The organism is Streptomyces sp. NBC_00354, assembly GCF_036106915.1.
Lineage (GTDB): Bacteria > Actinomycetota > Actinomycetes > Streptomycetales > Streptomycetaceae > Streptomyces.
The window spans coordinates 4401180-4514180 of record NZ_CP107983.1 but is presented as its reverse complement, the minus strand read 5'-3'; the positions used below and the strand labels follow the sequence as shown (position 1 = coordinate 4514180).

Sequence of the window (113001 nt, the reverse complement as noted above, 5' to 3'; positions counted from 1 at the left end):
TCCCACGAATGGGCTCATTCCGCTCTGTCGCTGGAGATATATGTCGACATGGCGCTACAGCGCGTTGCCGACATGTGACATTCTGCTTGAACCGCGTTTGCCGCAGCCCCGCCTCCGGTATTCAGGTGGAGGCTGCGTTCCTCCGACGGGCGCGCCGTACGCGACCGTCCGCGACCTCAAGGGGGTGGCATGTCCGTAGACCAGGGCAGCTCCAAGGTGCTCACGCTCGACAAGAGCCCGGCGCCGGCAGCACCTGCAGCGCCTGTCCGCTCGGAAGCCATCGACACCCGCACCCTCTCCCGCTCCCTCTTCCAGCGACTGGCCGCCCTGGACGCGGACAGCCCCGAACGGGCGTACGTACGCGACACCCTGATCGAGCTGAACCTGCCCCTGGTGCGGTACGCCGCCGCTCGCTTCCGCAGCCGGAACGAGCCAATGGAGGACATCGTCCAGGTCGGCACGATCGGCCTGATCAAGGCGATCGACCGGTTCGACTGCGAACGCGGCGTGGAGTTCCCGACGTTCGCGATGCCGACCGTCGTGGGCGAGATCAAACGATTCTTTAGGGACACCTCCTGGTCCGTGCGCGTCCCGCGCCGGCTCCAGGAGCTGCGCCTCGCCCTCACCAAGGCCAGCGACGAGCTCGCCCAGAAGCTCGACCGCTCGCCGACCGTGCCGGAACTGGCCGCGGTGCTCGGGGTGTCGGAGGAGGACGTCGTCGACGGCCTCGCCGTGGGCAACGCGTACACCGCCTCCTCGCTCGACTCGCCCTCACCCGAGGACGAGGGCGGCGAGGGCTCGCTCGCGGACCGCCTCGGCTACGAGGACACCGCGCTCGAGGGCGTCGAATACCGCGAGTCGCTGAAGCCGCTGCTCGCCAAACTCCCGCCCCGGGAGCGGCAGATCATCATGCTGCGGTTCTTCGCGAACATGACGCAGTCGCAGATCGGCGAGGAGGTCGGCATCTCCCAGATGCACGTCTCCCGGCTGCTCACGCGCACGCTGGCGCAGCTCCGGGTGGGCCTGATCGGCGAGTGATCGCCGGAGGCGGGCTTCCCATCTGACGCACAGTCAGTCAGACTGCCGCGATGCTGCGAAGGGAACGCCAAGCCCTCACCCTGCTCACGCTGCCCGTACTGGCCGCCGCATGCCTGACCGGGTGCGGCGGCCCGGCACGTGACGGCTACGCCGCGGCGGGCGCCGTCGCCCCGGGCCCGGAGCGCCGCGCGGGCGACAACGTCGCGCCCCGGGCGCCGGTGGAGTTCCAGCAGCTGGCCGGATCCCCTTCCTCCACCACGAGTACGTCGGCCAGTGCCCCGGGTTCGCAGAGTCCTGCCGCCTCCGCCCGGAGCGGAGCCACGACCACCCCGCCCGGGACCACCCCGCCCGGGACCGCCCCGCCGCCCCAGCCCCCACCCAGGGCGAGCCCGTCCGTCCCCGCCCCGGGAACCCCGACGCCCAAGCCGGGGACGACGCCTCCGACCACCCCGGCGAGGCTGACCCTGAGCCCGCCGACCCGCACCCCGGCGGCGGACCGCTGGTGCGAGAACGTCACGATGGGGTTCACCAACACCGGGACGACACCGACCCGTTCGGGCACGGTGTCATTCGCGACGCACATCATCGGCGCCCTCGGCATCGACTGGGCCACGATCACCACGACCCAGCCCCTGCCGACCCCCATCCCCGGCGGCACGACAAAGACGCAGACCTACACGGTCTGCGTCGAATCCTGGCGAGTCCCGCTGGGCATGCACATAGAAACCCGGGCAACAACAGCCACCTGGACCTGACACCCCGCCGGCGTTGAGGCACGGGCCCGGGCGGAGCCCTGGAAGCGGTGAAAGGGCGGGGCCGCGAGAGGGCGGGGCAGGGAGAGGGCGGGGCAGGGCGGGGCGGGGCAGGGCGGGGCGGGGAGAGAAAGCCCGCGCAGCGGGCCCGCCCAACCCTCCCCGGCGACTACAGCGCCAGCCAGGCCACCACCCCGATCAGCACCAGTGCGACGACCCCCACCCCCAGCCACAGCCCGGTCTTCGACCCCGAGCCCTGCGCGGCCTGCCGCCGCCGAGCCCCCTGCACTGCAGGCCCCTGCCCCTGCCCGGCCGGCGCGGCCTCCTCGACGAACGCCCGGAACATCTGAGTGCTGCCCGCGGGGTCGTAGTTGCCCTCGGGGCCCTGTGAGTTGTGGTTCGCAGCCATGCCTCAGGACCCTAGCGGGTTTTCCGATTCCTTTACCGCCCCACCCCCTCCATTCATTTGCCTGTAGCAACCAATCGGTTCTATGGTTGCCCTAAGCAACAACATGAGGAGAGGAGGGGCGATGACCACCCACGCGCCGCAGGCACCCCCCGCACCACAAACGCCACCCGCACCACACCCGCCGCAGCCACCCCGCCCCACCCGCTACGAGGAACTGGCCCGCCAGCTCACCGGCATCGGCGCGGTCAAGCGCGACCTCGCCCGTATGCTCCCCGCGGAGTGCCCGCCGGGCTCCGCTGCCGTCCTCACCCTGCTCGACCGCCACGGCGAAATGCGGCTCGGCCGCCTCGCCGACCTCATGGCCATCGACATCTCGGTGACCAGCCGCCACGTCGCCCACGTCGCCGACCGCGGGTGGATCACCCGCGACATCGACCCCGGCGACGGCCGCTGCCGCATCCTGCGGCTCACCCCGGCCGGCCACGCGCTCCTCGCAGAGCTCGGCGCCCGCTACACCGGCGCGCTGGAAAAAGCCCTCGCCGACTGGTCCGCCCACGACATCGACGTACTGAACACCCTGCTGACCCGGCTCCGATCGAGCTTCTAGACAAAGGACCCACATGGCGACGACCGCGCCCACCGGCGTGCAGGAAGGCAGCCGGTCGCAGACCACGCCCGACCCCGCACCCGCCCCCATGACCCACCCGCAGATCATGAAGGCGCTGTCCGGGCTGATGCTCGGCATGTTCGTGGCGATCCTGTCGTCCACGATCGTCTCCAACGCCCTGCCGCAGATCATCAGCGACCTCGGCGGCACCCAGTCCTCCTACACCTGGGTCGTCACCGCCGCCCTGCTGTCGATGACGGCGGCGACCCCGCTCTGGGGCAAGCTGTCCGACCTCTTCAGCAAGAAGCTGCTGGTCCAGATATCCCTGGTGATCTACGTCCTCGGCTCCGTGGTCGCGGGCCTGTCCCAGAACACCGGCATGCTCATCGCCTGCCGCGTGGTCCAGGGCATCGGCGTCGGCGGCTTGTCGGCCCTCGCCCAGATCGTGATGGCCGCGATGATCTCCCCGCGCGAGCGCGGCCGGTACAGCGGCTACCTCGGCGCGGTCTTCGCCGTCGCCACCGTCGGCGGCCCGCTGCTCGGCGGCGTCATCACCGACACCTCGTGGCTCGGCTGGCGCTGGTGCTTCTACGTCGGCGTGCCGTTCGCGGTCATCGCCCTGATCGTCCTCCAGCGGACCCTGCACCTCCCGGTCGTCCGCCGCGACGTCAAGGTCGACTGGCTCGGCGCGTTCCTGATCAGCGGGGCCGTGTCCCTGCTCCTGATCTGGGTCACGCAGGCCGGCGACTCGTACGACTGGATCTCCTGGACCACCGCGGCGATGACCGGCGGCGCCGTCGTACTCGGCCTGCTCTTCCTCCTCGTCGAGTCCAAGGCGAGCGACCCGATCATCCCGCTGCGCCTGTTCCGCAACAAGACCATCACCCTCGCCTCCGCCGCCTCGCTGTTCGTCGGCATCGCGATGTTCTCGGGCACGGTGTTTTTCAGCCAGTTCTTCCAGTTGGCCCGCAACGAGTCCCCCACGATGTCCGGAATCCTCACGATTCCGATGATCGGCGGTCTCTTCGTCTCCTCCACGGTTTCCGGTCAGGTGATCACCAAGACCGGCAAATGGAAGGCCTGGCTCGTCTCCGGCGGCGTCCTGCTGACGGCCGGCCTCGGACTGCTGGGCACCTTGCGGTACGACACCCCGTACTGGCACATCGCGATCTACATGGCGCTGACCGGACTCGGTCTCGGCATGATGATGCAGAACCTCGTCCTCGCCACCCAGAACCAGGTGGCCCCCGAGGACCTGGGCGCGGCCAGCTCGGTCGTCACCTTCTTCCGCTCGCTCGGCGGCGCCATGGGCGTCTCGGCGCTCGGCGCGGTCATGGCCAACCGGGTCACCCACTACGTCAAGGACGGGCTGGCCGCGCTCGGCCCGAAGGCGGCGGCGATGGGCCACGGCGGCACCGCCGGGGGCGGGATCCCCGACCTCGACAAGCTGCCCGCGCCGTTCCGCACGGTCATCGAGTCGGCGTACGGGCACGGCGTCGGCGACGTCTTCCTCTACGCCGCGCCCACCGCGCTGCTCGCGCTCGTCCTGGTGCTGTTCATCAAGGAGGTCGCGCTGAAGTCCAAGCCGGCGGCCCACGCCCCGGCGGCGTCGGCATCCGCGGCGACGGCCTCGGCGGAGTAGCGACACCGAGCCGCACCCGCAGACCCCCGTCGGGCTGCCTCTCCCCTGTTGAACAGAGGAGAGGCAGCCGGCGGGGGTTTTCTACTCCCCCGGCCGGGCGGCGGCCTTCGCCTCGATGCCCGCGATGAGCACGTCGAGCGCGAGGACGAAGTCCCCGTCGGGCACCCGCCGGGCGGCGCCCCCGCAGCCGTGCAGGAACTGCGAGACGGCCAGGTGCGCGCCGGTCCGGCAGGCGCCGGCCAGGCCGGTGGCGTCGAGCAGCCGCTGCAGGGCGGAGTCGAAGGCCCGGGCGTGCGGGCCGATGTTCGGGTACGCGGCGGTCAGCGGAGCCACCCAGGGGTGCTGCGCCAGCAGCCGCCGGTAGCCGCAGGCCAGCGACCGCAGCCGGCCGGGCCAGCCGTCCCGGACCGGTGCGACCGGCTCGGCCGGTGCGGTCCGGGGCAGCGGGAGCTCGCCCAGGGCGCGGTCCAGGGCGAGTTCGAGCAGATCGTGCTTGGTGTCGACGTACCAGTACAGGGACATCGCGGTGACCCCGAGCCCGGCCGCGAGCCGCCGCATCGAGAACCGGGCCAGCCCCTCGGCGTCGAGCAGCCGCACGGTGGCGCCGGTGATCCGCTCCCGGTCGAGGCCGGAGGGCGCCTCGGTGCGGCGTCGGGCGGGTGCGGTGTGCCCGCCGGCCAGCCACACGCTGGTCCGGGCCTTGCCGGAATCGGCCGCGGTCACCATGGAGGCACCCTCCTCACGACAGCTGGATCAGCCCGGAATGCCCGGTCCGCCCACTTGATGCTAGAGGGTGCCCCTTGCGTTTCGGCAGGATCAGGACGGGGCGGACGTGCCGTTCAGGGGGGCGGTCAGGTCGTAGAACGTGGCTCCGCCGACCGTCGTGGACCTGAAGTTGGCCTTGACCCAGGTCGAGATGGTGCTGCTGGTGCCGCCGCCCGGGCCGCCGCCGCGCATGGCCTGCCCCTCGCCGCCGGCGCTGTCGTTGTCGCCGATGAAGTAGTGGACCTTCCCGGTGCGCACGTACTCCTGGAACTTGGCGAGCGTCGGGGAGGGGTCGCTGCCGTTGAACCCGCCGATCGGCATCACCGGCTCGCCGGAGGCCAGCTGGTAGCTCGCCGCGTTCTGCGCACCGATGGCGGCTGCCGCCCAGGTGTACTTCTCCGCGTCCTTGCGCAGGGCAGCCGTGGCCTCCTTGCCGGCCTTGGTGCCGTTCAGCAGGCCGCCGGGACCGCCGCCGGCGTTCTGCGGGCCGCGCGCACCGCGCCCGCCGGCGGCCTGGCCGCCCTGGCCGCCCTGGCCGCCCTGGCCGCCCTGGCCGCCCTGGCCGCCGGGGAACTGTCGGGGCCCGCCCTGGGAGTTGCCCTGAGGACCGCCGCCCTGCATTCCGCCCTGCTGGCCCTGCTGCGGCATGCCGCCCTGCGGGGCCGCGCCGGGCGGGAGTTCACCGGCGCCGAAGAACCGCATGCCCATGCCGCCCCGGCCGCCCGAGACCGCGGGCCCGGCGGTCACGATCGACCCGCCGCGCGTGGAGTCCACCGTGGTCAGGCAGTACGCGAGGGGGCCGGCCAGCGCCGCGCCCAGCCCGAGCGCCGCCGCGCCCAGCGCGAACCGCCGGCCGAGCCGGGCGCCGAGGAGCAGCCCGGCGGCCGCCGCCAGGCCGGCCACGAGGACCGTCCAGCGCAGCCACGGCAGGTATCCGGTCGAGCGGCCGAGGAGGACGTACGACCACCACGCGGTCAGTGCGAGGGTGCCGGACAGGGTGAGCGCGGCGGCCTTGCCGCCCCGCTCCTCCCACAGCATGGCCACGCCCATGCCCACCAGCGCGGCCACGAACGGCGCCAGCGCCACGGTGTAGTACTCGTGGAAGATGCCCTGCATGTAGCTGAAGACGAGCGCCGTGATCAGCAGGGCGCCGCCCCACACCAGGAAGGCCGCGCGGGCCATGCTCTCCAGGGAGTCGGTGGCCCGCCGGGCCCGCCAGGTGATCACCAGTCCGGTGACGAGCATGACGAGGGCCGCCGGGAGCAGCCAGGAGATCTGCCCGCCGATGTTGGCAGAGAAGAGCCGGTCGATGCCGGTCTCTCCCCAGCCCCCGCCCCCGCCCCCGCCGCCACCAGCGCCGCCGGCGCGGGCGCCGCCGCCCACGCTGCCGGTCTCGTTGCCGTTGATCCGGCCTAGGCCGTTGTAGCCGAGGGTCAGCTCCAGGAAGGAGTTGGTCTGCGAGCCGCCGATGTACGGGCGGGAGGACGCGGGCCAGAGCTCCACGATCGCCACCCACCAGCCGCCGGCCACCACCATGGCGGCTCCGGCGAGCAGCAGCTGGCCCAGCCGGCGACGCAGCCGGGTCGGCGCGCAGACGGCGTACACGAGGGCGAGCGGCGGCAGGATGACGAAGGCCTGCAGGGTCTTGGTCAGGAACGCGAAGCCGACCGCGACGCCGGCCCAGACGAGCCACTTGGTGTGGGCGCCGTCGAGGGCGCGCAGGACGCAGTAGGCGGTGACGGTCAGCAGCAGGGTCAGCAGCGCGTCGGGGTTGTTGAAGCGGAACATCAGCGCGGCGACCGGGGTGAGTGCGAAGACCGTGCCGCTGAGCAGTGCGGCCGCGGGCCCGAAGTGGCGGCGTACGGCGGCGTAGAGCACGGCGGTGGTGCCGACGCCCATCAGGGCTTGCGGGACGAGGATCTGCCAGCCGCCGAGCCCGAACAGCCGGACGGACAGCGCCATCGGCCACAGAGCGGCCGGGGGCTTGTCGACGGTGATGGAGTTCCCGGCGTCGGAGGAGCCGAAGAAGAAGGCCTTCCAGCTCTCGCTGCCCGCCTGGACGGCCGCGGAGTAGAAGGAGTTGGCGTAGCCGGAGGCTCCCAGGTTCCACAGCAGCAGGACGGCGGTGGCCAGCAGGAGTACCGCGTACGCCGGGCCCTCCCAGCGGGGGCGCCGCGCGGCCGCGGCACCGGCCGTGGCGCTCGGCGCGGTCGAGGAGGTCGGCGCGGTCGAGGAGGTCGGCGCGGTCGAGGAGGTCGGGGCCCGTTCGGGGAACGGGGAGTCCATGGGTGGTACGGCCGTGGTCATCGGGTGTCGTCCTTCGCGGGAGTGGCGCGCCGCTCGGGGAAGACCCAGGCGCGGAAGAGCAGGAACCTCAGCACGGTCGCGGCGAGGTTGGCCGTGATCAGCACGGCCAGTTCGGTGCTGTGGGAGGGATCGGCCGTGGCGGCGCCGAGGGCGGCGAGCGACCCGCTGGTCAGGGCCAGTCCGACGCCGAACACGACGAGGCCCTGGGCCTGGTGCCGGACGGCCCGGTCGCGGCCGCGGACGCCGAAGGTGAGCCGGCGGTTGGCGGCGGTGTTGGCGACGGCGGAGACCAGCAGGGCGCCGGCGTTGGCGAGCTGCGGTCCGGTGCCGAGCCGGAAGAGGGAGTACAGGGCGAGGTAGGCGAGCGTGGACAGCACCCCGATGACGCAGAAGCCGAGGAGCTGGCGGGCCAGCCCGCGCGGTACACCGGGCAGGGCGCTGCGGTCGCGCGGATCGTCGCCGAAGGGGCGGGCGAGCCGGTCGAGCGGCAGCGTGCCGACGGCCAGGGCCCGGCCCACCCGCCACATCCCCTTGAGGTCCTCGGTCGCGGTGCTCACGATGTGCACGGTGGAGTCCGGGTCGTCCACCCAGTCCACCGGCACCTCGTGGATCCGCAGCCCGGCCCGCTCGGCGAGCACCAGCATCTCGGTGTCGAAGAACCAGCCCGAGTCCTCCACCAGAGGCAGCAGCCGCTCCGCGACCTCCCGCCGGATGGCCTTGAACCCGCACTGGGCGTCGCTGAAGCGGGCGGCGAGGGAGGAGCGCAGGAGCAGGTTGTAGGCGCGGGAGACGAACTCCCGCTTGGCGCCGCGCACCACGCGCGAGGAGCGGGCGAGGCGGGTGCCGATGGCGAGGTCGGAGTGCCCGGAGATGAGCGGGGCGACGAGCGGCAGCAGCGCGTTGAGGTCGGTGGACAGGTCCACGTCCATGTACGCGAGGACGGGTGCCTCGGAGTGGGACCAGACGGTGCGCAGGGCCCGGCCGCGGCCCTTCTCCTCCAGCCGGGTGCTGCGTACGCCGTCGACGGTGGCGGCGAGGCCGGCCGCGACCTCGGGGGTGCGGTCGGTGCTCGCGTTGTCGGCGATCGTGATGCGGAAGGGGTATGGGAACGTGCGGGTGAGGTGGTCGTGGAGCCGGCGCACACACGGGCCGAGGTCCTGCTCCTCGTTGAAGACCGGGATCACCACGTCGAGTACGGGCTCGCCGGGCACGGGCGCGAGGTGCGCCCGTGCCGGGAGGGCGCCGGAGGAGGTGTCGGTTGGCATGCACCGACCTTCGCCGGGCGGGCTGTCACGGCTGTGTGGTGAGCCTGTGACCCGTCTGTGAGTCCGTCGTCCTCTTCGTCGTCGCCCTGTGCATCGTCGTCTGGTCCGGGGCGAGGGGGAGCAGGACCTCGAAGCGGGTACGCCCGGGCTCGCTCCGTACGTCGACCTGTCCACCGTGGGCCGTCACGACGGCCTGGACGATGGCGAGCCCGAGGCCGGTGGAGCCCGCGGCCCGGGAGCGCGAGGCGTCGCCGCGGGCGAACCGTTCGAAGACATGGGGGAGCAGGGCGGGCGGGATACCGGGCCCGTTGTCCTCGATCCGCAGACGGACGGCGGATGTTTCACGTGAAACATGGGCGGTGACGGTGGTGCCGGGTGGGGTGTGCGTACGGGCGTTGGCGAGCAGGTTGACCAGGACCTGCTGGATCCGGGCCGGGTCGGCGAGGATCGGCGCGGGCTCGTCGGGGAGCTCGAGGCGCCAGTGGTGCTCGGGGCCGGCGGCCCGGGCGTCGCTGACGGCGTCGACGACGAGCGGGGCGAGGTCGGTGTCGGTCGAGGAGAGCGGGCGGCCGGCGTCGAGCCGGGCGAGGAGCAGCAGGTCCTCGACGAGGCCGGTCATCCGGGTCGCCTCGGATTCGATGCGGCCCAGGGCGTGCCGGGTATCGGGACCGGGCTCTTCCCGTCCCCGGCGCGTGAGTTCGGCGTACCCGCGGATGGAGGCCAGCGGCGTCCGCAGTTCGTGGCTGGCGTCCGCGACGAACTGCCGCACCCGGGTCTCGCTCTGCTGGCGGGCCGTGAGCGCGGAGGAGACGTGCCCCAGCATCCGGTTGAGGGCGGCGCCGACCTGGCCCACCTCGGTACGGGGGTCGGCCTCGGCGTCCGGGACCCGCTCGTGGAGGGCGGGTTCGCCACTGTGTAGAGGGAGTTCGGAGACTCGGGTGGCGGTGGCGGCCACCCGGCGCAGCGGCCGCAGGGCGACCCCGACCAGGGCCTGCCCGGCGAGGGAGGCCGCGATCAGCCCGGCCACGGTGACGAAGACCTCCACGGCGATGAGCGTGCTGACGGTGGAGTCGACCTCGGCGAGCGGGAAGCCGAGGACCAGGCTCCCGTCGGGCGCGGTCAGCACCCGGTACGCACCGAGGCCCGGCAGGTCCAGGTTCGTGGCATCCGGCCGGCCCTGTTCGGCGGCCTTGCGGGCGGCTCGGGCCAGGGCCTCGGTCTGGCCGGCCGTCAGGTGCTGGATGTGGTCGTACCCGGGTCCGCCGACGGCGGCGCTGCGGGCCGTGCTGGCGACCATGCCGTCGGCGAGGAGGCGGATCCCGGCTGCGCCCAGCGGGGACCCGGGAGCCAGGACGAACTTGTCGTCCTTGTCCCGGAGCGCCTTCTCCCCGATGGGCTTCCGGGTGCCCATCTCGACGGAGACCCTCAGCTGGTCGTCGAGCTTGTCGACCAGGTACGAGCGCAGCGCGAGGGTGGTGACGGTCCCGATGGCCGCGCCCACCACGGCGATCAGCGCCACCGCCGAAACGACGAGCCGGGCCCGCAGGGACCAGGCACGGACGGGTCGGAGCCGGAGCCGGAACCGCGTGCGCCCGGGCCGGCGGACGGCACGGGGGCGGGCGGGCCGGGAGGGGACGGCGCGAGAGCGCCGCGGCAGGCGGAGTGCCACTACTCCGCCGGCTTGATCAGGTAGCCGGCGCCGCGCCGGGTGTGGATCATCGGCGGGTAGCCCGGGCCGCTCTCGAGCTTCCGCCGCAGGTAGGAGATGTACAGCTCGACCACGTTGGCCTGGCCGCCGAAGTCGTACGACCAGACCCGGTCCAGGATCTGCGCCTTGCTCAGCACCCGCCGGGGGTTGCGCATCAGGTAGCGCAGCAGCTCGAACTCGGTTGCGGTCAAGTGGATCTCCCGGCCGCCGCGGGACACCTCGTGGCTGTCCTCGTCGAGCTGCAGATCGCCGACGGTCAGGACGGAGCCCCCGCGCGCGGCCTGCGCCGCGCCCGAGCGGCGGACCAGGCCGCGGAGCCGGGCCACGACCTCCTCGAGGCTGAACGGCTTGGTGACGTAGTCGTCGCCGCCCGCCGTCAGGCCCGCGATCCGGTCCTCGACGGAGTCCTTGGCGGTCAGGAACAGCACCGGGAGCTGCGGGATCTCCCGGCGCAGCTGTCCGAGGACGGCGAGTCCGTCCATGTCGGGCAGCATGATGTCGAGGACCACGACGTCCGGCCGGAACTCCCGCGCGGCCCGCACCGCGCCGGCCCCGTCGCCCGCGCTGCGGACCTCGCAGCCCTCGTAGCGCAGGGCCATGGAGAGCAGCTCGGAGAGCGAGGCCTCGTCGTCGACGACGAGCACCCGGCAGGGGCCGCCGTCGGGCCGGACCAGGGCCGTGGGGTTACTGGTGGACGTGGACGCGTGGGAGGTGGTCGTCGCAGTCATGCGACCACGCTGACCGCGGCCTCTGAGAGCGTTCTTGTCCTTACCTGTGAATTTCCTGAGAAACCCTCGGAGGCCGCTCAGACCAGGTGGAACAGCCGGGCGCCGTTGTCGTGGCAGACCGCGCGCAGCCAGTCGTCGCCGAGGCCGAGCCGTTCCAGGGCCTCGAGCTGGTGCTCGTACGGGTAGGGGATGTTCGGGAAGTCCGTGCCGAGCAGGATCCGGTCGCCGAGGTCCGCGAGCCGCCCGAGCTCTCCCTGCGGGAACCCGTGCAACCGCTCGGAGAAGTCGGTGAAGGCCATCGTGGTGTCCAGGCGCACCGCGGCGTACCGGTTGGCGAGGTCCAGGAAGTCGGCGTACTCGGGCATGCCCATGTGCGCGATGATCAGCGGCAGCCGGGGGTGCCGGGCCAGCAGCCGGGAGATCGGCTCGGGTCCGGTGTACTTGGCCGGGACGGGCCCCGACCCGCAGTGGATCACGGTCGGGATGTCCGCCTCGGCGAGCAGCCCCCAGACCGGGTCGAGCCGGTCGTCGTTCGGGTCGTACCCGCCGACCTGGAGGTGCGCCTTGAAGACGCGGGTCCCGGCCTCGACGGCCTGCCGCACGTACGCCTCGGCCCCCTCCTCCGGGAAGAAGGTCGCGGTGTGCAGGCAGTCGGGGGTCCGCGCGGCGAAGTCCGCGGACCAGGAGTTGAGCCATGCGGCCATCGCCGGCTTGTGCGGGTAGAGCATGGACGTGAACGCCCGGACCCCGAACTCCCGCAGCAGCGCGACCCGCTGCTCCTCCTCGTGCCGGTAGGTGATGGGCCATTCGACACCGGTCAGCGGTCCGACCGCGTCGAAGTAGTCCCACACCTTGTCCAGGACCCGTTCGGGCATGAAGTGCGTATGGACGTCGACCAGTCCGGGCAGCCCGAGCCGCTCCCGGAAGGCGCGGACCGCGTCAGCTGTTGCGGGCAAAGCCGTGGCTCCGCTCGACGGTCGCGACGTGCAGGGTGTAGCTCTCGTACCAGTCGGCGCGGCCCTTCTTCATGGCCGCCTGGTGCTCCAGGTCCTGCCGCCACTCGGTGAGGGACTCGTGGTCGCGGAAGTAGGCGACGGTGATGCCGAGGCCGCCGGGGGTGCGGGCGGACTCGTAGCCGAGGAAGCCCGGGTTCGCGGCCACGATCTCGTTCATCCGCTGGTTGGTTTCCGGGTAGCCGGTCTCATCAGGGGTGCGGATATTGCTGAAAACCGCCATCACGTACGGCGGTTCGAAGGCGGGTACGGGCTGGATGCTCATGCCCACCACCCCTCTGCGGCGGCCCCTGGCATGTCCACCGGAAAGGGGCCCGGCAGCCCAAAGGGATCCAAGTTTTGACCTTGGACGCCACACCGGCGTCCGGGACGGGCCCGCTGGTCAGAACAGCCCGTCCTGTTCGACGGGGGCGGCGAGCGGCGGCAGCTCGGCAACCGGCACCGCAGTCGCGCCGCCTTCGGCCGGGGCGCCTTCGGCCGGGGCGACGAGCTCCCAGCCGGCGAGCAACCGGGTGTCCACCACGAGCCCGTCCGCGAGGTGCAGATCGGGACCGGCCGCGCCGACGAGCCGGCCCACGACGGCCCCGCCGGGGACCATCCCGGTGATCACCCGTGCGGGGGCGGGAAGCCCGTCCAGCCCGAACGGCCCGGAGTGGTCGACGGTTTCGCACACCAGCCGCTCGAGCGACTCCGGCCAGCCCGGCAGAGCCGCGGCCCGGGCGTGCAGCTCGGCGACCTCCCGGGCCCGGTCGGCCGCCGCCGGCAGGTTGCCCCGTACGGCGCGCTTGCGGGCGTACGCGATCCGGTCCGGCACCCCGAGAGCGGCCCGCAGCAGCTCCTCGGTGCGGCGGGTGGCCATCAGCGGCCCCCGCCCCAGCCAGGTCCAGGTCACCGCCCCCTGCTCCAGCAGCCGGGCCGGGCCGCGCTCCTCGGCGGTGATGCCGACCTTGACCAGGCCGGGCCCGAACCAGGCCAGGTAGACGCGATAGGTGCGCGGATCGGCGGCATTGGTGTCGGCGGCCACCGAGAACGACCGGTCCAGGCGGGCGCATTCGGGGCACTGGGCGTTCCCGGCCCGGCCGGGCACCGTGGCGGCCGTGGGGCACGGGGTCCGCTTCCCGGCCCGCCGTACGCCGAGGCAGTGCCGCTCCCCGCGGGCCGCGAAGGCCAGGCGCTGCCCGTACGTGAGCGGGCTGCTGCGCTCGCCGCGTCCCTCTGCGCACCACCCGATGGCGGGGCCGCCGTCGTTCCACCGGATCCCGGTGCACCGCCAGGTCACAGCGGGAGGGGCCGCTCGAAGAAGGTCTCGAGCACGACGGTCGCGTGCGTACCGCTGACGCCGTCGATGGCGTAGAGGCGGCGCAGGACGTCCTGCAGCTGCTCGGTCGTGGCCGTGCGCACCTTCACCAGGACCGAGGCGCTCCCCGCGATGATGTGCGCCTCCTGGATCTCGGCGATCGCCTCGAAGGCCGCCTTCGAGTCCCCCATCCAGGCGTTGGAGTCGACCATCACGTAGGCGAGCACCCCGCTCCCGACGGCCGCGGGGTCCACCTCGACCGTCGTGCGCCGGATGACCCCGCGCTCGCGCAGCTTGCGTACGCGCTCGTGGGTGGCCCCGGCCGAGAGCCCGACGGCGGCGCCGAGGGCGGCGTACGACTGGCCCGCGTCCTGCTGCAAGCGCAGGACGAGCGCCCGGTCGATGTCGTCCACGCGATCTTCCTCCCATCCCCTGAATCCCTTGCGCCGACGGTACAGGATCCTGCAATCTCAACACGAGGCCGAACCTGGTTCGGCGATGAACTCACCTGGGGGAAGAATGTCATCCATAGCCGACCTCGATCTGTACGAGATCCTGGACGAACGATTCCGCACCGGCCGCTGCGCCAACGGCGACGCGCGACTCGAGCGGCTCTACGACGACTGCCGCTGGGCGGAGGGCCCGCTGTACCTGCCGGCCTGGCGCCAGCTCGTGTGGAGCGACATCCCCAACGACCGGATGCTGCGCTGGGACGAGGCGACCGGCGCGGTCTCCGTCTTCCGCTCCCCGGCCGGCCACCCGAACGGCAACACCCTGGACCGCGAGGGCCGCCTGATCACCTGCGAGCAGGGCAACCGGCGCGTCACCCGCACCGAACCGGACGGCACCCTCACGGTCATCGCCGACCGCTTCGACGGCAAGCGGCTCAACAGCCCGAACGACGCCGTGGTGCACTCGGACGGCTCGATCTGGTTCTCCGACCCGGACTTCGGCATCACCAGCGACTACGAGGGGCGCCGCGCACCGGCCGAGATCGGCGCGTGCAACCTCTACCGCGCCGACCCGGCGACCGGCGAGGTACGCCTCGCCGCGGACGGGTTCCTCGGCCCGAACGGCCTGGTCTTCTCACCGGACGAGAGCGAGCTGTACGCGGCGGACACCCGGGCGGGCCACATCCGCGCGTTCAAGGTCGGCGCGGACGGCAGGCTGACGGACGACCGCGTCTTCGCCGAGTGCCGCCCGGTCGACAACATCCGCTTCGACGACGAAGGCCGGCTGTGGGTGGCCGCCATGGAGAACGGCGTGCACTGCTACGCGCCGGACGGCACCCTGATCGGCCGCATCCGCGTCCCCGAACCGGTCTCGAACATCGCCTTCGGCGGCCCGAAGAACAACCGCCTCTTCATCACCGCCACCACGTCGCTCTACTCGCTGGTCCTCTCGGTGACGGGCCTCCCCCGCGTCCTCTAGCGCCCGGCATGCCCGGCCCGGCGGGGCGGGGCGGGGCTAGCGTGCGACGAACTGCGTCAGGATCGCCTGCACCTCGTAGATGTCCACACCCTTGGTGAACGTCTTCTCGATCGGCGCCGCGCTGCCGGAGAGCCAGATCTTGAGCTCGGCGTCGAGGTCGAAGTGGCCGGCGGTCTCCACGGAGAAGTGCGTGATGCTCCGGTACGGGATGGAGTGGTACTCCACCTTCTTTCCGGTGAGCCCCTGCTTGTCGACGAGCACGAGCCGCCGGTCGGTGAACAGGATCGTGTCCCGGATCAACAGGTACGCGGCGTGCACCTGCTCCCCCTGCCCGAGCAGCCGCGCGTAGTCCCGCTGCGCCGACGTCGGATCGACCGTGTGCGCGTTCCCGAACAGCCCCATGGGAGTCCCCCTCTTCCGGTTCCGAACCCTTCCGAACCTCTCCGAGGACCGTATCCAGGCCCCGCCCGCCGGTCGTCCCCCACGGGACCGATCCCCGACCCGGAGAACCCCCGGGTCCACCTCCCCACCAAGGAGGACCCCCGCACCTGACACCGGACAACGCAAGAGGCCCCCCGGCGAACCGGGGGGCCTCTTGGGCTGTGCACTCGGCAGGATTCGAACCTGCAACCTTCTGATCCGTAGTCAGATGCTCTATCCGTTAAGCTACGAGTGCTTGGGCTTCTCGGGGTTTTGCGCCCCGTTGGCCTTGCGAGAACAACAATACATGGACCTCGGCGGGACGCGAAATCCGTTAACCAAACCACCCCTGACCTGCGAAAACGCTCCAGATGGAGATCATCCGGAAAGGTTCGCGCAGATGTCGGGGCGGGGTTGGGGGCGCCGGCGGTCCTGGCCGGAAGCCTCCGACGCAAGCCCCCGGACACACCCAACCCGAACGCACCGAAGCCCCGGTCCATCAGGACCGGGGCTTCGGCAGGTGCGGAGGCGGAGGGATTTGAACCCTCGATGGGCTTTAAGACCCAAACCGCATTAGCAGTGCGGCGCCATAGACCGGACTAGGCGACGCCTCCAGCACACCCCCGCGTACGAGGGTGCGTGCAGATGATGACACAGCCACAGGGCCGCTCACCAATCCGCTCCCACGGTACAAGGACAGCCGCCACCAGAGCAAAGCCTTAAGCACCCGGCACGCGCCGCCCGCACGGATGCACGCATCCACGCACCACCGCCCGTACGCAACGTCGGCGTCCGTACGTCGTTGGTGAGGCGTACGACGTACGGACGACCTGGAGTGCCCCATGCTGCGTCTCGCCGCCTTCGCCGTCACCTCCGCCCTGGCCGCCACGGCGGCCACGGCCGCCGGGGGGCCGCTGCCCCCGCTGCCGACGCTGGGCCGGCTGCTCGCCACGCCCGACCGCCTCACCATCGCCGTGTTCGCCACCGGCAACCCCCGGGCGGACGGCGAGTACCTGCTCGAGTGCAACCCCGTCGGCGGGAACCACCCCGAGGCGGAGCGGGCCTGCGCCCGCCTCGACGACCTCGCGAACCAGGGCAAAGATCCCTTCGCGCCTCAGGCCAAGCGGCAGATCTGCACCATGCAGGACGGCGGTCCGGCCACCGGGCACGTCACCGGAACATGGCAAGGCCACAAGGTGGACGCCACGTTCCGGCGGACCAACGGATGCGAGATCGCCCGGTGGAACGACCTGGAACCTGTGCTTCCGGGTGGGCGCTCCTGACCTGGGAAGATGCGAAGGATGCACGGTATCCACCGAACATCCGCCACCTCAGGCCGGGGCCGTGCCCTTAGACTCCTCCCGTGACATGCCGGTAGTTGTGGTCAGGGAGGAAGCTCGTCGTGAGCAGCAGGCCATCCCGAGGCGCTGCTCGCCTCGCAGCAATACTCGACGCACTTCCCGACGCGCTGTTGCTCGTCAACGCCAACGGCACGGTCGTCAACGCGAATTCGATCGCCCTCGAGGTCATGGAGAGTCCCGGCACCGGGCTCGTCGGCCGCGGCGTGCTGGACCTCCTCCCCGAGTTCGACTCCAAGCTGATCCCCGGCTCCATGCGCCGGCCCGGCGAGGACGAGGGCGGCCGGGCCAGGCCCAAGCGGATGGTCGCGCGCCGTACCGACGGCACCGAGTTCCCCGTCGAGGTCACCGCAGCCCACCTCGACGGCCGCGACGCCTACCGCGAGCCGCAGCCCTACACGGGTGACGAGCTGCTGATGCTCGTCGTACGCGACCTCTCCGAGACCGTGGACACCGAGGCCGAGCTGGCCCGCTCGCAGCGGCAGACCGAGATGATCCTGCGGGCCGCCGCCGAGGGCGTCGTCGGCACGGACACCGACGGGCGCGTCGTCCTCGTCAACCCGGCCGCCGCGCAGATCCTCGGGTACCGCGCCACCGATCTCGGCAACCGCGAGCTGCACGGGCTGATCCAGCACTCGCGCGCCGACGGCACGCCGTTCCCCTTCGAGGAGTCCCCGCTCGCCGACACCCTGCGCAGCGGGCGCAAGCACCGGGTGCGCGGCCAGGTGCTGTGGAACAAGGCCGGGCAGCCGGTCTCCGTCGACCTGACGACCTCGCCCGTACGGGACGGGGAGCTGCTCGTCGGCGCCGTCATGACGTTCACGGACCGGCGGCCCTACGACGCCCTGGCCGCGCGGCACGCACAGCTGCTGGCGGTCCTCGGCGAGTCCCTGCGCGGGCCGCTGGAGGAGCTGCGCGGGGAGCTGGCCACGCTGGCCGCCGACGACGCGGGGCAGCTGTGGCCGGAGGCCAACCAGCTGCTGCACCACCTGGCCGCCGGGTACTCCCGGATGACCGCGCTGGTGGACAACGTGCTCGGCTTCCAGCGCCTCGACGCGGGCACCGAAAAGCTCAAGAAGAAGAAGGTCCTGATCGACGGGGTCGTCGCGGCCGGCATCGACGGCGCGGTCGAGCTGATCGGCCCCGGCCGCGTGCAGTTCGCCGTGCACGCCCCGACCATCGAGGCCGAGGTGGACGCCGAGCGGATCGCCGGCGCCCTCGCGCACCTGGTCGCGGACGTCGCCGGGGTCGACGCCACCGGCAAGACCCGCCAGGGCAGCGGGTACAGCGACTCGACGATCGTGGTGGCCGCCGCTCAGCGGGGCGAGGTCGTACGGATCGAGGTGCGCGGGCCGTACGAGGGCGGGAACCCGGTGCACGAGCCGATCGTGCGGGGCATCGTCACCGCGCACGGGGGCGTGCTGCAGACGGTGGAGGTGCCGGGCGCGCCCGGCGGTGCGTACGTGCTGGAACTGCCACTGGGCGCGGGAGCCGGCACGGTGACGCTGCCGGATCCGGAACCGGAACCCGCGAAGGAGCCGTCGGCCGAAGCCGCGGGCAAGGGCCCCGCCGGGCGGCGGGCCCGGCGCGGGGTGGACGCGTTCCTGGAGGACGCGGCCGACGAGGCGAAGGCGAACGGCGCCGCCGAGGGCGGGAGTGCGCTGGCACTGCCGTCCGGGCGGCGGCGTGCGGGCGAGGCCGGTGCCGTCGACGCCGCGAGCCCCGAGCTCGCGCAGTCCCCGGTGAACCCGGCGGGTCTGGGCACCGGGCGGCGGCGTGGCCGGGACGGCGACGGAAGCGGAACCGGCGGCGAGGGCGTTCAGGGCGGCCCCGGCCGGCCCGTTCCCCCGCAGGGCACCGCCATGCCCGCGCTCCCGCCCGTGCCTCAGGTGTCTCCCGGCCCCGGTGTTCTCCCGATGCCGCTGGGCGCGCCGGTACCGCAGGGCTTGGCCTCGCCCGTGCCCCCGGGTTCGGGTTCGCCGGTGGCGCCCGTACCGCCGGTGCCTGCCGTGCCACCGGTTCCGGTGACCGAGCATCCCGCCGCGCGCCGGCGGGCGCTGGGTCCCGCGGCCGCGCCGCAGCCCGGCGGTCCCGTGCCCGCGACGGGGCTCGGGCCGGCTCAGGCCGCCCCACAGGCCCCCGCGCGGCCCATCGCCCCGGAGGGCGGCTTCGCGCTGCCCGCCGGACCGACCCCGCCGCCGGCTCCCGCGCCGGCTCAGGGCACGGTCCCGGCTCCCGCCGCCGCGCAGGCCCCCGCCATGGCCGGTCCGGCCCCTGCTCCCGGCGAGGCCGAGGGCGACTCCCCGGCCGGGCGGCGCGGGCGCCGGGTACTGGGCGCGCCCGGTGCCGAGCCCGCGGCAGCCCCCGCCGCGCAGCCTGCCCCCGCCGCGGAGGAACCCGTACCCCCGACCGGGCGGCGGCGTGCGCTGCCCGCCACTCCGGCCTGGCCGGTTCCGGCGACCCGTACCGCTCCCGAGGACGACGCGGCTGCGGGCCAGGCTGCCGTGCCCGGCGCCCGGCAGCCTCAGGACTCCCCGGCGGAGGCCGCACAACCGATCAGCGTGCGCGCCCTCGGCACCCTCGGCCAGGGCATCTCGATCGACTCCGGAAGCACCAACGGCGCAGGCGGCACGAGCGGCTCCGGCCGCCGGCGCCGGCTCGCCGAGCCCGCGCCCCAGGGCCGGGCGTTCGCGATAGGAGCCCCCGAGGCGGGTGCCGACGAGGGCCCCGAGCCGCTGGACGGGCCCGGCGGCGCCGTCGAGGTGGTCAACCGGCCCGTGCCGCTGCCGGTGGACGACGAGCTGCCTCCGGAGCCCCTGGACAATCCGCGCCGCCTCCTGGTGTGGCCTGCGCCCGATGTGCAGACCCAGCAGGCGCTCAGCGACCGCGGATACCGCCCGGTGATCGTGCACTCCCGCGAGGAGGTGGACGCGCAGATCGCCGCGTTCCCCGCCGCGCTGTTCGTGGACCCGCTGACCGGGCCGATCACGCGTACCGCCCTGCAGTCCCTGCGCCAGGCCGCGGTGGCCGCGGAGGTGCCCGTACTGGTCACGGCCGGGCTGGGGCACGCCACGCGCGAGGCGGCGTACGGGGCCGACCCGGCCGTCCTCCTCAAGGCGCTCGCGCCGCGCGACAGCGAGCAGCACCCCTCCCGGGTGCTGCTGATCGAGGAGCACGACGAGATCGCGACCGCGCTGACGGCCGCCCTGGAACGGCGCGGCATGCAGGTCGCACGGGCGGGCGCGGACACCGACGCGGTGGAGCTGGCGACGCGGATGCGGCCCAACCTGGTGGTCATGGACCTGATGCAGGTCCGGCGCCGGCGGGCCGGGATCGTGGACTGGCTGCGTGCCAACGGGCAGCTCAACCGAACGCCGCTGGTCGTCTACACGGCCACGGGGATCGACCCGGCCGAACTGCCTAAGCTGGCCTCCGGGGAGAGCGTGCTCTTCCTCGCCGAGCGGTCCACCACGGCGGACGTCCAGGGCCGCATCGTGGACCTGCTGGCCAAGATCGGTACGAACTAGCCATCCTGGCCCGATGGCCATCATCGACACGAGCGAGCACACCGTCCCCGCCGACAACGGGGAGGTGAACCTCCTCATCGCCCGGCAGGTGGAGCCGGGCCACGAGGAGACGTTCGAGGCCTGGGCCCACGGCATCCTGGAGACGGCTGCGACCTTCCAGGGGCACCTGGGGTACGGGTTGTTCCGTCCGGCGGCGGACGGCGGGCCGTGGTTCCTGGTCCACCGCTTCCGGGACCAGGCGGCCTTCCAGCGGTGGCAGGACTCCGCCGAGCGGGCCCAGTGGTTCTCCAACTGCCTGGGTCACCACCACACCGAGATAGCCCGGCGTGAACTGCACGGCATGGAGACCTGGTTCGCGAAGCCGGGTACGACCCGGCCCGCGCCGCCGCGATGGAAGATGGCGATCAGCTCGGGGCTGGCCATCTTCCCGATCTCACTCGCCGGCAACGCGGTGCTCGGGCCGTACCTGGTGAACCTGCACTTCGTCCTGCGGACGGCCGCCTTCGCCGTCGTCTTCAGCACGCTGATGACCTACCTGGCGATGCCCGCCGTCAGCAGGCTGCTGCGGCCCTGGCTGACGAAGGCCGGCCAGGGCTGAGCAGGTACCGCGCGTCGTTTCAGTCGAGCTTGGTGACGTCCAGCTCGCCGTCCGCGTACTGCTTGCGTATGACCTTCTTGTCGAACTTGCCGACGCTGGTCTTCGGTACGGCCGCGACGATGGCCCAGCGCTCGGGCAGCTGCCACTTGGCGATGGACTGGCCGAGGAAGACGCGCAGCCCCGTGTAGTCCACGCTCGCGCCCTCCTTGAGGACGACGGTGGCCAGCGGGCGCTCGCCCCACTTGTCGTCCGGAACGGCGACGACCGCCGCCTCGGCGATCTCGGGGTGCGCCATCAGCGCGTTCTCGAGCTCGACGCTGGAGATCCACTCGCCGCCGGACTTGATGACGTCCTTGGCGCGGTCGGTCAGCGTGAGGTACCCGTCGGGGCTGATCACGCCGACGTCGCCGGTCTTGAGCCAGCCGTCCGCGCTGAACTTGTCCTCGGGGCGCAGCGGTTCGCCGGAGGCGCCGCCGTAGTAGGCGCCCGCGATCCAGGTGCCGCGCACCTCGAGCTCGCCCGCCGACTCGCCGTCCCAGGGCAGGATGTCGCCCCCGGGGCCCACCAGGCGCGGCTCGACGCCCGCCGGGAAGCGGCCCTGGGTGACCCGGTACGGCCACTCCTCCTCGGCGCTCAGGCCGGCCGGCGGGTGCGCCATGGTGCCGAGCGGGGAGGTCTCGGTCATGCCCCAGGCATGGCAGAGGCGGACGCCGAGCTTGTCGTAGGCCTCCATCAGGGAGGGCGGACAGGCCGCGCCGCCGATGGTGACCTGCTTCATGGAGGTGAGGTCGCGCGGGTTGGCGGTGACCTCGGCGAGCAGGCCCTGCCAGATGGTGGGGACGGCCGCGGCGTGCGAGGGCTTCTCCCGCTCGATCATCTCGGCGAGCGGGGCGGGCTGCAGGAACCGGTCCGGCATCAGCATGTTGATGCCGGTCATGAAGGTGGCGTGGGGCAGGCCCCAGGCGTTCACGTGGAACTGCGGGACGACGACGAGGCTGGTGTCCTTGTCGGTCAGGCCCATCGACTCGGCCATGTTGACCTGCATGGAGTGCAGGTAGATCGAGCGGTGGGAGTAGATGACGCCCTTGGGGTCGCCGGTGGTGCCGGAGGTGTAGCACATGGCGGCGGCCTGGCGCTCGTCCAGCTCCGGCCAGTCGTAGCTGTCGGGGCGGTCCGCGAGGAGCTCCTCGTACTCGTGGACGCGTACGTCCAGCCCGTCGAGCGCGGAGCGGTCACCGATGCCGGAGACCACCACGTGCTCGATGGTGGGCAGGTGCGGCAGCAGCGGTGCGAGCAGCGGCAGCAGGGTCCCGTTGACCAGGACGACCCGGTCGGCGGCGTGGTTGACGATGAAGACCAGCTGCTCGGGAGGCAGTCGCAGGTTGAGGGTGTGGAGCACGGCGCCCATGGAGGGGATCGCGAAGTACGCCTCGACGTGCTCCGCGTTGTTCCACATCAGGGTGGCCACCCGGTCGTCCTGCTGGACGCCCAGCTCGTCACGCAGGGCGTTGGCGAGGCGGGTGGCGCGGGTACCGATCTCGGCGAAGCTGCGGCGGTGCGGCTCGGCCTCCCCGGTCCAGGTCGTGACCTGGGATTTACCGTGGATCGTCATCCCGTGCTGGAGTATGCGGGTGACGAGGAGCGGTACGTCCTGCATGGTGCTCAGCAAAGCGTCCTCCCGGTGGGCGCTGCGGCGCTGCGGCGGCTACGGATGCCGTCGATTCTGCGCACGTACCGGTCGGCATGTCACTACCCGGGGGTACAAACGCGGCAAGTAATCGCTGTTCGGGTCCTTGCGTTGGCATCGTGCACAGGCTGGGGGCGGGCTCGCGGTGCATCGCGCACAGGGCCGCGGCGCCGTGACTGTTTCACGTGAAACATCCCGGGCTGTTTCACGTGAAACACCGGGGCTGTTTCACCGGGGGCACCTCCCAGCGGTGGCTGGGGGAGAAACGTGGGCCGGTTCAGCGGACCGGGGTGAGCTCCGGGTCGTCGCGGAGCTTGACCAGCGCGCGCGAGACGGCGCTCTTGACCGTGCCGATCGAGACCCCGAGCAGCTCTGCGGTCTGTGCCTCGCTCAGGTCCTCGTAGTAGCGCAGGACGACCATCGCGCGCTGCCGGTCGGGCAGCCGGGTCACGGCGCGCCACATCGCGTCGCGCAGCGCCTGCGCCTCGGCGGGGTCGGATGCCGGCGTGTCCTCGGTCTCCGGGAGCTCGTCGCAGGCGAACTCGTCGACCTTGCGCTTGCGCCACTGGGAGGTACGGGTGTTGACCAGGGCCCGCCGGACGTATCCGTCGAGGGCGCGGTGGTCCTCGATGCGGTCCCAGGCGACGTACGTCTTGGCGAGGGCCGTCTGCAGCAGGTCCTCGGCATCGCACGGGTTGGCGGTGAGCGAGCGCGCGGTGCGCATCAGGACCGTGCCGCGGGTCCGGACGTACGCCGAGAACGACGGGTACGGCGTCGGGGTCGAGGCGAGCGTGCACACAGGCGTGGTCATGGCTCCACGCTAGAAGCGCGGCCCCCGCCTGGGATCGGCCGCAAGTGCCGAAGCTGGATCCATCTCAGGTTGTAGGGGTGGGGCTCACCCCACCTCCTGAAGGTGGAGGAGGCGGGGTGCGCCGCAGGCGGCCCGGGGCCGGGCCAAGGGCCGCGCAGGGGACGGGGCGGGGGCCGGACCTCAGCCGTCGGCGCCGAGGATCAGTCCGGAGGTCGGGACCCCGGTACCGGCCGTGACCAGGGCACGGGCGGCTCCCGCCACCTGGTTGACGGAGGTGCCGCGTATCTGGCGGACGGCCTCGGCGATGCCGTTCATACCGTGCAGGTACGCCTCCCCGAGCTGTCCGCCGTGGGTGTTGAGCGGCAGCGTGTCCGCGGCCACGAAGTCGGCGGCCTCGCCGGGCTTGCAGAACCCGAACTCCTCCAGCTGCATCAGGACGAAGGGGGTGAAGTGGTCGTAGAGGATGCCGACGTCGATGTCCGAGGGCCGCAGTCCGCTGGTCCGCCACAGCTGCCGGGCGACCACGTCCATCTCCGGCAGCCCGGTGAGGTCGTCGCGGTAGAAGGAGGTCATGCCCTCCTGCCGGCGGCCGGCGCCCTGCGCGGCCGCCGTGATCACGGCGGGGGCATGGCGCAGATCCCGGGCCCGCTCGGTGCTGGTGACGATCACCGCCTGGCCGCCGTCGGTCTCCTGGCAGCAGTCCAGCAGCCGCAGCGGTTCGACGATCCAGCGCGAGGCGGCGTGGTCGGCGAGGGTGATGGGCTTGCCGTGGAAGTACGCGGCGGGGTTGTTCGCGGCGTGCCGGCGGTCGGTGACCGCGACATGGCCGAAGGCCTCGGGGGTCAAGTTGAAGGTGTGCAGGTAGCGCTGGGCGGTCATGGCCACCCAGGAGGCCGGGGTGAGCAGCCCCCAGGGCAGCGACCAGCCGAGCGCCGCACCCTCCGCCGAAGGCTCGCGCTGCTGTACGCCGGAGCCGAAGCGCCGGCCGGAGCGCTCGTTGAAGGCGCGGTAGCAGACCACGACCTCCGCGACCCCGGTGGCGACCGCGAGGGCGGCCTGCTGGACGGTGGCGCAGGCCGCGCCGCCGCCGTAGTGGATGCGGGAGAAGAAGGAGAGGTCCCCGATGCCGGCGGCCTGGGCCACGGTGATCTCGGGGCTGGTGTCCATGGTGAAGGTGACCATGCCGTCGACGTCGGCGGGGGTCAGCCCGGCGTCGTCGAGGGCGGCGTGCACGGCCTCCACGGCGAGCCGCAGCTCGCTGCGGCCGGAGTCCTTGGAGAACTCGGTCGCGCCGATGGCGGCGATGGCGGCGCGTCCGCCGAGTGTGTCGCGGTGCCGGACGCTCATGCCGCCACCTCCGCGGTGACCGTGCCGGTGACGTGGTGGCCGATGCCGTTGGCGCCGACGACCCGGATCTCCACGCTGTTCCCGTCGACGGCGGCCACGGTGCCGGTCAGGACCATGGTGTCGCCGGGGTAGTTGGGGGCGCCGAGGCGGATGGCCACCTTGCGCAGGACGGCCCCCGGCCCGAGGCGGTCGGTGACGTACCGGCCGACCAGGCCGTTGGTGGTCAGGATGTTCATGAAAATGTCCGGGGAGCCCTTCTCGCGCGCGAGCGAGGCGTCGTGGTGCACGTCCTGGTAGTCGCGGGAGGCGATCGCGCCCGCGACGATCAGCGTGCGCGTCACCGGGATCTCCAGCGGCGCCAGTGTGTCGCCGACGTTCATGCGTGGTCCCCCTCGGGTGCGGCGTGGTCGGACAGGAGCGCGCCCAGTTCGGCCAGCAGCTCGCTGCCGCAGCCCAGGTACGCGTCCAGCTGGCGCCCCCAGAGGAAGTGCCGGTGGACGGGGTGGTCCAGGTCGGCGCCCATCCCGCCGTGCAGGTGCTGGCCCGCGTGCACGACCCGCTTGCCCGCCTCCGAGGCCCACCAGGCCGCGGTCAGGGCGTGCTCGCGCGCCGGAAGTCCCTCGTCGATCCGCCAGGCGGCCTCGTACGCGGTGACCCGGATCGCCTCCGTGTCCATGTACGCGTCGGCCGCGCGCAGCATCACCCCCTGGTTCGTGGAGAGCGGCCGGCCGAACTGCTCGCGGGTGGAGGTGTACTCGACCGCGCGGGCCAGGGAGCCTGCGCACACCCCCGCCTGCAGCCCGGCGAAGGCGGTGCGGGCAGTGGCCAGTACCTCCTCGTAGGCTCCGCCGTCCCCCAGCCGTTCCGCCTCGGCCCCGGCCAGGGTGAGCTGCCCCGCCGACCAGGGGGCGGTGGTCTCCACGTCGGCCGTCCCCGCGCCGGGCGCGTCCGTCCGTACGAGCCACAGCGCCCGGTCGGCGTCCGGGACGAGCACGTGCGTGGCATCGCGCAGCCAGGGCACGACGGGGGCCGTCCCGGTCAGCCGGCCGTCCGGCGAAGCGGTGATGCGGCCGCGGGCCGGGAAGGCGCCGGTGGCGACCGCTTCGCCCGAGCCCAGGGCGGGCAGGAGCCGGGCGCGCCGCTCGGCGCTGCCGTGCGCGGCGACGGGCAGGATCCCGTACACGCAGGTGGCGGCGTACGGGACCTGCGCGGTGGTGCGGCCCTGCTCCTCCAGCAGCAGCACCAGGCCGAGCAGGCCGACGTCCTCCACGGCGGCGGTCAGCCCGGCGGCGGTGAGCGCCTTCCACAGTTCGGCGTCGCTGCCGGTGCCGGCGGCGGCGAGGCGTTCGTGGGTGGCAAGGTCGCGGAAGATCCGGGCGGCGAGTCCGGCCGCCGCTTCCTGCTCCTCGGTGGGGTGGAAGTCCATCAGCCCTCGCTCCCTCGGAAGACCGGCAGTTCCAGGTCCTCGTCGACACGCAGGAACTCCAGTTGCACGGGCAGCCCGATGCGCACCTTGTCGTACGGGACGCCGGTGATGTTGCTGACCATCCGGACGCCCTCGGCCAGTTCTACGAGGGCGACCGCGTACGGACCCGCCGCGGCAGCGGCATGTTCATGCGCGGTGAAGGCCGGGAAGGGCGGGTGGTGCATGACGACGTAGCTGAACACCGTGCCGGCGCCGGAGGCCTCGACGGTGTCCCAGTCCAGGCTCGCGCAGGAGTTGCAGCCGGGCAGCCAGGGGAAGCGGAGGGTCGCGCAGGAGGTGCAGCGCTGGATCAGCAGCTTGTGGTCCGCGACGCCGTCCCAGAACCCCTGGTTGTCGCGGTTGACCACCGGGCGGGGGCGCCGGGCCGCGGGCTTCGTCTCGCGCCGGGCGGCGGGCGTGTACTTGAGGATCCGGAAGCGGTGGGTCCCGGCGAGTTCGCCGTCCGCGCGGACGTCCATGCGGGTGGTCACGAAGTGGCCGGTGCCCAGCTTGGTCGTCTTGCGCGGGGACACGGACTCGATGACGGCGTCGTAGGTGATCGTGTTGCCGGGGCGCAGCGGACGCAGGTACTCCTGCTCGCAGTCGGTGGCGACCACGGAGGTGCAGCCCGCGTCGTCGAGCAGCCCGAGGAGCTCGTCGTAGGCGGAGGAGCGGTCGCCGTGGCCGGAGAGCCCGCCCATCGTCCAGGCCTGGAGCATGGTGGGCGGGGCAATGGCGTCCGGGCCGGTGTAGGCGGGGTCCGTGTCGCCCATCGCCTCGCACCAGTGCCGGATCATGGGCACGTTGACCGGGTCCTTGCCCTGGCCCGCGGTGGCTGCGGGCTGCCCCTCGAAGGCCTTGAGCAGCGTGTGGAACCGGGCGGCCTCCTCGGCGCCCGCGTCCGCTGCCTGATCCGCCGTGGCGGTCATCGCTTCCTCCCCTTCATGCCGAGCCGCATCATGGCGACGATCTCCCGCTGGACCTCGCTGACCCCGCCGCCGAAGGTGTTGATCTGGGCGGCCCGGTTCATCCGTTCCAGCTCGCCGCCGGCGAAGGCCGCAGGCCCCCGTACGAGGGCCTCCTCGCCCACCACCTCCTGGCACATCCGGTACACCTCGACGGTGGACTCGGTGCCGAGGAACTTCACGCCGCTGGCGTCGCCGGGGGCCAGTGCTCCGCTGCCGACGTCCTGGACGAGGCGCCAGTTGAGGAGGCGTACGGCGGCCAGCCGGGCATGTGCCTCGGCGAGCCGGGACTGCACCCAGGGCAGGTCGGCGGGGCGGTCGCCGGTGACCGGATCGGGGGTGCGGGCGTGGCGGAGCGCGCCCGCATAGAAGTCCTCCGCCTGCATGCCGATGGCAGCGAGGGCCACGCGCTCGTGGTTGAGCTGGTTGGTGATCAGCCCCCAGCCGCCGTGTTCGGGGCCGACGAGGTTGCCGGCGGGCACGCGGAGGGAGTCGTAGTACGTCGACGTGGTCGTGAGGCCGCCGACCGTGTCGATCGGGGTCCACGCGAAGCCCGGGGCGTCGGTGGGCACCAGGATGATCGAGATGCCCTTGTGCTTGGGGGCGTCGGGATCGGTGCGGCAGGCGAGCCAGATCCAGTCCGCGTTCTGGGCGTTGGAGGTGAAGATCTTCTGCCCGTCGACGACCCAGTCGGCTCCGTCGCGTACGGCGCGGGTGCGCAGCGAGGCGAGGTCCGTGCCGGCCTCGGGCTCCGAGTAGCCGATGGCGAAGACGGTCTCACCGCGCAGGATCCGGGGCAGGAAGTAGTCCTTCTGCTCCGGGGTCCCGTACTTCATCAGGGTCGGGCCGACGGTGTTGAGGGTGACCATGGAGACGGGGGCGCCGGCCCGGTAGGCCTCGTCGAAGAACACGAACTGCTCGTCGGGGCCGCGCCCTTGGCCGCCGTACTCGACGGGCCAGCCGAGGCCGAGCAGTCCGTCGGCGCCGATGCGGCGCAGCAGTTCACGCTGGGCGGCGGGGTCCTCGGGAGGCCCGTCCGGCAGCAGATCGTGAAAGTACTCCCGCAGTTCGGCGCGCAGCCGCAACTGGCCTTCGGTCGGGGCGAGGTGCACGGCGCTGGCCTCCCGGCATCACATCATCGAGTGAACCTGACTGTCCGTCAGATTCACTGTGGATGTCAAGGTCGGGGGAGTCCGGGAGGGGCTGCGCAGGGGCGCGCGAGGGCGCCTGCCCCACCGGACCCCAGCCGGTCCGGTGGAACAGGCGCCCTCAAGACTCAGAGGACTCGGGGAGCGCCTACCACCAGGGGTGGAAGTTGGCCGCGACGTTGCCCTGCTGGATCGCCGTGAAGGCCGAACCGTTGACCTGCGCGGTGTTGTTCTGGTTGGACGCACCGGAGCCGGTGGCGACCTGCTGGGAAGTCGACGAGTTGCCGCTGTTGTTCCCGCCGACACCGCTGCCGATGATGCTGGCGACGCTCGCATTCGATCCGTCGTTCGCGAAGGAGCCGTTGTCGGCCGATGCCACACCGCCGAAGAAGGCGACGGCGAGGGGGAGAGCGGCGACAGCGGCGAAGACGCGGGCGGTACGGATGCTTGCCATGTCTGAATCCTCCAGAAAACCGAAGTGGAAGTTACTCCAAGGCAGTTGGCCGACCGCCTCGGTCGTTCTGTGTGGTGACGACGTCGCGAGACCAGAGTTGCCCACCGAATCCCCGGCGAACCACCCCGGAGTCCATGATTCCCCCGCAAGTATGAGCAACATCGGATAAACCCCATTCGCATCCCGACGTCCCAGGTCAACGCCTCGGAGGGGGGGTTGAAACCGCCCCCGTGCATGAGCTGAAACGTTCCCTCAAACTCATGTGCGCCGGACATGCCGAAAAGGGCCGCGCCGTCCGGGAACCCCACCGTCTCCCGGGCCTGCGGCCCTGCAATGCCAAGCTGCACGCCCCCTGCGCGCCCCCGGCGCCCGCCGGGGCCATCCCACCGTGCCCCGCTCCGGGGGCACATCTCCGGCGCGATCCGCGGTCGCGACCTGCCGACCGGGCTCCAGCGCCTGCTGGTGTTGTTGTTGCTGCCGTTGCTGCTGTCGACTACTGCTGTCGACTCCGTGCTGCTCACTGCGCACTGCATGTGCGTATGACGTATTTGCGTATCACTGGTCAGGTACGGGTACTGCCTGCTGCGTGCGTGCGAGGTGCGCGGTGCGTCTCCGTACGGGCGCTACGCGACCAGCCCGAGCTCTTCGCGACCGGCTGCGGAGGTCCCTCCGGCCAGCGACGCGGCGGTGGTCGAGCGGCGGACCGACGGAGCCTTGCCGTGCGCCTCGGCGCGGATGCGCTGCTTGATGGTCGGCGGGAGCGATCCGCCCCGCATCATCGCCCGCCAGGTCCGGCGCCCCATCGGCCGGACCGGCCGGCGTACGGCGGCGGCCGCACGGCGGGAGGGAGCAGGGGCGGGGGCAGCCGATCCGCCGGAGGCGGCGGCCGGGGCGGCCTTGGCGCCGAACCCGAGCGAGGCGAGGAGCGCCACGAGAGCGACGACCACTGCGGTCCAGATCGACGTGACGGTGATGCGGTGAGCCATGACGGGGTCCTTCGTTTCGCGATGTTCCGACGGGCGGATCTGCATACATTCGTCATGATGTGTTCGCAACCGCAGCGCCCCCACAACGCGCGCCGATCTTCCGACAAACACCACTCGAAGGGCGCAACGCCACTGGCCGACCGCCGCTGACGCCGCCAGGAGCGAAAGGGCTCCCGGTCTGCTCGAGGCGCTCGACGCAGTCCCGGGGACCTTCAGGTGAACGCGTCAGGCGGCCGCGTCAGGCGAGCTTGGCGGCCAGAATGTCGACCGGGAGAATCTCGGGGGCCTCGGCCGGCAGCTTCGGGGCGTTCTCCATGAGGGCCGCGGCGATCCTCCCCTGGAGATGGGCGGTGCGGTCCTCGTCGCTGCCGAAGGCGTCGAAGACGCCGAACGTGGTCGGGCCGAGCCGCAGGGCAAACCAGACCGTGGTGCCGGTTTCTTCCCGGGCCAGGGCGAGGGCGCCGGTGAGCAGGCCCTCCACGTCGGCGGCATGCTCCGGCTTGGCCTCGATCCGGTCCCATCCCCCGCCGTACTGGGAGCTGACCCGGGTCAGCGGCTCCGGCGCCGTACGCACCGCCTCCGGGCACGTGATCGAGGCCGTCGCCGTCGAGGACGCGCCCCGGCCCGATCTCCTCGTCGTGCCCGGCGCCGGCCCCAAGCAGCCCGAACCGCTGCTGGACTGGGTGGCTTCGGCGGAGCGCGGGCCGGAACGCAAGGCCCTGCGGCAGGCCCGGGCCGACGGCATCCCCCTGGCCGCGGCCTGCACGAGCACGTTCCTCCTCGCCGAGGCGGGGGTCCTGGACGGGCTCAGTGCCACCACCAGTTGGTGGCTGGCCCCGGCCTTCCGGCAGGCCTACCCGCACGTGGCACTGGACGAGAGCAACATGCTGGCCCACGCCGACGGGGTGATCACCGCCGGTGCCGCCATGGCCCACCCCGACCTCGCGCTCGCCCTCGTCCGACAGGCGAGCCCCGTACTGGCGGAGCTCACGGCCCGCTACCCGACGGGATGGGAGCCAGGGGCAGTCGTGGGTACAAGTAGGAGCCAGGTGGCCGATGACAGCGCCCACACAGACCCGTCCCGCTCCGTACCTCCACTGCGTGTCAGTGCAGAGCCCCCTGCGGAGACATCATTCCGGCGCGAGCTCCCACCACCAACCAGCCGCTTTTCGCCGCTGACCCCACAGCTCGGCCGAGGTGTCCAGCTTGCGTTCCAATCCGCCACGCAACCTGCGGTTTGCTCCTGCGAGAAACGAGAGCCCCATGCGCAGGTCCTCCTCATGCAATGCGGAATAGTCACGAGCTAGCACGACCGCTTGGTCTACCCGCCCAGCCAGCCTGCGGTGAAGTGATTGCTTGGTCACCCCGTAGAAGCCAGCCAGCGCGTCCCATGACACCCCGCCCTGTCGCAAGACAGCGCAGGTCTGCGCCTCAAGAACCGCCATCTCATTCCTGAGCTCGGCGCAGGCAGCGGGAGAGTTCGCGATCTCCGAAGTGGGATCAGCGAGCCCCGCGAGGGAGCTGGCGACCCCGAGTGCCGTACTGGATCTCAGGACCAGCAGCTCGCGCATATTTGCTTCAAAGGAGTTGCCCATAGCAGCCAGCATGACGGAGAAGCGTCAGCTTTTTGCTGACATCCGCAAGGTGGCCGACCGGGGAACCTAGTAGTGCAACCAAGTACCGCCCGCCCTACTGAGGTTGGCCCTGACGCGGCGCCGACGGTAGGACGCCTGTTAGGAGGCATCGGTGTGAGTCTCGTTTTCAGCTCCCGCAGTCCTGTCAAGCAAGCACGCGCCCCATTGGGCAGTCGCCTGCGGGTCGCTGGAGTCGTATCGGTTCACCGGAGGGCTTCGTACGGGTGATCGATATGGGGCGGGAGCAAGACCTCCCGTCATCCACAGGTTTCTTTCACATCCACAGCGGTGGAAAACGTCATCCCAGGCCAGCGGCCATGAGGAAACCGGCGGTCCACATGTCTCACACTTCCGTCCACCGCTTCGTGCACAGAAAAGGGCCAATTACCCACAGCGAAGCAGCAGTTATGCACATGGCCTGTGGAATCCGCGCTTTGAGGTGACTCCTTCCCGTGCAACGATCAGTGCAGCGCTACAGACGGTGACGACGTCCGTAGGTCTGATCCATCGTGCGCACCAGGAGAGAACTGAAAACACAGAAGCCCACCCCTTCCGCCGTAGCTTGCCGGCCTGACGGTAGGGGTGGGCGTGAACCTTAGGAGGCTCAACCATGAGTTTCACCCCTACCCACCGGGGCATGTCAAACGGCCGTCGCTGGCCGTGGGCGGTCGGAGTGATCGTCATCGTCATCGTGATCGCATCCGGCCACGCCTCGGACGTCTTGACCATCGGCGCCGACCTCATGGCGCTGATGGCGGCTGTGCTCGCCTACCGGGTCCAGCAGCGCACTGCCGCCGAGACGGAACCCTTGACCCTCCAATACCGTCCGCCCGGGATTGCGTAGCTGAGGTCACGAGCAGATCGGGCGCTGTACAGCAGCGGGGTACCGCAACCACAGCAACCGGCAGTGGACCGTAGGGCCTCCCAGGGGGCTTCCCGTATCCGGAATGACCGTCGCTGACCGATCTGGCTAGAGCTACGGATCAGAGTGTGGCCGTGCCCTCCCCGTGCCCGTTCGGTGGGGAAACAGCGGGGAACAGCGGTCGCCAGCAGACAGCACCACACGAACGACCCCTGACCGTTCTTGCTGGTCAGGGGTCGCTCATCTGCGGTGGGTGTGGGATTTGAACCCACGGTGACTTGCGCCACGACGGTTTTCAAGACCGATCGCGTGGCGCAACTCCCCCATGCCCCCACCTGGGCCTTTGGCCCTCACGTCCGCTCTTTGACAGTCGTGTTGGCCAGAGGTTGGCCGCAGCCATGATCATTCGGCATGTCCTTCACCAGGCATGGGGTTGCCCCCAACGCGCCTCCCAAGCCTGTTGGCGCAGGTGCGCAGTGCCTAAGGAAGCTTTCCGCCCCAGGCCCGCTCCGTCAGCTCGCCGGGAGTACGAGGGGCCACCGTCCGAGGGTCCACAGCCTCGCTGGGGGCGATCGCGCTGTAGACCCCCTTCGGGTGCTCGGATCGGTCGTGGTCCTTCACCCAGAACACGCGACGCGAGAACATGCCTGGAGCATTGTGGTTGCTCGGGGCATCCTCCCTGAGAACGGTGTAGCCGACTCGACGCCCTGCCGGCGGTGAGATGGGCCGACGCCGGTTGCGAGCCGTCCTTACTAGGGTCTCGCGGACGTAGTCGAATGAACTGACATCCTCAGTCCATACGATCCTGTCTTCATGCTCGATCTCCTCAGGCTTAACGCTCACGCTGCCCCTCCCAGAGCTTGGTAGAGGCAGAGCTTCCCCAGGGCGAACGTCTCCTACTCCACCCTCCTGACGCGCACGGCATGGGTGAATCGCCTACGCGTTCCCGATGGGAGCCTTCCCGACCGCAAGAAGGTGAGAGCTGGCAGCAAGGAGTTCGGGGTACGGCTCCGCCATCCGGGCGGCCGTCAGGACCGAGGCGAACAGCTCCTCTGAGGGTGCGGAGCCGGTCTGCTGCTCCACAGCCTTGAGGAGGGACCACGCGGGGCCCTCGACGCCGAACACCTCAACGTCGGTGAAGCCCGCCGCGCGCATCTCCTCAGCGAGCTCCTCCGCACGGTGGAAGTACGCCAGCGTGAAGCCGCGCTTTCCGTCATGGATGGCGGTGCGGAGGATCGTGGAGATGGACGCTTGCATCCGCTCGGTGTGCAGGTGCGCGTACGTGACGTGCTCGAAGATCGATGCGTATCGGTTGATCGCGGCGGCCGCTACGAACCCTCCGGGACGCACCACGCGAAGGGCCTCGGTGAGAGCCGCGTGCCGGTCCTGAGGATCCGGCAGGTGGTAGAGCGGGCCAAGCACCTGGACGACGTCATAGGACGCATCTGCGGCGGTCAGATGGCGTGCGTCCCCAAGGGCCGCGTTGCATACCTTCGCGGCCTGCTCCACGTGCCGCTCGACGGGGTCGATCAGATCCACCTGATAGCCATCGTCCACCAGCCACTGGGCATGCACGCCCGCACCGCCGCCCACGTCCAGAATCCGCGCCGGCGCGGCCGGCAGGAACCGGCGAAGGATCTCCTGCGTGCGGAGTAGCTCAAGGCGTCCGTCCGCCGACATGGTCAGCCGGGCGCTCTCGTCCACGACCTGCGAGTAGAAGTGCTCGACCTCAGGCGCTAGCTCTGGTTTCAGCATGAGAGCAGTATCCTGTGTACCGGTGGACCAGTCCAGCAAAGCTTTGAAAGGGGAGTCATGGCACTGCTGAAGTACGAAGAGATCGCGGAATCCCTGCGATCCCGGATCGCGGCGGGAGAGTTCGCGCCAGGCGACACCCTTCCGTCTGGGCGGGACCTTGCCGAACAGTGGGCCGTTTCTCGGGCCACGACCGTCAAGGCCATGGACGTCCTGCGGAACGATGGCGTGGTTGAAGCCCGACAGGGGACTGGATTCATCGTTACGGAGACCCCCGTAGCGCGGCCGGCGGGTGGGCGGGCGGCCGGATCGGCGCGCGTGTCAGGGGGCCTGCCGTTCCTACGGGTAGGGGCACCTGACTGGGCCGTGCCTCCGGTGCACGTGGCTGAGGCACTGCGAATGGACGCTGGCCGCGAGACCCTCCGCCGAATTCGCGTCTTGCAGCTGCCTGACGGCAGCCCGCACAGCTACGTCACCGCCTGGTTCGCTCCTGATGTGGCGGAGTCCTCACCGCGGCTGGCGCAGACCGCGCCGATCGCTGAGGGGACGACGCGGTACGTCCGTCGACAGACCGGCCGGTTCCCTGTGGAGGGAACTGACACCACGTCGGTGCGTCTGGCCTCGGACACCGAGGCCGAGCATCTCGCCCTGTCGGGACCAACGGCGGTTGCCGTTCTGCTGCACACTGCGTTCGACAACGAGGGCCGCCCTCTGGTCTGTGAAGAGGGAGTCACACCTGGTTCGCTCTATGAGCGAGTGGACACCTACGCGATGTAGTCCACAAGGCGCCAACGAGGAAGCTGGACCGGTCCGCCGGTCCAGCTTTTTTTGCATTTCCGAACCGCCCCACCTGCGGATACGTGACTAGCCGCAGTGACGCGCACACGAAGCGCTTGACTGGACCGGTCCACCGGTCCAGTCTATGGATGTGGCCGCACGGTCGCCCAACTCCACCGGGGTTCGGGCGACTTGGTCATGTGCCTCCTTGGTGTTCGGCGTGTCCCGTGATCACGGGAGTCCTTCGGGGCTACCACACCCGCCGGAGAGCCACCGGCATTCCCTTGAGAACTCAACAGTGGAAACGAAGTTGAGGCCGCCGCCTCCTCAGTAAGGCGGCCGGCGCGGCCAAGGTCCGCGCACTCGACCTCCGCAGCCTTGTGCTGCGGCCGGTTGCCTCCTCCGCCCGTCCGGCCTGTTGGTCGTACGGGCGGAGCCGAGGGGAGCCGGAGTTCTTCCCGCTTCACCTCCAACGAAGTGCAGCCCCCGGCGCTCGAACGCCGGGGGCTGCTGAGTCCCGTTCCTCCTCAGAAGGAGCAAGACCCATGAAGTCCATCGCTGCACTTCAGAACCTCGTTACCTCGTGGTCCGACGGCTTGGAGCCGCCGGACGCGGAGCTGGAAGCGATCGAGGAGGAGTTGCCGCTGATCCTGGCGGAACGCGACCTGCTCGACGCGCAGATCATGACGCTGGACCGGACCCCGACCGAGGTCGACGCCCGACGGATCCGCCGGGCCCGCAACCGGGTCCTGGTGGCCCGGCGGGACCTGGCCAACCGCACCGCCGGCTCGACGGTCTCGGGGGATGCGGCATGAGCAAGCAGATCTTCGGAGCGCAGTTGTCCCTGCGCTGCTGTGGCACCACTGCCCCGGAGCGGACGGCCGGCCCGTGCTGGCAGTTGTACGTGGCCATGACCGGTCTGGTCAGCGAGTGGCCCACCTTCACCTGGCCGGCATCCACCGTGATCCCGAACCTCTACCAGCGCCAGGCGGCTCTGGCGTACCTCGGGTTCGTCCTCGCCGAGGACGCCGAGTGGGAGTGGACGGAGCACACCGGCCCGGACTACCACCCGCACCCGGCGCGGGTGCTCCTTCTGGGCGCGGTGAAGGTCCGGCCGCTGGAAAGCGGTGCGGTATGAGCATCCTGCGGAAGCTCTTCAGGCTGCCCCGGCCCGCCTCACCGCCCGCGCCGCCGCCGGTCGCTCCGCCCGCCGAGTACGAGGTGGACGACTGGATGGGCGAGTCATGGATCTGGGAGCCGGGCGACCTCGACAAGGAGGCCGACCGGTGAACCGCAACGCCAAAACCCTCCTCGTGCTCGCCCTGGTGGCCGTGGTCGGCATGGCATTCCGGGTCTCCTGGAACGCGCTGCGGGACGTGGCTCGGGCGATCGGCGCGGACGCGACCGCGGCGACGCTGTATCCGTTCGTAGTCGACGGCCTGATGGCCCTGGCGCTGGTCGCCGCCCTCGTGCTGACCGGCGAAGCCCGCAAGTTCGCCCTGCGGGTCCTCGCCGCGTACACACTCGCCTCGCTCGTCCTGAACTACGTCCACGGACTCCTGCCCGAGCTGCACGCGCAGTCAGTCGACTGGACTCGACTGGCGGACTGGGATCCGGCGAACTGGGTGCTGGTGCTGCTGGCAACATCTCTGCCGGTCGGGTCGATCTACTTCGGCTCCGACCTCGTTGCCAAGGTCCTCCACCACCGACCGGCGATCGAGCCGGACGTGCAGGAATCGGATCAGATCATCGTAAACCGGTCTATGTCCGACCAGGGAGAACCGCTGGTCGAGGCGACGGCCCCAGGCGGGGAGGTGGACTCTTTCCCCGTCCCGGTGGTCGAGCAGATCGAGGCCCGGCCGCAGCTCCCCGTGGCGGCCGAGTCGACTCGTCCGCGCCGGGCGACCGGTCGGGTACCGGCTGCTGCTCGATCGAGTCGACCGACCCGCACGGACGCCGAGTTGCTCGCCCAGGCGCGCAGCCTGACGGAGTCGTGGCCGGTCGAGAAGCTGACCGGTGAAGGGATCCGTAAGGCCCTGCGAACGTCCCCGGCCAAGGCTCGGATCGTGCGGGAGACGTTGAAGGCTGAGCGCGAGCGTGACGCGGCTGCCGTGGTGGTGGCCGGATGAGCCTGAGGTTCGCCGACTGCTTCGACCCGGCTGGAAGAGTCCACGGCCTGCCCACCTTCCCGTGGCGCCTCGCCCCGGAAGGACTGGCCACCCGCCGCCAGTTACGGGCCCTGGGCCTGCGGCCCGGTGGCCAGGACATCGCCGGACAGATACTGCGCCCCCGCTACCGACGCGATCCGCTGACCGCGTTCCTCTACCGCGTCGACCAAGCGAAGCCGGTCCGGCCGATGACCCCGGCCAAGGCCGCCGCACTCGCCAAGGCCAACACGGCCCGCCGCACCTGCCCCGCCTGCCGCACCGACGCCGGATACGTCATCCCGGCCTCGCTCGGCATGTGCGTCCCCTGCGCCTACCCCGAAGCCTCCTGAAGGGAGATGACCGTGAACCACCTGCCCGAACCCGTCCGACCGTCCGTCGTGCAACTCCCGGACGGGACCCACGTCTACGCCGAGAACCTGCCCGCCACGTACGCCGGGCCGCAGGTTGTCCATCAGCACATCCACCAGGCACCGCCCGACCGCACCGTCCAGCGCATCGCGCTTGGCTCCGGGGTCGGCGCCGGAGCCGTCGCGGCCGGGGTCTACTTCGGCCCGCTGCTTGTGGCCGCCCTGGCCTCCATGGCCGCGAGCCTCGCGTTCCTGGCCTTCCTCGCCCTGATGCTCGGCTGGAGCGTCCACACGGTCGTGAAGTCGGTCGGCAGCCCCGAGGGCGCTGCGGCCGCGAAGAACGTGCGCAAGGCCCGCCGCCGGCGTGCCTGACGGCTGCCCGATCCACCCGCCCTGTGCGGGTGGTGAGGAGAGCCGGACAGACCGGCCGCGGAAGGAGCCCAGTGATGGCGAAGGACCCGAAGTTCACCGCCGGTGAGGTGGCCAAGATTGCGTGGCTGACCACCCGGATGGCTAAGCGCGGCATCGCCGGGGAGACCGTTCACCTCGGCGACCTGGAGCGCAAGGTCGAGCGGATCATCGACGGCGCCCGCGAACGCGAGGAGCGCCAGGCCGCCGACGCGGCAGAGGCCGAGAAGGCCGCCCGCAAGGCCAGGACCAAGAACCGCAAGTAGCTGTGCCCCGGGGCGGCCGCCCTCTCGCCAAAGAACGCCGGCCGCCCCGGGCCCTACCCACCCACTTGTCAGCGAGAGCAGGAGTTCTCAGCATGACCGACAACGTCGTCCCCCTGTTCAAAGACCCCCAGACTTCCACCGACACGATCCCCGCGCCTGACCCCGCACCGGCCGCACCCGACACCGCACGTCCGATCGGCGTGTGGCGCCAGCGCCGGCGGGGCCTGCGCATGGCGGTCACCAGCGAACGGTCCCGCACCGCCGTCCGGCTGGTGGCCCGCCACGGCATGTACGTCATCGGCGGGACCCGGATCACGGCCAAGCGGACGTGGGACGGGCGGACCGCGTCCCGGTACGAACGAATGATCCGCGCCGCCGAAGCGGGCGGGAACCTCGAGGAGGCCAAGGAGTGGGAAGACCGGCTCCAGCGCTTCCGCACCGGCCGCCACCACCGGCGCATGGACCTGCTCCGCTCCGCCCCCGACCTCGCCAAAAGCGCCCTTTACGGGACCGGCCTCACGGTCGGTGGCCTGCTCCTGCTCGGGATCGTGCTGGCCATAGCCAACAAGGACATCACCTGGGTCATCGGCCCCATCGGCGCCGTGATCGAGGCAATCCGCTGGGCCGTCATGGTCGCCACTGTGGTGTGGGGGCCCGCGCTCACGGTCGGGCCGTGGCTGGCCTTACTGGCGCTGTGGGGAGTTGGCCGCCGCCAGCAGACCGCGCCGCAGTGGACACTCCCCGCCCAGCAGCGCGACGATACGGGCGCCCCGATCACCCCGTCGATCGTGGTCACCGCCCTGCGCGACCTCGGCATCGCAACCCTGCGCAAGGCCATCAACGAGATGGGAGACGCGGGCGCGGCGATGCTGGGGCCGATCCGGATCGCCGGATGCGGAGTCGAGGTCGATGTCACCCTGCCCTCGGGGGTGTCGACGGAAGAGGTTCAGGGACGCCGGCGCAAGCTCGCCGAGAACCTTGCCCGGCACGAACACGAGGTGTTCATCACCCTCCCGGCCGCCGCGCGCACGGTCAGGTTGTGGATCGCCGATTCCGGCGCGCTCGACGAGCCGATCGGACCCTCTCCGCTGGTCACCGACGAGACCGCGACGGCGAACTACAAGACCGGCAAGGCCCCGTGGGGCCAGGACCTGCGCGGCGACGCTGCCGCTCTGAGCCTGTACCAGCGCCACGTCCTTGCCACCGGCCTGTCGAACCAGGGCAAGACCGCCGCCCTGCGCGCACTCGCCCTTTGGGCGGCCCTCGATAAGACGGTCGAGTTCCGCATCGCCGACCTCAAGGGCGTCGGTGACTGGGACATGTTCGATGGCGGCCTGGCCACCACCCTGATCCAGGGCCCGACCGACGAGCACGTGATCAAGGCAACCGAGATGGTCGAGGGCCTGGTCGCGGAGATGGAACGCCGGATCCAGTCCCCTCCCGGCACCACGTTCACGCCGCTCATCGGCATCGTGGATGAGGCGCAGGTCGCGTTCATGTGCCCGGCCATCGACAAGGAGAAGCGCCCGTACGGCGGCTCCAAGGCTACGTCCCGGTACTTCATGGCCGTCCGGAAGATCCACAACCAGGGGCGGGCTGTGGACGTGCTGCTGTGGGAGGGCACGCAGGACCCCACCGACCAGAACCTGCCCAAGCTCGTCCGCGAAGGCGCCCACACCCGCATCTCCCTCGTCCTCGGCACTGAGTCGCAGGCCCGCATGGCTCTGGGAGACAAGGCCGTCGACGGCGGCGCCGCCCCGCACCTGCTCCGCCAGGACCTCGACAAGGGCACGGTCGTGGTCGCCTCCGGCGGCATCACCATCCCGGCCGGGCAGACCTCCATCACGGTCCGGACCCACTACATCGACGACGACCAGGCCGCCGAGGTCGCCGAGCGGGCCAAGGCCCTGCGCAATGGCGTTGTCACCAACGCGCGCACCATCGAGCCGGAAGACGAGCACGACCCGCTCGCGGACATCCTCACCGTGCTCGGTACGGAGTCCCGTGTCCTGACGCAGGAGGTCCTCAAGCGGCTGGCCGCGCTCAACGACAAGGCGTACGGGCGGTGGTCGTTCATCGACCTCAAGCGCGTCCTCGACGGCACCGGCGCCGAACCGTACAAGTCCGACGGCCGCATGACCCTGGCCCGGGAACGCGTCGCCCGCGTCGTCGCCAACCGCCCCGATGAAGGTTCCACTTCTGCCGCCGAGTAGAGGGAGCCGACCCCCGCACGGTCAGGGAGGCAGGGAGAACTCCCTGACCACCTCCCTGGCCCACCTCCCTGGCTCTGACCTGCGGAAATGATCTGCCAGGGAGGCAGGGAGGCGCCGCAGGTCAGACCCCCGAAACCCCCTCCACACGCATCCCCACAGGGGGTGCCCAAGCCTCCCTGCCCCACCTGCGGCAGGGATTCCGCATCACCCGCCCGACATGCCAAGAGCGGCCCCCACTCACGCCAATGACTGGGGCCGCTCTCGTCCAGAACACCAAGAACTGGAGAGACCAGCATGACCCACCCGACCGACATCCGGCGAGACCACGAGCGTCCGGCGTTACTGGATCTGTTCTGCTGCGCCGGCGGCGCTGGCATGGGCTACCACCGGGCCGGGTTCGACGTGACCGGCGTCGACATCCGCCCGCGCCCGAGCTACCCCTTCACTTTCATCCAGGGCGATGCCCTCAGCGTCCTCGCCGACCTGATCGCCTCCGGCGAGATCCGCCGGTTCACGGCGGCCCACGCCTCTCCGCCCTGCCAGGGCAAGTGCTCCTTGACCGTCGGCACCAACCGGGCCATGGGCTGGGGCGGCGCCCACGTCGACCTCGTTGCCCCCACCCGGGAACTCCTCGACGCGTCCGGTCTCCCGTACGTGATCGAGCAGCCCGACGGGAAGGCCGACGTCCGCAAGGACATCACGCTGTGCGGGGAACAGTTCGGCCTCGGGGTACTCCGCCACCGGAACTTCGAACTGGGCGGCTGGACCGCGGTCCAGCCCAAGCACGTCCGGCACCGGGGCTACGTGCGCGGCTGGCGCCACGGCGCCTACCGCGACGGGCCGTACGTCGCCGCGTACGGCGCTGGCGGGGGCAAGGCCACCATCGCCGAGATGCAGACGGCGATGGGCATCGACTGGACTGACGTACGCGAGGAACTGACCGAGGCGATCCCCCCGGCCTACTCGGAGTGGCTCGGCCGCGCCTTCCTCGCCCGCACCCTGTCCGGGGCGGTGGCCGCATGAGGACCGCGTCTGGGCACCTGCGCACCGCGCTCTGGCTCGCCGTACTGAGTCTGCCTGTACTGCCGCTGCGGGAGGGCAAGCTCCCGTTCGGGAACTGCTCGGCGTGCGCGGGCTCGGCGTGCGGCGACCGGCCGCACATGAAGGCTGCCGGGCCCTGCCAGTGCCCGGCCCCCTGCCACGCTTGGGCCGCCGCCACGACCGATCCGGCCGTCCTTACCTCCCCGGCGTGGGCCCGGGCCTGGCAGCAGGCCGGAGCGGTCGCCTACCACCCCGGCGGGGGCGGCTTCACGGTCGTAGACCTCGACAACGCCGCCGCCGTCACCTGGGCCCGCCAGACGCTTCCCACGACCAAGACCGTGCCGACGACCCGCGGGGAACACTGGATCTACCGGGGCGCCATGCAGTCCGCCAATGGGGTCCGGCCGGACATCGACATCAAGTCCTGCATGGTCTACGCCCGCTGGTACGGGCCCGGCACCGGAACGATCGAGCCCCTGCCGGATGCCGTCCGCGCGCTGGTCGTGAAGGAAGAGACCACCCGGCCCCTTCGCGGGGAGGTGGACTCTTCGTCTTCCGCCCGCGCCACCTGGGACCGATCCGTCGCCACCGGCTGCCGCCACAGCGACACCTTCGTCCAGACCGGCCTGAACCGTGGCCTCGCCAAGGTGGCTGCCTGCCGTGAGCAGGGCGCGGGCAGCAGGGCATACGGCGTGGCCCGCTTCCTCGCCAACCAGCACACGGCCTGCCCCGGGCCATGCGGCCTGGAGACCCTCGGGCGCCAGATCATCGACACGGCCGTTTCCGTCGGAGTGCCCGAGGCATACGCCGCTCGCGCGGTCGCCAACGGCTTCAACGCGGTGGCGGTGAGGGCATCGTGACCACCGGCCCCCGCTCCGCCGAACCGGCCCCCACCACAGATGCCAGTAGCGCGCCGATGGGCGCCGCCGAAGGCGTCGTCTCTGCTCTTCGCCCTGAGCCTCAGGGCGGCGACGGGCGGCGCACCGTCGGGTGGCACGTCATGCGGGCCCTCAATGCCAGGACGACGCCCACCGTCCGCTCCTGGTGCGTGTGCGGCAGGAACCTCGGCGCGGTCGGATACACCGCCGGCGGGCAGCTGATCGACGACCACGAAGACCACCGCGCCAACTGCCCCGAGCAGGCATCACAGGAAGACAGGAGGGCGGCATGAGCGACATCGAGGAGCTTCCGGCTCCCTCCCATCCGATGGCGGTGGCCCGCAGGGTCCTGCCCGACTGGCAGGACGGCGAGCAGCGACTGCTGTACCGGCGGTGGCGTGGATCCTGGATGCAGTGGACCGGAACCTGTTGGCGGGAGCTGGACGAGCAGCAGATCCGCGCCGCCCTCTACACGCGGCTCGAGCACGCCACCTACACCGCCGGCCTCGACAAGGATGGCAACCCCGAAATCCGGGACTGGGCCCCCACCCGCACGAAGATCAGCAACCTGCTCGACGCCCTCGGAGCAATCACCCTGCTGCCCAACGACGTGGACGCCCCGTCCTGGATCGACCGCGAAGAGCAGGACGCCAGCGTCATCGTCGCCTGCCGCAACGGGCTGCTACGCATCCGGGACCGGCAGCTCCTCACGCACGGTCCCGGCTTCTTCAACATCGTCTCCATCCCCTTCGACTACGACCCCGCCGCCACCGCCCCGGAGTGGGAGGCGTTCCTCCACAAGCTGTGGCCCGACGACCCCGCGCCCATCGCAGCCCTGCAGGAATGGTTCGGCTACGTCCTCTCCGGACGGACCGACCAGCAGAAGATCATGATGCTGAAAGGCCCGACCCGCTGCGGGAAGGGCACCATCGCCCGGGTCATGAAGAAGCTCGTCGGCGAGAAGAACCTCGCCGGGCCAGCGCTCTCCGCGCTGGGCACGAACTTCGGTCTCGCCTCGCTGATCGGCAAGCCGCTCGCCGTCATCTCCGACGCACGCCTGTCGGGCAACGACAGTGGCGTGGTCGAGCGGCTGCTGACCATTTCCGGCGAGGACACCATCGACATCGACCGCAAGTACCGCGACGCCTGGACCGGAAAGCTCCCCACCCGGCTCATGATCCTCACCAACGAACTCCCCAGCTTCGGGGACGCTTCCGGTGTCATCGCACGCCGGTTCATCGTGCTGAACATGACGGCCTCCTGGCTCGGCAAGGAAGACACCGAACTCGACGACAAGCTCGCCGCCGAGGTGCCCGGGATCCTGAACTGGGCCCTGGAAGGCCTGGCACGTCTGGAGCGAACCCGCCGGATCACGCAGCCGGATTCCTCCCGGGAATCCATCACGATCATGCAAGACACCGCCTCGCCCACCAGCGCGTTCGTCCGCGAACGCTGCACCACAGGCCGGGACTGCACGATCCCCGTGGACACCCTCTGGGCCGTGTGGCGCGAGTGGGCAGAGGACAACGGCGTCCGTGCCGTCGGAACCAAACAGCTCTTCGGCCGCAACCTCCAGTCCGTAGTACCGCAGCTCCACCGAGCCCGCCCCCGCGACGCCTATGGCCGCCAGGTCCCCACGTACACCGGAATCACCCTCGCCCAGTCCGACCCACATCGCTGAGAGACGCGACTCAAGCGACTCAAGCCCCTCACACCCCAGGGTGCTGAGTCGTGCTGAGTCGCTTGAGTCGCGACATACGCAAATGTGGGCGCACCTCAGCCGGGAAGCCGCCGACCTATTCGAGGAGAGAACGATGGCCCGCCCCAAGATGCTCAGACTTCCCGAGGTTCTGGACGAGATCGGGATGAGCCGAGCCGCCTTCTACCGCATGCGCGCCCGGGGCCAGGCCCCCCGGTTGCAGAAGCTGCCCAACGGACAGATCCGCGTTCGGCGCGCGGACCTCGACACCTGGTGGGAGACCTGCGCCAGCGCTGCCTAACCCGTCATACGACCGCGAAGGGGCCCACACGTCAGTGGGCCCCTTCAGTCATCCAGGAGAGCTCCATGCAGACCTATGACGTGCGCGTCTGGAACATCCGGCGCCGTGCCAGCAAGAGCGCGCCCTTTCAACTTCGTTGGACCGTGGACGGCAAGGTCCACCAGGAACCATTCCTGACCAAGACGCTCGCGGACGCTCGCAGGGCCCAGCTCGTGACGGCCGCCGGCCGGGGCGAGGCGTTCGACACTGAGACCGGACTGCCGGTCTCAGAGCTTCGCCAGCTCAACCGGACGTCCTGGTACACCCATGCTCGGGATCACGCCGCGATGAAGTGGCCCCAGGCTGCTGCAAAGCATCGCGCGAGCATCGCCGAGAGCCTGAGCATCGCCACGATGACGCTCTGCCCGAACAGCAAAGGACGGCCGGACGACGAGCTGCTGCGGCGTGCGCTCTACCAGTGGGCGTTCAACGCCGGCCGACGCGGGCAGAACCCGCCGGACGAAGAGGCTCGGGCACTGGCCTGGGTCGAGAAGAACTCTCCCGCGATGGTGGATCTCGACAGCGCGAGCAAGATGCGCGCGGTTCTGGATGGCCTGGCGAGGCGGAAGGACGGGAAGTCGGCAGCGCCGAACACCATCCGACGACGCCGAGCCGTGCTGAGCAACTGTCTCCGCCTGGCCGTAGAGAAGGAGCTCCTCCCCAGCAATCCTCTGCACCGCGTGCACTGGGAGACCCCGAAGGCCGTCGAAGAGCTGGACGAGCGAAGCGTCGCCACTCCGGCACAGGCCAGGCTGCTGCTGGACGGCGTACGCGGGCAGGGGACCCGGGGCAAGCACCTGGTGGCGTTCTTCGGATGCATGTACTACGCGGCGATGCGGCCCGAAGAGGTCTCGGTGCTCAGCCTGGATCAGTGCATCCTCCCCGAGAGCGGATGGGGGCGGGTAGACCTCTCCGGGGCGCGTCCACAGGTCGGTTCCGGGTGGACTGATGACGGGATGCCGTACGAGGAGCGGGGGCTCAAGCACCGTGCCCGGCGAACTGTTCGTCGGGTGCCGATTCCACCCGCGCTGGTTGTCCTGCTGCGCGAGCACATCGACCTGTTCGGTGCTGGCGCCGACGGCCGGCTGTTCCAGGCTGTCCGCGGAGGGCCGATCCGGTCCCAGGAGTACGGAGCGGTATGGAAGGAGGCTCGGCGTCAGGCCCTCACCCCGGCGCAGGCGGCATCCCCACTCGCGTTCATCCCATACGACCTCCGCCACGCCTGCGTGTCCTTCTGGCTGCGTTCCGGGGTCAGCTTGGCCGAGACAGCCCGTAGGGCAGGGCAGAGCATCGCCGTGCTTCAGCGCTACTACGCCAAGGTGCTGGACGGCGAGGAGGAGCGCATGAACGAGCTGATCGACCAGGGGTTCGCGGATCAGGCGAAGGGTGATCCGCCGACGCTCTGATGCCGCGGGAACCCGTCATCGGGCCCTGTCTCACCATGATCCGCTCGTGTTCCATTCTGGATCATGGTGTGTGGGCCAGGCGTGGACCACGGTCCCTGAGCCGCAAGCCGCTGAACTGCACTTACGCATAGATGGGAACATCCCGAGGCTTGTCGGATCTGAGTGATCAGATGGTCGCTGGTCGCTCGGCGACCTCGAGTCGTGCCGCCTCCACCAATGCGTTATGGAGGTGGCCAAGCTGCTCGCGGAGTCGCTCCTCATCTGCTTGCTCAGAGGCCACCCTCTGGACGTCCATGGCCAGGAAGGCGTCCATCCAGCGGTCCAGGCACTCCTTGTGGTCTTCCACGTGGAGCCGCAGATTTCGGGCGGGCTGAAGGACGTCCTCGGAGACCAACAGCCGGACTTGGAAGTAGGCATTCCTGATATCGGAGACCCCTTGCCCGATGGCTAGTCCCATCTCACGTGAAGCTTGGGTCTCACCCTCCAACGCTCGGCTGATGTTTGACGCAGCTATCGCGTACTTGTCGTACGCGGCGAGTAAGGCACGGCAAGACTCCAGGCGTTGCCCGCGGAGCCAATGCTCGTGGTTGATTGTTCCTTGATCATGCACTTGCCTGGCGGTAGCCCGTGCCGTCGTCTCCGCCCCGAGGCGTGCGCCCCTCACGGCGGCCCTGCCACCGATGGCCGCACCACTGAGTCCACCCACGAGCCCCACACCTGCGGTGATGAGTGCTACAAGTCCTTCGTCCATGAACGCAGAATGCAGGCAAGCAGCCCTGGACGGGTCCCGCTTCGGAAAACAGAGAGGGGCGCCCTGCATGGGGCACCCCTTGGCCGCCGCGGGAACCTGGCCACAGGTTGGCCGTACGCACTGGTCAACAGTGGGATACGGGCGAGACAGGGTGAGACAGGCCGAACGCCGAAGGGGTGCCCCTCTGTGAGGGGCACCCCTTCTGATCAGGATGTTCTCTGACCTGGTGGCGGTGGGTGTGGGATTTGAACCCACGGTGACTCGCGCCACGACGGTTTTCAAGACCGTTCCCTTAGGCCGCTCGGGCAACCCACCTGGCCGGTACAGAGTACCGGCAGGTGGGGGGCGGCCGGGTCAGGAATTCTGGGCCTTGTCGTAGGCCGCCTTCGCTTCGTTGCCGAAGTACGGGCCGAACATGCGGTTGGGCAGGAAGGTGTAGCCGAAGCTGTTCACCGAGACCTGGGTGCCCAGGCCAGTGGACTCGTTGAAGTCCTGGAACCAGGGGCCGCCGCTGGAGCCGCCGGTCATGTTGCAGCCCAGGCCGTGGTCCTTGGTCAGCAGGAAGTCCTTGCCGGAGTTCCCGCTGCAGTAGACCAGCTTGGTGCCGTCGTAGGGCGCGGCCGCCGGGAAGCCGAAGGAGTACATCTTCTTGTTGTAGCCGCCGTTGAACAGGATCCCCTGGGCACCGACGACCTGGCTCAGCTTCTGGCCGTTCAGCGGGGCGACGACGGCGAGGCCGACGTCCATGTTCATGTCCTCGCTGGCGGCCCACTGGTCGGTGGCGAAGGTCTTGGTGGCCGGCCACTGGCCGTAGGGCGCGGTCCCGTTGTCGTACGCGGGGACGAAGATCCAGTTGGTGTGCCAGGTGCCCTGGTACTTCACGCAGTGGCCGGCGGTGATGACCGTGCTGCCGTTGGCGCTGGTGATGGAGTCGCCGGAGCAGGACGCGGTCCGGTCTCCGAAGGTGAAGAAGACCCGGCCCGAGGTCTTGACCACCGCGCCGCCGCCCGTCCACGCGCCGCCCGCCTGCGGAAACGCCGTCGGGGAGGCCGCCGCGGAGGGCGCCACGGAGCTCGCCGCCGTCGGGGCGACCGTCGTGGGCCGGTCCGAGGCAGCGACCCGCGCACGCCCGGCGCCGGGTGCTGCCGTGACGTCCAGCGGGGTGGCGCCGCGCATCCGCTCGGTGGTCCAGAAACCCTGGCTGTGCTGCTGCTTGAACGAGGCCGGGGCGTCGGCGGCGGCGGCCGAGGGGGTGGCCGCCGTCAGCGCGCCCGTGATCAGGGCGCCCGCCGCCATGAGGACCGATAAGGCCGTGCGATGACGATTCACGCAGGACTCCTTCTGCCGTGCCCGGTCCCGTCGGAGCGGGCAGGGTGGGGGTGAAGAGCTGTCGGTGCGGATCGGCCGCAGAGTCGCACGCGCGGCACGAGAAGTCAGGAGACGGTCGGAACGTTCGGTCGGTTCCGGCCAGGAATTGGCCAACTCCCGTCGGTGGAAAATGTCCTGCGGGTCACATCGTCAGCAGCACTCCCGCGTACGAGACCCCGGCCACCACGATCCAGGCTCCGAGCCCCAGTACCGCGGCCCGTCCGCCGGTCCTGGCCAGCCGGGGGAGGTCCACCGCACTGCCGAGCCCGAACAGGGCGGCGGCCAGCAGCAGTTCCTGCGCGGTGTGCGCCCACTCCAGTGCCGTGTCCGGCAGCACCCCGGTGGCGCGCAGCGCGGCCGCGGCCAGGAACCCGGCCACGAACAGCGGCACCGGCGCCGGGCGGCGGCCCGAGGGCGTGCGCACACCCTGCCGGCGTGCCCGTACGGAGAAGGCCACGGCGGCCACCAGCGGGGCCAGCAGGGCCACCCGCATCAGCTTGACCAGGACGGCCTCGCCGAGCGCACCCGGGCTCGCCGTCTGGGCGGTGGCGACCACCTGGCCGACGTCGTGGACGCTCGCGCCGACCCAGCGCCCGAAGGCCGGGTCCGAGAGCCCCAACGGGCCCTGGAGGAGGGGGAGGACCGCGATGGCCAGCGTCCCGCACAGGGTCACCAGCGCCACCGAGGCGGCGACGTCCTCCTCGTCGCTGCCGGACACCTGGCTCACCGCGCCGATCGCCGAGGCCCCGCAGATCGAGTACCCGGTGGCGATCAGCAGCGGCTGGTCGCCGGGGAGCCCGAGCTTGCGACCCAGCCAGAGCGTGCCGAAGAAGGTGGCGGCGACCACCGCGGCCACCATCGCCACCGTGGCCCAGCCCAGCCGGAGCACCTGGTCCAGGCCGAGGCCGAGGCCCAGCAGGACGATGCCGATCCGCATCAGCCGCCGCCCGGCCAGCGAAAGCCCTGGCCGGGCGGCTCCGCGTACGACCTCGCGTATGCCCGGGAGATGGGCCACCGCGATGCCGAGCACCACCGCCGCGGTCAGCATGGGCACGTCGGGCACCAGCCGGTGCACGCACCACGCCACCAGTACACCTACGGCCGCCAGCCCCAGCCCCGGCCAGGACGAGGATGTTTCACGTGAAACACGCCCTGCGCGCTCCGTCTCCGCCCCGCGTACCGGGCGGTTCAGCAGGGCCATCAGTCGGTGGGGAGCGTATAGACGCGGCGGACGCTGCTGCCCAGGCGGATGACGTCGGCTCCGTAGACGTGAAGGGATATCGCCGTGGTGCCACAGGAGTTGCGGACCTTGTGGATATCGCCGGGCGGAGCGAATCCGCAGACGTCGCCCGGGCCGTTGACCACCTGCTCGGTCGCCACCAGCCGGGCGCAGGACTCTCCCGCGGCGGGGGCCAGCCGGTAGCGGAGCTCGCTCTCCTCGCCCTCGTGCACCCCGGCCACGCACCAGGAGACGTGGTCGTGGATGGCGGTCTCCTGGCCGGGCAGCCACACCAGGGCGACCACCGAGAAGCTGCCGTCCGGCTCCGCGTGCAGGACGTGCTGCCGGTACCGGTCGGGGTGCCCCTCACGCTGCTCGGGGGTGAGCAGGTCGGCCGTGCCCAGATGCGGGGCGACGCGCTCGCCGACGAGGTAGGCGGTCAGGTCCGGGGCCAGCCCCCGGTCCACGACCGTACGGATCTCACTGACGAGGGCGGCCATCCTCGCGGTCGTACGGGCCGGCGTAGTGGTGGTCATAAGGGCAGCGTCGAGCAGCTGTCCCATCACGTCCAACGACAGTTCTCACCTGAAATCCCAAGCAGCGCTTATGGGTTAGGGGGAGAAGCCCCGGGCCGGTCAGCAGCCGACGCGGTTGGAAGCCGCCTGCTTCAGCGCGTTGAGGACCACGGCCGTCGCCGGGATCCGCAGATGGTCGCGGTAGACGTGCGCGGCGATGTGCCGGCGCGCGGCGGGCTGCAGCGGCCGCCCGCACACCTTGCTCAGGGAGAGGGAAGGCAGCACCAGCGCGGGCATCATCGCCACGCCGAGCCCCTGCCCGACCATGCTCTGCACCACCAGGTTGTCGTCCGTGGCGAACCGGATGTCGGGCACGAAGCCCAGCTCGGCGCACTCGTGCAGCAGGTTCGCCCGGCAGCGCGGACAGCCGGCGATCCACCGCTCCTCCGCGAGGTCGGCCAGGTGCACGGCCCGCCGCCGGGCCAGTGGGTGCCCGGTCGGGAGCAGCACCGTCAGCTGGTCCTCCATGAGTCTGACCTCGGCGACCTCCTCCGGAATCTCCTCGTGGAGCCCGGGATAGGTGAAGGCGAGGGTGATGTCGCACTCCCCGCGCTCCAGCCGGCGCAGCGACTCGGGGGGCTCCCCCTCGAGCAGCTCGACCTGGATGCCCGGGTGCTCCTTGGCCAGGCCGCTCAGGGCCTCCGGGACCAAGGTGACGTTGGCGCTGGGGAAGCCGCACAGCCGTACCCGCCCGGTGCGCAGGCGTGCGTACGCCTTGAGCTGGGCCTCTGCGGCGGAGAGACTGCCGAGGATGGACTCGGCGTGCCGGGCCATGGACTCCCCGGCCTCGGTGAGCTGCATCTTGCGGCCGACCCGGGTGAACAGCGGGGTGCCGACGGCGCGTTCGAGCGCCTTCATCTGCTGGGTGACAGCAGGCTGGGTGTAGCCGAGGACGCGAGCGGCCGCCGAGTAGGACCCGTTGGTGACCACTTCGTGGAAAGTGCGTATGTGCCGCGAATCGAACACGTGGGAAGCATAAGCGGACATTGGGAGGGGCCGTAGGCGTATTCGCGCCCACGGCCCCTCGCCATCAGGCCAGCGGTCCCGGCCGGCCCCCGCCGCGGGGACCGGCCGTGGAGCCGTGGTTACTTGTCGCCGACCCGCGAGCCGAGTGTGATGTCTACGGTGTTCGGCTTGCCGTCGCGCAGGTAGGTCAGCTTCACGACGTCGCCGGGCTTGTGCGTCCAGATCTCACTGATGAGGGTCGGGCCGCTGTCGATCGGCTTGTCGCCGAACTGGGTGATGACGTCGCCGGGCTTGAGGCCCGCCTTGCCGGCCGGACCGTTGGGGTCGACCAGCTCGTTGGCGGGGGCGCCCTGCTCGGAGATCTTGGCTCCGTCGGTCTTGGCCTGGAGGTCCACGGAGACGGAGATGATCGGGTAGACCGGCTTGCCCGTCTTGATCAGCGACTCGGCGACGTTCTTCGCCTGGTTGATCGGGATGGCGAAGCCGAGGCCGATCGAACCGGCCTGGCCGCCGCCGAAGCCGCCGTTGCCGGCCGACTGGATGGCGGAGTTGATGCCGATGACCGCGCCGCGCCCGTCGAGCAGCGGTCCGCCGGAGTTGCCGGGGTTGATCGAGGCGTCCGTCTGGAGTGCGCTCATGTACGAGCTCTTGCTGCCGGAGCCGTCGCCGGAGGCCACCGGTCGGTTCTTGGCACTGACGATGCCGGTGGTGACCGTGTTCGACAGGCCGAAGGGGGCGCCGATCGCGATGGTCGAGTCGCCGACCGCGACCTTGTCGGAGTCGCCGAGCGGCAGCGGCTTGAGCCCGGCCGGCGGGTTCTTCAGCTTGAGCACGGCCACGTCGTAGCCCTGGGCCCGGCCGACGACCTCGGCGTCGTACTTCTTGCCGTCGGAGAAGGTCGCGGAGAGCTTGCCTCCGTTCGCGGCGGAGGCCACCACGTGGTTGTTGGTGAGGATGTGGCCCTGCTGGTCGTAGACGAAGCCGGTGCCGGTGCCGCCCTCGCCGTCGCCGGCCGAGGCCTCGATGGTGACGACGCTGGGCAGCGCGCCCGCGGCCAGACCCGCGATGGAACCGGCCTCCCGCTTGAGGTCCTTGGGGGTGTTGCCCGCGGTGATCGTGGTCGAGCCGTAGCCGTTGTCGTTGCGCTCGGCGGCCCAGTAGCCGATGCCGCCGCCGACGCCGCCCGCGAGGAGGGCGGCCACGAGCACGGCGGCGACCAGGCCGCCCTTGCCCTTCGGCTTGGCGGGCGGCATGCCGCCGGCGGTCGGGGGCGCGCCCCAGGCACCGCCGCCGTGGCCGCCGGAGCCGTACGCCGGGACGCTGGGCGGCGGGGGCGGCCAGCCCTCGGCGCCGTGCGCGGCCGGGGCATGCGGGGCGGGGGCCTGGGCGTAGGCCGGTGCCGGAGCAGGGGTGGGCGGGAGCTGCTGGGTCGGCTCCGCGCCCGGCGCGGGCGTCGGCGGGAGCTGCTGGGTGACCGGCTCTGCGGCGGGCCCGGCCGGCGCGGGGGCATGCGTAGCGGCGGCCTGCCCGGCCGTCGGGGCAGGTGCCGTCGGGGCAGGTGCCGTCGGGGCAGGTGCCGGGGCGCCCGCGGGGGCCTCCGCAGCCGGTACGGGCGCAGACGTCTCGGGGGCGGGAGCGGCCACCGGGGGTGCCGACGGGGCCGCGGGGGGCTTCGGGGCCGCGGTGCCCTCGTTCTCGGTGCTCACAGCGCTCTTCTCCTCGTCACACACGGCTTCAGACAAACTGGCGGTTCGGCTCGACTGAACGTTCGACGCGCCGCACAAGTTCCTGGGAAAAGCCTTCCCTATGACCCGTCAGAGCACTGTAAGCCGGACCTGTGTATCTCCCCCATCCTTTATCTCCGGCATTTCGGTCGCATCCGGAGGGCGGATCCTGACACCGGGCGCCTTCTCGGTGGCACCATGACTCGGTGACCCACGCAATGCCGCCCATCCAGGTCGTCGCCCACCGCGGCGCCTCGGAGGATGCCCCCGAGCACACCCTGGCCGCCTACCGCAAGGCCATCGAGGACGGCGCCGACGCCCTCGAATGCGATGTCCGGCTCACCGCCGACGGCCACCTGGTCCTGGTCCACGACCGCCGGGTCAACCGCACTTCCAACGGCCGCGGCGCCGTCTCCGCCCTCGAGCTGGCCGACCTCGCCGCCCTCGACTTCGGCTCCTGGAAGGACCGCGAGGAGTCCCCCGACTGGGACGCCGACCCCGAGCGCACCTCCGTGCTCACCCTGGAGCGGCTGCTGGAGCTGGTCTCCGACGCCGGCCGGCCGGTACAGCTCGCCATCGAGACGAAGCACCCGACCCGCTGGGCCGGACAGGTGGAGGAGCGCCTCCTCTTCCTCCTCAAGCGGTTCGGGCTGGACGCACCGCCCGCCGAGGGCCCGCACCCGGTCCGCGTCATGAGCTTCTCCGCACGCTCCCTGCACCGGGTGCGGGCGGCCGCGCCGACGATCCCGACCGTGTACCTGATGCAGTTCATCTCGCCCCGGATGCGCGACGGGCGGCTGCCGGCCGGGGTGCGGATCGCAGGTCCGGGGATGCGCATCGTGCGCAGCCATCCCGGGTTCATCCGCAAACTCCAGAGCGCGGGCCACTCCGTACACGTATGGACCGTAAACGAACCGGAAGACGTTCAGCTCTGCGCTGATCTCGGTGTAGAAGCGATCATTACGAACAGGCCGCGACAAGTTCTGTCACAGCTCGGACGCTGACGTCCCCTTTTGCCCACCCGCCCCGCACGTCGCGCAGGTGACAGGGTGTGCCCCGGCGCATCCGCTCCGCAATCGCTGGTCATGAATGCGTCAGAGGGCTCCGCTTGACCGGTTTCCGGTCCAGGCCATTGGGGCATCCAGACCATGGCGTGGGGCTAAGGAGGTTCCGGGGGTGGCGTTGGTGGTGGCACAGGAAGTGCCCACGTCGTCGTGCATGGACGTATGCCATGGTCCTGCGGGCGTGGGCGAGGCGAGACGCCACATGCGAGAGCAATTGCGCATGAGCGGGGTGTCCGAATCGGTCGTTGACGACGCCGTACTGATCCTTTCCGAACTGCTCAGCAACGCCTGCCGGCACGGCAGACCACTGGGCGCCGGGGAGATCGGGGACGGGGAGATACGCGCCGCATGGCGCATCGACAAGGCGGGGCGGCTGACAGTCGAGGTCACGGACGGGGGCGGTCCCACCCGCCCGGTTCCGGCCACGCCCTCGGTCACCGCGCGCGGCGGCCGGGGGCTGAACATCATCAGCGCCCTCGCCCAGGACTGGGGTGTCCGGGACGGAGCGGCGGGCGAGGTCACCGTATGGGTGACCGTTGCATGCGGGCCCCGGCACGACGATTTCGCTACGCGCGTTGCGCCCCCGGCGATCGACTTCAGCACGGCCTTCGACGATCTGAATCCGTGACCGGATCCCGACCCGGACCCTACTCGGATCCCGGCGCGGATCCCCGACCCGGACCCGACCCGGATCCCCGACAGCAGCACCCGCACCACCGGCCATCCGAACGAGCGGCCGCCGGGAGCGCACGCCGACCGTGCTCCCGGCCGCATCCTCCCGGTTGCAGCGGTACGAACGGCTAGGCTCGCGCCCAGACACAACGCCGTACCGCCGCAACCGGGAGACACCCACGATGGCCAAGAAGCGCCCCGCAGCCAAGACTGCAAAGCCGCAGCTCAAGAACGGGGAGATCCCGGTGGTGGGCGCACGCGAGCCCTGCCCCTGCGGATCCGGGCGCCGCTACAAGGCCTGCCACGGAGCAGCCGCCGCGCACGCCGTCACCGAGCACGTGGCACGCCCCTTCGAGGGCCTGCCCGGCGAGTGCGACTGGGTCGCGCTGCGCGAGCTCGTGCCCGCGGCGACCATCCCGCTCACGCTCAAGGGCGGCCTGCCCGAGGGCGTCCCCTCCGTCACGCTGGTGACCGTACTGCCCATGGCCTGGCCGGCGCTGCGCCGCGAGGACGGGTCCGTCCTGCTCGGCCTGCAGAACGACTCGACCACGGGGGACCTCTCCCGGGACATGGCCGACACGCTGGAGCGCGCGCTCGTCGCGGAACCGGGCACCCCGGTTCCGGCCCGCCGTGTTCCCGCCGAGGGTCCGCGACTTCAGGATCTCTTGGACACGGACGGCGTTTTCGAGCCGGTTGTGCACAGCGGCTTCGAATTCTGGATTCCGGATGCGGAGAGCGCCCAGAGCGCCTCCCCGGAGATCGCCGCCTCCCTCGAGCGCGCCAACGCCGCCGCCATCCCGACGGTCAAGCTGGCCGGCGTGGACGCGTCCTACTGGTGCGAGACCCCGGACAAGAACCACCTGCGCTGGGTCATGCCGTACCCCGAGGAGAAGCTGCTCGACGCCCTCGCGCGGCTGCACGCCGCGGGCACCTCCTCGCTCGGCGAAGGCACCCGACTGGTCGGTTCCTTCCGGGCGCACGGCCTGATGGTCCCCGTCTGGGACCTGCCCACCGGAGTGACCGCCGACGACGTGGAGAAGCCTGCGGCGGAGTTCGCGGAGCGGCTGGCCACGGCCCTGGCCGTGGACGCCCCGCTGACCGCGGAGGAGCGCCGGGCGCGCGGCGGACTCACCAACCGCCAGGTCACCCTCAGCTGACCACCGAGCCCCTGCAGGACCGGTGACTGGGGTCACAACTCCCGCTAATCGCCTGCAAATCGGTGTCTGAATATCAGAGATCGAATTTGCGAACAGGCGATCTCTTGTTACCGTTCTTGTAGCCCGGTCGCTGGTGCATCCCCCGTCGCCAGCGACCGGGCCCTTCCATTTCCGCCGTCGCTCAACCGTCGGCCGGTGCCGGTGAGTTGCTCCCGGACCGCAGCAGCAGCCGTCCTTCATCATCCGGAACTGCAAACTCCGCAACGGCCGAGTAGGCGTCCGGCGCCCCCGCCGAGTCCTCCCTCGGCGTCTCGCACAGTCCCGGCTCGTCGCCCGCCCCGACCGCGCACCGGATCTGCACCGTGCGCCCCGCGGGCCCCATCACCGTCAGGACGGCGTCCAGTGCGCGCCCGCTGGTATTGCGGTAGTAGCTCCGGCCCCAGGTCCGCCCCTCGCCCACCAGGATGCAGGTCTGTGCCTCCACTCCCTGCGGGGAGGAGAGTTCGGGGCCGCACCGGGAATCCGTACGGGGCTGCGCGGACGGACCCGGCTGCCGCGGCTCGGCCTGCGGCGGCCCGGCGTGCTGCGCGGGCGGGGCGCCGGGCGCCGGCGTACGGGATCCGCCCGCCGGCTCGGCGAGCCCGAGCGAGGAGAGCAACCCGCCGCCTTTTCCGTCGTCCTGACCGGCGAAATCCGGTCCCGCGATCGCTCCTGCCAGCGGGAGCGACAAGATGATCAGCACACCCGCGCTGATACCGATCAAGCGGAGATTCATTCGGCGAACATAGCGATGCCGGAATGGGGCGCGGAGATCCCCGCGCCCAATTCCCTTGGAAACTCGTCGCGCTGACACCCGTACGAGTGATCGGCGAGCGCCCCGCGCGTCGGTACGGCCGCTCGCGCGCGGGCCGTACGTCTACCGCACGGGGGCCGTACGTCTACCGTGCGCGGGCCTCACCCGCCCACCGTGCGCAATCAGTACGCGAGCCGGCTGCCGCCGCCAGAGGCCCCGCTGCTCGCCTCGACCAGTGCGTCCACGACGGCCTCGATCTCCGGCAGCCACAGGCCCCCGGCATCCGCGGGCTCGCGCTCCCACCGCACCTGCCCGCCGCCGGACGCGGGGGAGGGCGGGAGCAACAGGTAGCCGCCCTCGCCGTGGAAGCGCAGCGCGGAGGGCACGTGGTCCTTGGCGTACAGGAGTTCGCCGAGCCGCTCCAGCGAGTACGGCGCGACCAGGAGCGACCACCGGGTGGGGGTGGCCACGATCGGGCCCAGCCGCATCCCCTGCGCGTCCAGCCGTACGACGGCCCGCGCGGCCGCGGCGGCCGGCAGGCTCACGGCGCACGGCGCGGGTCCGCCGGTGGCCAGCAGCACGGGAGCGGTGGGCCGGTTGGTCCACCACCAGGCCACCATCCGGGGGTCGGTGGTGGCCGCCAGCAGGCCGGGGTCGAAGGGGTGGGCGCCGGGGACGACGCAGTCGGGGTCGGGGCAGGCGCACCGGGTGCTGTCGGCGCCGGAGCGGCCGACGCCGGGCAGCACCGGCCACTGCCAGGCGGTGGCGCAGGTGAGCGCCGCATCGAGGAGGGCCTGGTCACCGCTCTGCCCGGGGGCGGGGCGAAGGGATTTCAGGCGATTGCGGAGCCGCTGGAGACGCCTTCCGAGGATCTCGCGCATGAGCGCTCGTTCCTTTCCGTTGAACGCCGAGGGCCACATCACACCATGTAACCGGTGCCTCACCACACGTACACGTTTCGCGTCACTGTCCGCCAGAAGCAGGTTCACACGGTTCGTGCAGTTTTCTTACGGGTCCATGAAACGTCCGGCGGGGGCGGAACGCGACCCGCGCCGGTGCCGAGACCGGCTGCCGCCGCTAAGGACGACCGCCCGCGCCGGGCGGTTCCCGGCGACCACCGGGCTGCGCCAACTCTCCCCGGGCACCACCGACTAGGTACCCGGAGCCACTCCGGTGCCCGACCAGTCGATCGCAAAAACCGTCCGCTTCCCGCTTTTTCCGGCCAAGTTCTAGCCTTGGCTGGACAGTGAGTTGCAGCCCCACGGACACCAGGATTCCCACCTGGGCAATGCTGGACATCGATCCTCGTGTGCGTGTAGATGTGGATTCATTGATGGCGGCGCAGCACGATCTGGGGGTTTGCGATGCTATATGGCGAATCGCACCAGGTGGAAAGGCGGACGCCATGAGCGCCCCGCATCTGCCGAAAGTGGCTGGAATCGATCCAGCAGTTACCGCGGTCCCGCACACTGCGGCGCCCACGCCCGCCCGAACAGCCCCCGCACCGGCCCCGGCACCGGTTCCCGGACCGAGCACTCTGATCCAGGACCGCCTGGCGGGGATGGTCTCCGATCTGACCACCCTCCACGAGCTCACCGAACGCCTCGCCCGCGCCCGTGACCTCGACTCCTCCCTCCAGGAGTTCCTGCGCGCCGGAGCCGCACTCGTCGGCGCCCGCCGCGGCCTGATCGTCCTGGAGCCCTCCGACGGGCTCGGCCCGACGACCACGATCGGCCTCGGCCTCGGCCGCGCGGACCTCGGGCACATCGAGACCGTCCCGCGCGCCGCGACCTCTTACGGCCGGATCCTCGACGGGCTCCCCGACGCCCACGGCGGCGCCGAGGTGCTTCCCGAACCCGACGCCGCCCCCGGCTCGGGCGGGTACGGCACCCCCGTCGACCCCCGCCACCGCGAGGTCGCCGCCCGGCTCGGCTACGCCGCGAGCTACGCCGTGCCGCTCACCGCCGAGGCCACCGGCCGGCTCGGCGCGGCCGTCTGGCTCTACGACGAGCAGGCCGAGCCGAGCGACCGCCAGCGCGATCTCGCCGGGCTCTACGTCCGGCACGCCGCCGAACACCTGGCCCGGATGCTCGAGGTGGAACGATCCCGCAGCCGGCTGGCCACGGTCGCCGCGGAGCTGCTGCCCAGCCGGCTCCCCCGGATCCCCGGCGTGCAGCTCGCCGCCCGCCACCACACGGGACCGCGCGGCGGCGGCGACTGGTACGACGCGCTGCCACTGCCGGAGGGCGCCCTGGGGCTGGCCGTCGGCTCCGTCACCGGAGCGGGGCCCAGCGCGGTCGCCGCGATGGGGCGGCTGCGCGCGTCGCTGCGCGCATACGCCGTCATGGAGGGGGAGGACCCCGTCGCGGTGCTGTCCGATCTGGAGCTGCTGCTGCGCCTGACCGAGCCCGCGCGCTGCGCGACCGCGCTCTTCGCGTACTGCGAGCCGGCCCAGCGGAAGATCATCCTGGCCGGGGCGGGGCATGCCCCGCCGCTGCTCGTCGGCGAGCGCCGCACGGAGTACGTGGAGACCTCGCTCTCCGCGCCGCTCGGGATGCTGTCGTGCTGGGAAGCGCCGAGCGTGGAGATCGAACCTGCGCCCGGAGAAACGGTGCTGCTGTACACCGACGGGCTGCTGCGGCGGACCGGCGACCCGATGGACCGGGCCTACGCACGGCTGCACGCCGCGGCCGCGGGAGTGCCCCGGGGCATCCGGGACGACCCGGCGGCCGTGTGCGACCACATCCTGCGGACGGTGCTGCCCGAGGACGACCCGGCGCTCGCGCCCGCCGGATCCGCGGCCGCCGCGGCCGCTACCGGGACCACCGCCGCCATGGCCGCCACGGAGGACGGGGTGGAGGACATCGTCCTGCTTGCTGCCCGTTTTGACTGATTTATCACACTCGCCGCCGGGCGTCTTCCCCTCGCACATACGATGGATGCGGCCCATACCCGGTCCTGTCGTAGCTGAGGAGAAGACGTGGCTGACGAGCTCACCCCGGAGACCCCGGAAGAAGAGCAGCCCCAGAAGAAGCACAAGCAGCGCAAGAACGGGCTGTACCCGGGCGTCAGCGACGAACTCGCGGAGAACATGCGCACGGGCTGGGCCGACACCGAGCTGCACGGGCTGGAGCCGATCGCCCAGGCCGCGCACACCGCCTCCCGCCGCGCCGCGCTGTCCGCGCGCTTCCCCGGCGAGCGCCTGGTCGTGGCCGCCGGTCGCCTCAAGACCCGCTCGAACGACACCGAGTACCCCTTCCGCGCCTCGACCGAGTACGCGTACCTGACCGGCGACCAGACCGAGAACGGCGTCCTGGTCCTCGAGCCCGCGGGCGAGACCGGCCACACCGCCGCCGTCTACCTGCTGCCCCGCTCGGACCGCGAGAACGGCGAGTTCTGGCTCTCCGGCCAAGGCGAGCTGTGGGTCGGCCGCCGCCACTCCCTGGCCGAGGCCGAGCAGCTGCTGGGCATCCCCGCGAAGGACGTCCGCAAGCTCGCCGACGAGCTGGCCGAGGCCGAGGGCCCGGTCCGGAACGTCCGCGGCCACGACTCCGTCATCGAGACCGCTCTGACCGACAAGGTCACCAAGGAGCGCGACGAGGAGCTGCGCGTCTACCTCTCCGAGGCCCGCGCAGTGAAGGACGACTTCGAGATCGGCGAGCTGCAGAAGGCCGTCGACTCCACCGTCCGCGGCTTCGAGGACGTCGTGAAGGTCCTGGACAAGGCCGAAGCCACGTCCGAGCGCTACATCGAGGGCACGTTCTTCCTGCGCGCCCGCGTCGAGGGCAACGACGTCGGCTACGGCTCCATCTGCGCCGCCGGCCCGCACGCCTGCACCCTGCACTGGGTCCGCAACGACGGCGACGTCCGCTCCGGCGACCTGCTGCTGCTCGACGCCGGCGTGGAGACCCACTCCCTCTACACCGCCGACGTCACCCGCACGCTGCCGATCAACGGCACGTACACCGACATCCAGCGCAAGATCTACGACGCGGTGTACGAGTCCCAGGAAGCCGGCATCGCGGCCGTCAAGCCGGGTGCCAAGTTCCGCGACTTCCACGACGCCTCGCAGCACGTCCTCGCCGAGAAGCTCGTCGAGTGGGGCCTGCTCGAGGGCCCGGTCGAGCGCGTCCTGGAGCTCGGCCTGCAGCGCCGCTGGACCCTGCACGGCACCGGCCACATGCTCGGCATGGACGTCCACGACTGCGCCGCCGCGCGCACCGAGGCGTACGTCGACGGCACGCTGGAGCCGGGCATGTGCCTCACCGTCGAGCCCGGTCTGTACTTCCAGGCCGACGACCTGACCGTGCCCGAGGAGTACCGCGGGATCGGCGTCCGGATCGAGGACGACATCCTGGTCACCGAGGACGGCAACCGGAACCTGTCGGCCGGGCTGCCCCGTACCTCGGCCGATGTCGAGACCTGGATGGCGCGCCTCAAGGGCTGACTCCGGCAGGCCGCGACGGCCGGTCTGTGAAGGCTGACGTCAGACGGCTGACGTCAGACGGCTGACTTCGGACGGCTGACCTCCGATGGGCGGGATCTCGTACGCGAGTCCCGTCCATCGGCGTATCCGGGAGGACTTGCGCGGCTACGACGCCTTCAGCAGCGCTCCCTCACGCCATTTCAGGATCTTGTCGAAGCTGACCACGGCGCCCCGGCCCGGCCGGTTGCGGAGCCTGACGTGGTCGGCGAGCTCCGCGATCAGCCACAGGCCCCGGCCGTGCTCGCTCTCCGACGGCTCGGAGGGGCCGGCCGGCGGGGGTCTGCGCCCCGCGACCGTCGCCGCCGGGAATCCCGGGCCCGAATCGGTCACTTCGATGCGGCAGCAGTCCCCGTCCAGGTACGCCGTGACGCGGTACGCCGCGCACGCCTCCGGGTCCGGTTCCGCGCCGACACCGGCTTCGGCCGCCGGGCCGCCGTGCTCCACCGCGTTCGCGCACGCCTCGCTCAATGCCACCGACAGATCGAAGGAGATGTCCGGGTCCACCCCCGCGGTCTCCATCGTCCCCAGCAGCAACCGCCTGGCGAGCGGCACGCTCGCGGCTTCGCGCCTCAAGTGGAGAGACCACCAGATGCTCATACGGGTACCTATTGCCGCCCGCGGGGGTGCGTAAGCGCCCGGCGGCCGCCACAGCCCTCATTCGGCCGATGCGGCACTCCCGGGCAGCGGTGTATGCGGCGGCTCACGGGCCTCCGCCCCGGCGGGGACACCCGAGGTGAAGCCCTCGTACAGGGGCACTCACGACCTTCCGGACCTGCCGTATGGACGGCGTGAGCTCAGTGCGATGATGGCCCGGCCATGACTGTCCCCCACGCGACGCCCGCCGGAGCCGGCCTCCGGCTGATCCGGGCCGCGGTGTTCACCGCGGTCTGCGTCGTGCTGTCCGCGGCCGGGCACGCACTGGCATCCTGCGCCACCGTGCCCTGGTGGGCCCTCGTCATCGCCTTCCTCGCCGTGTTCGCGGTCGCCGCCCCGCTCGCGGGACGCCGGCGCTCGCTGCCCGGCATCGCCGCCGGACTCGCCTTCGGGCAGCTCGGACTGCACGCCGTGTTCGGCCTCGCCCAGCACGGCGACGCCGCGCCCCAGGCACCCGCCGGCACGGACACCTCGCTCGCGGCGCTCGCCGCCCGGCTGGTCTGCGGGGGCAACTCCGTCCCGCTCAGCCCGGCCGACGCCCGGCAGATCCTGGAGACCGCCGGACTGGACCCGGCCACCATGACGGCCCAGGCCGCAGGGCAGGCCGCGGCGCAGGCACATGCCGGCCACGCGCACATGGTGCAGGCCTACGCGGCGCCCGCCACCGGTCTGTTCAGCACCGGCATGCTCGTCGGCCACCTGCTGGCCGCGCTGGCCGCGGGCTGGCTGCTGGGGCGCGGCGACGCCGCCCTGTTCCGGCTCGTCGAGCTGTCCCGCGCCTCCGCCGAAGCCGATCCGGTACGCCCGCTGCGCGCCGCGCTGGCCTTCGTACGCACACTCCGCGCCGGGCTCCCGGGCGCGCCTGCCGGTACCCGGCAGGCCGCCCGGAGCGCCGCCGAACCTGCCGCCCACACCGGCCGGGAGGCACTCCAGCACACGGTGATCAGGCGCGGGCCGCCCTGCACGGCGCTCGCCCTCGCAGCCTGACGCGGCACCCCCTCCCCGGAGCACCCGGCGGAAGCACCGGTGCCGCGAACTCCGCGCGCGCCCGTGCGCGGAACCACCGTCACCACTGCCCCTGTGGAGTGTTTCTGCCATGAAGACCTCTCGCGTCTCCTTCACCGCCGCCCTTGCCGCCGGCGCCGTCCTCGTCCTGTCCGGCACCGCCTTCGCGCACGTCGGCGTGCAGCCCGGCGAGGCCACCAAGGGCGGCTACGCGACGATCAACTTCAAGGTTCCGAACGAGCGCGACAACGCCTCGACCACGCAGCTGGAAGTCAACTTCCCCGTGGACCAGCCGCTGACGTCCGTCATGCCGCAGGACATCCCCGGCTGGACCGTCACGGTCGAGAAGAGCAAGCTCGACAAGCCGCTCACCGTCCACGGCAAGCAGGTCAACGAAGCCGTCACCAAGGTGACCTGGAGCGGCGGCAAGATCGAGCCCGGCAAGTTCCAGCAGTTCCCGGTCTCCGTCGGCAAGCTGCCCGACAACGCCGACCAGATGGTCTTCAAGGCGATCCAGACGTACGACAACAACGAGATCGTCCGCTGGATCGAGGAGCCCAAGGAAGGCGCGGCGGAGCCGCAGAACCCGGCGCCCGTCCTGAAGCTGACCGCGGCCAAGGCGGCCGACGGCCACCACGACGACAAGAACGCCACCGCCGCGAAGGACGACAAGGGCCACGACGAGGCCGCTGCGGACGCCTCCGACACGACCGCGCGGGTCCTCGGCGTCGCAGGCATCGTCATCGGCCTCGGCGGTGTCGCCTTCGGTGTCGCCGCGCGTCGCCGCGCCTCCTGACCCGACGCGGCCGCAGGCCGTATCCCCGTATCCAGAACGTGCGCGCAGCCGGCCGCCCTCGTGGCCGGCCCGCCCGCACCGCACACCCGATCCCAGGGACATCTCTCCATGCGCACCACACGTGTGACGGTCGCCGCCCTCGCGGCAGTGGCCGCGCTCACCCTCACCGCCTGTGGCGGTGAGCCCGTCAAGCCCGACGCGGTCACGCAGATCACCGGTCAGTCCAAGGCCGGTACCGCCACGGTCCTCGACCGCCCCTTCGACAAGCCGGAGCTGGTCCTGACGGACACCACCGGCAAGCCGTGGAACCTGCGCGAGCAGACCAAGGGCAAGCCGACGCTCATCTACTTCGGCTACACCAACTGCCCCGACGTGTGCCCCCTGACGATGAGCAACATCGCCGTCGCCAAGAAGGCACTCCCGAAGGCCGACCAGGACAAGCTCCAGGTCGTGTTCGTCACCACCGACCCCGAACGGGACACTCCCGACTCCCTCGGCGCGTGGCTCAAGGCCCAGGACCCGTCCTTCACCGGACTGACCGGGGACTTCGCCACCATCCAGGCCGCCGCGCGCAAGCTCGGCATCGGTATCGAGGCCGCCAAGAAGGAGGCCGACGGCAGCGTCGTCTCCATGCACGGCGCCCAGGTCATCGCGTTCTCACCCAAGACCGACGAGGGGTACCTCCTCTACGGCGAAGGCAGCACCGTCGACGACTACACCAAGGACCTGCCGAAGATCATCAAGGGAGAGAACCCGTGAACGCCCGCACCACCCGCACCTTCGCCGCCGCACTCTCCCTGACGGCAGCGCTCGCCATATCCGGCTGCTCCTCGGACTCCGGCTCCGGCTCGGCCGCCAAGGCCGGCGCGGACAAGCCGCAGATGACGGTCACCGGCGCCTTCATGCCGGAGCCCGTGAACGACAAGATGGCCGGCGCGTTCATGGTCATCAAGAACGACTCGAAGACGGCCGACAAGCTCACGGCCGTCACCAGCCCGCTCTCGGACGATCTGCAGATCCACGAGACCAAGGACCAGAAGATGCAGCAGGTCGCGGCCATGGACGTGCCGGCCAACGGCGAGCTGAAGCTGGAGCGCGGCGGCAGCCACGTCATGTTCATGGGGCTGAAGAACACGCCGAAGGTCGGTGACAAGGTCACCGTCGAGCTGCGCTTCGAGAAGGCCGACCCGGTCAAGGTCGAGCTGGACGTCAAGGAACGGACGTACAACGCCCAGAACACCAGCGCCCACTGACGGACCGAGGTACTGACACGCCATGATGGCCATCGCCCCCTCCCCGGCCCGCGTCCGGGCCGCGGCACTCCTGCCGCGGCTCGCGCTGGTCCTCGCAGCCCTGCTGGCAGCCCTGTTCACCGCGGCCGGCCCGGCCGCGGCACACGCCGCACTCACCGCGAGTGACCCCAAGGACGGGGCGGTGGTCGCCACGGCCCCCGCCCAGGTCACCCTCTCCTTCTCGGAGCAGGTCGCCATGGGCGACGACTCCATCCGCGTCATGGACCCGCAGGGCAGACGGGTGGACACCGGCGAACTGCGCGACATGTGCAGCGGATCCACCATCCGCTACGGCACCGCTCTGCACTCCGGACTGCCGGACGGCACGTACACCGTCGCCTGGCAGGCCGTGTCCGCCGACAGCCACCCCGTCTCCGGCGCCTTCACCTTCTCCATCGGCGCCCCCTCGGCGACCAGCGTCGCCCTGCCCACCGGGCAGGCGGGCGGCGGACCCGTCGGCATCGCGTACGACATCGCCCGCTACGCCGCCTACGCCGGTTTCACCGTCCTCGTCGGCGGGGCCGCCTTCATCCTGCTGTGCTGGCGCCGCGGCGCCGCGCAACGCCCCCTGCAGAAGCTCGTCGTGCGCGCCTGGGTCACGCTCACCGCCGCCACCCTCGCGATGCTGGTGCTCCGCAACCCGTACACGGGGTCGGGGAAGTTCGCCGACGCGCTGGACCTGGACGGCCTCAAGGCCGTTCTGGAGACCAAGCCCGGCGCCTCCCTCGTCTCCCGGCTGCTGCTTCTCGGTGCCGCCGCGCTGTTCATCGCCGTGCTGTTCGGCGCCTTTGCGCGCAGGACCGCCGAGACCGGGCACATCGGCAAGGGCAAGGACGGGGACAAGGACAACGGCAAGGGGCAGGGGCAGACTGCGGACAAGGAGGCCGACGACCTGCTCTTCGGTCTCGGCATCGGCGGAGCCGTCGTCGCCGGCGGGATCGCCGCCACCTGGGCCCTGTCCGAGCACGCCTCGACCGGCATCCAGCCCGGATTCGCCATGCCCGCCGACATCCTGCACCTGCTGGCCGTCGCGGCCTGGCTCGGCGGACTCACCGCACTGCTCGTCGCCCTCCACAAGGTCCCCGGGATCGAGCGCGAGGCGGTCCAGCGGTTCTCCCGGGTCGCGTTCGTCAGCGTCCTGGTGCTGACCGTCACCGGCATCTACCAGTCCTGGCGCCAGGTCGGCAGCTGGTCGGCCCTCACCGGTACCAGCTACGGACGGCTCCTGCTGCTGAAGGTCGGGCTCGTCGCCGTCCTGGTCGGCATCGCCTACGTCTCCCGCTCGTGGACCGCACGGCTCACCGACGCTCCCGCCGGGAAGCCGGCCAAGATCGCCCGGGAGCGCAATGTTTCACGTGAAACACAGCCGGCCGCCGTCACGGTCCCCGAGGACCCCAAGCGGGCCGCACAGCTCGCCCGCCAGCATGCCGCCCGCGAGAACGCACGCGAGAAGCAGGTCCGCGACGCCGATCCGAACCGGGCGGGGCTGCGCCGCTCCGTCCTCGCCGAGGCCGGGGTCGCCGTCGTCCTGCTCGCCGTGACCACCGTCCTCACCAGCACCGAACCCGGTCGGACCGCCGAGCAGGCGAGGGGGCGCGAGTCCGCGGCCACCGCCGTCCCCAACCGCGCCATCAAGATCACCCTGCCGTTCGACACCGGCGGCGAGAGCGGGAAGGGGTCGGTCCGGGTGGAGCTCGACCCGGGCCGGGTGGGCGCCAACTCGCTCCACGTCTGGGTCGACGACCCCGAGGGCAAGCCTCTCGACATCCCCGAGATCAAGGTCGCTTTCACCCTCCCTGCCAAGGACATCGGCCCCTTGCCGCTCATCCCGGAGCGCGCGGCCCCCGGACACTGGAGCGCATCCGGCGTCCAGCTGCCGCTCGCCGGGGAATGGCGGATCGACGTGACCGTCCGTACCTCCGACATCGACCAGACGACCGTGCAGAAGAACGTGAAGATCGGCTGACCAGCGTGACCGAGAGCAACCCCGACATCGAGATCTCCCGGCGCCGGCTGCTGGGCACCGTCGGCGCCGCAGGCGCCGCCGGGCTCGCGCTCGGCGCCACCGGCGGTGCCCTCGTGCACTCCGCACTCGCCGACTCCCCGGCCGGCGCTCGCGGCGCCGCCGGGAGCCTCGCCTCCCTCGGCGCCACCGAAGTCGGCTTCCACGGCGACCACCAGAGCGGCATCACCACCCCGCTGCAGGCCAAGGGCCACGTCCTCGCCTTCGACCTGGCCCCGGGTGCCGGGCGCAAGGAGGCCGCCGCCCTGATGCGCCGCTGGTCCGACACCGCCCGCCTGCTGATGGCAGGCAAGGCCGTTTCCTCCACGGACACCGGGATCGCCCTCGACGCCGGGCCGTCCTCCCTGACCGTCACCTTCGGCTTCGGGCACTCCTTCTTCGAGCGGACCGGGCTCGCCGCCCGCCGCCCCACCGCCCTCGACCCGCTGCCCGACTTCTCCGCCGACCGGCTCGACGCCCAGCGCAGCAACGGCGACCTGTGGGTCCAGATCGGCGCCGATGACGGGCTCGTCGCCTTCCATGCCCTGCGCGCCCTGCAGAAGGATGCGGGGGACGCCGCCCGCGTGCGCTGGCAGATGAACGGCTTCAATCGGTCCCCCGGTGCCACCGCCGCCCCGATGACCGCCCGCAACCTCATGGGCCAGATCGACGGCACCGGCAACCCGAAGCCCGCGCAGCCGGACTTCGACAAGCGGATCTTCGTCCCCGCCACGGGCCCCGGGCCTGCCGAGCACGCCTGGATGGGCGGGGGCTCGTACGCCGTCGTACGCCGCATCCGGATGCTCCTCGACGACTGGGACAAGCAGTCCCTGACCCAGCAGGAGCAGGTCATAGGCCGTACGAAGGCCACCGGCGCGCCCCTCACCGGTGGCACCGAGACCACCAAGATGGCCCTCGACAAGATCGGCCCCGACGGCAAGCCGGTCATCCCGTCCAACGCGCACGCCCGGATCTCCGCCCCCGAGCAGAATGGCGGGGCCGCCATGCTCCGGCGTCCCTTCTCCTTCCACGACGGGATGGCCGCCGACGGCACCCCGGACGCGGGGCTCCTCTTCATCTGCTGGCAGGCCGATCCGCTGCGCGGTTTCGTCCCCGTCCAGCGCAAGCTCGACCGCGGGGACGCCCTGTCGGAGTTCATCCGGCACGAGTCCAGCGGGCTGTACGCGGTGCCGCCCGGCCCGCGCGACGGGGAGTACGTGGGGCAGCGGCTGCTCGAAGGATGAACAGCACCCCGGTGGTCGGGGGCCCGGCATTAGGCTGATCACATGTCGGCCACCCGCTTCACCTATCTCGGTCCCGAGGGCACCTTCACCGAAGCCGCCCTCCGCACACTGCCGGAAGCCGCGACCCGGGAGCTCGTCCCGATGGTGTCGGTCCCGGCCGCCCTGGATGCCGTACGCAACGGGGAGGCCGCGGCCGCCTTGGTGCCGATCGAGAACTCGGTGGAGGGCGGCGTCACCGCCACGCTGGACGAGCTGGCCTCCGGCGAACCGCTGATGATCTACCGCGAAGTGCTGCTGCCCATCGCGTTCGCGCTGCTCGTGCGGCCCGGGACCAAGCTGTCGGACGTCAAGACCGTCACCGGGCACCCGGTCGCCCAGCCCCAGGTGCGCAACTGGCTGCGGGCGAACCTGCCCGACGCGATGTGGGAATCGGCCGCCTCCAACGCCGACGGCGCCCGGCTGGTCCAGGAGGGCCGCTTCGACGCCGCCTTCGCGGGCGAATTCGCTGCCGCCACGTACGGGCTCGTCCCGCTGGTCACCGAGATCCACGACGCGGAGAACGCCGAGACCCGGTTCGTGCTCGTCGGGCGCCCCGCCCGGCCCGCCGCACCGACCGGCGCCGACAAGACCTCCGTCGTGCTGTGGCTCGGCGACGACCACCCCGGTGCGCTGCTGGAGCTCCTCCAGGAGTTCGCCGTCCGCGGGGTCAACCTGATGCTGATCCAGTCCCGGCCGACGGGCGCGGGCATCGGCAACTACTGCTTCGCCGTCGACGCGGAGGGCCACATCTCCGACCGCAGGGTCAGCGAGGCGCTCATGGGGCTCAAGCGCACCTGCCCCCAGGTCCGCTTCCTCGGTTCCTACCCGCGCGCGGGCGTCGCTCAGGGTGACGTGCGCGATCCGCGGCCCGGCACCTCGGACGGTGACTTCACGGCCGCTTCCGACTGGCTGACGCGCTGCCTCGACGGCCGGGCGTAGCTCTTCCTCCACTGTCCACAGAGTTATCCACAGGCCGAGATGGGGACCTGTGGACTAGTCGACATCGTGGCGCGACAAGGTCGACAAATCGGTCGGCGGGCCCAGGTTTCGCGCTGGAGAGCGGGAGGTGAACGGCGTCACCCCCGCATCGCCGATCAACTCTTTGGAGCGAGTTATTCCCACCCGAATGAGTGTGTGAGGGTGGTTTGAGCCCTGATTCGTCCGGACGGCCCGGCAGTGGGGATTGATCTAATTCCGTGTCCACAGATCCGGCGCACAGCCTGTGGAAAAGTCCCCGCGGTGGACAATTCCTGTGGACAAGGGAGGCCTTCCCGCCCTGCTCAGAGCGTGCCGGGATACCCCGGTTGTGCCCCTTTTCAGGGAATGGGCCGCTTTTATTGACTGCCCGGCAAGGGCCACTTCCGGCCAGCCGGCCAGAGTTCTCCATTCTCCGCAATTAGGACATAGCGACACGCAGCGTGATATCGGTGTGAGCCCAGGAAGCCCAGCCCGGTAGCCTGGAGGGGTGATTGACCTCCGGCTGCTCCGTGAAGACCCTGACCGTGTCCGCGCCTCGCAGCGCGCCCGTGGAGAGGACGTCGAACTCGTCGACGCACTGCTCTCCGCCGACGAGCGCCGCAGGTCCTCCGGCATGCGCTTCGATGAACTCCGCAATGAGCAGAAGTCGCTCGGCAAGCTCATCCCCAAGGCCTCCCCGGAGGAGCGGGCAGAGCTGCTCAAGAAGGCCGAACAGCTCAAGACGGACGTCAAGGCCGCCGAGGCCGAGCAGAACGAGGCCGACGAGGCCGCCAAGCGACTGCTGCTCCAGCTCGGCAACATCGTCCACGAGGACGTGCCAGTCGGCGGCGAGGAGGACTTCACCGTCCTCGAGACGCACGGCACCATCCGCGACTTCGGCGCCGAGGGCTTCGAGCCCAAGGACCACCTGGAGCTCGGCGAGTCGCTGGGCGCCATCGACGTCGAACGCGGCGCCAAGGTGTCGGGCTCGCGCTTCTACTACCTGACCGGTGTCGGCGCCCTGCTGGAGCTCGCCCTGGTCAACGCTGCGATCGCGCAGGCCACCGAGGCCGGCTTCATCCCGATGCTGACCCCGGCACTGGTCCGCCCGCGCGCCATGGAGGGCACCGGCTTCCTCGGCCAGGCCGCGGAGAACGTGTACCACCTCGAGAAGGACGACTACTACCTGGTCGGCACCTCCGAGGTCCCCCTCGCCGCGTACCACATGGACGAGATCATCGACGCCGACAAGCTGCCGCTGCGGTACGCCGGCTTCTCGCCGTGCTTCCGCCGTGAGGCCGGTACGTACGGCAAGGACACCCGCGGGATCTTCCGCGTCCACCAGTTCGACAAGGTCGAGATGTTCTCGTACGTCGCGCCGGAGGAGGCGGAGGCCGAGCACCAGCGTCTCCTGGAGTGGGAGAAGCAGTGGCTGACCAGCCTGGAGCTGCCCTTCCAGGTGATCGATGTCGCCACCGGTGACCTGGGCTCCTCCGCCTCGCGCAAGTTCGACTGCGAGGCGTGGATCCCGACGCAGGGCAAGTACCGCGAGCTCACCTCCGCCTCGAACTGCAACAGCTTCCAGGCCCGCCGCCTGTCGATCCGCTACCGCGACGGCAAGAAGACCGCGCCGCTCTCGACGCTGAACGGCACCCTGTGCGCCGTACCGCGCACGATCGTCGCCATCTTGGAGAACCACCAGCAGGCCGACGGTTCGGTGCGAGTGCCGGCGGTGCTCCGTCCGTACCTGGGCGGCCGCGAGGTCCTGGAGCCGATCACCAAGTGAGCCCGGCCCCGTTCCCGTACAAGCTCGTCGCGACCGACCTCGACGGCACGCTGCTGCGTGGCGACGACACCGTCTCGGAACGCACCCGTGAAGCGCTCGCCGCGGCCACCGCGGCGGGCGCGGCGCACATCATCGTCACCGGCCGGGCCGTGCCCTGGACCCGGAGCGTGCTGGACGACCTCGGCTACAAGGGGATCGCAGTGTGCGGGCAGGGCGCACAGGTCTATGACGCGGGGGCGCACCGGCTGTTGACCTCGGTGACGCTCGACCGGCAGCTGGCCGGTCTCGCGCTGTCGAAGCTCGAGGCCGAGGTGGGTCCGCTGGCGCTCGCGGCCAGCCGGGACGGGGTGGACGGCGACGTACTGTTCGGGCCCGGCTACCGGGTGCAGGAGGGCCTGCCGGCGCTCTACCTGGAGGACACCGCGGAGGTCTGGACGGCTCCGCTGAACAAGCTGTACATCCAGCACCCGGAGCTCGACGACGACGCGCTGGTGAAGGTGGCCCGGGCAACGGTGGGCTCGTTGGTGGACATCGTCATGGCCGGCCCGGGCATAGTGGAGATCCTGCCGCTGGGGCTGACGAAGGCCACCGGCCTCTCGCTGGCCGCGCGCCGGCTGGGTGTGAAGGCTGCGGAGACGATCGCCTTCGGTGACATGCCCAACGACATCCCGATGTTCGGCTGGGCGGCCCACGGCGTGGCGATGGCCAATGCCCATGCGGAACTGAAGGCGGTGGCCGACGAGGTGACGACCTCCAACGAGGAGGACGGCATCGCGGTGGTGCTGGAGCGCCTGCTGGGCGCTGCCTGACGGCTCGGCCGAGAACGCGGAAGGTCCGGAACAGCCCGCGCCGCAAGGCGCGCTCGAAGTGGCTGCTCCGGACCTTTTTGTTGCTCCCCGCACGACTCACTCTGCCCGGGGCGTACGTCCCGTACCAGTCAATTTCCGCGCATCAGCCCGGCGAGCGCAGCGCTCATGTTTCACGTGAAACATGCCTGGGGTGCGGGTGGCGGGTCAGCGGCCAGGCGAGCAGCCCGACGGAGAGCGAGATGGCGTGCCCGAGGTCGGTGAAGGTGCCTCCGGTGAGGAGGGGGAGCCCGAAGAACGCGACGACACAGGCGAGGTAGAGCCAGCGCAAGGGGTTCGGGAGCCGGTAGGTGAGGACCCCGATCGAGGCCGCGAGTCCGTAGCTGACGCCGACGTCGACGACGTGGACCATGCTCTGCGGGGCCCGGTGGTCCTGAATGGCCATCAGGACCACCTTCTGGCTGATCAGGGTGGCCGTGATGTGGGCGGTCGCGACGATGGCGAGCCAGCGCAGGGTGCCGAGCCAGCGTTCGACGGGGGCGTGGAAGAGCTCGAAGAGGACGGCGTACAGGGCGAGCGAGGCCGGGTTCGCTATCCAGAAGGCGCTGGAGAGCAGGGCCCGCACGGGGTGCCGGGTGAGCTCGTGGATATTGCTGCTGTGGCGGTGGAGCAGGACGTGCTCGAGGTGGTCGGGCGCGATCACGACGATGATGCTCGTGACGGCGATGATCAGCAGCCATATGTGCGTACCGGGCGAGGAGCGTATCCAGGACCGTACGGGCCTGGACGGCTCGGGCTCGGTGTGCTCGATCATGCACTGATTTTGCCCCGTACGGCGGTGCCCCGCCTGGCCGGTGGGCCGGGCGGGGCACCGGGCGTGAAGCCGGTACGGCGGGGGCCTACTCCTCGCCCGCCAGGGTGAGGCGGCGCAGCTTCTGGCCGGCGTAGACGGTGGCGCCGACGGTGACCACGCAGAGCAGGGTCACCGCGGTGGGCAGGCCGACGGTGGCATCGACGTAGCCTTCGCCGGCGACCTTCTCGGCGAGGGCCAGGGCCCACTGCTGGACGCTGAGGGTCTTCGCGCCGGAGACCAGGCTGCCGAAGAGCGACTCCCAGATCAGGGCGTAGACCAGGCCGAAGACGACCGCGTGCCGGCTGACGGTGCCGAGCAGCAGGAACAGGGCGCTGTAGGCGATCGAGGCGACGAGGGCGGCGACGGTGTAGGCGACGGCGATCTGCTGGCCGTTGCCGTTGAGGATGAACCCGGCGATCAGGGTCGGGATCGCGGAGAAGGCCATGGTGACGGCGATCGCGACGATCAGCTTGGTCATGATGATCGTCGGGCGCTTCACCGGCTTGGACAGCAGGTAGACGATCGAGCCGTCGTCGATCTCGGGGCCGATGGCGCCGGTGCCGGCGATGACGCCGATCAGCGGAACCATGGTGGCGAGGGCGAAGCCGCCCAGCAGGTCGGCCGCGACTTTGTCGTCCAGGCCGGTGAAGGCGCGGACGGCGGCGGCGATGACGATCAGCAGGACGGGCAGCCCGCAGAGGATCAGCGCGCGGCGGCGGCCGAGCAGCGCGCGGTAGGTGAGCCGGGCGACGGTGGGGTTGTACATGGGTGCCAGCTCCTTCAGGCCGCGACGAGGTAGGAGAAGACCGACTCGAGGGACTCGTCGGAGGGCGAGACCGTCAGCAGCCGGATGCCGTGCGCACGGGCGACCCGCGGCAGCAGCTCGGTGAAGCGGCCGAAGTCGACGGCCTGGATGCGCAGGGCGCCTTCCTTGAGGTCGACCTCGATGCCGGCGGTGGAGGGGTCGGCGATCAGGGCCGCGGCGAGGGCCCGGTCGTCGGAGGAGCGGACCACGTAGCGGTGCGGGCGGTCCGTCATCAGGCGGCGGATCTTGCGGAAGTCGCCGGAGGCGGCGTGCCGGCCGGCGACGACCACCTCGATGTGGGAGGCGAGCTGTTCGACCTCCTCCAGGATGTGGGAGGAGAACAGCACGGTGCGGCCGTCGTCGCCCATACGCCGCAACAGGTCCATGAGCTGCATGCGCTGGCGCGGGTCCATGCCGTTGAACGGCTCGTCGAGGAGCAGTACGGACGGGTCGTGGACGAGGGCCGAGGCCATCTTCACGCGCTGGCGCATGCCCTTGGAGTACGTGGAGATCTTGCGGTCCTGGGCGTACTCCATCTCGACGGTGGCGAGCGCCCGCTGGGCGGCCGCATCGTCGAGGCCGTGGAGCTCGGCATTGGCGACGACGAACTCCCGGCCGGTGAGGAAGTCGTACATGGCCTCGCGCTCGGGCACGACGCCGATCTGCTTGTAGACCTGCTCGTTCTGCCAGATCGGCGCGCCGTCGAGGGTGACGGTACCCGTGGAGGGGGCGAGGAAGCCGCCCATCATGTTGATGAGGGTGGACTTCCCGGCGCCGTTGGGGCCCAGCAGCCCGGTGACGCCGGGGCCGATGTGCATGGTCACGTCGTTGACGGCGACGACGTTCCCGAACCAGCGGGAGGTGTGGTCGATGTCGATGGTGGTCACAGCCCGGCCTTCCGGTAGCGGGCCATCAGGGCGGCGTAGGAGCCGGCGATGAGGGCGAGGACGACGAGCAGGTAGACGAATCCGACGCCGGCCGAGGGGCCGTCTCCGCCGGGGAAGGCGGAGGTGGCACCGAGGAAGGCCGTCTGCACGCCGTCGATCAGGGTGATCGGGGAGAACAGGCCCATCCACTCGATGGGGCCTGTCGAACCGGTGCTGTACGCGATGCCCTGGACGGCGGTCACCGCGCCGTAGGGGATCAGGAGCACGGCGATGATGGCGGCGACGCCGAAGCCGCGGCGCGGCGTGAGCGCGGCCATGATCAGGCCGAGACCGGCGAACAGCAGCGAGAGCAGCAGCACGGAGACCAGTCCCTGGGCGAACCCCTTGGTCTGGTCCGCGAAGTCGAATTTGGCCAGCAACGAGCCGATCCACATGATCAGCAGCGGAGTGGCGGTGAGGATGAACAGGGCCGAGGCCATCGCCGCGAACTTCGCGAGGACGTAGTCGACGCGCTCGATGGGCCGCGAGAAGTAGAGCGGCACGGTCTTGAAGCGCAGGTCCCGGGAGACCGACTGGGGTGCCTGCGAGGCGAGGTAGAGGCCGATGATCATCTGGGTGGTCAGGGCGTACGTCGTGTACTTGATCGGCAGGCTGGTGGAGCCGGGTACCGCGATGGCGACCGCGACGATGATCAGCGCGGGGACGCACATCACCGCGAAGAGGAGCATCGGGAGGACCTTGGACTTGGCCGAGCGGCCGAGTCCGTAGGCACCGCGCAAGGACTGCGAGAACAGCGACTTGCGGGCGTAGGCGCGGCCGAGCCGGGCTCCCTCGTAGGACCGGTAGCCGATGTTATGGATCTGGGTCGAGGTGTCAGGCGCCATCGGAACCGGCTCCCTTCCGGACGAGCTGCTGCTGGTCGTTGTCGCGGAAGACCTCCGCGATGTGGTGGCGGCGCTGTTCCATGCGGACCAGGCCGAGGCCCAGGTCGGCGACGGTGTCGCGCACGGTGTCGTAGGTGTCCTCGCCGGTGGCCTCGACGAGCAGGATGTGGCCGGCTCCGGGCAGGCCCTGCTCCTCGCCCGCGTGCAGGGTGATGCCCGCCTCGGCGAGCGCCTTGCGCAGGGCGGCAGTGCCGTCCGGGTGGGTGTCGGAGTCGGTGACCTCGACCGCGAGGGTCGTGGTGATCTGCGTGAAGTCGCTGGTGGAGCTGGAACGCAGCAGCTTGCCGCCGTCGACGACCACGACGTGGTCGCAGGTCCGCTCCAGCTCGCCGAGGAGGTGGGAGGTGACCAGGACGGAGATGCCGAAGTCGGTGTAGACGCGGCGGATCAGGCCGAGCATCTCGTCGCGGCCGACGGGGTCGAGGCCGTTGGTGGGCTCGTCGAGGAGGACCAGCTGGGGGTCGTGGACGAGCGCCTGCGCCAGCTTGACCCGCTGCTTCATGCCCGTGGAGTAGCCGCCGATGGGGCGGTAGCGCTCCTCGTACAGGCCCACGTGGCGCAGGGTGTCGGCGGTCCGCTCGCGGGCGGCGGTCGGCGGTAGTCCGGACATGCGCGCCATGTGTACGACGAACTCGGTGGCCGAGACGTCGGGCGGCAGGCAGTCGTGCTCGGGCATGTAGCCGACGCGTTCACGGATCGCGCTGCCATGGGTGGCGACGTCGAGTCCGAGCACGGCGGCGCGGCCCTCGGTGGCGGGGGACAGTCCAAGCAGGATCTTGATCAGCGTGGACTTGCCGGCTCCGTTGGCACCCACGAGGCCGGTCACTCCCGGCCCGATGTCCAGGGAGAGCCGGTCGATTGCGGTCACTCGGGGGTACCGCTTGCTCAGGCTTTCGGTCGCGATGACAGTCACGGCTCCGACGTTAGTGGCGCCGGCCGTGCGGATCGTCAGACCTGGAGCGTCATCCCGTCTCCGCCTTCAGGACTACAGACCCTGACGAAAGGCTGATGCGGACCGGACAAGTTTGTCCACAGGTCTGTGCACGGGCCTTGACGTGATCTCCGGTCATTGTCACATTCATCAGTGTCAAGTTACGGGCGGGTACGGCTACGGACGGACGGCTGTCATGGCTGGGGACACCAGGGAACGCACCGCGCAACTCTCGGCGGACCTGCGCGGGTTCAGGGAAGTGCAACGCCTCTCGTACGAGTGCGCGGAGACCGTCGCGGCCCAGCTGCGGCCGGGGGTGACCGAGCGCGAGGCGGCGCGGATGCAGCGCGAGTGGCTGCGCGAGCGCGGCGTGCGGGACTGGTTCCACCTGCCGTTCGCGTGGTTCGGTGACCGCACCGCCTTCGCGAACTTCAAGATCCCCCTGCAGTTCTTCCCGACGAACCGGAAGCTGGAGCCGGGGATGCCGTTCATCCTCGACATGGCCCCCGTCCACAAGGGGTATGCGGCCGACATCGGGTACTCGGGCAGCCTCGGGCTGAACCCCGTACAGGACCGGCTCATGTCCGATCTGCGAGTGCACCGCGAGCTGATCCTGGAGCAGGTCCGCGAGCGCCGCCCGCTGCGCGAGATCTACGAGAACGTCGAGCGGCTGATGATCCGCCAGGGGTATGCCAACCGGCACCGCGCCTACCCCTTCGGGGTGATCGCCCACAAGATGGACCGGGTCAAGGAGCGGCGCTGGTCCCCGACTGCCTTCGGGTTCGGTACGCAGTCCCTCAAGGGGCTGGCCTCCGACGCCCTGCACGGGCACCGCGAGGGCTGGTCCCCGCTGTGGAGCCCGTACCGCTTCTCCGACCACCCGCCGCAGCCCGGCCTGTGGGCGGTGGAACCGCACCTGGGCTTCCGGGGCACCGGCGCGAAGTTCGAGGAGATCCTGGTCGTCACCGACTCGACGGATCCCGAGGAGAGCGCGTTCTGGCTGGACGACGATCTGCCGCACGTGCGGCGCTGGGCCGAGGAGAAGGCAGCATGAGCGGCATGAGCGGAGCGGACGGCAGGAAGAACGGCATCACGGGGACGAGCCCCGCCGGGACGGGCCTCGCGGGGGCGCGCGAGCGCCGGGTGAGCACCGGCGGCATCGAGCTGTGCGTCGTCGAGCTCGGCGACAGCGACCGGCCGACCGTGGTGCTCGTACACGGGTACCCGGACAGCAAGGAGGTCTGGTCCGAAGTCGCGGAGCGGCTGGCTGCCGGCTTCCACGTGGTGCTCTACGACGTACGCGGCCACGGTCGCTCCACCGCGCCGGTGCCACTGCGTGGCGGCTTCACCCTGGAGAAGCTGACCGACGACTTCCTGGCAGTGGCGGACGCCGTCAGCCCGGACCGGCCGGTGCACCTGATCGGCCACGACTGGGGCTCCGTACAGGGCTGGGAGTTCGCGACGGTCGCCCGTACCGAGGGCCGGATCGCCTCCTTCACCTCGATCTCGGGCCCCTCCCTGGACCACTTCGGGCACTGGATCAAGAAGCGGATGACCCGGCCCACCCCGCGCCGGGCCGCGCAGCTCCTCGGCCAGGGCGCCAAGTCCTGGTACGTGTACATGCTGCACACCCCCGTACTGCCGGAGCTCGCCTGGCGCGGGCCGCTCGGCAAGCGGTGGCCGAAGATGCTGGAGCGGGTGGAGAAGGTCCCGGCCGGCTCCTACCCGACGGCCTCGCTGCCCTCGGACGCCGCGCACGGAGCCTGGCTCTACCGCGACAACGTACGGCCCCGGATGCGCCGCCCGCGCCCCGACGCGTACGCGCACGTACCCGTCCAGCTGATCACCCCGACCGAGGACGCGTTCCTCTCCGAGCGGCTCTACGACGACCTGGAACTGTGGGCCCCCGACCTGGTGCGGCGCACCCTGCCCGCCAAGCACTGGGTGCCGCGGACCAGGCCCGACCAGCTGGCCGCGTGGATCACCGAGTTCGTCACCGCCCGGGAGGAGCCCGCCACCCGGGCGCCGCAGCAGAAGGCTCCGGGCCGGTACGCCGACCGGTTCGGCGGCCAGCTGGTGCTGGTCACCGGCGCCGCCAGCGGCATCGGCCGGGCCACCGCGTTCGCCTTCGCCGAGGCCGGGGCCCGGGTGGTCTGCGTGGACCGGGACGCCGAGGGCGCGGCGCGGACGGCCGACATGGCGCGGCTCGTCGGGGCCCCCGAGGCCTGGGGCGAGTGCGTCGACGTCAGCGACGAGCAGGCGATGGAGAAGCTCGCGGCGAAGACCGCCGCCGAGTACGGAATCGTGGACGTCCTGGTCAACAACGCGGGGATCGGCCTGTCGGGGCCCTTCCTGGAGACCACCTCCGAGGACTGGAAGAAGGTCCTCGACGTCAACCTGTGGGGGGTCATCCACGGCTGCCGGATCTTCGGCCGGCAGATGGCCGAGCGCGGCCAGGGCGGACACATCGTCAACACCGCCTCCGCCGCCGCGTACCTGCCCTCCAAGACCCTGCCCGCGTACAGCACCTCGAAGGCCGCGGTGCTGATGCTGAGCGAGTGCCTGCGCGCCGAGCTCGCCTCGCAGTCGATCGGGGTCTCGGCGATATGCCCGGGGATCGTCAACACCAACATCACCGCCAGCTCGCGCTTCGCCGGGGTGGACGCGGCGGAGGAGAAGCGCCGCCAGGAGCGCTCCTCCCGGCTGTACGGGCTGCGCAACTTCCCGCCGGAGAAGGTCGCCGACGCGATCCTGCGGGCCGTGGTGCGCAACGAGGCCGTGGTTCCCGTGACACCGGAGTCCAAGGGCGCCCTGTGGATGTCCCGGTTCGCGCCGGGCGCCCTGCGGCGGCTCGCGAAACTGGAACCCCGGCTGTGAACGGGGCGGCGGAGCCGGTCCCGGCCCGGGGCGGGGGCGGGAGAGCCGGGCTGCGGCTCCGCGACCGCCCCGCGCGGCTGCTGCCGACGTGGAGAGAGCTCGGCACGGCCATATCCCGCTACTTCCGGCAGTCGTACCATCCCTCGCAGGAGGGCTCGCTGCGCAGGGCGGTCGAGTACCTTGCGGCTTCGCCTGCCGCCCGGGCCGCGGCGGCCGCGGTCGGCCGAGCCGCCATGTCGTAGGGAGCCGGGATTGTCAGAACAGGCGGTGGCCGAGTACCGGATCGAGGATCTCGCGCACCACAGCGGGGCGACGGTGCGCACCATCCGTGCGTACCAGGACCGCGGGCTGCTGCCGAAGCCGGAGCGGCGGGGCCGCTCCAACGTCTACCGGGACACGCATCTGGCGCGGCTGCGGCAGATCGCCGACCTGCTGGACCGCGGCTACACCCTGGCCTCCATCAAGGAGCTGCTGGAGGCCTGGGACGCCGGGCGCGGGCTCGGCGGCGTGCTGGGGCTCGTCGCCGAGGTGCACGGACCGTGGACCGACGAGGAGGCCGCCCGGATCAGCCGGGCCGAGCTGAACGAGCGGTTCGGCGGGCGGCCCGACGACGACGCCGTGGGCGAGGCCTGCGAGCTGGGAGTGCTGGAGCGGATCCCGGGGCGCCCCGACGATTTCCTCGTGCCCTCCCCGCAGGAGCTGGCGGTGGCTGCCGAGCTGTACGCGGCCGGGGTGCCGCTGTCAGCGATCACCGGGCATCTGCGCGAGCTGCGCGGGCAGGTGGAGCACATCGCCTCGCGGTTCCTCGAGTTCACCACCGAGCACGTCTTCGCCCGCTACCTCGGGCAGGTCCCGCCGACGGACGCGGACGCGGCGGAGGCGGCGACGATGGTACGGAGACTGCGGCCCCTGGCCCAGCAGACGGTGGACGCCGAGCTGGCGCGGGCGATGCGGCTGTTCGCGACCCGGCATCTGCAGAGCCACCTGGGGGCGGCAGGGACCCCGCAGCCGTCGGGGCCCGCATCGGTGCCACTGCCGGCGGCGACGGTACGGGCGGTGCAGGAGCTGGTCGGCGCCGAGCACGTCGGGGAGTTCGTCCGGGCCGCGACGGAGCGGGAACTGCAGGCCCGGACGATGAACGAGCTGGCGCGCCGGGGCGGCGGGTAGCGGCTGCCGCCGTCCGGTGACGTCGGCCGGTAGTCCACAGGGCGGATCACTCGTTTGCCCTCAAACCCGACCCAACCGGCTGTGGACAAGTCGGTACTACCTGTGGGCAACCCTGTGGACGGCGGTGTGAACGACTGCTCGGACGGCTCAACCGACGGTCTCGTACGCGGCGTTCACGGGGCCGCCCGGGCCGATGACACCGGCGCTTCCGGCGGGCTCCGGCGGGCTGACGGACACCGGCGCGAGGGCCTCCGCACCGGCCGCGGGGGTGGCCGGCGCGTCCTGCGTACCGCGCCGGGTGCTCCCGTAGAGGAGTGCGGCGAGGGCCAGGCCCAGGACGCCTCCGATCAGCTGGGCCGCGACGAATCCGGGCAGCGACTGCGGGGCGATGCCGGTGAACGAGTCGCTGAAGGCGCGCCCGATGGTGCCCGCCGGGTTGGCGAAGGAGCCGGACGAGGTGAACCAGATCGCGGCGGCGATGTACGCGGCGACCGCGGTCGGGATCAGCTTCGGGCGTCCGATGCGCTCCAGGCCCTGGATGACGAGGACGAGCCCCGCGGTGGCGACGATCTCGCCGACGAGCAGGTGCCCTCCGGCGCGGATCTGCGTGGAGAACGTCCCGGGGGCGCGGCCGAACATCAACTCGGCGACGACGGCGCCGCCGATGGCCCCGGCGGTCTGGGCCGCGGTGTAGACCAGGGCCTCCCTGCCGCCGAGCCCCTCACCGCCGGTCCGCCGGGCCCACCACGAGGTGAGGGTGACGACCGGGTTCAGATGCGCTCCGGACAGCGGTCCGAAGAGGGTGATGATCAGCCCGAGCCCGATGGCCGAGGCGAGCGAGTTGGCGACGAGGGCGACACCGGTGTCACGGCTGAGGTCGGCGGCCTGGATTCCGGAACCGATCACCACCACGAGAAGGCCTGCGGTGCCGATGAACTCGGCGACCGCACGGCGCGGCAGGGAAGCGTGGATTGTCATGGGTTCTCCCCCTGGGCAGAAGTTCAACGGAAAATGTATTCCGTATCTTGGAAGCGCGATAGAGGGTGTCCGGGTTCGGCGGAGCCGAGAAAAATCGCTGCCCGACCCCGCTCCGACGCGGCAAGCTGGGGCCATGGACGACAGACGCACCGTGAAGGTGTCCAAATACGTCTCGAAACATCTGCGGCATCAGCCGGAACGCATCGGACTGGTGCTCGATCCCCAGGGCTGGGTGGAGATCGACGATCTTCTCCGCGCGGCCACCTCCCACGGCTTCCCCGTCAGCCGCGCCGAGCTCGACCACGTGGTCGCCGCCAACGACAAGCAACGGTTCGCCGTCGACGGCACCCGCATCCGGGCCAGCCAGGGGCACACCGTTCCCGTGGACCTGGACCTGCCGGAGGCCGAACCGCCCGCGTACCTCTACCACGGCACCGTCGCCGCAGCCCTGGACGCGATCCGCGCCGAGGGCCTGCGCCCCATGGCCCGCCACCACGTGCACCTGTCCCCCGACCGGGAGACCGCGACCCGTGTCGGCGCGCGGCGCGGCCGGCCGGTCGTGCTCAGCGTGGACTCGGGGGCGATGCGCGCGGCCGGGCACGTTTTCCGGATCAGCGCCAACGGGGTGTGGCTGGTGGATGCCGTACCGCCGCAGTTCCTGCGTTACCAGTAGCGCCGGCCGGGACGCCGCTCGGCAGCGCGCTCGGCTCCGCCGGAATTCACGAAGAGATTGTCAGATCATCCCCCTACTCTGTTCCTCATTCCGATCTGTGAGGGGGGTACCTCGCGATCGCCGAACCATCCATGCGAGCACGCGAGGTGACGCCCCGTGACGTCCACATCCCCTTCCCCTTCCCACTCCGCCGACCACTCCGACCCGTCGGCCAACAGCTTCCAAGTCGATCTGCGCGGCCTGGTCGACCTGCTCTCCCACCACCTCTACTCCAGCCCGCGCGTCTACGTCCGCGAGCTCCTGCAGAACGCGGTGGACGCCGTCACCGCCCGCCACGCACTCGACCCGGAGGCGGAGATCCGCATCCGCCTGTCGGCGTCCGCGGGCCGGGTGACCATCGAGGACAGCGGCATCGGCCTGACCGCCGCCGAAGCCCACTCCCTCCTCGCCACCATCGGCCGCAGCTCCAAGCGCGGCGGCGACCACGGCCTCGAGACCACCCGCCGGGAGTTCCTCGGCCAGTTCGGCATCGGACTGCTCGCCTGCTTCGTCGTGGCCCGCCAGATACGCGTCATCACGCGTTCCGCCCGCGACCCCCAGGCCGCGCCCGTCGAATGGCTGGCCACGGACGACGGCTCGTACACCGTCCGCGAACTGCCCGACGAGGCACGCCGGGAGCCCGGGACCACCGTCATCCTCCAGGCCCGCCCGGGCGCCGAGGAGTGGACCGTCCCGGCCAAGGTCGAGCAGCTGGCCCGCGACTACGGCTCCCTGCTCCCGTACGACATCACCTTCGACGACGGCGAAGGCGGCGAGCCGCGGGCCGTCACGGACCGGCCCGCTGTATGGGACCGTCCCTTCCCCACCCCGGCCGCCCGCCGCGTCGCGCTCGCCGGCCACTGCGCGCAGCTCTTCGGCTTCACCCCGCTCGACAGCATCGACCTCGACCTGCCCGTCGCCGGGGTGCGCGGAGTGGCGTACGTCCTCCCCGAGCCGACCAGCCCCGCCCACCGGGCCGGACACCGCGTCCACCTCAAGGGCATGCTGCTCACCGATCATGCCGACAACCTGCTGCCGGACTGGGCGTTCTTCGTCCGCGCGGTCATCGACACCGACACGCTGCGGCCCACCGCCTCCCGCGAGAACCTGTACGACGACGAGACCCTGTCCGCCGTACGGGAGGCCCTCGGCGCCCGCGTCCGGGCCTGGCTCGCCGAACTCGCCGCGAGTGAACCGGAGCGGCTGGCCGCCTTCCTGGGCGTCCACCACCTCGGTGTGAAGTCCCTGGCCCGGCACGACGCCGAGCTGCTCGGCCTGATGCTGCCCTGGCTGCCGTTCGAGACCAGCGACGGCTCGATGAGCCTCCAGGAGTTCACGGCGGCCCACACCGAGATCCACTTCACGCGCACCGTCGAGGAGTTCCGCCAGATCGCCCCGATCGCGGCGGCCCACGGCCTCGGCGTCATCAACGCCGGATACACCTACGACGCCGACCTGCTCGCCCTGCTGCCCTCCGTACGGCCGGACCTCAAGGTCACGGAGCTGGACGCCGGAGCCGTCACCGAGCGGCTCGACCCGGTCCCGACCTCCGCCGAACTCGCCCTCGCGCCCTTCCTGTCCACGGCGCGCACCCGGCTGGAACCGCAGGGCTGCGACGTGGTGCTGCGCGCCTTCCAGCCCGTCTCGGTCCCGGCGCTCTACCTCGACGACCGCCAGGCCCGCCAGGAGCGCGACCGCACGGCCGCCCTGAGCAGCGCCGACTCTCTGTGGAGCGGAATCCTCGGGGCGCTGCGCGGCTCCGCGCCGCGCGCCCGCCTGGTGCTCAACCACAACAACCCGCTGATCCGCCGGATCTCGGCCCTGCCCGACGAGGCGCTGACCGGCACGGCGGTCGAATCGCTGTACGGGCAGGCACTGCTGATGTCCCAGCGGCCACTGCGCCCCGCCGACTCCACCCTGCTCAACCGGGCCTTCCTCGGGCTCTTGGAATGGGCGACCCACTCCACCGACTCCCCGGAGGGACAGAAGTGACCATGCTGACGCACGAGGAGATCGAGCGGGGCCTGGCGGAGAACAGAGACGCCCCGAACGGAGCCGCGCGCAACGCGCACGCCGAGGTGCTCGTGGGTGCGGCGGAGGCGAACGGTGACTGGGCGCTGTTCCGCAAGTCGCTCGACAACCTGATCAACGCCTACCTCTGGAGTGCCGAGTCCTCGAAGATGCTGGTGCCGTTCGCCCGGCTGCTCCAGGAGTACGACAAGGACCCCGGTGCCTTCGACCGGTGGGACGCCCACTCGCTGTTCTGGCAGTTCAAGTGGGTGGCCACGGCCATCAGCGATTCCCCCGAGATCCCGCTGGAATCCGCCACCGGCTGGCTGGACGAGATGGAGCGCCGCTACCGGATCGCGGGCTACAGCGAGCGGCCGGTACGCGAGGCCGAGCTGTGGCTCGCCGACGCGATCGGCGAGGACGACCGGGCCGAGCGGGCGTACCGCGCCTGGCTGGCGGCCGACCGCGACAGCATGAGCGACTGCCATGCCTGCGAGCTCAACGGGCAGGGCGCGTACGCCGCGCACCGCGGGGACGACGCCCAGGCCCTGGAGGTCTGGCAGCCCGTGCTGGCGGGCGAGCGGACGTGCGCCGAGGAACCCCACCGGCTGCTCGCCCACTCGCTGCTGCCGCTGTTGCGCCTCGGCCGCTTCGACGAGGCCCGTTCGCACCACCTGCGCGGCTACCGCATGGCCCGGGGCAACGAGAGCCTGCTGCCCTCGGTAGGCAAGCACATCGAGTTCTGCGCCCTGAGCGGCAACGAGTCGCGCGGCCTGGAGATCCTCGCCGAGCATGCCGCCCATGTGGGCCCGCTCGTCAATGTCGACGACCAGATGGCCTTCCACGGCGGCATCCTGGTGCTGCTGCGCCGGCTGACGGAGCTGGGGCACGGCCAGAGCCCGGCGGTCCCCTACGAGGGTGTCCCGCGCACGGTCTCCGAGCTGTACGAGGTGCTGCGCGCGAGCTCGCTCGAGATCGCCCGGCGGTTCGACGCGCGCAACGGCACCACCCGGGTCTCGGACCGCTTCCTCGCCCGGATCGGACGGGAGCCGCTGGTCGACGTGCTGCCGCTGGGGGTGCGCGGCACGGCCTTGCCGAAGACCCCTGCGCCCGCGGCAGCAACTGCCCCAGTGGCTGCGCCCGTGCCGCCCGCAGCCAGCTTCGAGGAGCTGGTGGAGCGGGCCCGGCAGACCCGCGACCAGGGGCATCCGGCCGCGGACGGGCTCTGGGCCGAGGTAGGCGTACGAGTGGACGCGCGCCCGGAGGGCGAGGTGGACGCGCTGGTCGCCGCCGATGTGGCGGACCACCGGGCCCTGACGGCAGCCCGCGGCGGGGCCGCGAACGCGGCGGAGCTGCTGGAGGCGGTCCGCGACGTCTACCGAGTGCTCGGGCAGGAGCAGCGCGCCGCACTGGCGGAGCTGCGGCTGGCGAGCGAGGCCGCGCAGTCCGGGGCCGAGCCCGAGCGGATCCGGGAGCTGCTCGAGGTCGCCGCGCGGGCCGCCGAGGCGCTGGACGCGGACGAGCCGCTGCGCGGGCGCCGGATCGCACTGGCGGAGCTGGCCTCGATCCGTGTGGAGTCGTACCTGCGCTCGGTGGAGGCCGGCCCGGAGCACGACCACGTCCACGACCACGTCCACGGCCCCGGACAGGGCCAAGGGCACGGTGAGCTCGCGGCCGAACTCGGCGCCTTCGTCGCAGCCCATGCCGAGGATCTGCCCGACCTGGTCGCGGAGGCCGAGGAGATGATGGGCCGCGTCGCCCTGTCCCAGGGCGACCCCGAGCGGGCCCTGCCGCTCCTGGCCTCGTCCGCGACGCGCGCGGTGTCGGCGGACCGGCCGTGGCAGGCGGTGGATCCGCTGGTGCTGCGGGCCGGGGTGCTGATGTCGCTGGACCGGCCGGAGGAGGCGGAGGAGGCGGCGCGCGCCGCGCTGGAGCACTCCGCGGAGGTGACCGAGGCCGAGACGCAGGGAGTCGTACGGCTCACCCTCGCGGACATCCTGCTGCGCAGGGCCGACGCTGCGGCGGAGGCGGCCGAGCACGCCCTCACTGCGGCGCACTGGTTCGACCAGGCCGGTCTGGCCGCCGACGGAGGAGCTCAGGCCCGGCTCGTGCTGGCCCGGGCGCATGCGCGGGAGGGCCGGAACGCCGACGCGGCGGAGGTGTTGCAGTCGACGCTGCCCGATCTGCTGGAACACGGCGAGGGACAGGCCGTGTCCGCACGGGAGTTCCTCGGCGATCTGCTGCGGCAGCTGGACGACTCGCGTGCGGCGGCCGAGCAGTACCTGCTGGCGGCGGAGGTGGCCAAGGGCTGGGAGGACACCCGCCCGCAGGCCGCCCTCGCGCAGGCGGCCGCGGAGCAACTCGCCGCCGCGCGCCTGCACCAGGAGGCGGTCGCCGCGTACGAGCGGTCCCTGGAGCTGTACCGGGTGACGGGGGACGCCCCGATCGCCGAGGTGCGGATCCTGCGCTCCCTGGCCTGGCTGGCACCGCGGGAGAACGTCACCGCGGCGGCATGGGCGCAGGCCCGGGACCTGATGCACCAGGCAGCCGGGGTCGTGGAGGCTGCACTGGCCGAGCACGGGGACACCCCCGCGGCCCCGCAGCTGCGGGCCGAGCTCGCCCAGACCTGGCTGCAGCTGGCGCAGGTGCTCGACTGGCGGGTCAACTCGCTCGAGGAAGCCGACGAGGAGGACGGCGGCGAGGACGGCAAGGAATCCCCTGGCGACGTCGTGGGCCGCGACGCTGAGGTCGAGGCGCTGAGGCTGGAGGAGATCGGGCTGAGTGGGCGGGCCGCGGCCCTGTACGCGGAACTCGGTCCGGACCATCTGGGGGACCGGCTCCAGTGCGTCCAGTACGCCGCCTGGACCGAGCAGGAAACAGGTCGCGAGGAGGCGGGAGCCGCTCGGCTCTCGGCGCTGATCGACGAACTCCGGGCCCGGCCCGAGGGGGTTCCGGAGGGTCTGCTGGAGCGCGCCCAGTCCTCCCTGGACAGCCTGAGGTCCTGACCGCGATGCCCCCGTCGCCAGGCGGCGACGGGGGCATCGGAACCATCAGCTGTCGAGCTGGGCCAGGCCCTCGGTGGCGATCTCCTCGAAGACGTTCTCGTCCGCCGCGAACTCGGAGTCCGGGATCGGTGCGTGGATCACGATCTCGGTGAAGCCGAGCTCCTGGTGGCGGCCGGCGAAGTCGACGAACGCACCGACGGAGTCCAGCATCGTGTTGCGCTCCGGGGTGAAGCCGGTGAGCAGGATCTTCTCCATCGGCTCCGGCGCCCGCCCGATCTCGGCCATGGCCTTGTCGAGCTTGGCCAGCTGGCCGCGGATGGCCTCCAGTGACTGCTCCGGGGTGCCCTCCTCGAAGAGCTTCGGATCGCCGGTGGTCACCCACGCCTGGCCATGGGCGGCGGCCAGCTTGAGGCCCCGCGGGCCGTTCGCGGCGACGGCGAAAGGCAGTCGCGGCTGCTGCACGCAGCCGGGGATGTTGCGGGCCTCTTCGGCGGAGTAGAAGGTGCCGCGCTCGCTGACCGCGGCCTCGGTGAGCAGCCGGTCCAGCAGCGGCACGAACTCTGCGAAGCGGTCCGCACGCTCACGCGGGCTCCAGGGGTCCTGGCCCAGCGCGGTCGCGTCGAACCCGTTGCCGCCGGCGCCGATACCGAGGGTGAAACGGCCGCCGGAGATGTCGTCCAGCGCCATGAGCTCCTTGGCCAGCGTCACCGGGTGCCGGAAGTTCGGCGAGGTGACGAGCGTGCCCAGCCGCATCCGCTCGGTGGCTGCGGCCGCCGCGGCCAGTGTCGGGATCGCGCCAAACCACGGCCGGTCGCGGAAGGACCGCCAGGTCAGGTGGTCGTAGGTATATGCGGTGTGAAACCCGAGCTTCTCGGCTCGCACCCACTGGTCACGACCGCCCTCACGCCACGGGCGTACCGGGAGGATCACAGTGCTCAGACGCAGACTCATGTATTCGAGACTACGGCCCTGCCCATGTTTCACGTGAAACGTCAGCCGCCGATGTTTCACGTGAAACATCGGCCGTCCCTGTTTCACGCGGAGCACCTCAGGTCTCCCCGGAAGAAGTCCGCGGGCAGGTAGCCAGGGGAGAAACATCGCCATCCGGTGCGGGGCCCGGCCCTGCCCCGGGCCGCCGCCGCCAGGCCATGGGCGAAGATGGATCCGTGACCTCGGCTCCCCAGCGCCCGGACGGGCAAACCCCCACTCCCCGGCTCATCGCCACCGACCTCGACGGCACCCTGCTGCGCGACGACAAATCCGTCTCGCTCCGCACGGTCGCCGCGCTCGCCGCCGCCGAGGAGGCCGGGATCGAGGTCTTCTTCGTCACCGGCCGCCCGGCCCGCTGGATGGATGTGGTCAGCGACCACGTCCACGGCCACGGCCTGGCGATCTGCGCGAACGGGGCCGCGGTGGTCGATCTCCACGCGGGCCGGAAATTCGTACAGGTCCGGGCACTGCCGCGGACCACGGCTCTGACGGTCGTGGAGACCCTGCGCGCCGCTGCCCCGGGCACGTCCTTCGCGGTCGAGATGACCACCGGAATCAACTACGAGCCGCTGTACCCGCCCTTCTTCCAGGACCCGGGTGCCCATGTGGCAACCGCGGAGAAGCTGTTGGAGGAGGACACGGACGACACCTCCGCTCCCGTCCTCAAGCTGCTCGCGCACCACGCCGAGCTCGCCCCGGACGAATTCCTGGCACTCGCCCGCTCGGTCGCCGGCATCTACGCGTCGATCACCCGCTCCAGCCCGACCGCTCTGCTGGAGATCAGTGCGCTGGGCGTCTCCAAGGCCAGCACCCTGGAGCTGTGCTGCGCCGAGCGCGGTATCTCCCCCGCCGAGGTCGTCGCCTTCGGGGACATGCCGAACGATGTGGAGATGCTCCGCTGGGCAGGTACCTCATACGCGATGGGCAACGCCCACCCGGACGTGATCGCGGCCGCCTCCGGCCGTACGGTCGCCAACAACGAGGACGGCGTCGCCGTCGTCATCGAGCGCATCATCTCGGAACGCGCCGCGCACCAGCGGTAGACGCCGGCAGCGGGGCCGGCGCGAGCGGGCCCCGACAGGTCAGAGCGGGGCCTCCCACACCAGGGTGGTCCCGCTGCCGTCCTCTCCGATGCCGGGGCCGTACGAGCTCGACCCGCCCAGCGACTCGGCCCGCCGGCGCAGATTCCGCAGCCCGCTGCGCCGGCCGCCCTCGGGAATGCCCACGCCGTCGTCGGCGACCTCCAGCCGCACCCCGGGCCTCCCGTCGGCCAGGGTGGCGGTGCAGTCCACGACCACCTCGATCCGGGATGCCTCCGCGTGCCGGAAGGCATTCGACAGGGCCTCGCGCAGCGCCGCGATCAGGTTCTTGCCCACCAGCTCGCCGACCACCGCGTCGATCGGGCCGAGGAGCCGGTGCGCCGGCTTGAAACCCAAGGGCACCGCGGCCATGTTGATCTCTCGCAGGACCCGGGTGCGCAACCCCGACGGAGCCTCGGCCGGTCCTTGCTGGAGCGCGAAGATCGCGGTGCGGATCTCCTGGATCGTCACGTCCAGCTCGTCCACGGCCTTGCCCACGCCGTCCACAACCTCGGGGACGACGGACCGCCGCTGGGCGCCCTCCAGCATCATCCCCGTGGCGAACAGCCGCTGGATGACCAGGTCGTGCAGGTCCCGGGCGATCCGGTCGCGGTCCTCGAACACCGCGAGCCGCTCCCGGTCGCGCTGCGCCTCGGCCATCATCAGCGCGAGCGCCGCCTGGGAGGCGAACTGGGTGGCCAGGGTCCGCTCGGACTCGCTGAACGGCCTCTTGCCGCGGGCCCGCGGGGTCACCAGCGCGCCCAGCACACGCCCGCCGCTGTGCAGCGGCAGCATCATGCAGGGCCCGTACTGACTGGTCAGCCGGCTGACCATGCGGGGGTCGGAGGCGGCGTCGTCCACGAAGACCGGCTCGCCCCGGAGCAGCCTCGCCACCACCGGGCTCTCGGCCGGGATCACCAGGCCGAGTGAGGTGGCCGGATTTTCTGCGGAGACGGCGACGATCTCCATCCCGCCCTCCTCGGCCGGCAGCATCACGATCCCGGCGGCGGAATCGGCCAGGTGGCGGGCCTGTTCGGCCACCACCGCCAGCGCGTCATCCGCGTCACCGCCCGACAGCAGGGCGGTCGTGACGGCCACCGAGCCGTCGATCCACCGCTCCCGCTGGGTGGCGGCCTCGTACAGCCGGGCGTTGCCGATGGCGATCCCCGCCTCGGTGGCCAGGACCCGGACCATGTGGACGTCGTAGTCGTTGAACTGGCCGCCGCCGTTCTTCTCGGCGAGGTACAGGTTGCCGAAGATCTCCCCCTGCACCCGGATCGGGACGCCGAGGAAGGTCTTCATGGGCGGGTGGTGCGGCGGGAATCCGGCCGAGCGCGGATCCTTCGTCAGATCGGCGAGCTGCACCGTGTCGGGGTGCGAGATCAGCGCGCCGAGCAGGCCCCGCTTCCCGTCCGGGCGGTGCCCGATCCTCCTGGCCGCCTCGGCGTCGATGCCGAAGGTGACGAAGTCCGACAGCCCGCGGCCCTCGGTGTCGACGACGCCGATCGCCGCGTACCGAGCGTCGGCGAGCTCGGCCGCGGTCTCGCAGATGCGATCGAGTGTCGAGTGCAGTTCGAGTCCGGTGCCGACCGAGCGCATGGCCTCCAGCAGTTGCGGCACGCGGGCGGTGAGCTCGGTGGAGAGGCCCTGCAGACTCCGCGTGGCCCGGGTGGCTGCCTCCAGCGGGTCAGGCGTTCCGGGTGGTGACTCCGGCGGTTCCTGCGACTCCTGCACTGACATGCCCTTGAGACTAGTTAGTCCCTTTTACCGGGGAAAGTCGGCGAGGGCCCCGTCGGCCGCCCGCTCCCGCTCCAGCAGGTTCCGCAGCGGGCCCTCGGCTGCGGCCAGCTCCGCGTACGTGCCGCGCTGCACGACCGTTCCGCGGTCCAGTACGAGCACCTCGTCGACCGCCTCCAGGCCGGCCAACCGGTGCGTGATCAGCACGGTGGTGCGGCCCTCGGTCGCGGCGAGCAGATCCGCCGTCAGGGCGTCCGCGGTCGCCAGGTCCAGGTGCTCGGCCGGCTCGTCGAGGACGAGGACGGGGAAATCGGCGAGCAGCGCCCTGGCCAGGGCCAGGCGCTGCCTCTGGCCGCCGGAGATCCGCTCGCCGTGCTCGCCGACCAGGGTGTCCAGCCCGTCGGGAAGCCCGTCGGCCCACTCCAGCAGCCGGGCCGCCACCAGGGCCTGCCGCAGCTGCTCCTCGCTCGCCCCGGTCCTGGCCAGCCGCAGGTTCTCCCGTACCGAGCTGTCGAAGAGGTGCGCGTCCTGGGCGCACAGGCCCACGATCCGGCGGACCTCGTCGCTGTCGAGCGTGCGCGCATCGGTCCCGCCCAGGGTGTACGTGCCTTCGTGCGGGTCCAGGAACCGCAGCAGGACCTGGGCCAGCGAGGTCTTGCCGGCACCCGAGGAGCCGACGACCGCGATCCGCCGGCCGGCCTCCAGGGTCAGGTCCAGCCCGTGCAGCGCATCCTGCTCCTGCCCGGGATGCCGGACGGCGAGTCCGGTCAGCCGCAGCGGGAACGGAGAGGCGGGTACCGGGGCCGGCCGCTCAGGCTCGGCGACCGGGGCGGGAGCGTCGATGACCTCGTAGATCCGCTCGGCGCTGCGGCGTACCCGCTGTCGGTACTGGACGGCCTGCGGAAGCCCGTTGACCGCCTCGAAGGCGGCGAGCGGGGTCAGGACGGCAACGGCCATGGCCACCCCGGACAGCCGGCCGTCGTGGACGGCGTTCGCGGCCACGGCCGCGGCGACCACCACGGTCAGCCCGCACACGAGGGCGGAGAGCCCGCTGCCGAGCCCGGTGGCGGCTGCTCCCCGTGCGGCGATGGCGGTCAGCGTCCGGTCGCTCTCCTTCGCGGCGTCCTTGCGGCCGGCCAGCGCGCCGGCGACGGTCAGCTCGGCGGTCCCCGTCAGCAGGTCGGCCGCCCGGGTGGCGAGCTCGCCCCGGGCCGGCGCCAGCCGCCGCTCGGCACGGCGGGCGCAGGCCCCGCTGACCAGCGGCACGCCGACCCCGGCGGCGAGCAGCCCGACGGCGAGCGCGGCCCCTGCCCCGGGCAACAGCCAGGCGGTGAAGGCGACCGAGCCGGTGCCGACGAGTACCGCGGTGCCGACCGGCAGCAGCCAGCGCAGCCAGTAGTCCTGGAGGGCGTCGGCGTCGGCCACCAGGCGGGCCAGCAGGTCTCCGCGCCGCTGTTCCCGCAGCCCGGCGGGCGCGATGCCCTCCAGCCGCCGGAACACCGACACGCGCAGTTCGGCGAGCATCCGCAGCACGGCGTCGTGGGAGACGAGACGCTCCGCGTACCGGAAGACGGCCCGCCCGATCCCGAAGGTCCGGGTGGCGGTGACGGCCACCATCAGGTAGAGCACCGGCGGTTGTTCCGAGGCCCGGGAGATCAGCCATCCGGAGACGGCCATCAGCCCGACACTGCATCCGACGGCCAGCGCCCCGAGCAGCAGACCGAGCCGGAACCGCCCCTGCCAGGCCTTGGCCACGGCGCGTACCCGCCGGAGCGGATCGCCCCCGCCCGAGTCGGTGCCACCGGCCTTGGCCGCCCGCTCGGGGGCGCTGCCGAGAATCCACTCCCCGGGACCGGACGGCCCGTGGCGCTCCCCGCCGAGGCTGTCCGAGGTCCCTGGCACGTCCCCGAGCCGGGCAGGGGAGACGGGAGGCAGGAGCCCCGCAGAGCCCACCGGCACCACGCGGTCGGCCACGGCCAGCAGCGCCGGCCTGTGGGCGACCAGCAGCACGGTCCGCCCCACCGCGAGACGTCGTACCGCGTCGACCACGGCCGCCTCGGTCTCCCCGTCGAGAGCCGCGGTCGGCTCGTCCAGCAGCAGCACCGGCCGGTTCGCGAGGAACGCCCGCGCCAGCGCCAGCCGCTGGCGCTGTCCGGCGGACAGCCCGACTCCGCCTTCGCCGAGCTCGGTGTCGACGCCGCGCGGCAGCGCGGCCACGAACTCCCACGCCCCGGCGTCCTTCAGCGCCTCGGTCACCGCGTCCGCGGACGCATCCGGCCGCGCCAGCCGTACGTTCTGCGCGATCGTCCCGGCGAACAGGTGCGGCCGCTGCGGCACCCAGGCGATCCGCTGCCGCCACTCCTCGAGCGACAGCGACGCGAGGTCCGCGCCCGCGATCCGCACCCGCCCCGCGGTCGGCGCCACGAAGCCCAGCAGCACCTGGATCAGCGAGGACTTGCCCGCCCCGCTGGGCCCGGTGAGGGCGACACACTCCCCGGGTCCGACCGCCAGCGAGACCGGTCCCGGCGAGTCCCCACCCCGGCCCTCGTAGCGGACCGCGACGCCGTCCATCTCGATCCGCAGCCCCGCGGCCGGCACCGGGGCCGCGCCGCCCAGGGCGGCGACCGGGGTCTGGAGCACCTCGAAGATCTCCTCCGCGGCCGCCAGCCCCTCGGCGGCCGCGTGGTACTGCGCCCCGACCTGCCGCAGCGGCAGATACGCCTCCGGCGCCAGGATCAGGATGACCAGCCCGGTGTACAGATCGAGCTCCCCGTGGACCAGCCGCATGCCGATGGTCACGGCCACCAGTGCCACCGAGAGGGTCGCCAGCAGCTCCAGGGCGAAGGAGGAAAGGAAGGCGATGCGCAGGGTCCGCACCGTCGCCTGCCGGTAGTCATCGGTGATCTTGCGGATCGACTCGGCCTGCGCCTTGGCCCGGCCGAAGACCTTCAGCGTCGGCAGCCCGGCCACCACGTCCAGGAAGTGTCCCGACAGCCGGGACAGCAGCCGCCACTGGCGGTCCATCCGGGACTGGGTGGCCATGCCGATCAGCACCATGAAGAGCGGAATCAGCGGCAGGGTAACCACGATGATGGCAGCCGACACCCAGTCCTCGGTGACGATCCGGGCGAGGACCGCCACCGGGACGACCACGGCGAGGCCCAGCTGGGGCAGGTACCGCGAGAAGTAGTCGTCGAGGGCGTCCACGCCCCGGGTGGCCAGCGCCACCAGCGACCCGGTCTGCTGTCCGCTCAGCCCGCCGGGCCCCAGGTCCGCGGCCCGGTCCAGCAGCCGGCCCCGCAGCTGCGACTTGACCGCCGCACTGGCCCGATGGGCAGCGAGTTCCGTGAGCCAGGCGAGCAGACCTCGCCCCAGTGCCACTGCTGCGAGCAGCAGCAGCGGCGTCCGCAGCGCCTCGCCGTCCAGCCCCTGCTCGAAGGCGCCGACCACGATCTCGGCGATCAGCATCGCCTGACCGACGACCAGCCCCGCCCCGGCAAGTCCCAGGGCCACCACGGCCGCCAGGAAGAGGCGGGTGGAGCGGGCGTACCGAAGCAGGCGCGGGTCGATCGGTTTCACGTGAAACATCCCCCAGAGCAGGGTCAGGCCGGACGGTCAGGGATCAGTGCGCATCGACGATGTGCTGCGTGCCGATCCGCTTGCGGAACACCCAGTACGTCCAGCCCTGGTAGAGCAGGACGAGCGGCGTGGCCACTCCCGCACACCAGGTCATGATCTTCAGGGTGTAGGGGCTGGACGAGGCGTTGGTGACCGTGAGGTTCCAGGCGTCGTTCAGCGAGGACGGCATCACGTTCGGGAAGAGCGTCAGGAAGAGCATCGCGACCGCGGCCGCGATGGTGACCCCCGACAGGGCGAACGACCAGCCCTCGCGGCCCGCCAGGTTGAAGGCGAGGGCCCCGACCAGTGCGACGACCGCGACGGCCATGGCGATCAGGCTCTTGCCGTCACCGCGCGAGACCTGGGTCCAGATCAGGAAGACGAGTGCCAGCACGGCAGTGACCACACCCAGCCGGGTCGCCAGCGCACGCGAGCGCTCCCGGATGTCCCCGACCGTCTTGAGCGAGGTGAACACCGTTCCGTGGAAGGTGAAGAGGGTCAGGGTGACCAGGCCGCCGAGCAGGGAGTAGACGTTGAGCAGGTCGAAGAGGCTGCCGACGTACTCCTTGTGCTCGTCGATCTTCACGCCGCGCACGATGTTGGCGAAGGCCACGCCCCACAGGAACGCGGGGATCAGCGAGGTCCAGAAGATCGCGTGTTCCCAGTTGGTCTGCCACCGGTCCTCGTCCCGCTTGTGCCGGTACTCGAAGGCGACACCGCGGATGATCAGACAGATCAGGATGACCAGGAGCGGCAGGTAGAACCCCGAGAACAGGGTGGCGTACCACTCGGGGAAGGCGGCGAAGGTCGCCCCGCCGGCGGTGAGCAGCCAGACCTCGTTGCCGTCCCACACGGGCCCGATCGTGTTGATCAGGACCCGCCTCTCCTTGCGGTCGCGGGCGAGCAGCTTGGTCAGTACGCCGACCCCGAAGTCGAAGCCCTCCAGGAAGAAGTAGCCGGTCCACAGGACGGCGATGAGCACGAACCAGACGTCATGGAGTTGCATGGTGTGGTCCCCTCAGCCTCAGTACGAGAAGGCCATAGGCCGGTCGGGGTTCTTGTCGTCCCCGCCGATCTTGGTGGGCGGGTTCAGGTCTGCCTCGGTGAGCTCGGGCGGCCCGAGCTTGACGTACTTCACCAGCAGCCTGACCTCGATCACCGCGAGCACGGCGTACAGGAGCGTGAAGCCGATCATCGAGGTGAGCACCTCGCCCTGGGAGACGTGGGGCGAGACCGCATCGCGGGTGCGCAGGACTCCGTAGACCACCCAGGGCTGGCGGCCCATCTCGGTGAAGATCCAGCCCCAGGAGTTGGCGATGAGCGGGAAGCCCATGGTCCAGAGGGCGACGATCCAGTACCAGGTGGTGAACCTGGGGCTCAGCGCCTTCTTGAAGAGGACCAGGTGCGGGACCTCGTCCTCGCCGGTGCGCAGGCCCGGCGGCAGCATGAACTTCTTCCGGGTGAGCCAGAGCCCCAGCACTCCGATGCCGAGGGAGGCCATGCCGAAGCCGATCATCCAGCGGAAGCCCCAGTACGCGACCGGGATGTTGGGCCGGTAGTCGCCGGGCCCGAACTTCTCCTGTTCGGCTTTGTTGACGTCGTTGATGCCGGGGACGAAGGAGGTGAAGTCGTCATTGGCCAGGAAGGACAGCAGGCCCGGGATCTCTATGGCGACTTTGTTGTGGCCCTTTTCGACGTCTCCGTAGGCGAAGACGGAGAAGGGCGCGGGCGCCTCGCCGTCCCAGAGCGCCTCCGCGGCGGCCATCTTCATCGGCTGCTGCTTGAACATCACCTTTCCCAGCAGGTCACCGCTGATGGCGGTGCCCATGCCGGCGATGATCAGGGTGACCAGGCCGAGTCGCAGCGAGGTCCGCATCACGGGGATGTGCTTCTTGCGGGCCAGGTGGAAGGCGGAGATGCCGACCATGAAGGCGCCGCCGACCAGGAACGCCGCCGTGATGGTGTGGAAGAACTGCGTCAGCGCGGTGTTCTGGGTGAGGACCAGCCAGAAGTCGGTGAGTTCGGCCCGGCCCCGCTCCTCGTTGATCCGGTAGCCGACCGGGTGCTGCATCCAGGAATTGGCCGCGAGGATGAAGTACGCGGAGAGGATGGTGCCGATCGAGACCATCCAGATGCAGGCCAGGTGGATCTTCTTCGGAAGTTTGTCCCAGCCGAAGATCCACAGCCCGATGAAGGTCGACTCGAAGAAGAAGGCGATGAGCGCCTCGAAGGCCAGCGGGGCCCCGAAGATGTCACCGACGAAGCGCGAGTAGTCGGACCAGTTCATGCCGAACTGGAACTCCTGCACGATGCCCGTGACGACACCCATGGCGATATTGATCAAGAAGAGCTTGCCCCAGAACTTGGTGGCTCTGAGGTACTTCTCCTTCTCCGAGCGCACCCAGGCGGTCTGGAGGCCTGCCGTGAGCGCCGCGAGAGAGATCGTCAGCGGGACGAAGAGGAAGTGGTAGACGGTGGTGATGCCGAACTGCCAGCGCGCCAACGTCTCTGGCGCCAAAGCTACGTCCACGTCGTCGTCTCCTTCGGTGCGCCGTGGTCACTGCCGCAGTTTGCCTGGCGTGCCCCACCCGAATACGGGACGAAACAGGACACGCTTGTGAACGCGTTCACATTCACAAGCATTATGTCGTACTGCTTCAGACGCCTTCCAGGCGGGGCCCCCTAGCCAACACTTTCAACAGATTGTTGAATGCCGCTCATGAGGATTCGTATCTCCTGGCCCGCAGGCCAGCTCACGGCAACCCTTGACGAGACCCCGACCAGCAAGGCGCTGGCCGAGGCCCTTCCGATCTCCGCGTCCGCCCACACCTGGGGCGAGGAGGTCTACTTCGACACCGGCGTCTCCGTGGCGCTCGAACACGACGCCCGGCAGGTCGTCGACCCGGGCACGGTCGCGTTCTGGACCGAGGGCGACGCCCTCGCGCTCCCGTACGGCCCCACGCCCATCTCGCGCGGAGGCGAGAGCCGCCTGGCGAGCCCGTGCAATGTGCTCGGCTCGTTCGACGGCGACCCCCGCCTGCTGTCCACCGTCCGCGACGGCGACCCGATCCGCGTGGAACTCGCGTAGCCTCCGGCGAACCCGCGTAGCCCCTGAGGGCTACATCTCCTTGAAGAACGCCTCCGCCGTGTGCAGGAAGATGTCGTTCGCCTCGGGCTCACCGATCGTGACCCGCAGGCCCTCGCCCGCGAAGGGCCGGACCACCACACCGGCCTTCTCGCAGGCCGCCGCGAACGCGGCGGTCCGCTCCCCCAGCCGCATCCACACGAAGTTCGCCTGCGTCTCCGGCACCACGGTCCAGCCCTGGCCGAGCAGCGTCTTGTAGACCCGTGCACGCTCTCCCACCAGCGCCCCGACGCGGCCCATCAGCTCGTCCTCGGCGCGCAGCGAGGCGACCGCCGCGTCCTGGGCGAGCTGGCTGACGCCGAAGGGCACCGCCGTCTTGCGCAGCGCCGCCGCCACCGGCTCGTGCGCCACCGCGAAGCCGACGCGCAGGCCGGCCAGCCCGTACGCCTTGGAGAACGTACGCAGCACGCAGACGTTCGGGCGGCCCCGGTAGAGCTCGATGCCGTCCGGCACCTCGACGTCGCGGACGAACTCGCGGTACGCCTCGTCCAGCACCACCAGGATGTCCGAGGGCACCCGGTCCAGGAACCGCACCAGCTCGTCACGGCGCACGGCGGTGCCGGTGGGGTTGTTGGGGTTGCAGACGAAGATCAGCCGGGTCCGCTCGGTGATCGCGTCGAACATCGCCTCGAGGTCGTGCACGTCCCCGTCGGTCAGCGGGACCTGCACGGCCGTCGCACCCGAGATCTGCGTGACGATCGGGTAGGCCTCGAAGGACCGCCAGGCGTAGATGACCTCGTCGCCCGGGCCGGCCGTCGACTGGACCAGCTGCTGGGCCACGCCCACCGAACCCGTGCCGGTGGCGATGTGCTCGACCGGCACCCCGAACCGCTCGGCGAGCTCGTTCACCAGGACCGTGCAGGCCAGGTCGGGGTAGCGGTTGAACTGTCCTGCCGCCGCGACCGCAGTCTCCAGCACCCCGGACAGCGGCGGGTACGGGTTCTCGTTCGAGGACAGCTTGTAAGCGACGGGCCCGCCCGCGGCAGCGGGCTTCCCGGGCTTGTAGGTGGGAATGCCGTCCAGCTCGGCGCGCAGCTTCGGGCTCTTCTCGCTCACCGCAGGTCCTCCTCGACCGTCCCGTACGACGTCGCCGTCGACTCAATACTGCTCACCTTATGAGGATTCCGCTCTTCCGAAAATGGCGGCGCCAGAATTGCGGGGGAGCGCACGCATATATGCACACGCCGGTGGCCCACGCCGTGGCGCGCATCCCTCGTACAGGTGAGTTGAGACCGGCCCGAGACCACACCGCTTTGGCATGCCCGTACCCGCCGACAAACGCCCCGCTCACCCTCCGCGCTCAAATGCCTTTAATTCCAAGGTCATTGGGGGTGGCGAACCATGCAGAAACGTGCCTGTCAACGCGTGCATATGCACCCGGACCACCCACCCCGCCGAGCCCTACTATCGGCTCGCCATGACAGCAGCAGGGAAGCATCAGGTGAGCCGGACCGAGACCACCCGGCGGGCCGCCGGCCGACAGGGCCGGGCCGGCATCAGGGACGTGGCCGCCGCAGCGGGCGTCTCGATCACAACCGTCTCCGACGCGCTCAATGGCAAGGGGCGGCTGCCGGACGCCACCCGCCGCCACGTTCGCGAGGTCGCCGACCGGCTGGGCTACCGCCCCTCCGCCGCGGCCCGCACCCTCCGTACCGGCAAGTCGGGCCTCATCGGTCTGACCGTGACGACGTACGGGGATGAACCTTTCACCTTCACCGAATTCGCCTACTTCGCCGAGATGGCCAGGGCCGCCACCTCTGCCGCGCTCGCCCGCGGCTACGCCCTCGTCATCCTCCCCGCCACCTCCCGACACGACGTGTGGTCCAACGTGGCCCTCGACGGCACCGTCGTCATCGACCCCTCCGACCACGACCCCGTCGTCACCGAACTGGTCCGCCAAGGCCTCCCCGTCGTCTCCGACGGCCGCCCGGCCGGCTCCCTCCCCGTCACCGCCTGGGTCGACAACGACCACGAGGCAGCCGTACTCAACCTGCTCGACCACCTCGCCGCCGCCGGCGCCCGCCGTATCGGGCTGCTGACCGGCACCACCACCGACACCTACACCCGGCTCTCCACCACCGCCTACCTCAGCTGGTGCGAGCGCGTCGGCCAGGACCCCGTCTACGAGTCCTACCCCGCCCACGACCCGTGCGCCGGCGCCGTCGCCGCGGACCGGCTGCTGGCCCGGCCCGACCGGCCCGACGCCGTCTACGGGCTGTTCGACCCCAACGGGACCGACCTGCTCGCCGCCGCCCGGCGCTACGGCCTGCGCGTCCCCGAGGACCTGCTGCTCGTGTGCTGCAGCGAGTCCACCGTGTACGCCAACACCGAACCGCCCATCACCACCCTTTCCCTCAAACCGCGCCGCATCGGCACCGCCGTCGTGCAGTTGCTCATCGACGCCATCGAGGGGGTCGACACCGGGCGTCCCGTCCAACAGGTCGTCCCGACCGAGCTGATCGTCCGTACCTCCTCGCAGCGCAGGCAGCCCCGTACGACCGTCAGTCCGCCCCGGTCACCGGCCAAGGACTGACCGCCACACCGCGAAACCGGCGGGGCCGACGGCCCCGCCGAGGATTTCAGCAACACCTATTTCGGGAGAAAGCGGCAGGAACTATTGGTTCCGCCCAGGATTCACCACCCCTGGTGCGTCACAGAGCGCGAGCCGCATTCCTATGATGGGCGCACGACATCACGGACCCTCCTCCCCGGAGGTCAGGAGGGTCCGCAGGTGTACGGCAGCGCGACGGTGGTGGAGGGGTCGATGACTCAGGGGGCCGGTCAGGGACCCGCGATGCGGACGGAGACGCTGCGGGACTTCCGAGTTCCGGTCACCGAGCCCGTCCCGTACGGCGTGCCCGGCGGGCTTCCCGACGAAGCCCCCGTGTACGGCGAGTACCCCGCGTACTACGGGGAGGGTGCGTCCGTGCCCGCGCCGCCGCCCCCGGGCCAGGCGCCCGCCGCGGGCGGACCGGCCGATGAGGACGAGCTCGACGAGGGCTACACCCCCACGCACCGCGATCTGCCGATCATCGGCCGCGGTGGGCCGGGTGACACTGTCCAGGTCCAGTACATCCCCCAGGAGCCCGCGGCCGCGGGCCCCGGGCCTCTGTACGTCGTCGGCGACGTCCACGGCTATCTGGACGAGCTCGTCACCGAACTCCATGCGCAGGGCCTCATCGACGCCGACCGCCGCTGGTCGGCCGGCAACGCACGCATCTGGTTCCTCGGCGACTTCACCGACCGCGGGCCCGACGGGATCGGCGTCATCGACCTCGTCATGCGGCTGTCCGCCGAAGCCGCCGCCTCAGGCGGCTACTGCAAGGCCCTCATGGGCAACCACGAGCTGCTGCTCATCGGCGCCAAGCGGTTCGGCGACACCCCTGTCGCCTCGGGCGCCGGCACCGCCACCTTCCAGGCCGCCTGGCTCCTCAACGGCGGCCAGCGCACCGACATGGAGCGCCTGGAGGACGTGCACCTGCAGTGGATGTCGCGGCTGGACGCGGCCGTGCTGGAGGACGGGCACCTGCTGCTGCACTCCGACACCACCGCGTACCTCGACTACGGCGACTCCATCGAGGACGTCAACGACACCATCCACGAGCTGCTCAACCGCAACGACGCCGACATCACCTGGGACCTCTTCCGCAAGTTCACCAAGCGGTTCGCCTTCCGCGACGAGGAGACCGGACCCCAGGCCGTACGCGAACTCCTCGACACCTACGGCGGCGGCCGGGTCGTGCACGGGCACAGCCCGATCCCGTACCTGCTGGGCGAGGTGGGCACCGAGAACGGCGACGAGTCCCGCGGCCCGGAGGCCGTGACCGGACCGCACGTGTATGCGGAAGGGCTCGCGATCGCCATGGACGGCGGGGTCACGATGGCGGGCAAACTGCTGGTCGTGCAACTCCCGCTGAACGACTGAGGGTTATCAGAAGGGGGGTAATTTCAGGAAAGCCCCTGTCACGGCGTGGCATGGGCGCTCTACCATCGCCCTATCCGTAGCAGGCTCTCCTCCGTTTGTGCCGGCGCCCGGGTCTACGCGGGCAAACCGGTCCCCACGGAGCATCGGGGGATGCACATGAACAGCGCTCCGCACCTGCTGACCGAAGACCGACCCGAGTTCGATCGCCTCCTCGACGAGGCGCTGCGTACCGCACACGAACGGCCCGAGCTCGCCGCTCTCGGCGAACGCCTGAACGCCGAACAACTGCGCACGATGGCCGTCGGGGCCAGCGCGCTGCTGACGGCCGCGGCCGCGGCCGAGTACGACCACTACGTGAAACTCCGTGGGGAACGGCGCGACGAGGCCCTGTCCACCCCCGGATCGGCAGTTGCCGACAGGAGTTCCGGGCAGGACGAGGGCGACGACGGCGCCGGGGTCAGCGCCGTGGTCGCGGTGCTCGCCCCGGTTCTGGCGGGCACCGCGATGCTGATCTTCCTGCTGGTGGGCTACGTCCTGAAGGCGATCGAGCCCGAACCGGCCTTCGCCGACACGATGCTGACGGCGGGTTGGCTCTTCGGCGCGCTGACGGTGGTCTCCCTGTTGTTCGCGGTGATCGGGCTGCTGGTGACGGCCGTCCGCAACCGCGCGACGGAGGTCGTGGCCGGGGACGGAGCGATACCCGACGAGCTCGCGCAGGCCCGCGAGGCCTGGCGGCATGCCCTGCTGGAGCGGGGCATCCTGCCGTTCCTGCGCGACGCGCTGGCCGATCCGAGCGCGGGGCCCGTGTATCCCGCTCCCCGCACGCCGAAGGCCGGGCGCATCCCCAACCTGGGATACACCCGGCCCGACTTCACCAGCCCCGGATCCCCGTCACAGGGACCCCGGCCCGGCTACACGCCTCCGGACTTCACCAGCCCCGACTTCGGCGGCCCGGAGACCGAGTCGTCCTGACAGCCTCGATGGGCAGTCCGTCCCTGTTTCACGTGAAACATCGCGCCGAACGGGGCCAAGACACCGCCTAGCCCGCCGACCGGTCCCCGGGGGCCCGCCGCCGCTGCGCGGTGTCGGTCAGGGCCGACGGGCGCCACACGCCGTCCGGGTGGTAGAGGTTCGTCCCCGGCGGCACGATCTCGTCGATCCGGTCCAGCACCGCGTCGTCGAGGACCAGTCCAGCACCCTTGACCAGCGAGTTCAGCTGGTCCATGGTCCGCGGACCGATGATCACCGAGGTGACTGCGGGATGCGCGACCGGGAAGGCGACCGCCAGCTCGGGCAGCGTGCAGCCGATGCCGTCGGCGAGCTCGAGGAGCTGTTCCACGGCCTCCAGCTTCGCGACGTTGCCGGGGATCGCCGGGTCGAAGCGCGCGGGAGTCAGAGCGGCCCTCCCCGAGCTCATGTCGACGGGCGCGCCGAGCCGGTACTTGCCGCTCAGGAAGCCGGAGGCAAGCGGGCTCCAGGTCAGTACGCCCATCCCGTACCGGCGGGCGACCGGCAGCACGGAGGCCTCCACCCCGCGCGCAAGGATCGAGTACGGAGGCTGCTCCGTCCGGAACCGCGGAAGAGCCCGCCGCTCGGCGACGTGATGCGCCTCGACGATCTCCTCGGCGGGGAAGGTGGAGCAGCCGAAAGCACGGATCTTGCCCGCCCTCACCAGATCTCCGAGGACCGACAGGGTCTCCTCGACGTCCGTCGAGTGGTCGGGCCGGTGCACCTGGTAGAGGTCGATCCAGTCGGTGTCCAGCCGCCGCAGACTGTCCTCGACGGCCTGCACGATCCACCGCCGCGAGTTCCCGCTGCGGTTGCGCCCCTCCCCCATCTGGAAGTGGACCTTGGTGGCGAGCACGACATCGTCGCGCCGCCCCTTGAGCGCCTTGCCGACGATCTCCTCGGACTCCCCGGCGGAGTACATGTCCGCGGTGTCGACGAAGTTGATGCCCTGATCGAGTGCGGCGTGGATGATCCTCGCGCACTCGTCGTGGTCCGGGTTCCCCACCGATCCGAACATCATCGTGCCGAGGCAGTGTGCGCTGACCTCTATGCCGGTCCCACCCAGACTGCGGTATCTCATGGTCATGGGGCCGCACTGTAGGAGTTGGAGTGCACTCCAGCGCAAGCAGTTCCGGCCCCGGGACGCTGCTCCGGGGAGTCCCCTCCTCCTCCCCGGAGCAGCGCCACCGCGGCCGTCGGGTCAGTCCGCCAGCGGGAGGTACACCCGGTTGCCGCTCGCCGCGAACTCGGCGGACTTCTCCGCCATGCCCGCCTCGATCTCATCTGCCTTCAGGTCTCCGCCATGCTCACGGCGGATGTCCTGGGAGATCTTCATCGAGCAGAACTTCGGACCGCACATGGAGCAGAAGTGCGCGGTCTTGGCCGGCTCGGCCGGGAGCGTCTCGTCATGGAACTCACGGGCCGTATCCGGGTCGAGGGCCAGGTTGAACTGGTCCTCCCAGCGGAACTCGAACCGCGCGTCCGAAAGGGCGTCGTCCCACTCCTGGGCGCCCGGGTGGCCCTTGGCCAGGTCCGCCGCGTGGGCGGCGATCTTGTACGTGATGACGCCGGTCTTCACGTCGTCACGGTTGGGCAGGCCCAGGTGCTCCTTGGGCGTGACGTAGCAGAGCATCGCGGTGCCCCACCAGGCGATCATCGCGGCGCCGATGCCCGAGGTGATGTGGTCGTACGCCGGGGCGACGTCCGTGGTCAGCGGGCCGAGCGTGTAGAACGGCGCCTCCTCGCAGATCTCCTGCTGGAGGTCGATGTTCTCCTTGATCTTGTGCATCGGGACGTGGCCCGGGCCCTCGATCATGGTCTGCACGTTGTGCCGCTTGGCGATCGTGTTCAGCTCGCCCAGCGTCTTCAGCTCCGCGAACTGCGCCGCGTCGTTGGCGTCCGCGATGGAGCCGGGGCGCAGGCCGTCGCCCAGCGAGTACGTGACGTCGTACGTCGCGAGGATCTCGCAGAGCTCCTCGAAGTTCGTGTAGAGGAAGTTCTCCTTGTGGTGCGCCAGGCACCACGCGGCCATGATCGATCCGCCGCGCGAGACGATGCCGGTCTTGCGGCGGGCGGTCAGCGGCACGTACGGCAGCAGCACGCCGGCGTGGACCGTCATGTAGTCGACGCCCTGCTCGGCCTGCTCGATGACCGTGTCCTTGTAGATCTCCCAGGTCAGGTCCTCGGCGCGGCCGTCGACCTTCTCGAGCGCCTGGTACAGCGGCACGGTGCCGATCGGCACGGGGGAGTTGCGCAGCACCCACTCACGGGTGGTGTGGATGTTGCGGCCGGTCGAGAGGTCCATGACCGTGTCGGCGCCCCACTTGGTCGCCCAGGTCATCTTGTCGACCTCCTCCTCGATGGAGGAGGTGACGGCGGAGTTGCCGATGTTGGCGTTGACCTTCACCAGGAACCGCTTGCCGATGATCATCGGCTCGATCTCCGGGTGGTTCACGTTCGCGGGAAGCACGGCGCGACCTGCGGCGATCTCCTCGCGGACGACCTCGGGGGATACGTTCTCGCGGATCGCGACGTACTCCATCTCCGGGGTGATCTCACCGCGGCGGGCGTACGCGAGCTGCGTGACGGCGGCGCCGCCACGACCGCGGCGGGGCTGGCGGGGGCGGCCCGGGAAGACCGCGTCGAGGTTCTTCAGACCACCGCGCGGCGAGGTGTGCTTGATGCCGTCGTCCTCGGGGCGCACGGGACGGCCCGCGTACTCCTCGGTGTCGCCGCGGCCGATGATCCAGTTCTCGCGCAGCGGCGGCAGGCCGCGCCGCACGTCGGTCTCGATCTGCGGGTCGGTGTACGGCCCGGACGTGTCGTAGAGCGTCACGTCCTTGCCGTTGGTGAGGTGGACCTGGCGGACCGGCACCCGGATGTCGGGGCGGGAGCCTGCCACGTAGCCCTTGTGCCAGCCCGGCTGGCGCTCTGTCCGGCCGTCGGCGTCCTGGCTGACGGCAGGCGTGCGTGCGTCCTGAATGGTCATGAGACCTGATCTCCCTACGCCGGCATTACCCGGTAACAGGTTCGGCGGTCGACGCAGCCTCTTCCCGTACGCATGTGTGCTGCGCGTACGGTGATCAGCGCCCTCTCAGCCCGGTGCTCCGAGCTCCCGCGTTGTGCAAAGGTGCCCCCACGCTAGCGTCATCTGTGGCGTGCTGAACAGTGGGCCCCCTCAACTCTTGCGATGATCTGCCGGTGACGTCCTCGCCGCAGCCTCCCTCCACGCCCACCGAGCCCACGGGTCACAACGACCACGCACGCGCGGCCCCCGGGCATGACCACGGCCCGTCGCACGACCCGTCCCAGGGCCACTCCCATGGTCATTCCCACGGCCACGGGCCGGCGGCACCCGTCTCGAAGCACCTGCGCAAGGTCATCGCGGCCGTACTGATCCCCTTCGCCGCCGCCGTCTTCGTCGGCATGGTGGTGCTCTGGCCGGGCGGCGCCCCCGCCCACGAGCGCTCCGGGGTGGGCTTCGACCGGCAGACCCAGCAGGGCAGGGTCGTCGCGCTCGAACAGGTCGACTGCAAGTCCGTGAACGCCTCACAGGTGCCGCCCACCACCGGCAGCCCCTCCACCCCGGAGGGCCGCGAGGCACAGGCCGCGCAGACCGGCGAGTGCAAGAAGGCCACCATCGAGGTCACCACCGGACCCGACAAGGGCCGTACCTTCTTCGAGATCGTCCAGCCGGGCGCCCCACGGCAGTTGGAGAACGGCCAGGAGGTGGTCGTCGCGTACGCGCCGGACGCGCCCCGGGATCTCCAGTACTCCGTGATCGACGTGAACCGCAAACTGCCGTTGGCGGTGCTGGCCGCCGTCTTCGCGGTGGCGGTCGTCGTGGTCGGCCGGATGCGCGGCCTGTTCGCGCTGATCGCGCTGACCGTCAGCTTCGGCGTGCTGACGCTCTTCATCCTCCCGGCGATCCTGCAGGGTTCGAACCCGCTGCTCGTCGCGGTCGTCGGCGCCAGCGCCATCATGCTCATCGCGCTCTACATGTGCCACGGTCTGAGTGCCCGTACGTCAGTCGCCGTCCTGGGAACGCTCATCTCGCTGCTGCTGATCGGTTTGCTGGGCTCGGTGTTCGTCGACTGGGCGTTTCTGAGCGGCAACACCGACGACAACACCGGGCTGATCCACGGGCTCTACCCGGACATCGACATGAGCGGTCTGCTGCTTGCAGGCGTGATCATCGGATCGCTGGGTGTGCTCGACGACGTGACGGTCACCCAGACCTCGGCGGTCTGGGAACTCCACCAGGCCGACCCGTCGATGGGGTCTCGCTCCTTGTACCGTGCGGCCATCCGGATCGGCCGCGACCACATCGCCTCGGTGGTCAACACCCTGGTACTGGCCTATGCGGGCGCGGCGCTGCCCCTGCTGCTGCTGTTCTCGATCGCGAACAGCAGCATGGGTTCGGTGGCCAACAGCGAACTGGTCGCGGAGGAGATCGTACGGACACTCGTCGGGTCGATCGGCCTGGTGGCCTCGGTCCCGGTGACAACGGCGCTTGCCGCGCTGGTGGTTTCTGCCGACCGGCCGGGATCCCCTGCTGGAGCGGCGGCCTCGGGGCCGGTCCGCGGGGGCCGGGGACGGCGGCGCAAGCGCTGAGAGACCCGGGGTACTCGGGGGCCCGGGGCAGCTCGGCGCGTCCGGTCCGTTCAGCCCGCGTTCTGCTCGTTCTGCCGCGACTCGGCCAGGATCCTGTCCAGCGCTTCGTCGAGGTTGTCCTCGAAGTCGCCGAGGTTGCGCTCCTGACCGAGCGGAACAAGCCGGTCGGTGCGGTCGAGGAACGCCACGAGCGGCGCGGCGCCGGCGCGGAACAGAGCCCGGTCGCAGCCGACCTGGAGCCGGATGTGGACGTCGGACAGTTCCTCGGGGTCGGTGGGGGCGATGTGCACATCGCCGTCACCGCACGGCTTGTTGATGCCGTCGAGGAGGAGCTCCCGGCCGAACGCCCAGGTCACGGGCGCGTCTCCGGGAAGGTGGAACGTCAGGCGCACCGCGTAGGGGTCACGGGTGTCGTACCGGAGTTCCACCGGGATCCGGAACGAGAGCTCCTCGGAAACGAGGAAGCTCATCATGACCTCTGCCTGTACCGACTCGCGCATTGACTACCCCGCTGTAGTGGAAGTGGCCAGGAATGATCCCCCAGGGCCCTCTTGACAAGGGTGGTGGACGCGCTTGCAGATCACAAGGAGTGAGTTTTCAGATACTGATAGAGAACGAGAGGGTGCTCAACAGCGCGCCTACTTCACTCCGTAGCCGATCAACCACACACAGCAATCGTTCCTCCTGGTGCAAAGGGAGTGAAATCGCCATGGTTGCGGCGGTATCGCCGGCAGTGATGGGGATGGCTGCACACACCGTGCCCAGCGCGTACTCCTGACGCTCCGTAACCGGCTGCATGCGACCGAGGGACCCGATCCGGTCCTCCAGGGCGCGCTGGTCTCGGACGGTGTACCGGGTGACGGCCTCGACCGGGTGCCGGTCGTAGTAGTCCTTGCGCGTCTCCTCGTCCAGCTGGGCCAGCAGGCACTGCCCGATGGCGTGCGCATGGCCGGTCGCCCGGAAATCGGCCCACTCCTCGACGGCAGGACTGGCCGGGGTGTCCGAAACGCCCACGAGCTCGATCTCACCGTCGCGGAACACCGCGAAGTAGACGGGGGCCCCGACCGCGTCGCGGAAGTGCGCGAGAGAGTCGAGGATCATGCTGCGACGTTTCTGCTGCAGTCCGCCGCCCGCGAGCCGGCCTGCGGCGGCACCGAGAACGAACACTCCGCCCTCGCGCCGCAGATAGCCCTCGTGGGTGAGCGTGCGCAGCAGGTGGTACGCGGTGGGGAGCGGGAGCCCGGCCTCGCGCGCCAGTTGTTTCGCCGGGGCTCCCTCGCTGTGGGAGCCCACTGCTTCGAGCAGTCTCAACGCTCGCTGCACCGAACCGATCAGCGTTGGCACACCGGCATTGTGAACCGAAGACAAAGCTCACCCCCAGGCGTGGCGGCGGGCCTTGGGAGGGCCCGCCCTGCGGGGGCCGCCCCCGCACATGCCGTGGTTCCTGGAGGTGATGCTCAGCCGGTACTGGAGATAGCCGCAGGTCAGGGCGGCATTACCGGCCTTCGGCCCAGGGGAACGGCACAGATTGCCACTCTATCCGCCGATTCCCGCGGTGTGAGCGGTTTGCCACCTCACGTTCCCCCGCCTGGGTTAATCCCCGGGCTTGACCCCGGGGCCTACCAGTCGCCGGACGAGGACTTCGTACCGCTGCCGCTGAACTTCTTCACAAGGAAGACCAGGCCGCCGACGAGGCCGGCGAAGAGCAGCAGCTTGAAGGCGAACCCGATCAGGGCACCGAGGATGCTGGTGATGACACCGCCGAAGACGAAGAGCACCAGAAGCGGGATCGCGACCCACTTAACCCACCAGGGCATGCCTGCGAATGTCTGTCGGATGCCGTCCATGTCCTCAACCTCTTCCTGAGCCGTGACTTCCTGCTCTCGATGCTAGGAGGCCGCGAAGGCGCCCGGGGGCCCTCGAGCCCCCGGAGTCCCCTGATCCGCCCCCTAGGGGGACCAGGGGTCCGACCCTCGGTCCGGGGCCCCCGGCTATGCCTCCGGCGGGGAGAACACCACAAGTACCCGCAGGTCCTCGGTGATGTGGTGGAACTTGTGCACCACCCCGGCCGGGACGTAGACGACGCTGCCGCGGGCCACCGTCGTCGTCTCCTCCCCGACCGTGATCGAGGCGCGGCCGCTCACCACGAAGTACACCTCGTCCTGGCGGTGCGGCTGCTGCGGGTCGCTCTGCCCGGCGTCGAGCGCGTACAGCCCGACCGACATGTTCCGTTCGCGCAGGAACTGCAGATAGGCGCCGTCGTTCGCGAGCCGCTCCGCCTCGAGCTCGTCCAGCCGGAAGGCCTTCATCTTCGTTGTGCCCCTTGCTCTCTCGCGTTCCCTGGCATCCGCTGATCTGCTGATGTCCCACCGGGATCTTCTCTGCCACGATCAGACACATGACGAATTTCGTAGTCAAGACGCTCGCGAACGCCGCAGCCCTGGCCGTCGCCATCTGGCTGCTCTCCGGCATCACGCTCGACGACCACAGCTCCCTGGGCCGCAGGACCCTCGCGCTGATCCTGGTCGCACTGGTCTTCGGCCTGGTCAACATCATTGTCAAGCCCCTGGTGAAGCTCCTCTCGTTGCCCCTGTTCGTCCTCACCCTCGGACTGTTCACCCTCGTCGTGAACGCCCTGATGCTGCTGCTGACCTCCTGGCTGGCCACGCAGCTCGACCTCAGCTTCCACGTCGACAACTTCTGGACCGCGCTCGTCGGCGGCCTGATCATCTCCGTCGTCTCCTGGGCCGTGAACATGGCCCTGCCCGACAAGAACTGAACGGACCGCCCATGTATCGCGTGTGCTTCGTCTGCACGGGCAACATATGCCGCTCGCCCATGGCCGAGTCCGTCTTCCGCGCCCGCGTCACCGAGGCCGGACTCGATGCTCTCGTCGAGGTGGACAGCGCCGGCACCGGCGGCTGGTTCGAGGGGGACGGCGCCGATCCGCGCACCGTCTCCGTCCTCGAGTCCGCCGGGTACGAGCAGACCCACCGGGCCCGGCAGTTCCGGGCCTCGTGGTTCGCCGGTCTCGACCTCGTCATAGCGCTCGACGCCGGGCACCTGCGGGACCTGCGGGCGCTCGCACCCACCCCCGAGGACGCCGCCAAGGTACGGCTGCTGCGGTCGTACGACCCGGCGGCCACGGCCGCGGAGACCGACGTACCGGATCCCTACTACGGCTCCCTCGACGGGTTCGAACTGTGCCTGGAGCTCGTCGAGGCGGCGAGTGCGGGCCTGCTGGACGCCGTACGCGAGGCAGTGAAGGAGCACACCGCGTGAACGACCACGCCGACCAGGCAGCAAGAGCAGCGGCCAGGGCCGCCACGGCGGACGGGCTCGGCGACGGAACCCGGGCCGTGCGTGCCGGACTGCCCGAGCCCGTCAAGAACGAACCTCCCCTGCCCGGACCCGTCTTCGCCGCCCACTTCCACCTCCCCGGCGACGTCGAGGGCCCGTACACCTACGGCCGCGACACCAACCCCACCTGGACCCTGCTGGAACGGGCCATCGGGGAGCTCGAAGCCCCCGGCCAGGACGGCGTGGACACCATCGTCTTCGCGTCCGGCATGGCCGCGGTCTCCGCCGTCCTGCTCTCCCAGGCCCGCACCGGGGACACCGTCGTCCTGCCCGACGACGGCTACCAGGCGCTGCCGCTGGTCCGCGAGCAGCTGGAGGCGTACGGGATCCGCGTCCGCACCGCCCCGACCGGCGACGACGGGCAGCTCGCCGTCCTCGACGGGGCCAGGCTGCTGTGGATCGAGACCCCCTCCAACCCCGGGCTCGACGTGTGCGACGTACGGCGACTGGTCGAGGCCGCGCACGCGGGCGGCACCCTGGTTGCCGTCGACAACACCCTCGCCACCCCGCTCGGCCAGCGGCCCCTGGAACTCGGCGCGGACTTCTCCGTCGCCAGCGGCACCAAGGGCCTCACCGGCCACGGCGACCTCCTGCTCGGCTACGTCGTCTGCCGCGACCCGGGACTCGCCGCCGCCGTCCGGCGCTGGCGCAAGATCGTTGGTGCGATCCCGGGCCCGATGGAGGCCTGGCTCGCCCACCGCTCCCTGGCCACGATCCAGCTGCGCGCCCAGCGCCAGTGGGCCAACGCGCTGGCCGTCGCCGAGTCGCTGGCCGACCGTACGGACGTGACCGGGCTGCGCTACCCGGGGCTGCCGGCGGACCCGTCGCACAAGACGGCCGCCCGGCAGATGCGGGGCTTCGGATCGGTCGTCTCCTTCACCCTGCCCGACCGCGCGCACGCCGAACGCTTCATGGCCGCCCTGCACCTGGTCGAGGACGCCACCAGCTTCGGCGGCGTACGGTCCACCGCGGAGCGGCGCGGACGGTGGGGCGGCGACCCCGTCCCGGAGGGTTTCATCCGCTTGTCCGCCGGGGCCGAGGACACCGGGGACCTGGTCACGGACGTGCTGCGCGCCCTCGACGCCGCGGGCGCCGGCGCCTGAGCGGCAGCAGACATGGAGCGGTCCGAGCCTCCCCCCTAGTGGCTCGGACCGCCCGGGTTCTGCGCGCGAAGAACCACGCGCCCAAGGCTAGTTGACCCAGCGTCAGAGTCCAATCACGGTAACGACAGGGGCCTATCGGCATATTTATAGTTGAAGGCCCCCACCGAGAGGGGCCTTCATGGACCTGGCCCTGCTGCGCACCTTCGTCGCCGTGCACCGGGCGGGCTCGTTCACCCGGGCCGCCGCACTGCTCGGGCTGTCCCAGCCCGCCGTCACGTCCCAGATCCGCACCCTCGAACGCCAGCTGGGACGGCCGCTGTTCCACCGCAGGGCCCGCGGGGTCACCCCCACCGCCGTCGGCGACGAACTCGCCCACAAGGCCGCCCCGCACCTCGACGCCCTGCTGCGGATCACCGAGGCGGAGCGGGAGGCGGCCGGTACGTCACGCACCCTGCACGTCGCCGGTCCCCCCGAATTCCTGTGCCTGCGCGTCCTGCCCGCTCTCGCACCGCTCGTCGGCCAGGGCCACACCCTGCGCACCGTCCTGCAGACCGGCGCCGAGGAGGCCCTCGACGGGCTCGCCGCCGGCCACCACGACCTCGTCGTCACCACCGCCCGGCCGCGCGGCGGGCTGTTCAGCACGACCGCCCTGTGCGACGAGGAGCACGTCCTGGTCGCCGCGCCCTACTGGGCCGCCCTCGTCGATCCGGACCGGCTGCGCGAGACCGGCCCTGCCGCCCTCGACGGCATTCCGCTCGTCGAGGTCCACGAGACCCTGCCGCTCGTCGCCCGCTACTGGGCCGCGGTCTTCGAGACCCGCCCCGGGACCCGGCCCGATGCCGCCACCGTCGTCGCCCCCGACCTCAGGGCCGTACTGGAATGCGTCCGGGCCGGCGCCGGACTCGCCGTCCTGCCTCGATATCTGTGCCAGGACGCCCTCGACCGCGGGCAGATCGTCGCCCTGCTCGAGCCGCCCGTACCGCCGCTGCGCACCTGGTTCCTCGTCGTACGGGCCGGCAGCCTCGCCCTCGCCCACCTCGCCCGTGCGCACGACCGACTGCTGCTCGCCGCCGCGCACTGGTGAGCCTCCGCTTCCGGCGTGCGGCGCGTTTCGCCGACAAGCGTTTCAGACACCGCAGTCTGGGCCACTCTTCTCCCATGACCGAACGTCCCGTGGTCAAACGCACCGCTCGCGCGATCCTGCTCGACGGTGGCGACCTGATCCTCATCAAACGCACCAAGCCCGGCGTCGACCCGTACTGGCTCACCCCCGGCGGGGGAGTGGAGTCCTCGGACGCCACCGTCGTCGACGCCCTCCACCGAGAGATCCACGAGGAACTCGGCGCGAAGATCACCGATGTGGTGCCCTGCTTCGTCGACACCGTCGAGCACATCGCCGACGGCGGAGTGACCGGAGTGAAGGTGCAGCACTTCTTCGTCTGCCACCTCGAGTCCATGGACCCCAGTCAGCGGCACGGCCCCGAAGTCGACGAGCCCGAAGGCGAGTACGAGATCGTGCGCGTGCCCTTCAGCCGGGTCGGCATCGCCGCCGTCCATCTCGTCCCGCTGTCCCTGCGCCACTACCTCGACGGCAACATCGAGGGGGTGCGCGCCATGCACGCCCCCGACCTGGGCTGACCTCGGCCCGGGCCGTGTCGGCCCGGGTCTCAGCCGGCCGCGCCCACCAGCTCCTCGACCGCGTCGAAGCGGATCCGGTCCCCAGGGATCCCGATCCGCTTGAGCTCGTCGACACCGCTGCGGATCATCGCAGGCGGCCCCGAGATGAACGCGTCGTACGAGCTCCAGGGCCCGTGCTCACCGACCGCTTGGGGCAGCTGCCCCGCCAGGCCCTCGCAGACCACCGGGCGCACCGACAGCCACGGATGCGAACGCTGCAGACCCAGCAGGGTGTCCTTGTCGTACAGGTCGCCGTCACTGCGCGCCCCGAAGAACACCTCCACCGGGCGGCGCTCACCGTGCTCCGCCACGTCCTCGATCAGCGCCTTGATCGGGGCTATGCCGGTACCGCCGCCCAGGCACAGCATCCCGTTGTCGGTGGTGTGGTCCACCACCATCGACCCGGCCGGCGGCCCGAGCCGCAGCACGTCGCCGGGCCGGGCGTGACGCACCAGCGCATTGGAGACCCAGCCCGCCGGAACGGCCTTGACGTGGAAGGACAGCAGTCCGTCGGCGCGCGGGGCCGAGGCGAACGAGTAGTGCCGCCATACCCGGGGCCACCAGGGGGTCTCCAGGCTCGTGTACTGGCCCGCCAGGAAGGAGTAGGGCTGATCGGGGCGGACCGTCAGCACCGCGATGTCCGGGGTGCGCAGATCGTGCGAGACCACCTCCGCGTGCCACCACGCAGGGGTCTTCACCTG

107 protein-coding genes, 4 tRNA genes and 1 pseudogene (1 of these 112 cut by a window edge) are annotated in these 113001 nt (G+C 71.1%); 57 read left to right on the top strand and 55 right to left on the bottom strand.

Translation table 11 applies throughout. The features are described 5' to 3' along the window. Positions 1-189: 189 nt before the first annotated feature. A complete protein-coding gene (locus OHT74_RS20520) occupies positions 190-1038 on the top strand; it encodes an RNA polymerase sigma factor SigF (protein WP_266665837.1) in 849 nt (282 codons plus the stop codon). A 50-nt stretch (positions 1039-1088) separates the two neighbouring features. Next, positions 1089-1793: a hypothetical protein gene (locus OHT74_RS20515; protein WP_328621005.1), complete on the top strand. Its 705-nt coding sequence runs from the start codon at positions 1089-1091 to the stop codon at positions 1791-1793. Positions 1794-1959: 166 nt separating this feature from the next. Here the strand turns inward: OHT74_RS20515 and OHT74_RS20510 are convergent, their stop codons facing one another. Continuing rightward, a complete protein-coding gene (locus OHT74_RS20510) occupies positions 1960-2199 on the bottom strand; it encodes a hypothetical protein (protein WP_266665835.1) in 240 nt (79 codons plus the stop codon). Positions 2200-2413: 214 nt separating this feature from the next. Here OHT74_RS20510 and OHT74_RS20505 point away from each other — a divergent pair, with 214 nt between their 5' ends. Next, positions 2414-2806 carry a MarR family winged helix-turn-helix transcriptional regulator gene (locus OHT74_RS20505; RefSeq protein ID WP_266672892.1) on the top strand — a complete coding sequence of 131 codons (393 nt, stop codon included), beginning with the start codon at positions 2414-2416 and terminating at the stop codon, positions 2804-2806. A gap of 13 nt (positions 2807-2819) precedes the next feature. Then, positions 2820-4448, top strand: a complete 1629-nt coding sequence (locus OHT74_RS20500) for an MDR family MFS transporter (RefSeq protein WP_328621004.1) — start codon at positions 2820-2822, stop codon at positions 4446-4448. 81 nt (positions 4449-4529) lie between these two features. Here the strand turns inward: OHT74_RS20500 and OHT74_RS20495 are convergent, their stop codons facing one another. The 9 genes from OHT74_RS20495 to OHT74_RS20455 all read right to left on the bottom strand — a co-directional run bounded on the left by OHT74_RS20495 (position 4530) and on the right by OHT74_RS20455 (position 13944). Beyond that, entirely contained in the window at positions 4530-5174 is a 645-nt protein-coding gene (locus tag OHT74_RS20495) for a TetR/AcrR family transcriptional regulator (RefSeq protein WP_266665833.1), read from the bottom strand. Positions 5175-5264: 90 nt separating this feature from the next. After that, the gene (locus OHT74_RS20490) at positions 5265-7520 is read right to left on the bottom strand and encodes an ArnT family glycosyltransferase (RefSeq protein ID WP_328621003.1); all 2256 of its coding nucleotides are present in this window, start codon (positions 7518-7520) and stop codon (positions 5265-5267) included. Then, positions 7517-8785 (bottom strand): bifunctional glycosyltransferase family 2/GtrA family protein, encoded by a 1269-nt coding sequence (locus tag OHT74_RS20485; protein ID WP_266665831.1) that lies wholly within the window; start codon positions 8783-8785, stop codon positions 7517-7519. Before OHT74_RS20485 ends, OHT74_RS20490 begins: the two co-directional genes overlap by 4 nt. A 25-nt stretch (positions 8786-8810) precedes the next feature. Next, entirely contained in the window at positions 8811-10304 is a 1494-nt protein-coding gene (locus OHT74_RS20480) for a sensor histidine kinase (RefSeq protein WP_443047448.1), read from the bottom strand. Between the two features lie 149 nt (positions 10305-10453). After that, positions 10454-11221, bottom strand: a complete 768-nt coding sequence (locus OHT74_RS20475) for a response regulator transcription factor (RefSeq protein ID WP_328621002.1) — start codon at positions 11219-11221, stop codon at positions 10454-10456. A 77-nt stretch (positions 11222-11298) separates the two neighbouring features. Then, a complete protein-coding gene (locus tag OHT74_RS20470) occupies positions 11299-12177 on the bottom strand; it encodes an amidohydrolase family protein (RefSeq protein ID WP_328621001.1) in 879 nt (292 codons plus the stop codon). Then, positions 12161-12499 (bottom strand): antibiotic biosynthesis monooxygenase family protein, encoded by a 339-nt coding sequence (locus OHT74_RS20465; protein ID WP_328621000.1) that lies wholly within the window; start codon positions 12497-12499, stop codon positions 12161-12163. Before OHT74_RS20465 ends, OHT74_RS20470 begins: the two co-directional genes overlap by 17 nt. Before the next feature lie 117 nt (positions 12500-12616). Next, a complete protein-coding gene (locus OHT74_RS20460) occupies positions 12617-13513 on the bottom strand; it encodes a DUF2797 domain-containing protein (protein WP_328620999.1) in 897 nt (298 codons plus the stop codon). Further along, entirely contained in the window at positions 13510-13944 is a 435-nt protein-coding gene (locus OHT74_RS20455) for an Lrp/AsnC family transcriptional regulator (protein WP_266665827.1), read from the bottom strand. The genes OHT74_RS20460 and OHT74_RS20455 overlap by 4 nt, the downstream gene beginning before the upstream one ends. A gap of 106 nt (positions 13945-14050) precedes the next feature. Here OHT74_RS20455 and OHT74_RS20450 point away from each other — a divergent pair, with 106 nt between their 5' ends. Continuing rightward, a complete protein-coding gene (locus OHT74_RS20450) occupies positions 14051-14962 on the top strand; it encodes an SMP-30/gluconolactonase/LRE family protein (protein ID WP_328620998.1) in 912 nt (303 codons plus the stop codon). Between the two features lie 36 nt (positions 14963-14998). On the opposite strand, the gene OHT74_RS20445 is transcribed toward OHT74_RS20450, so the two are convergent. The 3 genes from OHT74_RS20445 to OHT74_RS20435 form a co-directional block, all read right to left on the bottom strand. Continuing rightward, entirely contained in the window at positions 14999-15364 is a 366-nt protein-coding gene (locus OHT74_RS20445; RefSeq protein WP_266665825.1) for a PH domain-containing protein, read from the bottom strand. Positions 15365-15565: 201 nt separating this feature from the next. Continuing rightward, a tRNA-Arg gene (locus OHT74_RS20440) sits at positions 15566-15638 on the bottom strand. Positions 15639-15905: 267 nt separating this feature from the next. Beyond that, positions 15906-15996 (bottom strand) — tRNA-Ser (locus OHT74_RS20435). Positions 15997-16224: 228 nt separating this feature from the next. Between OHT74_RS20435 and OHT74_RS20430 the strand changes: the two genes are divergently transcribed. From OHT74_RS20430 to OHT74_RS20420, 3 genes are all read left to right on the top strand, one after another. After that, the gene (locus OHT74_RS20430) at positions 16225-16665 is read left to right on the top strand and encodes an SSI family serine proteinase inhibitor (RefSeq protein WP_266665824.1); all 441 of its coding nucleotides are present in this window, start codon (positions 16225-16227) and stop codon (positions 16663-16665) included. Between the two features lie 119 nt (positions 16666-16784). Continuing rightward, the gene (locus OHT74_RS20425) at positions 16785-20267 is read left to right on the top strand and encodes a response regulator (protein WP_328620997.1); all 3483 of its coding nucleotides are present in this window, start codon (positions 16785-16787) and stop codon (positions 20265-20267) included. Between the two features lie 13 nt (positions 20268-20280). After that, positions 20281-20865 carry an antibiotic biosynthesis monooxygenase gene (locus tag OHT74_RS20420; protein WP_266665822.1) on the top strand — a complete coding sequence of 195 codons (585 nt, stop codon included), beginning with the start codon at positions 20281-20283 and terminating at the stop codon, positions 20863-20865. Between the two features lie 19 nt (positions 20866-20884). Here OHT74_RS20420 and OHT74_RS20415 read toward each other — a convergent pair whose 3' ends face one another. The 10 genes from OHT74_RS20415 to OHT74_RS20370 form a co-directional block, all read right to left on the bottom strand. Continuing rightward, positions 20885-22534: a long-chain fatty acid--CoA ligase gene (locus OHT74_RS20415; protein ID WP_328620996.1), complete on the bottom strand. Its 1650-nt coding sequence runs from the start codon at positions 22532-22534 to the stop codon at positions 20885-20887. 295 nt (positions 22535-22829) lie between these two features. Then, positions 22830-23363 (bottom strand): SigE family RNA polymerase sigma factor, encoded by a 534-nt coding sequence (locus OHT74_RS20410; RefSeq protein WP_266665820.1) that lies wholly within the window; start codon positions 23361-23363, stop codon positions 22830-22832. A 180-nt stretch (positions 23364-23543) separates the two neighbouring features. Further along, positions 23544-24710, bottom strand: coding sequence for a lipid-transfer protein (locus tag OHT74_RS20405; protein WP_328620995.1), 1167 nt, complete (start codon positions 24708-24710; stop codon positions 23544-23546). After that, positions 24707-25090 (bottom strand): MaoC family dehydratase, encoded by a 384-nt coding sequence (locus OHT74_RS20400; RefSeq protein WP_266665818.1) that lies wholly within the window; start codon positions 25088-25090, stop codon positions 24707-24709. The genes OHT74_RS20405 and OHT74_RS20400 overlap by 4 nt, the downstream gene beginning before the upstream one ends. Further along, the gene (locus OHT74_RS20395; RefSeq protein WP_328620994.1) at positions 25087-26136 is read right to left on the bottom strand and encodes an acyl-CoA dehydrogenase family protein; all 1050 of its coding nucleotides are present in this window, start codon (positions 26134-26136) and stop codon (positions 25087-25089) included. The genes OHT74_RS20400 and OHT74_RS20395 overlap by 4 nt, the downstream gene beginning before the upstream one ends. After that, entirely contained in the window at positions 26136-27104 is a 969-nt protein-coding gene (locus OHT74_RS20390) for a bifunctional MaoC family dehydratase N-terminal/OB-fold nucleic acid binding domain-containing protein (RefSeq protein WP_328620993.1), read from the bottom strand. The genes OHT74_RS20395 and OHT74_RS20390 overlap by 1 nt, the downstream gene beginning before the upstream one ends. Then, positions 27101-28252: an acyl-CoA dehydrogenase family protein gene (locus OHT74_RS20385; RefSeq protein ID WP_328620992.1), complete on the bottom strand. Its 1152-nt coding sequence runs from the start codon at positions 28250-28252 to the stop codon at positions 27101-27103. The genes OHT74_RS20390 and OHT74_RS20385 overlap by 4 nt, the downstream gene beginning before the upstream one ends. 184 nt (positions 28253-28436) lie before the next feature. Next, the gene (locus OHT74_RS20380; RefSeq protein ID WP_328620991.1) at positions 28437-28742 is read right to left on the bottom strand and encodes a hypothetical protein; all 306 of its coding nucleotides are present in this window, start codon (positions 28740-28742) and stop codon (positions 28437-28439) included. 623 nt (positions 28743-29365) lie between these two features. Then, on the bottom strand, positions 29366-29728 hold the full coding sequence (locus OHT74_RS20375) for a DUF6344 domain-containing protein (protein WP_328620990.1): 363 nt from the start codon (positions 29726-29728) through the stop codon (positions 29366-29368). 238 nt (positions 29729-29966) lie between these two features. Next, positions 29967-30302 (bottom strand): putative quinol monooxygenase, encoded by a 336-nt coding sequence (locus OHT74_RS20370; protein WP_266995693.1) that lies wholly within the window; start codon positions 30300-30302, stop codon positions 29967-29969. A 13-nt stretch (positions 30303-30315) separates the two neighbouring features. Between OHT74_RS20370 and OHT74_RS20365 the strand changes: the two genes are divergently transcribed. After that, positions 30316-31035: a DJ-1/PfpI family protein gene (locus tag OHT74_RS20365; RefSeq protein ID WP_328620989.1), complete on the top strand. Its 720-nt coding sequence runs from the start codon at positions 30316-30318 to the stop codon at positions 31033-31035. A 964-nt stretch (positions 31036-31999) separates the two neighbouring features. Then, the gene (locus OHT74_RS20360; RefSeq protein ID WP_266665810.1) at positions 32000-32206 is read left to right on the top strand and encodes a hypothetical protein; all 207 of its coding nucleotides are present in this window, start codon (positions 32000-32002) and stop codon (positions 32204-32206) included. A gap of 268 nt (positions 32207-32474) precedes the next feature. Here the strand turns inward: OHT74_RS20360 and OHT74_RS20355 are convergent. The 3 genes from OHT74_RS20355 to OHT74_RS20345 form a co-directional block, all read right to left on the bottom strand. Further along, positions 32475-32548 (bottom strand) — tRNA-Ser (locus tag OHT74_RS20355). Positions 32549-32704: 156 nt separating this feature from the next. After that, positions 32705-33067, bottom strand: a complete 363-nt coding sequence (locus tag OHT74_RS20350) for a DUF6009 family protein (RefSeq protein WP_328620988.1) — start codon at positions 33065-33067, stop codon at positions 32705-32707. A 93-nt stretch (positions 33068-33160) separates the two neighbouring features. Continuing rightward, positions 33161-33979 carry a class I SAM-dependent methyltransferase gene (locus OHT74_RS20345; RefSeq protein ID WP_328620987.1) on the bottom strand — a complete coding sequence of 273 codons (819 nt, stop codon included), beginning with the start codon at positions 33977-33979 and terminating at the stop codon, positions 33161-33163. Positions 33980-34036: 57 nt separating this feature from the next. Between OHT74_RS20345 and OHT74_RS20340 the strand changes: the two genes are divergently transcribed. From OHT74_RS20340 to OHT74_RS20270, 15 genes are all read left to right on the top strand, one after another. Next, entirely contained in the window at positions 34037-34753 is a 717-nt protein-coding gene (locus tag OHT74_RS20340) for a GntR family transcriptional regulator (RefSeq protein ID WP_328620986.1), read from the top strand. A 545-nt stretch (positions 34754-35298) separates the two neighbouring features. After that, positions 35299-35568, top strand: a complete 270-nt coding sequence (locus tag OHT74_RS20335) for a DUF6284 family protein (RefSeq protein ID WP_328620985.1) — start codon at positions 35299-35301, stop codon at positions 35566-35568. Then, positions 35565-35891, top strand: coding sequence for a DUF6303 family protein (locus tag OHT74_RS20330; RefSeq protein WP_328620984.1), 327 nt, complete (start codon positions 35565-35567; stop codon positions 35889-35891). Before OHT74_RS20335 ends, OHT74_RS20330 begins: the two co-directional genes overlap by 4 nt. Next, positions 35888-36043: a hypothetical protein gene (locus OHT74_RS20325; protein WP_328620983.1), complete on the top strand. Its 156-nt coding sequence runs from the start codon at positions 35888-35890 to the stop codon at positions 36041-36043. The genes OHT74_RS20330 and OHT74_RS20325 overlap by 4 nt, the downstream gene beginning before the upstream one ends. Beyond that, positions 36040-36882, top strand: a complete 843-nt coding sequence (locus tag OHT74_RS20320; RefSeq protein WP_328620982.1) for a DUF2637 domain-containing protein — start codon at positions 36040-36042, stop codon at positions 36880-36882. Before OHT74_RS20325 ends, OHT74_RS20320 begins: the two co-directional genes overlap by 4 nt. Next, entirely contained in the window at positions 36879-37250 is a 372-nt protein-coding gene (locus tag OHT74_RS20315) for an RRQRL motif-containing zinc-binding protein (protein WP_328620981.1), read from the top strand. The genes OHT74_RS20320 and OHT74_RS20315 overlap by 4 nt, the downstream gene beginning before the upstream one ends. A gap of 12 nt (positions 37251-37262) precedes the next feature. Then, positions 37263-37640, top strand: coding sequence for a DUF6251 family protein (locus OHT74_RS20310; RefSeq protein ID WP_328620980.1), 378 nt, complete (start codon positions 37263-37265; stop codon positions 37638-37640). Positions 37641-37714: 74 nt separating this feature from the next. Further along, positions 37715-37942, top strand: coding sequence for a DUF6257 family protein (locus OHT74_RS20305; protein ID WP_328620979.1), 228 nt, complete (start codon positions 37715-37717; stop codon positions 37940-37942). A 92-nt stretch (positions 37943-38034) separates the two neighbouring features. Continuing rightward, complete coding sequence (locus OHT74_RS20300) at positions 38035-40155, top strand: ATP-binding protein (RefSeq protein WP_328620978.1); 2121 nt, start codon at positions 38035-38037, stop codon at positions 40153-40155. Positions 40156-40449: 294 nt separating this feature from the next. Further along, positions 40450-41178 carry a DNA methylase gene (locus OHT74_RS20295; protein ID WP_328620977.1) on the top strand — a complete coding sequence of 243 codons (729 nt, stop codon included), beginning with the start codon at positions 40450-40452 and terminating at the stop codon, positions 41176-41178. Continuing rightward, positions 41175-42056 carry a DNA primase gene (locus OHT74_RS20290; protein WP_328620976.1) on the top strand — a complete coding sequence of 294 codons (882 nt, stop codon included), beginning with the start codon at positions 41175-41177 and terminating at the stop codon, positions 42054-42056. The genes OHT74_RS20295 and OHT74_RS20290 overlap by 4 nt, the downstream gene beginning before the upstream one ends. After that, positions 42053-42367 (top strand): hypothetical protein, encoded by a 315-nt coding sequence (locus tag OHT74_RS20285; protein ID WP_328620975.1) that lies wholly within the window; start codon positions 42053-42055, stop codon positions 42365-42367. Before OHT74_RS20290 ends, OHT74_RS20285 begins: the two co-directional genes overlap by 4 nt. Beyond that, positions 42364-43755, top strand: a complete 1392-nt coding sequence (locus OHT74_RS20280; RefSeq protein ID WP_328620974.1) for a DNA primase family protein — start codon at positions 42364-42366, stop codon at positions 43753-43755. The genes OHT74_RS20285 and OHT74_RS20280 overlap by 4 nt, the downstream gene beginning before the upstream one ends. A 133-nt stretch (positions 43756-43888) precedes the next feature. Then, a complete protein-coding gene (locus tag OHT74_RS20275; RefSeq protein WP_328620973.1) occupies positions 43889-44074 on the top strand; it encodes a helix-turn-helix transcriptional regulator in 186 nt (61 codons plus the stop codon). Between the two features lie 65 nt (positions 44075-44139). Beyond that, the gene (locus OHT74_RS20270; protein WP_328620972.1) at positions 44140-45519 is read left to right on the top strand and encodes a tyrosine-type recombinase/integrase; all 1380 of its coding nucleotides are present in this window, start codon (positions 44140-44142) and stop codon (positions 45517-45519) included. Positions 45520-45685: 166 nt separating this feature from the next. Here OHT74_RS20270 and OHT74_RS20265 read toward each other — a convergent pair whose 3' ends face one another. From OHT74_RS20265 to OHT74_RS20235, 7 genes are all read right to left on the bottom strand, one after another. Beyond that, complete coding sequence (locus tag OHT74_RS20265; protein ID WP_328620971.1) at positions 45686-46270, bottom strand: hypothetical protein; 585 nt, start codon at positions 46268-46270, stop codon at positions 45686-45688. A gap of 227 nt (positions 46271-46497) precedes the next feature. After that, a tRNA-Ser gene (locus OHT74_RS20260) sits at positions 46498-46585 on the bottom strand. A 39-nt stretch (positions 46586-46624) separates the two neighbouring features. Further along, the gene (locus tag OHT74_RS20255) at positions 46625-47599 is read right to left on the bottom strand and encodes a trypsin-like serine peptidase (protein WP_328620970.1); all 975 of its coding nucleotides are present in this window, start codon (positions 47597-47599) and stop codon (positions 46625-46627) included. A 181-nt stretch (positions 47600-47780) separates the two neighbouring features. After that, positions 47781-48839, bottom strand: a complete 1059-nt coding sequence (locus tag OHT74_RS20250; protein WP_328620969.1) for a YeiH family protein — start codon at positions 48837-48839, stop codon at positions 47781-47783. Next, complete coding sequence (locus OHT74_RS20245; RefSeq protein WP_266995702.1) at positions 48839-49393, bottom strand: cysteine dioxygenase family protein; 555 nt, start codon at positions 49391-49393, stop codon at positions 48839-48841. The genes OHT74_RS20250 and OHT74_RS20245 overlap by 1 nt, the downstream gene beginning before the upstream one ends. A 99-nt stretch (positions 49394-49492) precedes the next feature. Further along, positions 49493-50398 carry a LysR family transcriptional regulator gene (locus tag OHT74_RS20240; protein ID WP_266665805.1) on the bottom strand — a complete coding sequence of 302 codons (906 nt, stop codon included), beginning with the start codon at positions 50396-50398 and terminating at the stop codon, positions 49493-49495. A 119-nt stretch (positions 50399-50517) separates the two neighbouring features. After that, positions 50518-52104 carry a S1C family serine protease gene (locus OHT74_RS20235; RefSeq protein WP_328620968.1) on the bottom strand — a complete coding sequence of 529 codons (1587 nt, stop codon included), beginning with the start codon at positions 52102-52104 and terminating at the stop codon, positions 50518-50520. 236 nt (positions 52105-52340) lie between these two features. On the opposite strand from OHT74_RS20235, the gene OHT74_RS20230 reads away from it, so the two are divergent. The 3 genes from OHT74_RS20230 to OHT74_RS20220 all read left to right on the top strand — a co-directional run bounded on the left by OHT74_RS20230 (position 52341) and on the right by OHT74_RS20220 (position 55015). Continuing rightward, positions 52341-53126 carry a glycerophosphodiester phosphodiesterase gene (locus OHT74_RS20230; protein ID WP_266672888.1) on the top strand — a complete coding sequence of 262 codons (786 nt, stop codon included), beginning with the start codon at positions 52341-52343 and terminating at the stop codon, positions 53124-53126. A gap of 85 nt (positions 53127-53211) precedes the next feature. Next, positions 53212-53814 (top strand): ATP-binding protein, encoded by a 603-nt coding sequence (locus OHT74_RS20225; protein WP_266665803.1) that lies wholly within the window; start codon positions 53212-53214, stop codon positions 53812-53814. Positions 53815-54040: 226 nt separating this feature from the next. Continuing rightward, positions 54041-55015, top strand: a complete 975-nt coding sequence (locus OHT74_RS20220; protein ID WP_328620967.1) for a DUF5926 family protein — start codon at positions 54041-54043, stop codon at positions 55013-55015. A 181-nt stretch (positions 55016-55196) separates the two neighbouring features. Here the strand turns inward: OHT74_RS20220 and OHT74_RS20215 are convergent, their stop codons facing one another. Together OHT74_RS20215 and OHT74_RS20210 are read right to left on the bottom strand one after the other, a co-directional pair. Next, positions 55197-55790: a hypothetical protein gene (locus tag OHT74_RS20215; RefSeq protein ID WP_328620966.1), complete on the bottom strand. Its 594-nt coding sequence runs from the start codon at positions 55788-55790 to the stop codon at positions 55197-55199. 200 nt (positions 55791-55990) lie between these two features. Continuing rightward, the gene (locus tag OHT74_RS20210) at positions 55991-56689 is read right to left on the bottom strand and encodes a bifunctional DNA primase/polymerase (protein ID WP_266665800.1); all 699 of its coding nucleotides are present in this window, start codon (positions 56687-56689) and stop codon (positions 55991-55993) included. 407 nt (positions 56690-57096) lie between these two features. Here OHT74_RS20210 and OHT74_RS20205 point away from each other — a divergent pair, with 407 nt between their 5' ends. Next, on the top strand, positions 57097-58701 hold the full coding sequence (locus OHT74_RS20205; protein ID WP_328620965.1) for a PP2C family protein-serine/threonine phosphatase: 1605 nt from the start codon (positions 57097-57099) through the stop codon (positions 58699-58701). A gap of 87 nt (positions 58702-58788) precedes the next feature. Then, positions 58789-60255, top strand: coding sequence for an aminopeptidase P family protein (locus tag OHT74_RS20200; RefSeq protein WP_266665798.1), 1467 nt, complete (start codon positions 58789-58791; stop codon positions 60253-60255). Between the two features lie 144 nt (positions 60256-60399). Here OHT74_RS20200 and OHT74_RS20195 read toward each other — a convergent pair whose 3' ends face one another. Continuing rightward, positions 60400-60891: an ATP-binding protein gene (locus tag OHT74_RS20195; protein ID WP_053785428.1), complete on the bottom strand. Its 492-nt coding sequence runs from the start codon at positions 60889-60891 to the stop codon at positions 60400-60402. A gap of 219 nt (positions 60892-61110) precedes the next feature. Here OHT74_RS20195 and OHT74_RS20190 point away from each other — a divergent pair, with 219 nt between their 5' ends. The 9 genes from OHT74_RS20190 to OHT74_RS20150 all read left to right on the top strand — a co-directional run bounded on the left by OHT74_RS20190 (position 61111) and on the right by OHT74_RS20150 (position 70878). Further along, complete coding sequence (locus OHT74_RS20190; protein ID WP_328620964.1) at positions 61111-61935, top strand: hypothetical protein; 825 nt, start codon at positions 61111-61113, stop codon at positions 61933-61935. Positions 61936-62044: 109 nt separating this feature from the next. Next, positions 62045-62749 (top strand): YcnI family copper-binding membrane protein, encoded by a 705-nt coding sequence (locus OHT74_RS20185; protein WP_266665796.1) that lies wholly within the window; start codon positions 62045-62047, stop codon positions 62747-62749. 108 nt (positions 62750-62857) lie between these two features. Beyond that, complete coding sequence (locus tag OHT74_RS20180) at positions 62858-63508, top strand: SCO family protein (protein WP_266995714.1); 651 nt, start codon at positions 62858-62860, stop codon at positions 63506-63508. Then, a complete protein-coding gene (locus tag OHT74_RS20175) occupies positions 63505-64002 on the top strand; it encodes a copper chaperone PCu(A)C (protein WP_266665794.1) in 498 nt (165 codons plus the stop codon). Before OHT74_RS20180 ends, OHT74_RS20175 begins: the two co-directional genes overlap by 4 nt. A 22-nt stretch (positions 64003-64024) precedes the next feature. Beyond that, on the top strand, positions 64025-66007 hold the full coding sequence (locus OHT74_RS20170; RefSeq protein ID WP_328620963.1) for a copper resistance CopC/CopD family protein: 1983 nt from the start codon (positions 64025-64027) through the stop codon (positions 66005-66007). Next, a complete protein-coding gene (gene efeB / locus OHT74_RS20165) occupies positions 66004-67287 on the top strand; it encodes an iron uptake transporter deferrochelatase/peroxidase subunit (protein ID WP_443047713.1) in 1284 nt (427 codons plus the stop codon). The genes OHT74_RS20170 and efeB overlap by 4 nt, the downstream gene beginning before the upstream one ends. 42 nt (positions 67288-67329) lie before the next feature. Continuing rightward, the gene (pheA, locus tag OHT74_RS20160; protein ID WP_266665791.1) at positions 67330-68265 is read left to right on the top strand and encodes a prephenate dehydratase; all 936 of its coding nucleotides are present in this window, start codon (positions 67330-67332) and stop codon (positions 68263-68265) included. A 526-nt stretch (positions 68266-68791) separates the two neighbouring features. Beyond that, positions 68792-70069, top strand: a complete 1278-nt coding sequence (gene serS / locus OHT74_RS20155; RefSeq protein WP_266665790.1) for a serine--tRNA ligase — start codon at positions 68792-68794, stop codon at positions 70067-70069. After that, entirely contained in the window at positions 70066-70878 is an 813-nt protein-coding gene (locus OHT74_RS20150; RefSeq protein ID WP_266665789.1) for an HAD family hydrolase, read from the top strand. Before serS ends, OHT74_RS20150 begins: the two co-directional genes overlap by 4 nt. Positions 70879-71041: 163 nt before the next feature. Here the strand turns inward: OHT74_RS20150 and OHT74_RS20145 are convergent, their stop codons facing one another. From OHT74_RS20145 to OHT74_RS20125, 5 genes are all read right to left on the bottom strand, one after another. After that, on the bottom strand, positions 71042-71689 hold the full coding sequence (locus tag OHT74_RS20145) for a rhomboid-like protein (protein WP_266665788.1): 648 nt from the start codon (positions 71687-71689) through the stop codon (positions 71042-71044). Positions 71690-71774: 85 nt separating this feature from the next. Further along, complete coding sequence (locus OHT74_RS20140; protein WP_328620961.1) at positions 71775-72494, bottom strand: ABC transporter permease; 720 nt, start codon at positions 72492-72494, stop codon at positions 71775-71777. 14 nt (positions 72495-72508) lie between these two features. Continuing rightward, a complete protein-coding gene (locus OHT74_RS20135; RefSeq protein WP_229337996.1) occupies positions 72509-73420 on the bottom strand; it encodes an ABC transporter ATP-binding protein in 912 nt (303 codons plus the stop codon). Then, the gene (locus tag OHT74_RS20130) at positions 73417-74304 is read right to left on the bottom strand and encodes an ABC transporter permease subunit (protein ID WP_266665786.1); all 888 of its coding nucleotides are present in this window, start codon (positions 74302-74304) and stop codon (positions 73417-73419) included. Before OHT74_RS20130 ends, OHT74_RS20135 begins: the two co-directional genes overlap by 4 nt. Further along, the gene (locus OHT74_RS20125) at positions 74294-75277 is read right to left on the bottom strand and encodes an ABC transporter ATP-binding protein (protein WP_266995722.1); all 984 of its coding nucleotides are present in this window, start codon (positions 75275-75277) and stop codon (positions 74294-74296) included. The genes OHT74_RS20130 and OHT74_RS20125 overlap by 11 nt, the downstream gene beginning before the upstream one ends. Positions 75278-75491: 214 nt before the next feature. Between OHT74_RS20125 and OHT74_RS20120 the strand changes: the two genes are divergently transcribed. From OHT74_RS20120 to OHT74_RS20105, 4 genes and pseudogenes are all read left to right on the top strand, one after another. Further along, positions 75492-76349 (top strand): M24 family metallopeptidase, encoded by an 858-nt coding sequence (locus OHT74_RS20120; protein WP_328620960.1) that lies wholly within the window; start codon positions 75492-75494, stop codon positions 76347-76349. 5 nt (positions 76350-76354) lie between these two features. Continuing rightward, positions 76355-78172 (top strand): SDR family oxidoreductase, encoded by a 1818-nt coding sequence (locus OHT74_RS20115; RefSeq protein ID WP_266672886.1) that lies wholly within the window; start codon positions 76355-76357, stop codon positions 78170-78172. 74 nt (positions 78173-78246) lie between these two features. Beyond that, a pseudogene (locus OHT74_RS20110) lies at positions 78247-78414 on the top strand (metal-dependent hydrolase); the annotation flags it as partial. A 10-nt stretch (positions 78415-78424) separates the two neighbouring features. Next, positions 78425-79339, top strand: coding sequence for a MerR family transcriptional regulator (locus OHT74_RS20105; protein ID WP_266665783.1), 915 nt, complete (start codon positions 78425-78427; stop codon positions 79337-79339). Positions 79340-79486: 147 nt separating this feature from the next. Here the strand turns inward: OHT74_RS20105 and OHT74_RS20100 are convergent, their stop codons facing one another. Continuing rightward, positions 79487-80317, bottom strand: a complete 831-nt coding sequence (locus tag OHT74_RS20100; protein WP_328620959.1) for an aquaporin — start codon at positions 80315-80317, stop codon at positions 79487-79489. Between the two features lie 133 nt (positions 80318-80450). Between OHT74_RS20100 and OHT74_RS20095 the strand changes: the two genes are divergently transcribed. The 3 genes from OHT74_RS20095 (at position 80451) to OHT74_RS20085 (ending at position 86044) form a co-directional block, all read left to right on the top strand. Beyond that, complete coding sequence (locus tag OHT74_RS20095; RefSeq protein ID WP_328620958.1) at positions 80451-80990, top strand: RNA 2'-phosphotransferase; 540 nt, start codon at positions 80451-80453, stop codon at positions 80988-80990. Positions 80991-81146: 156 nt separating this feature from the next. Next, positions 81147-83021 (top strand): HSP90 family protein, encoded by a 1875-nt coding sequence (locus tag OHT74_RS20090; protein WP_266995725.1) that lies wholly within the window; start codon positions 81147-81149, stop codon positions 83019-83021. A gap of 2 nt (positions 83022-83023) precedes the next feature. Beyond that, the gene (locus OHT74_RS20085; protein ID WP_328620957.1) at positions 83024-86044 is read left to right on the top strand and encodes a tetratricopeptide repeat protein; all 3021 of its coding nucleotides are present in this window, start codon (positions 83024-83026) and stop codon (positions 86042-86044) included. Positions 86045-86089: 45 nt separating this feature from the next. Here the strand turns inward: OHT74_RS20085 and OHT74_RS20080 are convergent, their stop codons facing one another. After that, on the bottom strand, positions 86090-86995 hold the full coding sequence (locus OHT74_RS20080; protein ID WP_266665778.1) for an LLM class flavin-dependent oxidoreductase: 906 nt from the start codon (positions 86993-86995) through the stop codon (positions 86090-86092). A 197-nt stretch (positions 86996-87192) separates the two neighbouring features. Between OHT74_RS20080 and OHT74_RS20075 the strand changes: the two genes are divergently transcribed. Beyond that, positions 87193-88077, top strand: a complete 885-nt coding sequence (locus OHT74_RS20075; RefSeq protein ID WP_266665777.1) for a Cof-type HAD-IIB family hydrolase — start codon at positions 87193-87195, stop codon at positions 88075-88077. Between the two features lie 39 nt (positions 88078-88116). Here OHT74_RS20075 and OHT74_RS20070 read toward each other — a convergent pair whose 3' ends face one another. From OHT74_RS20070 to OHT74_RS20055, 4 genes are read right to left on the bottom strand one after another with little or no spacing between them, the layout of a single operon-like run. Beyond that, positions 88117-89853, bottom strand: a complete 1737-nt coding sequence (locus OHT74_RS20070) for a GAF domain-containing sensor histidine kinase (protein WP_328620956.1) — start codon at positions 89851-89853, stop codon at positions 88117-88119. Positions 89854-89877: 24 nt separating this feature from the next. After that, a complete protein-coding gene (cydD, locus tag OHT74_RS20065) occupies positions 89878-93429 on the bottom strand; it encodes a thiol reductant ABC exporter subunit CydD (protein WP_328620955.1) in 3552 nt (1183 codons plus the stop codon). Positions 93430-93472: 43 nt separating this feature from the next. Further along, positions 93473-94474 carry a cytochrome d ubiquinol oxidase subunit II gene (gene cydB / locus OHT74_RS20060; RefSeq protein ID WP_266665774.1) on the bottom strand — a complete coding sequence of 334 codons (1002 nt, stop codon included), beginning with the start codon at positions 94472-94474 and terminating at the stop codon, positions 93473-93475. An 18-nt stretch (positions 94475-94492) separates the two neighbouring features. Further along, complete coding sequence (locus OHT74_RS20055; RefSeq protein WP_328620954.1) at positions 94493-95998, bottom strand: cytochrome ubiquinol oxidase subunit I; 1506 nt, start codon at positions 95996-95998, stop codon at positions 94493-94495. Positions 95999-96187: 189 nt separating this feature from the next. Here OHT74_RS20055 and OHT74_RS20050 point away from each other — a divergent pair, with 189 nt between their 5' ends. Beyond that, entirely contained in the window at positions 96188-96556 is a 369-nt protein-coding gene (locus tag OHT74_RS20050) for a cyclophilin-like fold protein (protein WP_266627638.1), read from the top strand. A 30-nt stretch (positions 96557-96586) separates the two neighbouring features. On the opposite strand, the gene hisC is transcribed toward OHT74_RS20050, so the two are convergent. Continuing rightward, positions 96587-97669: a histidinol-phosphate transaminase gene (gene hisC, locus OHT74_RS20045; RefSeq protein WP_266665772.1), complete on the bottom strand. Its 1083-nt coding sequence runs from the start codon at positions 97667-97669 to the stop codon at positions 96587-96589. 361 nt (positions 97670-98030) lie between these two features. Between hisC and OHT74_RS20040 the strand changes: the two genes are divergently transcribed. From OHT74_RS20040 to OHT74_RS20030, 3 genes are all read left to right on the top strand, one after another. Then, the gene (locus OHT74_RS20040; protein ID WP_266665771.1) at positions 98031-99146 is read left to right on the top strand and encodes a LacI family DNA-binding transcriptional regulator; all 1116 of its coding nucleotides are present in this window, start codon (positions 98031-98033) and stop codon (positions 99144-99146) included. A 216-nt stretch (positions 99147-99362) separates the two neighbouring features. Beyond that, positions 99363-100538, top strand: coding sequence for a metallophosphoesterase (locus tag OHT74_RS20035; protein WP_266672884.1), 1176 nt, complete (start codon positions 99363-99365; stop codon positions 100536-100538). A 150-nt stretch (positions 100539-100688) separates the two neighbouring features. Beyond that, entirely contained in the window at positions 100689-101510 is an 822-nt protein-coding gene (locus tag OHT74_RS20030; protein WP_266995733.1) for a hypothetical protein, read from the top strand. Between the two features lie 67 nt (positions 101511-101577). Here OHT74_RS20030 and OHT74_RS20025 read toward each other — a convergent pair whose 3' ends face one another. Then, positions 101578-102627 carry an aldo/keto reductase gene (locus tag OHT74_RS20025; RefSeq protein ID WP_328623350.1) on the bottom strand — a complete coding sequence of 350 codons (1050 nt, stop codon included), beginning with the start codon at positions 102625-102627 and terminating at the stop codon, positions 101578-101580. A gap of 120 nt (positions 102628-102747) precedes the next feature. Further along, positions 102748-104535: a phosphomethylpyrimidine synthase ThiC gene (gene thiC, locus OHT74_RS20020; RefSeq protein WP_266665769.1), complete on the bottom strand. Its 1788-nt coding sequence runs from the start codon at positions 104533-104535 to the stop codon at positions 102748-102750. 212 nt (positions 104536-104747) lie between these two features. Between thiC and OHT74_RS20015 the strand changes: the two genes are divergently transcribed. Then, positions 104748-106160: a YibE/F family protein gene (locus OHT74_RS20015; RefSeq protein ID WP_266665768.1), complete on the top strand. Its 1413-nt coding sequence runs from the start codon at positions 104748-104750 to the stop codon at positions 106158-106160. A 50-nt stretch (positions 106161-106210) separates the two neighbouring features. Here OHT74_RS20015 and OHT74_RS20010 read toward each other — a convergent pair whose 3' ends face one another. The 4 genes from OHT74_RS20010 to OHT74_RS19995 form a co-directional block, all read right to left on the bottom strand. Then, positions 106211-106660, bottom strand: coding sequence for an SsgA family sporulation/cell division regulator (locus OHT74_RS20010; protein WP_266627630.1), 450 nt, complete (start codon positions 106658-106660; stop codon positions 106211-106213). Between the two features lie 97 nt (positions 106661-106757). Continuing rightward, positions 106758-107528: an IclR family transcriptional regulator gene (locus tag OHT74_RS20005; RefSeq protein WP_443047445.1), complete on the bottom strand. Its 771-nt coding sequence runs from the start codon at positions 107526-107528 to the stop codon at positions 106758-106760. Between the two features lie 251 nt (positions 107529-107779). Then, positions 107780-108007, bottom strand: a complete 228-nt coding sequence (locus OHT74_RS20000; RefSeq protein WP_266665766.1) for a DUF5326 family protein — start codon at positions 108005-108007, stop codon at positions 107780-107782. Positions 108008-108151: 144 nt separating this feature from the next. Further along, entirely contained in the window at positions 108152-108469 is a 318-nt protein-coding gene (locus OHT74_RS19995) for a cupin domain-containing protein (protein WP_030153240.1), read from the bottom strand. Between the two features lie 89 nt (positions 108470-108558). Between OHT74_RS19995 and OHT74_RS19990 the strand changes: the two genes are divergently transcribed. The 5 genes from OHT74_RS19990 to OHT74_RS19970 all read left to right on the top strand — a co-directional run bounded on the left by OHT74_RS19990 (position 108559) and on the right by OHT74_RS19970 (position 112261). Then, the gene (locus OHT74_RS19990; protein WP_266665765.1) at positions 108559-108939 is read left to right on the top strand and encodes a phage holin family protein; all 381 of its coding nucleotides are present in this window, start codon (positions 108559-108561) and stop codon (positions 108937-108939) included. An 11-nt stretch (positions 108940-108950) separates the two neighbouring features. After that, a complete protein-coding gene (locus OHT74_RS19985) occupies positions 108951-109442 on the top strand; it encodes a low molecular weight protein-tyrosine-phosphatase (protein ID WP_328620952.1) in 492 nt (163 codons plus the stop codon). Beyond that, the gene (locus OHT74_RS19980; protein ID WP_328620951.1) at positions 109439-110623 is read left to right on the top strand and encodes a cystathionine gamma-lyase; all 1185 of its coding nucleotides are present in this window, start codon (positions 109439-109441) and stop codon (positions 110621-110623) included. Before OHT74_RS19985 ends, OHT74_RS19980 begins: the two co-directional genes overlap by 4 nt. Positions 110624-110801: 178 nt before the next feature. Then, positions 110802-111707, top strand: a complete 906-nt coding sequence (locus OHT74_RS19975; RefSeq protein WP_266665762.1) for a LysR family transcriptional regulator — start codon at positions 110802-110804, stop codon at positions 111705-111707. Between the two features lie 74 nt (positions 111708-111781). Continuing rightward, positions 111782-112261, top strand: coding sequence for an NUDIX domain-containing protein (locus OHT74_RS19970; RefSeq protein WP_266665761.1), 480 nt, complete (start codon positions 111782-111784; stop codon positions 112259-112261). Between the two features lie 29 nt (positions 112262-112290). Here OHT74_RS19970 and OHT74_RS19965 read toward each other — a convergent pair whose 3' ends face one another. Further along, a protein-coding gene (locus OHT74_RS19965; RefSeq protein ID WP_443047712.1) for a globin domain-containing protein crosses the window boundary here: on the bottom strand, positions 112291-113001 show its 3' portion. It continues 621 nt past the right edge of the window; the window shows 711 of its 1332 coding nt (coding positions 622-1332); its start codon lies off the right edge, out of view; its stop codon occupies positions 112291-112293.

What these genes read in the sequence shown, in the direction of transcription:
- OHT74_RS20360 (WP_266665810.1), top strand. Translation starts at nt 32,000, where the DNA reads ATGTCAAACGGCCGTCGCTGGCCGTGGGCGGTCGGAGTGATCGTCATC.
- OHT74_RS20180 (WP_266995714.1), top strand. Translation starts at nt 62,858, where the DNA reads ATGCGCACCACACGTGTGACGGTCGCCGCCCTCGCGGCAGTGGCCGCG.
- OHT74_RS20335 (WP_328620985.1), top strand. Translation starts at nt 35,299, where the DNA reads ATGAAGTCCATCGCTGCACTTCAGAACCTCGTTACCTCGTGGTCCGAC.
- OHT74_RS20375 (WP_328620990.1), bottom strand. Translation starts at nt 29,728, where the DNA reads ATGGCTCACCGCATCACCGTCACGTCGATCTGGACCGCAGTGGTCGTC.
- OHT74_RS20390 (WP_328620993.1), bottom strand. Translation starts at nt 27,104, where the DNA reads ATGACCGCCACGGCGGATCAGGCAGCGGACGCGGGCGCCGAGGAGGCC.
- OHT74_RS20315 (WP_328620981.1), top strand. Translation starts at nt 36,879, where the DNA reads ATGAGCCTGAGGTTCGCCGACTGCTTCGACCCGGCTGGAAGAGTCCAC.
- OHT74_RS20080 (WP_266665778.1), bottom strand. Translation starts at nt 86,995, where the DNA reads ATGAGTCTGCGTCTGAGCACTGTGATCCTCCCGGTACGCCCGTGGCGT.
- OHT74_RS20205 (WP_328620965.1), top strand. Translation starts at nt 57,097, where the DNA reads ATGCTGGACATCGATCCTCGTGTGCGTGTAGATGTGGATTCATTGATG.
- OHT74_RS20050 (WP_266627638.1), top strand. Translation starts at nt 96,188, where the DNA reads ATGAGGATTCGTATCTCCTGGCCCGCAGGCCAGCTCACGGCAACCCTT.
- OHT74_RS19990 (WP_266665765.1), top strand. Translation starts at nt 108,559, where the DNA reads ATGACGAATTTCGTAGTCAAGACGCTCGCGAACGCCGCAGCCCTGGCC.
- OHT74_RS20340 (WP_328620986.1), top strand. Translation starts at nt 34,037, where the DNA reads ATGGCACTGCTGAAGTACGAAGAGATCGCGGAATCCCTGCGATCCCGG.
- OHT74_RS20520 (WP_266665837.1), top strand. Translation starts at nt 190, where the DNA reads ATGTCCGTAGACCAGGGCAGCTCCAAGGTGCTCACGCTCGACAAGAGC.
- OHT74_RS20115 (WP_266672886.1), top strand. Translation starts at nt 76,355, where the DNA reads ATGAGCGGAGCGGACGGCAGGAAGAACGGCATCACGGGGACGAGCCCC.
- OHT74_RS20445 (WP_266665825.1), bottom strand. Translation starts at nt 15,364, where the DNA reads ATGGGGCTGTTCGGGAACGCGCACACGGTCGATCCGACGTCGGCGCAG.
- OHT74_RS20295 (WP_328620977.1), top strand. Translation starts at nt 40,450, where the DNA reads ATGACCCACCCGACCGACATCCGGCGAGACCACGAGCGTCCGGCGTTA.
- OHT74_RS20040 (WP_266665771.1), top strand. Translation starts at nt 98,031, where the DNA reads ATGACAGCAGCAGGGAAGCATCAGGTGAGCCGGACCGAGACCACCCGG.
- OHT74_RS20345 (WP_328620987.1), bottom strand. Translation starts at nt 33,979, where the DNA reads ATGCTGAAACCAGAGCTAGCGCCTGAGGTCGAGCACTTCTACTCGCAG.
- OHT74_RS20305 (WP_328620979.1), top strand. Translation starts at nt 37,715, where the DNA reads ATGGCGAAGGACCCGAAGTTCACCGCCGGTGAGGTGGCCAAGATTGCG.
- OHT74_RS20275 (WP_328620973.1), top strand. Translation starts at nt 43,889, where the DNA reads ATGGCCCGCCCCAAGATGCTCAGACTTCCCGAGGTTCTGGACGAGATC.
- OHT74_RS20270 (WP_328620972.1), top strand. Translation starts at nt 44,140, where the DNA reads ATGCAGACCTATGACGTGCGCGTCTGGAACATCCGGCGCCGTGCCAGC.
- OHT74_RS19985 (WP_328620952.1), top strand. Translation starts at nt 108,951, where the DNA reads ATGTATCGCGTGTGCTTCGTCTGCACGGGCAACATATGCCGCTCGCCC.
- OHT74_RS20465 (WP_328621000.1), bottom strand. Translation starts at nt 12,499, where the DNA reads ATGAGCATCCAGCCCGTACCCGCCTTCGAACCGCCGTACGTGATGGCG.
- OHT74_RS20210 (WP_266665800.1), bottom strand. Translation starts at nt 56,689, where the DNA reads ATGCGCGAGATCCTCGGAAGGCGTCTCCAGCGGCTCCGCAATCGCCTG.
- OHT74_RS20100 (WP_328620959.1), bottom strand. Translation starts at nt 80,317, where the DNA reads ATGACAATCCACGCTTCCCTGCCGCGCCGTGCGGTCGCCGAGTTCATC.
- OHT74_RS20010 (WP_266627630.1), bottom strand. Translation starts at nt 106,660, where the DNA reads ATGCGCGAGTCGGTACAGGCAGAGGTCATGATGAGCTTCCTCGTTTCC.
- OHT74_RS20190 (WP_328620964.1), top strand. Translation starts at nt 61,111, where the DNA reads ATGACTGTCCCCCACGCGACGCCCGCCGGAGCCGGCCTCCGGCTGATC.
- OHT74_RS20410 (WP_266665820.1), bottom strand. Translation starts at nt 23,363, where the DNA reads ATGACCACGCCTGTGTGCACGCTCGCCTCGACCCCGACGCCGTACCCG.
- OHT74_RS20430 (WP_266665824.1), top strand. Translation starts at nt 16,225, where the DNA reads ATGCTGCGTCTCGCCGCCTTCGCCGTCACCTCCGCCCTGGCCGCCACG.
- OHT74_RS20170 (WP_328620963.1), top strand. Translation starts at nt 64,025, where the DNA reads ATGATGGCCATCGCCCCCTCCCCGGCCCGCGTCCGGGCCGCGGCACTC.
- OHT74_RS20380 (WP_328620991.1), bottom strand. Translation starts at nt 28,742, where the DNA reads ATGGCAAGCATCCGTACCGCCCGCGTCTTCGCCGCTGTCGCCGCTCTC.
- OHT74_RS20400 (WP_266665818.1), bottom strand. Translation starts at nt 25,090, where the DNA reads ATGAACGTCGGCGACACACTGGCGCCGCTGGAGATCCCGGTGACGCGC.
- OHT74_RS20495 (WP_266665833.1), bottom strand. Translation starts at nt 5,174, where the DNA reads ATGGTGACCGCGGCCGATTCCGGCAAGGCCCGGACCAGCGTGTGGCTG.
- OHT74_RS20395 (WP_328620994.1), bottom strand. Translation starts at nt 26,136, where the DNA reads ATGGACTTCCACCCCACCGAGGAGCAGGAAGCGGCGGCCGGACTCGCC.
- OHT74_RS20025 (WP_328623350.1), bottom strand. Translation starts at nt 102,627, where the DNA reads ATGAGATACCGCAGTCTGGGTGGGACCGGCATAGAGGTCAGCGCACAC.
- OHT74_RS20300 (WP_328620978.1), top strand. Translation starts at nt 38,035, where the DNA reads ATGACCGACAACGTCGTCCCCCTGTTCAAAGACCCCCAGACTTCCACC.
- OHT74_RS20220 (WP_328620967.1), top strand. Translation starts at nt 54,041, where the DNA reads ATGGCCAAGAAGCGCCCCGCAGCCAAGACTGCAAAGCCGCAGCTCAAG.
- OHT74_RS20120 (WP_328620960.1), top strand. Translation starts at nt 75,492, where the DNA reads ATGGCTGGGGACACCAGGGAACGCACCGCGCAACTCTCGGCGGACCTG.
- OHT74_RS20230 (WP_266672888.1), top strand. Translation starts at nt 52,341, where the DNA reads ATGCCGCCCATCCAGGTCGTCGCCCACCGCGGCGCCTCGGAGGATGCC.
- OHT74_RS20280 (WP_328620974.1), top strand. Translation starts at nt 42,364, where the DNA reads ATGAGCGACATCGAGGAGCTTCCGGCTCCCTCCCATCCGATGGCGGTG.
- OHT74_RS20510 (WP_266665835.1), bottom strand. Translation starts at nt 2,199, where the DNA reads ATGGCTGCGAACCACAACTCACAGGGCCCCGAGGGCAACTACGACCCC.
- OHT74_RS19975 (WP_266665762.1), top strand. Translation starts at nt 110,802, where the DNA reads ATGGACCTGGCCCTGCTGCGCACCTTCGTCGCCGTGCACCGGGCGGGC.
- OHT74_RS20500 (WP_328621004.1), top strand. Translation starts at nt 2,820, where the DNA reads ATGGCGACGACCGCGCCCACCGGCGTGCAGGAAGGCAGCCGGTCGCAG.
- pheA (WP_266665791.1), top strand. Translation starts at nt 67,330, where the DNA reads ATGTCGGCCACCCGCTTCACCTATCTCGGTCCCGAGGGCACCTTCACC.
- OHT74_RS20325 (WP_328620983.1), top strand. Translation starts at nt 35,888, where the DNA reads ATGAGCATCCTGCGGAAGCTCTTCAGGCTGCCCCGGCCCGCCTCACCG.
- OHT74_RS20475 (WP_328621002.1), bottom strand. Translation starts at nt 11,221, where the DNA reads ATGACTGCGACGACCACCTCCCACGCGTCCACGTCCACCAGTAACCCC.
- OHT74_RS20085 (WP_328620957.1), top strand. Translation starts at nt 83,024, where the DNA reads ATGCTGACGCACGAGGAGATCGAGCGGGGCCTGGCGGAGAACAGAGAC.
- OHT74_RS20195 (WP_053785428.1), bottom strand. Translation starts at nt 60,891, where the DNA reads ATGAGCATCTGGTGGTCTCTCCACTTGAGGCGCGAAGCCGCGAGCGTG.
- OHT74_RS20225 (WP_266665803.1), top strand. Translation starts at nt 53,212, where the DNA reads ATGCGTCAGAGGGCTCCGCTTGACCGGTTTCCGGTCCAGGCCATTGGG.
- OHT74_RS20485 (WP_266665831.1), bottom strand. Translation starts at nt 8,785, where the DNA reads ATGCCAACCGACACCTCCTCCGGCGCCCTCCCGGCACGGGCGCACCTC.
- OHT74_RS20405 (WP_328620995.1), bottom strand. Translation starts at nt 24,710, where the DNA reads ATGAGCGTCCGGCACCGCGACACACTCGGCGGACGCGCCGCCATCGCC.
- OHT74_RS20515 (WP_328621005.1), top strand. Translation starts at nt 1,089, where the DNA reads ATGCTGCGAAGGGAACGCCAAGCCCTCACCCTGCTCACGCTGCCCGTA.
- OHT74_RS20250 (WP_328620969.1), bottom strand. Translation starts at nt 48,839, where the DNA reads ATGGCCCTGCTGAACCGCCCGGTACGCGGGGCGGAGACGGAGCGCGCA.
- OHT74_RS19970 (WP_266665761.1), top strand. Translation starts at nt 111,782, where the DNA reads ATGACCGAACGTCCCGTGGTCAAACGCACCGCTCGCGCGATCCTGCTC.
- OHT74_RS20215 (WP_328620966.1), bottom strand. Translation starts at nt 55,790, where the DNA reads ATGAATCTCCGCTTGATCGGTATCAGCGCGGGTGTGCTGATCATCTTG.
- OHT74_RS20245 (WP_266995702.1), bottom strand. Translation starts at nt 49,393, where the DNA reads ATGACCACCACTACGCCGGCCCGTACGACCGCGAGGATGGCCGCCCTC.
- OHT74_RS20070 (WP_328620956.1), bottom strand. Translation starts at nt 89,853, where the DNA reads ATGTCAGTGCAGGAGTCGCAGGAACCGCCGGAGTCACCACCCGGAACG.
- OHT74_RS20030 (WP_266995733.1), top strand. Translation starts at nt 100,689, where the DNA reads ATGCACATGAACAGCGCTCCGCACCTGCTGACCGAAGACCGACCCGAG.
- OHT74_RS20075 (WP_266665777.1), top strand. Translation starts at nt 87,193, where the DNA reads ATGGGCGAAGATGGATCCGTGACCTCGGCTCCCCAGCGCCCGGACGGG.
- OHT74_RS20185 (WP_266665796.1), top strand. Translation starts at nt 62,045, where the DNA reads ATGAAGACCTCTCGCGTCTCCTTCACCGCCGCCCTTGCCGCCGGCGCC.
- OHT74_RS20490 (WP_328621003.1), bottom strand. Translation starts at nt 7,520, where the DNA reads ATGACCACGGCCGTACCACCCATGGACTCCCCGTTCCCCGAACGGGCC.
- OHT74_RS20330 (WP_328620984.1), top strand. Translation starts at nt 35,565, where the DNA reads ATGAGCAAGCAGATCTTCGGAGCGCAGTTGTCCCTGCGCTGCTGTGGC.
- OHT74_RS20095 (WP_328620958.1), top strand. Translation starts at nt 80,451, where the DNA reads ATGGACGACAGACGCACCGTGAAGGTGTCCAAATACGTCTCGAAACAT.
- OHT74_RS20420 (WP_266665822.1), top strand. Translation starts at nt 20,281, where the DNA reads ATGGCCATCATCGACACGAGCGAGCACACCGTCCCCGCCGACAACGGG.
- OHT74_RS20290 (WP_328620976.1), top strand. Translation starts at nt 41,175, where the DNA reads ATGAGGACCGCGTCTGGGCACCTGCGCACCGCGCTCTGGCTCGCCGTA.
- OHT74_RS20140 (WP_328620961.1), bottom strand. Translation starts at nt 72,494, where the DNA reads ATGTACAACCCCACCGTCGCCCGGCTCACCTACCGCGCGCTGCTCGGC.
- cydB (WP_266665774.1), bottom strand. Translation starts at nt 94,474, where the DNA reads ATGCAACTCCATGACGTCTGGTTCGTGCTCATCGCCGTCCTGTGGACC.
- OHT74_RS20130 (WP_266665786.1), bottom strand. Translation starts at nt 74,304, where the DNA reads ATGGCGCCTGACACCTCGACCCAGATCCATAACATCGGCTACCGGTCC.
- OHT74_RS20450 (WP_328620998.1), top strand. Translation starts at nt 14,051, where the DNA reads ATGTCATCCATAGCCGACCTCGATCTGTACGAGATCCTGGACGAACGA.
- thiC (WP_266665769.1), bottom strand. Translation starts at nt 104,535, where the DNA reads ATGACCATTCAGGACGCACGCACGCCTGCCGTCAGCCAGGACGCCGAC.
- OHT74_RS19995 (WP_030153240.1), bottom strand. Translation starts at nt 108,469, where the DNA reads ATGAAGGCCTTCCGGCTGGACGAGCTCGAGGCGGAGCGGCTCGCGAAC.
- OHT74_RS20145 (WP_266665788.1), bottom strand. Translation starts at nt 71,689, where the DNA reads ATGATCGAGCACACCGAGCCCGAGCCGTCCAGGCCCGTACGGTCCTGG.
- OHT74_RS20000 (WP_266665766.1), bottom strand. Translation starts at nt 108,007, where the DNA reads ATGGACGGCATCCGACAGACATTCGCAGGCATGCCCTGGTGGGTTAAG.
- OHT74_RS20265 (WP_328620971.1), bottom strand. Translation starts at nt 46,270, where the DNA reads ATGGACGAAGGACTTGTAGCACTCATCACCGCAGGTGTGGGGCTCGTG.